The 104930-nt window shown below is 70.8% G+C and carries 98 protein-coding genes and 1 pseudogene (1 of these 99 only partly in view); 43 read left to right on the top strand and 56 right to left on the bottom strand.

The features are described 5' to 3' along the window. Window positions 1–77: 77 nt before the first annotated feature. Genes J5V16_RS04190 through J5V16_RS04180 form a run of 3 tightly spaced genes read right to left on the bottom strand, consistent with a single transcriptional unit; the run spans window position 78 to window position 2500 of the window. Window positions 78–1154, bottom strand: a complete 1077-nt coding sequence (locus J5V16_RS04190; protein WP_208494753.1) for an AAA family ATPase — start codon at window positions 1152–1154, stop codon at window positions 78–80. Beyond that, window positions 1151–1795 carry a nicotinamide riboside transporter PnuC gene (gene pnuC, locus J5V16_RS04185; protein ID WP_208494752.1) on the bottom strand — a complete coding sequence of 215 codons (645 nt, stop codon included), beginning with the start codon at window positions 1793–1795 and terminating at the stop codon, window positions 1151–1153. The genes J5V16_RS04190 and pnuC overlap by 4 nt, the downstream gene beginning before the upstream one ends. A 24-nt stretch (window positions 1796–1819) precedes the next feature. Then, entirely contained in the window at window positions 1820–2500 is a 681-nt protein-coding gene (locus J5V16_RS04180; protein ID WP_208494751.1) for a cyclase family protein, read from the bottom strand. A gap of 181 nt (window positions 2501–2681) precedes the next feature. Between J5V16_RS04180 and J5V16_RS04175 the strand changes: the two genes are divergently transcribed. Beyond that, the gene (locus J5V16_RS04175; RefSeq protein ID WP_208494750.1) at window positions 2682–4211 is read left to right on the top strand and encodes an alpha-N-arabinofuranosidase; all 1530 of its coding nucleotides are present in this window, start codon (window positions 2682–2684) and stop codon (window positions 4209–4211) included. 64 nt (window positions 4212–4275) lie between these two features. Next, window positions 4276–5271, top strand: coding sequence for a LacI family DNA-binding transcriptional regulator (locus J5V16_RS04170; protein ID WP_208494749.1), 996 nt, complete (start codon window positions 4276–4278; stop codon window positions 5269–5271). Between the two features lie 78 nt (window positions 5272–5349). Here J5V16_RS04170 and J5V16_RS04165 read toward each other — a convergent pair whose 3' ends face one another. Both J5V16_RS04165 and J5V16_RS04160 read right to left on the bottom strand, forming a co-directional pair. Next, window positions 5350–5793 carry a hypothetical protein gene (locus J5V16_RS04165; protein WP_208494748.1) on the bottom strand — a complete coding sequence of 148 codons (444 nt, stop codon included), beginning with the start codon at window positions 5791–5793 and terminating at the stop codon, window positions 5350–5352. 172 nt (window positions 5794–5965) lie between these two features. Further along, a complete protein-coding gene (locus J5V16_RS04160) occupies window positions 5966–8041 on the bottom strand; it encodes a cellulase family glycosylhydrolase (RefSeq protein WP_208494747.1) in 2076 nt (691 codons plus the stop codon). Window positions 8042–8334: 293 nt separating this feature from the next. On the opposite strand from J5V16_RS04160, the gene J5V16_RS04155 reads away from it, so the two are divergent. Continuing rightward, a complete protein-coding gene (locus J5V16_RS04155) occupies window positions 8335–9933 on the top strand; it encodes a carbohydrate-binding protein (RefSeq protein WP_208494746.1) in 1599 nt (532 codons plus the stop codon). 62 nt (window positions 9934–9995) lie between these two features. On the opposite strand, the gene J5V16_RS04150 is transcribed toward J5V16_RS04155, so the two are convergent. The 4 genes from J5V16_RS04150 to J5V16_RS04135 all read right to left on the bottom strand — a co-directional run bounded on the left by J5V16_RS04150 (window position 9996) and on the right by J5V16_RS04135 (window position 13879). After that, complete coding sequence (locus J5V16_RS04150; protein ID WP_208494745.1) at window positions 9996–10463, bottom strand: VOC family protein; 468 nt, start codon at window positions 10461–10463, stop codon at window positions 9996–9998. Window positions 10464–10624: 161 nt separating this feature from the next. After that, window positions 10625–12124: a pectinesterase family protein gene (locus J5V16_RS04145; RefSeq protein ID WP_208494744.1), complete on the bottom strand. Its 1500-nt coding sequence runs from the start codon at window positions 12122–12124 to the stop codon at window positions 10625–10627. A 174-nt stretch (window positions 12125–12298) separates the two neighbouring features. Next, on the bottom strand, window positions 12299–13219 hold the full coding sequence (locus tag J5V16_RS04140; protein WP_208494743.1) for a LamG domain-containing protein: 921 nt from the start codon (window positions 13217–13219) through the stop codon (window positions 12299–12301). 72 nt (window positions 13220–13291) lie between these two features. Further along, window positions 13292–13879, bottom strand: coding sequence for a hypothetical protein (locus J5V16_RS04135; protein ID WP_208494742.1), 588 nt, complete (start codon window positions 13877–13879; stop codon window positions 13292–13294). A 131-nt stretch (window positions 13880–14010) separates the two neighbouring features. Here J5V16_RS04135 and J5V16_RS04130 point away from each other — a divergent pair, with 131 nt between their 5' ends. Continuing rightward, window positions 14011–14967, top strand: a complete 957-nt coding sequence (locus tag J5V16_RS04130) for a GlxA family transcriptional regulator (protein WP_208494741.1) — start codon at window positions 14011–14013, stop codon at window positions 14965–14967. 160 nt (window positions 14968–15127) lie between these two features. Continuing rightward, window positions 15128–15472 carry a lactococcin 972 family bacteriocin gene (locus tag J5V16_RS04125; RefSeq protein WP_208494740.1) on the top strand — a complete coding sequence of 115 codons (345 nt, stop codon included), beginning with the start codon at window positions 15128–15130 and terminating at the stop codon, window positions 15470–15472. Window positions 15473–15514: 42 nt separating this feature from the next. Here the strand turns inward: J5V16_RS04125 and J5V16_RS04120 are convergent, their stop codons facing one another. Further along, a complete protein-coding gene (locus tag J5V16_RS04120) occupies window positions 15515–16093 on the bottom strand; it encodes a TetR/AcrR family transcriptional regulator (protein WP_208494739.1) in 579 nt (192 codons plus the stop codon). Window positions 16094–16175: 82 nt separating this feature from the next. On the opposite strand from J5V16_RS04120, the gene J5V16_RS04115 reads away from it, so the two are divergent. Continuing rightward, complete coding sequence (locus tag J5V16_RS04115; protein ID WP_208494738.1) at window positions 16176–16622, top strand: nuclear transport factor 2 family protein; 447 nt, start codon at window positions 16176–16178, stop codon at window positions 16620–16622. Here the strand turns inward: J5V16_RS04115 and J5V16_RS04110 are convergent. From J5V16_RS04110 to J5V16_RS04090, 5 genes are all read right to left on the bottom strand, one after another. After that, window positions 16603–17445 (bottom strand): ATP-grasp domain-containing protein, encoded by an 843-nt coding sequence (locus J5V16_RS04110; protein WP_243900793.1) that lies wholly within the window; start codon window positions 17443–17445, stop codon window positions 16603–16605. The genes J5V16_RS04115 and J5V16_RS04110 overlap by 20 nt on opposite strands. Beyond that, entirely contained in the window at window positions 17354–18016 is a 663-nt protein-coding gene (locus J5V16_RS04105; RefSeq protein ID WP_208494737.1) for a hypothetical protein, read from the bottom strand. The genes J5V16_RS04110 and J5V16_RS04105 overlap by 92 nt, the downstream gene beginning before the upstream one ends. A gap of 40 nt (window positions 18017–18056) precedes the next feature. Then, window positions 18057–19331 carry an MFS transporter gene (locus tag J5V16_RS04100; RefSeq protein WP_208495140.1) on the bottom strand — a complete coding sequence of 425 codons (1275 nt, stop codon included), beginning with the start codon at window positions 19329–19331 and terminating at the stop codon, window positions 18057–18059. Continuing rightward, window positions 19328–20698, bottom strand: coding sequence for a GH1 family beta-glucosidase (locus tag J5V16_RS04095; RefSeq protein WP_208494736.1), 1371 nt, complete (start codon window positions 20696–20698; stop codon window positions 19328–19330). The genes J5V16_RS04100 and J5V16_RS04095 overlap by 4 nt, the downstream gene beginning before the upstream one ends. Before the next feature lie 76 nt (window positions 20699–20774). Beyond that, window positions 20775–21542, bottom strand: a complete 768-nt coding sequence (locus tag J5V16_RS04090; protein WP_208494735.1) for an AraC family transcriptional regulator — start codon at window positions 21540–21542, stop codon at window positions 20775–20777. Between the two features lie 70 nt (window positions 21543–21612). Here J5V16_RS04090 and J5V16_RS04085 point away from each other — a divergent pair, with 70 nt between their 5' ends. From J5V16_RS04085 to J5V16_RS04075, 3 genes are all read left to right on the top strand, one after another. Next, window positions 21613–22422: a phytanoyl-CoA dioxygenase family protein gene (locus J5V16_RS04085; protein WP_208494734.1), complete on the top strand. Its 810-nt coding sequence runs from the start codon at window positions 21613–21615 to the stop codon at window positions 22420–22422. Then, a complete protein-coding gene (locus J5V16_RS04080) occupies window positions 22422–22682 on the top strand; it encodes a hypothetical protein (RefSeq protein ID WP_208494733.1) in 261 nt (86 codons plus the stop codon). The genes J5V16_RS04085 and J5V16_RS04080 overlap by 1 nt, the downstream gene beginning before the upstream one ends. Window positions 22683–22769: 87 nt before the next feature. Beyond that, window positions 22770–23528: an SDR family oxidoreductase gene (locus J5V16_RS04075; RefSeq protein ID WP_208494732.1), complete on the top strand. Its 759-nt coding sequence runs from the start codon at window positions 22770–22772 to the stop codon at window positions 23526–23528. A gap of 77 nt (window positions 23529–23605) precedes the next feature. On the opposite strand, the gene helR is transcribed toward J5V16_RS04075, so the two are convergent. After that, window positions 23606–25810 (bottom strand): RNA polymerase recycling motor ATPase HelR, encoded by a 2205-nt coding sequence (gene helR, locus J5V16_RS04070; protein ID WP_208494731.1) that lies wholly within the window; start codon window positions 25808–25810, stop codon window positions 23606–23608. Window positions 25811–26274: 464 nt separating this feature from the next. Here helR and J5V16_RS04065 point away from each other — a divergent pair, with 464 nt between their 5' ends. From J5V16_RS04065 to J5V16_RS04050, 4 genes are all read left to right on the top strand, one after another. Further along, on the top strand, window positions 26275–27606 hold the full coding sequence (locus J5V16_RS04065) for a hypothetical protein (protein ID WP_208494730.1): 1332 nt from the start codon (window positions 26275–26277) through the stop codon (window positions 27604–27606). Then, on the top strand, window positions 27603–28988 hold the full coding sequence (locus tag J5V16_RS04060) for a DNA polymerase Y subunit UmuC family protein (protein ID WP_208494729.1): 1386 nt from the start codon (window positions 27603–27605) through the stop codon (window positions 28986–28988). Before J5V16_RS04065 ends, J5V16_RS04060 begins: the two co-directional genes overlap by 4 nt. Beyond that, window positions 28981–32157 carry an error-prone DNA polymerase gene (locus J5V16_RS04055; RefSeq protein WP_208494728.1) on the top strand — a complete coding sequence of 1059 codons (3177 nt, stop codon included), beginning with the start codon at window positions 28981–28983 and terminating at the stop codon, window positions 32155–32157. Before J5V16_RS04060 ends, J5V16_RS04055 begins: the two co-directional genes overlap by 8 nt. 128 nt (window positions 32158–32285) lie before the next feature. Further along, a complete protein-coding gene (locus tag J5V16_RS04050; protein WP_208494727.1) occupies window positions 32286–32687 on the top strand; it encodes a hypothetical protein in 402 nt (133 codons plus the stop codon). Window positions 32688–32749: 62 nt separating this feature from the next. Here the strand turns inward: J5V16_RS04050 and J5V16_RS04045 are convergent, their stop codons facing one another. Next, entirely contained in the window at window positions 32750–33211 is a 462-nt protein-coding gene (locus J5V16_RS04045; protein ID WP_208494726.1) for an SRPBCC family protein, read from the bottom strand. Window positions 33212–33292: 81 nt separating this feature from the next. Further along, window positions 33293–34783 (bottom strand): MDR family MFS transporter, encoded by a 1491-nt coding sequence (locus J5V16_RS04040; protein ID WP_243900725.1) that lies wholly within the window; start codon window positions 34781–34783, stop codon window positions 33293–33295. Window positions 34784–34968: 185 nt separating this feature from the next. On the opposite strand from J5V16_RS04040, the gene J5V16_RS04035 reads away from it, so the two are divergent. Beyond that, a complete protein-coding gene (locus J5V16_RS04035; protein ID WP_208494725.1) occupies window positions 34969–35532 on the top strand; it encodes a TetR/AcrR family transcriptional regulator in 564 nt (187 codons plus the stop codon). Here the strand turns inward: J5V16_RS04035 and J5V16_RS04030 are convergent. Continuing rightward, window positions 35529–36179: a DUF4396 domain-containing protein gene (locus J5V16_RS04030; protein ID WP_307792855.1), complete on the bottom strand. Its 651-nt coding sequence runs from the start codon at window positions 36177–36179 to the stop codon at window positions 35529–35531. The genes J5V16_RS04035 and J5V16_RS04030 overlap by 4 nt on opposite strands. Window positions 36180–36345: 166 nt before the next feature. Here J5V16_RS04030 and J5V16_RS04025 point away from each other — a divergent pair, with 166 nt between their 5' ends. Both J5V16_RS04025 and J5V16_RS25365 read left to right on the top strand, forming a co-directional pair. Then, window positions 36346–37668 carry a chloride channel protein gene (locus tag J5V16_RS04025; RefSeq protein ID WP_208494724.1) on the top strand — a complete coding sequence of 441 codons (1323 nt, stop codon included), beginning with the start codon at window positions 36346–36348 and terminating at the stop codon, window positions 37666–37668. A 10-nt stretch (window positions 37669–37678) separates the two neighbouring features. Further along, on the top strand, window positions 37679–38206 hold the full coding sequence (locus tag J5V16_RS25365; protein WP_208494723.1) for a potassium channel family protein: 528 nt from the start codon (window positions 37679–37681) through the stop codon (window positions 38204–38206). 24 nt (window positions 38207–38230) lie between these two features. On the opposite strand, the gene J5V16_RS04015 is transcribed toward J5V16_RS25365, so the two are convergent. The 4 genes from J5V16_RS04015 to J5V16_RS04000 form a co-directional block, all read right to left on the bottom strand. Next, a complete protein-coding gene (locus J5V16_RS04015) occupies window positions 38231–38665 on the bottom strand; it encodes a hypothetical protein (RefSeq protein ID WP_208494722.1) in 435 nt (144 codons plus the stop codon). 152 nt (window positions 38666–38817) lie between these two features. Continuing rightward, window positions 38818–39936 (bottom strand): bifunctional 2-methylcitrate synthase/citrate synthase, encoded by a 1119-nt coding sequence (locus J5V16_RS04010; RefSeq protein ID WP_208494721.1) that lies wholly within the window; start codon window positions 39934–39936, stop codon window positions 38818–38820. Next, on the bottom strand, window positions 39933–40838 hold the full coding sequence (prpB, locus tag J5V16_RS04005; RefSeq protein ID WP_243900724.1) for a methylisocitrate lyase: 906 nt from the start codon (window positions 40836–40838) through the stop codon (window positions 39933–39935). Before prpB ends, J5V16_RS04010 begins: the two co-directional genes overlap by 4 nt. Next, window positions 40838–42334 carry an MmgE/PrpD family protein gene (locus J5V16_RS04000; RefSeq protein ID WP_208494720.1) on the bottom strand — a complete coding sequence of 499 codons (1497 nt, stop codon included), beginning with the start codon at window positions 42332–42334 and terminating at the stop codon, window positions 40838–40840. The genes prpB and J5V16_RS04000 overlap by 1 nt, the downstream gene beginning before the upstream one ends. Before the next feature lie 131 nt (window positions 42335–42465). Here J5V16_RS04000 and J5V16_RS03995 point away from each other — a divergent pair, with 131 nt between their 5' ends. Together J5V16_RS03995 and J5V16_RS03990 are read left to right on the top strand one after the other, a co-directional pair. After that, entirely contained in the window at window positions 42466–43866 is a 1401-nt protein-coding gene (locus J5V16_RS03995; RefSeq protein WP_408612377.1) for a short-chain fatty acyl-CoA regulator family protein, read from the top strand. A gap of 97 nt (window positions 43867–43963) precedes the next feature. Further along, window positions 43964–45199 (top strand): MFS transporter, encoded by a 1236-nt coding sequence (locus tag J5V16_RS03990; RefSeq protein ID WP_208494718.1) that lies wholly within the window; start codon window positions 43964–43966, stop codon window positions 45197–45199. Here J5V16_RS03990 and J5V16_RS03985 read toward each other — a convergent pair. Then, a complete protein-coding gene (locus J5V16_RS03985) occupies window positions 45196–47922 on the bottom strand; it encodes a beta-L-arabinofuranosidase domain-containing protein (protein WP_208494717.1) in 2727 nt (908 codons plus the stop codon). The two genes, J5V16_RS03990 and J5V16_RS03985, sit on opposite strands and share 4 nt — an antisense overlap. Window positions 47923–47996: 74 nt before the next feature. After that, window positions 47997–49427: a glycoside hydrolase family 43 protein gene (locus J5V16_RS03980; RefSeq protein WP_208494716.1), complete on the bottom strand. Its 1431-nt coding sequence runs from the start codon at window positions 49425–49427 to the stop codon at window positions 47997–47999. A gap of 256 nt (window positions 49428–49683) precedes the next feature. Here J5V16_RS03980 and J5V16_RS03975 point away from each other — a divergent pair, with 256 nt between their 5' ends. Further along, window positions 49684–50388 carry a GH12 family glycosyl hydrolase domain-containing protein gene (locus J5V16_RS03975; protein WP_208494715.1) on the top strand — a complete coding sequence of 235 codons (705 nt, stop codon included), beginning with the start codon at window positions 49684–49686 and terminating at the stop codon, window positions 50386–50388. A 74-nt stretch (window positions 50389–50462) separates the two neighbouring features. Here J5V16_RS03975 and J5V16_RS03970 read toward each other — a convergent pair whose 3' ends face one another. From J5V16_RS03970 to J5V16_RS03955, 4 genes are all read right to left on the bottom strand, one after another. Next, complete coding sequence (locus J5V16_RS03970; protein WP_208494714.1) at window positions 50463–51167, bottom strand: FadR/GntR family transcriptional regulator; 705 nt, start codon at window positions 51165–51167, stop codon at window positions 50463–50465. A 76-nt stretch (window positions 51168–51243) separates the two neighbouring features. Further along, a complete protein-coding gene (locus J5V16_RS25360; protein WP_208494713.1) occupies window positions 51244–51891 on the bottom strand; it encodes a response regulator in 648 nt (215 codons plus the stop codon). Beyond that, on the bottom strand, window positions 51888–53051 hold the full coding sequence (locus J5V16_RS03960; RefSeq protein ID WP_208494712.1) for a sensor histidine kinase: 1164 nt from the start codon (window positions 53049–53051) through the stop codon (window positions 51888–51890). Before J5V16_RS03960 ends, J5V16_RS25360 begins: the two co-directional genes overlap by 4 nt. 11 nt (window positions 53052–53062) lie before the next feature. Further along, window positions 53063–53791, bottom strand: coding sequence for a hypothetical protein (locus J5V16_RS03955; protein ID WP_208494711.1), 729 nt, complete (start codon window positions 53789–53791; stop codon window positions 53063–53065). A 128-nt stretch (window positions 53792–53919) separates the two neighbouring features. Here J5V16_RS03955 and J5V16_RS03950 point away from each other — a divergent pair, with 128 nt between their 5' ends. After that, window positions 53920–55008, top strand: a complete 1089-nt coding sequence (locus J5V16_RS03950; protein ID WP_208494710.1) for a hypothetical protein — start codon at window positions 53920–53922, stop codon at window positions 55006–55008. A gap of 109 nt (window positions 55009–55117) precedes the next feature. Then, the gene (locus J5V16_RS03945; RefSeq protein WP_208494709.1) at window positions 55118–55732 is read left to right on the top strand and encodes a hypothetical protein; all 615 of its coding nucleotides are present in this window, start codon (window positions 55118–55120) and stop codon (window positions 55730–55732) included. Between the two features lie 4 nt (window positions 55733–55736). On the opposite strand, the gene J5V16_RS03940 is transcribed toward J5V16_RS03945, so the two are convergent. Both J5V16_RS03940 and J5V16_RS03935 read right to left on the bottom strand, forming a co-directional pair. Next, on the bottom strand, window positions 55737–56747 hold the full coding sequence (locus J5V16_RS03940; protein WP_208494708.1) for an MsnO8 family LLM class oxidoreductase: 1011 nt from the start codon (window positions 56745–56747) through the stop codon (window positions 55737–55739). Between the two features lie 61 nt (window positions 56748–56808). Further along, window positions 56809–58275, bottom strand: a complete 1467-nt coding sequence (locus J5V16_RS03935) for a class II fumarate hydratase (protein WP_243900723.1) — start codon at window positions 58273–58275, stop codon at window positions 56809–56811. A 145-nt stretch (window positions 58276–58420) separates the two neighbouring features. On the opposite strand from J5V16_RS03935, the gene J5V16_RS03930 reads away from it, so the two are divergent. Beyond that, complete coding sequence (locus J5V16_RS03930; protein WP_208494707.1) at window positions 58421–58885, top strand: MarR family winged helix-turn-helix transcriptional regulator; 465 nt, start codon at window positions 58421–58423, stop codon at window positions 58883–58885. Window positions 58886–58893: 8 nt separating this feature from the next. On the opposite strand, the gene J5V16_RS03925 is transcribed toward J5V16_RS03930, so the two are convergent. Then, on the bottom strand, window positions 58894–59835 hold the full coding sequence (locus J5V16_RS03925; RefSeq protein WP_208494706.1) for an oxidoreductase: 942 nt from the start codon (window positions 59833–59835) through the stop codon (window positions 58894–58896). Window positions 59836–59996: 161 nt separating this feature from the next. On the opposite strand from J5V16_RS03925, the gene J5V16_RS03920 reads away from it, so the two are divergent. Both J5V16_RS03920 and J5V16_RS03915 read left to right on the top strand, forming a co-directional pair. Further along, on the top strand, window positions 59997–60581 hold the full coding sequence (locus J5V16_RS03920; RefSeq protein ID WP_208494705.1) for a TetR/AcrR family transcriptional regulator: 585 nt from the start codon (window positions 59997–59999) through the stop codon (window positions 60579–60581). A gap of 78 nt (window positions 60582–60659) precedes the next feature. Next, complete coding sequence (locus J5V16_RS03915; RefSeq protein ID WP_208494704.1) at window positions 60660–61517, top strand: Vgb family protein; 858 nt, start codon at window positions 60660–60662, stop codon at window positions 61515–61517. A 7-nt stretch (window positions 61518–61524) separates the two neighbouring features. On the opposite strand, the gene J5V16_RS03910 is transcribed toward J5V16_RS03915, so the two are convergent. The 5 genes from J5V16_RS03910 to J5V16_RS03890 form a co-directional block, all read right to left on the bottom strand. Next, entirely contained in the window at window positions 61525–62139 is a 615-nt protein-coding gene (locus tag J5V16_RS03910; protein WP_208494703.1) for a LysE/ArgO family amino acid transporter, read from the bottom strand. A gap of 365 nt (window positions 62140–62504) precedes the next feature. Next, window positions 62505–62942, bottom strand: a complete 438-nt coding sequence (locus tag J5V16_RS03905; RefSeq protein WP_208494702.1) for an ACT domain-containing protein — start codon at window positions 62940–62942, stop codon at window positions 62505–62507. A 175-nt stretch (window positions 62943–63117) separates the two neighbouring features. Beyond that, the gene (locus J5V16_RS03900; protein WP_208494701.1) at window positions 63118–63459 is read right to left on the bottom strand and encodes a DUF6204 family protein; all 342 of its coding nucleotides are present in this window, start codon (window positions 63457–63459) and stop codon (window positions 63118–63120) included. Continuing rightward, window positions 63456–64091: a TetR/AcrR family transcriptional regulator gene (locus J5V16_RS03895; protein ID WP_243900786.1), complete on the bottom strand. Its 636-nt coding sequence runs from the start codon at window positions 64089–64091 to the stop codon at window positions 63456–63458. The genes J5V16_RS03900 and J5V16_RS03895 overlap by 4 nt, the downstream gene beginning before the upstream one ends. 116 nt (window positions 64092–64207) lie before the next feature. Beyond that, window positions 64208–64906 (bottom strand): hypothetical protein, encoded by a 699-nt coding sequence (locus J5V16_RS03890; protein WP_208494699.1) that lies wholly within the window; start codon window positions 64904–64906, stop codon window positions 64208–64210. Window positions 64907–65126: 220 nt separating this feature from the next. Here J5V16_RS03890 and J5V16_RS03885 point away from each other — a divergent pair, with 220 nt between their 5' ends. After that, the gene (locus J5V16_RS03885) at window positions 65127–65687 is read left to right on the top strand and encodes a dTDP-4-dehydrorhamnose 3,5-epimerase family protein (protein ID WP_208494698.1); all 561 of its coding nucleotides are present in this window, start codon (window positions 65127–65129) and stop codon (window positions 65685–65687) included. Between the two features lie 139 nt (window positions 65688–65826). On the opposite strand, the gene J5V16_RS03880 is transcribed toward J5V16_RS03885, so the two are convergent. Together J5V16_RS03880 and J5V16_RS03875 are read right to left on the bottom strand one after the other, a co-directional pair. Beyond that, window positions 65827–67809 carry a hypothetical protein gene (locus tag J5V16_RS03880; protein ID WP_208494697.1) on the bottom strand — a complete coding sequence of 661 codons (1983 nt, stop codon included), beginning with the start codon at window positions 67807–67809 and terminating at the stop codon, window positions 65827–65829. Window positions 67810–67991: 182 nt separating this feature from the next. After that, window positions 67992–68624 carry a hypothetical protein gene (locus tag J5V16_RS03875; protein ID WP_208494696.1) on the bottom strand — a complete coding sequence of 211 codons (633 nt, stop codon included), beginning with the start codon at window positions 68622–68624 and terminating at the stop codon, window positions 67992–67994. Window positions 68625–68958: 334 nt separating this feature from the next. Between J5V16_RS03875 and J5V16_RS03870 the strand changes: the two genes are divergently transcribed. Further along, window positions 68959–69138 carry a helix-turn-helix domain-containing protein gene (locus J5V16_RS03870; RefSeq protein WP_208494695.1) on the top strand — a complete coding sequence of 60 codons (180 nt, stop codon included), beginning with the start codon at window positions 68959–68961 and terminating at the stop codon, window positions 69136–69138. Between the two features lie 46 nt (window positions 69139–69184). Here the strand turns inward: J5V16_RS03870 and J5V16_RS03865 are convergent, their stop codons facing one another. Beyond that, complete coding sequence (locus J5V16_RS03865; protein WP_208494694.1) at window positions 69185–69871, bottom strand: SDR family NAD(P)-dependent oxidoreductase; 687 nt, start codon at window positions 69869–69871, stop codon at window positions 69185–69187. 358 nt (window positions 69872–70229) lie between these two features. Between J5V16_RS03865 and J5V16_RS03860 the strand changes: the two genes are divergently transcribed. After that, entirely contained in the window at window positions 70230–70610 is a 381-nt protein-coding gene (locus J5V16_RS03860; RefSeq protein WP_208494693.1) for a helix-turn-helix domain-containing protein, read from the top strand. On the opposite strand, the gene J5V16_RS25680 is transcribed toward J5V16_RS03860, so the two are convergent. Then, the gene (locus tag J5V16_RS25680; protein WP_408612376.1) at window positions 70527–70769 is read right to left on the bottom strand and encodes a MerR family DNA-binding transcriptional regulator; all 243 of its coding nucleotides are present in this window, start codon (window positions 70767–70769) and stop codon (window positions 70527–70529) included. The genes J5V16_RS03860 and J5V16_RS25680 overlap by 84 nt on opposite strands. 247 nt (window positions 70770–71016) lie before the next feature. Between J5V16_RS25680 and J5V16_RS03850 the strand changes: the two genes are divergently transcribed. Continuing rightward, entirely contained in the window at window positions 71017–71568 is a 552-nt protein-coding gene (locus J5V16_RS03850; protein WP_208494692.1) for a histidine phosphatase family protein, read from the top strand. Window positions 71569–71684: 116 nt separating this feature from the next. On the opposite strand, the gene J5V16_RS03845 is transcribed toward J5V16_RS03850, so the two are convergent. From J5V16_RS03845 to J5V16_RS03830, 4 genes are all read right to left on the bottom strand, one after another. Continuing rightward, complete coding sequence (locus J5V16_RS03845) at window positions 71685–72242, bottom strand: maleylpyruvate isomerase family mycothiol-dependent enzyme (RefSeq protein WP_208494691.1); 558 nt, start codon at window positions 72240–72242, stop codon at window positions 71685–71687. 44 nt (window positions 72243–72286) lie between these two features. Continuing rightward, window positions 72287–72787 carry an SRPBCC family protein gene (locus J5V16_RS03840; RefSeq protein WP_208494690.1) on the bottom strand — a complete coding sequence of 167 codons (501 nt, stop codon included), beginning with the start codon at window positions 72785–72787 and terminating at the stop codon, window positions 72287–72289. Next, window positions 72784–73152 (bottom strand): ArsR/SmtB family transcription factor, encoded by a 369-nt coding sequence (locus tag J5V16_RS03835; RefSeq protein WP_208494689.1) that lies wholly within the window; start codon window positions 73150–73152, stop codon window positions 72784–72786. Before J5V16_RS03835 ends, J5V16_RS03840 begins: the two co-directional genes overlap by 4 nt. A gap of 83 nt (window positions 73153–73235) precedes the next feature. Then, window positions 73236–73736: a TetR/AcrR family transcriptional regulator gene (locus J5V16_RS03830; protein ID WP_208494688.1), complete on the bottom strand. Its 501-nt coding sequence runs from the start codon at window positions 73734–73736 to the stop codon at window positions 73236–73238. 146 nt (window positions 73737–73882) lie between these two features. Between J5V16_RS03830 and J5V16_RS03825 the strand changes: the two genes are divergently transcribed. Beyond that, window positions 73883–74491, top strand: a complete 609-nt coding sequence (locus J5V16_RS03825; RefSeq protein WP_208494687.1) for a hypothetical protein — start codon at window positions 73883–73885, stop codon at window positions 74489–74491. Window positions 74492–74535: 44 nt separating this feature from the next. Here the strand turns inward: J5V16_RS03825 and J5V16_RS03820 are convergent, their stop codons facing one another. Beyond that, window positions 74536–75414: an alpha/beta fold hydrolase gene (locus J5V16_RS03820; RefSeq protein WP_208494686.1), complete on the bottom strand. Its 879-nt coding sequence runs from the start codon at window positions 75412–75414 to the stop codon at window positions 74536–74538. Between the two features lie 96 nt (window positions 75415–75510). Here J5V16_RS03820 and J5V16_RS03815 point away from each other — a divergent pair, with 96 nt between their 5' ends. Together J5V16_RS03815 and J5V16_RS03810 are read left to right on the top strand one after the other, a co-directional pair. Next, on the top strand, window positions 75511–77475 hold the full coding sequence (locus J5V16_RS03815) for a BTAD domain-containing putative transcriptional regulator (RefSeq protein WP_208494685.1): 1965 nt from the start codon (window positions 75511–75513) through the stop codon (window positions 77473–77475). 112 nt (window positions 77476–77587) lie between these two features. Continuing rightward, the gene (locus J5V16_RS03810) at window positions 77588–78577 is read left to right on the top strand and encodes a phosphotransferase enzyme family protein (protein WP_408612375.1); all 990 of its coding nucleotides are present in this window, start codon (window positions 77588–77590) and stop codon (window positions 78575–78577) included. Between the two features lie 186 nt (window positions 78578–78763). On the opposite strand, the gene J5V16_RS03805 is transcribed toward J5V16_RS03810, so the two are convergent. Beyond that, window positions 78764–78907, bottom strand: coding sequence for a hypothetical protein (locus J5V16_RS03805; RefSeq protein WP_208494683.1), 144 nt, complete (start codon window positions 78905–78907; stop codon window positions 78764–78766). 67 nt (window positions 78908–78974) lie between these two features. Between J5V16_RS03805 and J5V16_RS03800 the strand changes: the two genes are divergently transcribed. The 4 genes from J5V16_RS03800 to J5V16_RS03785 all read left to right on the top strand — a co-directional run bounded on the left by J5V16_RS03800 (window position 78975) and on the right by J5V16_RS03785 (window position 83064). Beyond that, window positions 78975–79811, top strand: a complete 837-nt coding sequence (locus tag J5V16_RS03800) for a helix-turn-helix domain-containing protein (protein WP_208494682.1) — start codon at window positions 78975–78977, stop codon at window positions 79809–79811. A gap of 54 nt (window positions 79812–79865) precedes the next feature. Next, a complete protein-coding gene (locus J5V16_RS03795; RefSeq protein WP_208494681.1) occupies window positions 79866–81182 on the top strand; it encodes an FAD-binding oxidoreductase in 1317 nt (438 codons plus the stop codon). Window positions 81183–81541: 359 nt separating this feature from the next. Then, window positions 81542–82444: an alpha/beta fold hydrolase gene (locus J5V16_RS03790; protein WP_208494680.1), complete on the top strand. Its 903-nt coding sequence runs from the start codon at window positions 81542–81544 to the stop codon at window positions 82442–82444. 41 nt (window positions 82445–82485) lie between these two features. Then, on the top strand, window positions 82486–83064 hold the full coding sequence (locus J5V16_RS03785; RefSeq protein WP_208494679.1) for a DinB family protein: 579 nt from the start codon (window positions 82486–82488) through the stop codon (window positions 83062–83064). Window positions 83065–83127: 63 nt separating this feature from the next. Here the strand turns inward: J5V16_RS03785 and J5V16_RS03780 are convergent, their stop codons facing one another. The 6 genes and pseudogenes from J5V16_RS03780 to J5V16_RS03755 all read right to left on the bottom strand — a co-directional run bounded on the left by J5V16_RS03780 (window position 83128) and on the right by J5V16_RS03755 (window position 89097). Next, window positions 83128–84144: a LacI family DNA-binding transcriptional regulator gene (locus J5V16_RS03780; protein ID WP_208494678.1), complete on the bottom strand. Its 1017-nt coding sequence runs from the start codon at window positions 84142–84144 to the stop codon at window positions 83128–83130. Then, window positions 84144–84278: pseudogene (locus J5V16_RS25355) on the bottom strand (carbohydrate ABC transporter permease); the annotation flags it as partial. The gene J5V16_RS03780 and the pseudogene J5V16_RS25355, both read right to left, overlap by 1 nt. An 82-nt stretch (window positions 84279–84360) precedes the next feature. Further along, a complete protein-coding gene (locus J5V16_RS24165; RefSeq protein ID WP_208494676.1) occupies window positions 84361–86454 on the bottom strand; it encodes a glycoside hydrolase family 36 protein in 2094 nt (697 codons plus the stop codon). 306 nt (window positions 86455–86760) lie between these two features. Continuing rightward, complete coding sequence (locus tag J5V16_RS03765; protein ID WP_208494675.1) at window positions 86761–87171, bottom strand: hypothetical protein; 411 nt, start codon at window positions 87169–87171, stop codon at window positions 86761–86763. Between the two features lie 242 nt (window positions 87172–87413). After that, window positions 87414–88319, bottom strand: a complete 906-nt coding sequence (locus J5V16_RS03760; RefSeq protein ID WP_208494674.1) for a ribokinase — start codon at window positions 88317–88319, stop codon at window positions 87414–87416. Window positions 88320–88557: 238 nt separating this feature from the next. Then, window positions 88558–89097 (bottom strand): YbhB/YbcL family Raf kinase inhibitor-like protein, encoded by a 540-nt coding sequence (locus tag J5V16_RS03755; RefSeq protein ID WP_208494673.1) that lies wholly within the window; start codon window positions 89095–89097, stop codon window positions 88558–88560. 110 nt (window positions 89098–89207) lie between these two features. On the opposite strand from J5V16_RS03755, the gene J5V16_RS03750 reads away from it, so the two are divergent. The 4 genes from J5V16_RS03750 (at window position 89208) to J5V16_RS03735 (ending at window position 97068) form a co-directional block, all read left to right on the top strand. Then, window positions 89208–89915, top strand: a complete 708-nt coding sequence (locus J5V16_RS03750) for a GntR family transcriptional regulator (protein ID WP_208494672.1) — start codon at window positions 89208–89210, stop codon at window positions 89913–89915. 298 nt (window positions 89916–90213) lie between these two features. Further along, a complete protein-coding gene (locus J5V16_RS03745) occupies window positions 90214–91410 on the top strand; it encodes an MFS transporter (protein WP_208494671.1) in 1197 nt (398 codons plus the stop codon). Window positions 91411–91774: 364 nt separating this feature from the next. After that, window positions 91775–95539 carry a hypothetical protein gene (locus tag J5V16_RS03740; RefSeq protein WP_208494670.1) on the top strand — a complete coding sequence of 1255 codons (3765 nt, stop codon included), beginning with the start codon at window positions 91775–91777 and terminating at the stop codon, window positions 95537–95539. Between the two features lie 68 nt (window positions 95540–95607). Next, complete coding sequence (locus J5V16_RS03735; RefSeq protein WP_208494669.1) at window positions 95608–97068, top strand: hypothetical protein; 1461 nt, start codon at window positions 95608–95610, stop codon at window positions 97066–97068. Window positions 97069–97074: 6 nt separating this feature from the next. Here the strand turns inward: J5V16_RS03735 and J5V16_RS03730 are convergent, their stop codons facing one another. The 3 genes from J5V16_RS03730 to J5V16_RS03720 all read right to left on the bottom strand — a co-directional run bounded on the left by J5V16_RS03730 (window position 97075) and on the right by J5V16_RS03720 (window position 100591). Then, window positions 97075–98595 carry a serine/threonine protein kinase gene (locus tag J5V16_RS03730; RefSeq protein ID WP_208494668.1) on the bottom strand — a complete coding sequence of 507 codons (1521 nt, stop codon included), beginning with the start codon at window positions 98593–98595 and terminating at the stop codon, window positions 97075–97077. Between the two features lie 219 nt (window positions 98596–98814). Continuing rightward, a complete protein-coding gene (locus J5V16_RS03725) occupies window positions 98815–99303 on the bottom strand; it encodes a VOC family protein (RefSeq protein WP_208494667.1) in 489 nt (162 codons plus the stop codon). 61 nt (window positions 99304–99364) lie between these two features. Next, on the bottom strand, window positions 99365–100591 hold the full coding sequence (locus J5V16_RS03720; protein WP_208494666.1) for an ROK family protein: 1227 nt from the start codon (window positions 100589–100591) through the stop codon (window positions 99365–99367). A gap of 101 nt (window positions 100592–100692) precedes the next feature. On the opposite strand from J5V16_RS03720, the gene J5V16_RS03715 reads away from it, so the two are divergent. From J5V16_RS03715 to J5V16_RS25350, 4 genes are all read left to right on the top strand, one after another. After that, window positions 100693–102363 (top strand): glycoside hydrolase family 13 protein, encoded by a 1671-nt coding sequence (locus J5V16_RS03715; RefSeq protein ID WP_208494665.1) that lies wholly within the window; start codon window positions 100693–100695, stop codon window positions 102361–102363. A gap of 112 nt (window positions 102364–102475) precedes the next feature. Next, window positions 102476–103708: an alpha-hydroxy acid oxidase gene (locus J5V16_RS03710; protein WP_208494664.1), complete on the top strand. Its 1233-nt coding sequence runs from the start codon at window positions 102476–102478 to the stop codon at window positions 103706–103708. A gap of 75 nt (window positions 103709–103783) precedes the next feature. Next, complete coding sequence (locus J5V16_RS03705; RefSeq protein ID WP_408612374.1) at window positions 103784–104578, top strand: SDR family NAD(P)-dependent oxidoreductase; 795 nt, start codon at window positions 103784–103786, stop codon at window positions 104576–104578. A gap of 77 nt (window positions 104579–104655) precedes the next feature. Further along, a protein-coding gene (locus tag J5V16_RS25350; protein ID WP_208494662.1) for a phosphotransferase family protein crosses the window boundary here: on the top strand, window positions 104656–104930 show its start. The gene runs 403 nt beyond the window's last position; only the first 275 of its 678 coding nucleotides appear in the window; the start codon lies at window positions 104656–104658; the stop codon falls past the right edge of the window.

Here is a 104930-nt window from a genome sequence, read left to right as displayed (position 1 = left end):
CCCCCCCCACCCCGCGCCCGGCCCGCCCCCCCGCCTCCGCCCGTGGCCGGCCCCCCCGCCCCGCTTCCGTATGCCGCTCAGCGGTATTCGGGCAGCGGGCTCGCGAAGTGCCAGCCCGCGGCGATGAGCGTGTCGACCGCTGCGACGGCCTGCTCAAGCCGTTGCTCATGCGGGCCTTGGAGTTTCACGTAGCGGCGGCCGGTGCGCTCCAGTTCGGCTTCGAAGCGGGCGGTCATCCAGGGGCGCAGGTGCTCGTCGGCGCGGAGGCCGTCGTCTTCGAACGGGACGCCCTCATGGTCGGTGAGCAGGTAGAGGTCGTGTTCGAGCGCGGACCCGATCGCCTCGACCTCGGGGCTGCGATCACCGAGGTACCGCTCGTGCCAGATCGCGGTCGCGAAGGCATCGGTGTCGCAGACCAGGACCGGGCCGGTACGGCGGGCCTCGGCCTCTTCGAGTTCGTTCTGCCGCTTGGCGATGAGCGGGAACTCCTCGGTCGTGAACCGCACGTCGCCCCAGGTCGCGTCCGGGTCCTCTCTTTGGAGGGCGCGGAGCCGCTCCTCGCTATAGGTCCGGCCGTACTCCGCGACGCAGCGCGTGGCGGCCCAGACGCCGCCGCGCTCGCGGTAGTGCGCGGCCAGCGCTTCGGCGAGGGTGGTGGTGCCGGTGGACTCGGCGCCGAGGGCCACGATGCGGCGGGTGAGGCCGGCGCGCACGGGGCCTTCGAGGAAGTCCCAGTTGGCGGCCGGGTCGGCGCGCACGGCGGTGCCGGAGACCGGGAACGCGCCGCGGTCCTGGTCGACCTCGACGTGGACGGCGCCGAGGCGGCGGGCGAGTTCGGGGCCGTAGGACTCGGAGGTGAAGAGCGCGTCGATCCGTTCGGGCACGGCGGCTTTGAAGATGTCGACGTGGGCCTGCCAGATCTTCTCGTCGTGGAGGTCCATGTGGACGTCGTCGATCGTGCCGATGACGCGGGCGTCCGGGTGGGCCTCCTGGATCCAGTCCACGCGGGTGGCCATCGGGATGGATTCGACGGTGGCGTGGGAGACGAGGACGGTGAGGCGTTCGCATCCGGCCGCGGCGGTGCGGATGAGGTGGTGGTGGCCGGCGTGCGGCGGGTAGAACTTGCCGAGGACCAGGCCGTGCTCGGATTTCACGCGGCCGCCTCCGCGGGCTGCGCTTGTGCGGCGAGGTCCTTGCGCCAGTTGAGGAGTCCCATGACGCACAGGGCCATGAACCCGATGTAGAGGATCGAGGTGAGGTAGAGGCCCTTGTAGGCGTAGAGCGGGACGTAGACGATGTCGGCCGCGATCCACAGGTACCAGGATTCGACGCGCTTGCGGCACTGGCCGTAGGTGGCCATGAGGGAGAGCACGGTGGTGAGGGCGTCCCAGGAGGGCACGGTGGAGTCGGTGGCGGTGGTCAGCAGGACCGCGATCCCGGCGAGTCCGATGAGGCCCGCGCCGGTGAGGGCGAACCATTCGAGGCGGCCGGTGCGGCTCACCGGGAGGGTGTCGGCGGCGGGGCCGCCGCCTTTGACCCAGTTCCACCAGCCGTAGACGCCGAGCGCGATGAAGACGATCTGGAGCGCGGCGTCGGCGTAGAGGCCGCTGTCGGTGAAGATCAGGATGAACAGAAGGCAGTTGGCGATGCCGATGCCCCAGTTGGCGATGTGCTGGCGGGCGACGAGCCAGACGCAGAGCGCGCCGGTGACGAAGGCGAGCCCTTCGGCGAGGGTGGTGGGGACGTCGGCGATCGTGAACAGGGGGAAGTACAGGATTTCCATGAGGGCGTTCATGAGGGGCGGGGTCCTCTCAGGGGGCTAGGCCTCGATGACGGCGTAGGCGCGGGTGGGGAAGGTGCCGAAGCCCTCGATGCGGGGCGGGACGGCGTGGAGGCGGGCGCCGGCGGCGGGCAGCTGGTCGAGGCCGGTGAGGTGTTCGAGGATGGGCACGCCCGCGGCGAGGAGCGTCGAGTGGGCGGGGCGGGGGCCGCCGCTGGCGGCGTTGTCGATGTTGACGCTGTCGATGCCGACGAGGACGGCGCCCGCTTCGACGAGGTGCTGCGCGCCGTCGGCGGTGACGTAGGGGGCGGCGGCGGTGTCGCCGTAGGTCTCGGTGCCCCAGTGGCGGGACCAGTCGGTGCGCAGGAGGACGGCGGTGCCGCCGATGGCGGTGCCGGCGAGCGCGTCGGGGCCGATGGCGCGGTCGGCGCCGGTGAGGTCGATGAGGGTGACGGGCACGTCGGCGACCTTGGCGAGGTCGAGTCCGGCGAGGTCGTAGCCGTCGCGGTAGCGGTGGCTGGGCGTGTCGAGGTAGGTGCCGGTGTTGGCGATCATGTCGATGCGGCCGATGGAGAACTCGGTGCCGTCCTCGTAGTGGAAGTGGGAGTCCTCCCAGGTCAGGTACGGGGTGATGGCGGGGCCGGGCATGCCCGGGTAGGTGGTCATGCCCGCGGTGATGGGGTGGTTGAGTTCGATGAGTCTGCGGTTGCTTTCGGCCATGCCGCATGGAATCACGAACGGCCGCGGCGTGTCCACGGGTATCGGCCGGTGCTCATTGCGCGGGACGTCTGGGTCCGCCGGTGCGGCGGGCTTGACACGGCGGGTATGCGACCGGGTAGAGTGAACCGCGCTTTACCGATAAAGATCACTTGTCATCCGCTCGACCGCCAGGAAGGCCCCTATGAGCAACGACGCCGTCTCCGCCGTCATCAACGTCGACATCGAAGGCCCCCAGATCAGCAAGCACGTGTACGGCCACTTCGCCGAGCACCTCGGCCGCTGCATCTACGGCGGGTTCTACGTCGGCGAGGACTCCGACATCCCCAACGTGCGCGGCATCCGCCTCGACGTCGTCGAAGCCCTGCGCGCCCTCGACATCCCCAACCTGCGCTGGCCCGGCGGCTGCTTCGCCGACGAGTACCACTGGATGGACGGCATCGGTCCCAAGGAGGACCGCGCCGTCATGATCAACACCCACTGGGGCGGGGTCGAGGAGGACAACAGCTTCGGCACCCACGAGTTCATGGACCTGTGCGAGCTGCTGGAGACCGAGCCGTACATCGCCGGCAACGTCGGCTCCGGCACCGTCCGCGAGATGAGCGAGTGGATCGAGTACCTCACCCGCGAGGGCGACTCCCCGATGGTGCGCCTGCGCAAGGCCAACGGCCGCGAAGCGCCGTGGAAGGTCAAGTTCTGGGGCCTGGGCAACGAGCCCTGGGGCTGCGGCGGCAACATGAACGCCGAACAGTACGCCCTGGAGGCCCGCAAGTTCGCCACCTACTGCCGCGACTACGGGGACAACAAGCTCTACCGCATCGCCGCCGGCGCCGCCGACGCCGACTACCAGTGGACCCAGAAGCTCATGGAGCAGCTGGGCCACCTCGGCTGCCAGCGCGTCGAGCGCAAGCTCTACCAGGCGGTCTCGCTGCATTACTACACGATCGGCGGCACCTGGGACAAGAAGGGCGACGCGAAGGAGTTCTCGACCGACGAGTACTACACGACGATGCTCAAGGCCCTCCACACCGACGAGCTGCTGACGGGCCACTCGAACGTGATGGACCTGTACGACCCGACCAAGGAGATCGGGATCGTGATGGACGAGTGGGGCACCTGGTGGGATGTGGAGCCGGGCACGAACCCCGGGTTCCTGTACCAGCAGAACACGATGCGCGACGCGCTGGTGGCGAGCCTGCACTTCGACATCTTCCACAAGCACGCCGACCGGCTCGTCATGGCGAACATCGCGCAGACGGTGAACGTGCTGCAGGCGATGATCCTCACCGACCCGGACTCGGGTGCGCTGGTGCTGACGCCGACCTACCACGTGTTCCAGATGAACAAGGGCCACCAGGACGCGGCGTCGCTGCGCGTGGACGCCCCGGCGGGCCTCCCGACGCGCGAGGTGGACGGCAAGGAGCTGCCGACGGTCTCGGTCTCGGCCTCCCGCAAGGACGGCCGCCTGCTGGTCTCGCTGTCGAACCTGGACGCCGAGGCGGGCCAGGACGTGGAGGTCGATCTGCGCGGCGGGGGCCTCGGCGAGTTCGAGGCGCTGATCCTGACCGCCGACTCGCTGCAGGCGCACAACACCCCGGAGGCCCTCGAGGCCGTGGCGCCGCGCGCGCATGAGGGTGTCAAGCTCGAGGGCTCGAAGCTGCGCGTGCACCTGCCCGCGCACTCGTTCGTCACGGTCTCCGGCGCGCTCGCGTAGCGGGAGATGTTCCTCCCATCGGATGATGGGAGGATGGAGCGGCAGATGAGAGGCGGTAACTGACATGGTGACGATGAGCGACGTGGCGCGGCTGGCCGGGGTGTCGAAGATGACGGTATCCAATGTGGTCAACAACCGGCCCGGGGTGAGCGACCCCGTGCGCCGGCGCGTGCTCGACGCCGTCCAGCAATCCGGTTACCGCCTCAATGTCAACGCCCGCACGTTGAAGGCCGGGCGCACCGGGGTCATCGGCCTCGCGGTGCCCGGCGTCGACCAGCCGTATTTCGGGGTGCTGGGCGAGCATGTGATCGCCGCGGCGGCCGCCAAGGGGTTCCATGTGGCGATCGAGCAGACCGGGGCGGCGGCCGAGGGCGAGGCCGAGGCGATCTCGCAGTCGCACCGGCTGCAGTTCGACGGCCTCATCATCAGCGCCGTGATCCTCGATCCCAAGGAGCAGGCGCACACTTGGGGCGACTTCCCGATCGTGATGCTGGGCGAGCGGGACTACGGGCAGGCCATCGACCATGTGGGCATGGACAACGAGGCCGGTTCGCGGGCGGCCACCGAGCACTTGATCGAGCGTGGATGCACCAGGATCGCGAACGTGACCGGGTGGAGTCTCGAAGGCGTGCATGTGGGTTCGCGCCGGTACCGGGGGTACACGGAGGCGCTGAAGGCGGCGGGGATCCCGGTGGACCCGGCGCTGGTGTGCCTGTCGGGCATGGGCCAGGAGACGGGCCGCCGCGCGGTGCACGACCTGCACGAGGCGGGCGTCGACTTCGACGGGGTCGTGGCCATCACGGACACGGTGGCGATCGGGGTGATGCGGGGTCTGGCGGATCTGGGCCTGCGCTGCCCGGAGGACGTGCGGGTGGTGGGCTTCGACGACATCTCGGTCGCGGAGTTCCTCACGCCGTCGCTGTCCACTGTGGCCCCGGGGCACCGCTGGATGGCCGAGAAGGCCGTCGAGCTCATCGTCTCGCGCTTGGAGGACCCGCAGCGCGAGCCGCAGGACCACACGGCCCCGTTCGAGCTCAGGGTCCGCGAGTCCACCCGCTGAGGCTTCGCCTGCGCGCAGCCCTGGCCCCCAACGCCAGGGCTGCCCCGAACCGCTCCGTGGTTCAGTGCAGTCGGCCGCTTAGGCCGTGATCTCGCCGCTGTAGTTGTGCCACTTGTAGGTCCCGCTCTGGGAGGCCCAGATGTGGATGCGGTAGGTGGCGCCCTCGGCGACGTTGCTGTCGCAGACGGTCATGCCGCCGGCGGAGTTGCTCGTGCTGGTGTCGTCGAAGCAGACCGGGCCCGTGTTCTTCCAGTACCAGTACCCGGCCGGGTCGAGGGTCTTGACCTGCAGCTGGGCGCGGGTGCCCCAGCCGTCGGCGCGGAAGTCCAGGAGCGCCAGGTTCTCCCCCGAGCTCGAGCTCTCGGCGCGGCCGCCGTTGTAGATCTGGGCGGGGTCCTTCCAGAACGCCGTGCCGCTGGAGGCGGCCTGGGCGGCGCCGGGGGCGAGCGTGAAGCCCGCGACGAGGGCGGCGGCGAGCGCCGTGGCGGCGCGGAGGGCGAGCTTGGATGAGCGGATGGACATGCAGTCTCCAATTTCGAGGGTGGCGGCCCGAGGCCGCTGTGGACGTTGGGGATCGTCGAATATGAATACGTCGACGCGAGAACGACGGGTTGCACCGCTCCCACGAATTTCTTGAGCAGCTGAAGGAACGGTCCCCGGCGCATGCGCCGGGGACCGTTCCTCACTCGTCAGGTCAGGTGAGCGAGCCGGTGACGTTGCCGCCGGATTCGGTCACGTAGTAGGTGACGGTCTTGCCGCTCCAGAAGTGGAACGTCAAAGTGACCTTCTGGCCGTCGTTCACGTCGGTCCAGAACGCCTGCGGGAGGCTGATCGTCCCGGCCGTGTAGTCGGGGCTGAACGCGCGCGCGAACTCCTTGTAGGAGGTCCAGTTGTGCGGCCCGGCGGCCGTGCCGTCGGCGTACTTCGCCTCCATGGTCGCCAGCTGGTCGCCGTTGAACTGGGTCGGGATCGCGAACGAGCCCGTGGCGCCCGTGGCCGCCGACATGGTCGGCTGGTCGTAGGAGATGACGCTGATCCGCCACGGCGCCCCTTGCGAGAACACCGCGTGCAGGTTCGCCTTCACGCCGTACACCCGGTCGCCCAGGAGGGCCGTCAGCCGGCTCGCCTTGATCGTCAGGGTGTTGCCCGAGATCGTGTAGTCGGTGCCCTGCACGAGGTTCGTCGAGCCCAGGCGCAGCGCCTGGAACGTGGTGCCGTTCGGGTTGAGCGTCAGCGAGACGTCCGAGACCGTGCCGGACTTGGCCACGAACACCTGGTCCGAGGAGGCCGTGCCCGAGCGGGAGGTCCACCCGGCCTTCATCATCGAGTACAGCTCCGGGTCCCGCCACTGGAAGGTGGTCCGGTTGAAGTGCTGGCCGTTGTCCCACAGCTGCAGGGTGAGGTCCTTCTGCGCCGCGTAGTACTGCAGGTACTCGAAGAACTTCAGCTTCTCGCCCTGCTCGACGGTGCCCGTGTGGGCGTCGAAGCCCAGCAGGCCCCACTCGCCCACGATCACCGGGATGCCGTTGGCGACGAACTCGGCGTGGGCCCGGTCGAAGTACCCCTCGAGGTCGGCCTGGACCTCGGCGTTGAACTTCGTGTAGCCCGCGACGTTCACGCTGAACGGCCAGAAGCCGTAGTAGTGGATGGTCGCGGCGATGTTCTCGTCGTCCAGCGAGGCGATCGTGGCGCTGAGTGCGTCGAGGTGGGCCTGCCCGGCGTTGGTGTGCAGGGTCGGCAGCACGAGCACGCGGGTGGCGTTGCCGCCGCCGGTGCCGCGCACGATCTCGTGGAAGGAGACGTTGAGGTCGTTCAGGAGCCCTTCGGCGGTCGGATCGTCCACATTGTTGAACTGCGGCTCGTTCACGCTCTCGAACAGGACCTCCGGCGGAGCGTCGCGGAAGCGGGTCGCCACCTCGGTCCAGATGGCCTCGTAGCGGGCCTCGACGACCGTGCGGTTGGTGTTCATGTCCGCCATCCAGATCCACGAGTCGTGGTGAATGTTGATGAGCACGTGCAGGTCGGCGTTGAGCGCATAGCCCACGACCTCCTCGACGCGGTCGAGGTAGGCGTCCTCGACCGCGTACGGGGCGGTCTTGGACTGGTGGTTGTCCCAGGTGACGGGGATGCGGATGCTGTTGTATCCCTGGGCGGCGATGTTGTCGATCAGCGCCTGGGTGACGCGCGGGTTGCCCCAGGCGGTCTCGTCGGCGCCCACCGCGTCGAGGGTGTTGCCGAGGTTCCACCCCGGCTCCATGGCCGCGACGGTCTCCATCGCGGTGGCCCCGCCGGGCGGCGGCGTCGTGGTGGGCTCCGTGGTGGGCGAGGTGGTGGGCTGGCCGACGGAGCCGTCGCAGACGACGCCGTTGAGCTTGAACTGCGCCGGGATGCCGTTGGTGGTGGTCCAGGAGCCGTTGAAGCCGAAGGAGACCGAGCCGTTGGTGGCGATCTTGGCGTTGTAGTCCACGTTCTTCGCGGTGTAGGTGTCACCGGAGTTCGTGGCGGTGGCGCTCCAGATCTGGGTGATGCGCTGGCCGTTGGGGAAGGTCCAGACCAGGTCCCACTTGTTGATCGGCGTACCGAGGTTGGTGATGTCGACGTTGCCGGTGAAGCCGCCGGGCCACTGGCTGGCGACCTTGTATTCGACCTTGCAGCCTTCGGCCGCGTAGGCCACCGAGGGGGCGAGCACGCCGAGTCCGGCCGCCATGGTGGCGACCGCCATCACCACCAGGGTGATCCATCGGCGGGTTCGTCGTTTGACGCCTTGCATGGCGCTCCTTAAGTCCGCGTTGACTACGAGAGGGGGTCGGGCGGGGAGGTCCATCGACCATCCTCAATGCAAGATTAAGTTGGGAGACGCAACTTTGTCAATCGGCGTCCGCGACCCGAGTCGAGGCGGGCCACTCCGAACACGAGAAGGAATGTCTGGTTTGCACCCTTGACAGAGGAAAGCCTTTTCCTTACGCTCGTGGCAACCGGTTGATTCATACATTTCGATGTTTGATTCGCGGGGGCTGGGGTCCTCACCCCCAGCGCGACAACGTAGTTGCGAAGGGAAGCAACATGTCACGTCGAAGAAGCGTGCGCACCGCGCTCGTGGCCGGCTTCGCCGGCATCATCGCCACCGCGGCCACCCTGGTCGCGATGAACGCCGCCTCGGCGGCGCCGATCCGCTACGAGGCCGAGACCTCGCCCGCGACCTGCTCCGGCACCATCGACTCCAACAACGCCGGGTTCTCCGGCAGCGGGTTCTGCAACACCCCCAACGCGACGGGTGCGTCGGCCCAGTTCACGGTGAACGCCGCCAGCGCGGGCACCGCCACCCTTGGCATCCGGTACGCCAACGGCACCACCGCCGCCCGTTCCGCCGACATCACCGTCAACGGCTCGGTCGCCCAGTCCGCCAGCGCCTTCGCGGGCACCGGTTCCTGGACCACCTGGTCGACCAAGACGCTGACCGTGCCGGTGAACGCCGGCAGCAACACGATCCGCCTCACGGCCACCAGCGCCGACGGCCTCGCCAACATCGACTACCTCGACTTCGAGGTCGGGGGCTCCGTGCCCACGACCCCGCCGACGAGCGGCGCGATCTACGTGGCCCCGGGCGGTTCGGACTCGGCCGCGGGCACCGAGGCGGCTCCGACCACGCTGGCCTCGGCGCTGAGCCGGGTGAACGCGGGCGGCACCATCTACATGCGCGGCGGCATGTACAACTACTCGTCCACGATCGTGATCGACCAGGACAGCGGCTCGTCGAGCGCCCGCACCACGCTGGCGGCGTACCCAGGCGAGCGGCCGGTCCTGAACTTCTCGGCGCAGTCCGAGGCCTCCGCGAACCGGGGTCTGGCGCTGTACGCGAACTACTGGCACATCAAGGGCCTCACGGTGGAGCGGGCCGGCGACAACGGCATCTTCGTGAGCGGCAGCAACAACATCCTGGAGCGCACGCTCACCCGCTACAACCGCGACTCCGGCGTCCAGCTCTCGCGCCAGTCGTCCACGAGCACGACGGCGTCGTGGCCGGCGAACAACCTCATCATCAGCGCCGAGTCGCACGACAACGCCGACTCCGACGGCGAGGACGCGGACGGCTTCGCCGCGAAGCTCACGGTGGGCTCGGGCAACGTGTTCCGGTACGCGGTGGCGCACAACAACGCCGACGACGGCTGGGACCTGTACACCTACTCCGACTACGACCCGATCGGGACGGTGCGCATCGAGGACTCGCTGTCGTACCGCAACGGCACGCTCTCCAACGGCACAGTCTTCAGCAACGGCGACCGCAACGGCTACAAGCTCGGCGGCGAGAACGTCCCGATCAACCACACGGTGGTGCGGAGCATCGCGTTCGACAACGGCCAGCACGGGTTCACGTTCAACTCGAACCCCGGGTCGATGACGATCTCGAACAACCTGAGCATCGACAGCGAGGAGCGGAACTTCCAGTTCAGCGCCGGTTCACACGTGTTCCGCAACAACACCTCGTGCTTCTTCAGCGGCGGCACGAACGACAGCATCTCCGGCAACGCGGACAGCTCGAACCAGTTCTGGTCGGGCTCGAACGGTTCGCGCTGCGCGAACTACTCCGGGGCCCTGGGCTGGTCGTTCGACTCGACCGGGAAGCTCGTGGTGACCTTGGGCGGCAGGGTGGTGACCCTGTAGCCGGGGCCTGAGCCCTCACTCCGAGCGGCCCGTCCGATCCCGGACGGGCCGCTTTCCGCCGTTCAGGACGGCTGCTGCTGGGTGGCCATCCGCTGCTCCAGCTCCTCGGGGGAGATGTCCTCGAAGCGGCTGGAGACGTGCCACTTGTGGCCCCACGGGTCCTGGAAGGTCCCGGTGCGGTCGCCGTAGAACTGGTCGGCGACCTCGTTGAGAGAGGTCGCCCCGGCGGCGAGCGCGGCGGCGAAGGTGGCGTCGGCGTCCTGGACGTAGACGTGGATGGACACGGGTGAGCCGCCGAAGTGGCCGGGGGCGTAGGCGTCCATGTCGGGGAACTCGTCGGCGACCATGATCAGCGACGAGCCGATCTCGATCTCGGCGTGCATGACGGTGCCGTTGGGGCTGTTCATGCGGCCGCGCTCGCTCGCGTCGAACACGTCCTTGTAGAAGTCGATGGCGTCGGATGCGCCTTTGACGTGAAGATACGGTGTGACACGCGGGTAGTCGTCGGGTATCGGCTGCACGGCGTTCATGTGGTTCCTCCCTGGTCGGCGGGGCGGCGGCCGCTCGCGCGGCCGCCGGCGGTGCCTCCAGACAACCACCGGTCGCGCCGGTGCGGTGCCGAACCTGCCGGTAACCGGGGGCAGGCAGGTGCCCGCCGCCGGGCGGGGCGCCCGGCGGCGGCGGGTGCGGTCTAGCGGATCGGGTTCCAGCCGTCGCTGCCGCGCAGGTAGTCGGCGGGTTCGTGGTTGGCGGCGTCGCCGGAGGACATCTGCGGGCGGTTGGCGTTCACGGTCGCGCCCGGTCCGGTGTTCTGGTACTCGCGCAGGCGGGCGTCCTCCCAGGCGAGGCCGGACATGTCGGACCACGGTTCGGCCGTGCGGATGTGCGCGCCCATCACGGTCTGGCGGTAGAGGACCTGGCCGCGCGCGGTGGTCGAGCCGCCGGCGGGCCAGGGCCGGCCGAGGTACACGGAGTTGACGGGCGCGTTGCTGGTCAGGGTGCACTGGTAGAACAGCATCCCGTACGGGTTGGTGATCTCGGTGCTCGGCGCGACGATGTAGCCGTTGTTGGTGGTGGAGCCGCGCGTGAGCGAGTGGACGGTGCACCCGTCGAACACGGCGGTGCCGCGCCCGAAGATGAAGTCGACGTCGCCTTCGACGTAGCAGTCGCGGTAGTACTGGCGCGACACTGTGGACGCGGAGGGCGAGTCGGTGAGCAGGGTGTCCTGGTTGCCGAGGAAGCGCACGTTGTCGAAGACCATCCGGTCGCCCTGGACCTTGACGGCGACGGCCTGGCTCTGCCCGTTGGCCGCCTCGTCGTAGGTGTTGGCGAAGGTCAGGTCCTCGGCGGTGAAGTTCGCGCCCTGCAGCAGGACGCTGGCGCTGCCGCTGGTCCCCCACGTGCCGCCGGACCCGTTGTCGCAACTGGCGCAGCGGTTGTCGTGGATGACGACGTCGGCCGCGTTCCCGGTGGCGCCGATGAAGGTGATGCCGGTCTTCGAGGACGGCACGGTCACGTTGCCCTTGTAGGTGCCCTTCTTGATGAGGATGGTCGAGCCGGAGGGCGCGGCGTTCACCGCCGCCTGCACCGTGGTGTGGGTGCCGGAGCCGTCGAGGGCCACCACGTAATCGGCGTCGACGTCGCCTTCGGCGGGGTTGAGTTTCCATTGCTGGTTGGTGGCGCCGGTGGCGGTGTACTGGGAGATGCGGCCGCCGGCGGTGGTGGACCATGCCCAGACGTCGAGGGCTTTGCCCGAGGCGCGGTTGACGATGGTGGCGTAGCCGCCCGATTCGGTGACGCGCCACTGCTGGTTGGCGCTGCCGGCGTCGCCCCACTGCTGGACCTTGGCGCCGTCGGCGGTCGAGGCGCCTTCGACGTCGAGGACCTGGTTCGAGTGGCGCACTTGGATCTTGTAGTAGCCGCCGCCGGCGTCGACGAAGCGGAATTGCTGGTCGGTCGAGCCGTTGCTCGACCACTGGACGAGCTCGGCCCCGCTGGCGGTCGAGGCCGCGCGGATGCCCAGCACCAGCCCCGAATGCCGCGACTCGATGTTGTACCAGACGCCGGTGGTCACCGCTTGCGCCGTGCCGGTGATGAAGAAGGTCCCGGCGGCGGCGATCACCGCGCCCAGCACGGCGGCGAGGACGGCCGCCATCCGCCGCCCGCGGTGCGGGCGGACTTGGAGGTTCATTGACATGTCGTCTCCAGGGAGAGCCGGCCGCTGAGACATGCCGGGTAGTTCCTCAGCAGTCGGGAATTGATATGTATCAATGCAAAGTGTAGGGCAATCGCTTCCCAAAACCAACCCCCGCAAACGGACGAGAACGGACCCGGCTGCGGCAGCCGGGTCCGTTCTCGTTGCGGGTCAGCCGTTGTTGGTGCGGCCCACGTAGACGTTGCGGGCCTTGTAGTAGGTGTCCCGGGTGGGCCCGCTGGCACCCGAGGAGCCCTCCATCTGGAGGTTGATGATGATGTTCATCGGCTTGCCGACGAAGTTGGAGCCGGTGTGGGCGGCCTTCCAGACGTCGTCGAGGTAGTAGTGGATCTGGACGTCGGTGCCGGAGGTCTTGGTCATCCAGATCCGGTACTCGTGCCAGCTGCCGGGCGAGGCGACGGTGACGAGCGTGTTGTCCCAGCCGCCGTCGTAGGTGTTGAACCAGTTCCGGTTGTCGCCCTTGTATTCGAGGATGTCGCTCTCGGGCGGCCAGGAGTTGGCGCCGGTGATCCAGAACGCCGGCCAGGTGCCGGGCGCCGAGGGGGCCTGGAACTCGCCGCGGATCTCCCAGTTCGGATACCGGTCGTTGACGAGGACCTGGTTCTTGGCGTGGATCGCCGCCGAGTGGTAGCGGATGGGCAGGTAGGGGTCCTTGCTGCTGTTGCCCTCGTTCCAGGTGATGCGGGTGGCCTTGAGGTTGAGGACGCCCGCAGGCGAGAGGAAGCAGTGGTTGGCGTCCGTCGAAGACGCGTACATCCGGGCGGTGCCGTTGTGGTCGGAACCCCAGGGGTACAGGTAGTTCCACTCGGACTCGAGGGCGGCCCGGCTCGCGAAGGAGTTGCCGTCGATGAGGGTCTCCCATGCGGCGGCGCCGATCTGCTGGGCCGCGGCGTCGGCGGCCCGGGCGGGGTCCGCTGCGCCGATGAGGGGTGCGGTGACGGCGGCCGCGGCGGTGGCCGCGATCCGCTTGAGGGCCGTGCGTCGGGAGCTGCCGGGTTGCGGTGGATTCGTCATGGTGACCGCCTTCGCGTCGTCGCGCGCCGATGCGACCGCCCGGAGGAATGCGGTCACATCGAACATATTCAATATATGGTGCGCAATGGACGCACGGATGTCAACAGCGATCCACGGTTTCCAACGCGGTCAGCTCGCGATCGCCGCGACGATCATCGCCGCGGCCACCAAGGTGTCGAGAACGACGCAGAACTCGGCCAGCGAACGGGAGACGACCCGCTCGGTGCGGTGGTGCCACACGTCCCAGGCCGCGTGGCCGAGCAGTCCGGCCGCCACCAGGTAGAGCCCGAGGTCGCCGCCGACGAGGAGCACCGCCACGGCGACCGCCCCGAAGCCGAGCATCGCGAGGCCCTGCAGCGGCATGCCTTCCGCGGGGCGGGCCGCGCCGCGCACGAGGCCGTAGGCCGCGAGCAGGACGGCGATGCCGATGAGGCCCCAGACGGCGAGGTCCGCTTCGTAGGCGGTGAACCCGGCGGCTGCGATCACGGCGAAGGACAGGAAGAACACCGGCCAGGCCGCACCGCGCCGCTGGAAGGCCGCGGCCCCGATGTAGACGAACCCGGACGCGGTGAGCACCGGCGCGATGTCGGCCCCGGAGGTCACGCCCCAGGCCACGAAGACGGCCATCACGATGCCGGCGGCGGTCGGCCAGCGCCGCAGGGCGGCCCGGAGCGGGTTGCCCGAGCGGGGCAGGGTTTCGGTGGTGGTGGTCGTCATGACTGGTCTCCATACCTAGAGGGGGTATCCGTCGGGTCAACCATCCCCCGATCCCCCGGAGCGTTCAACGTCCCGGACCAGGCAGGTCCGAAATCTTGGCATCCAGGTCTTTCAGACCTAGGCTGGAGGGCATGGAACCGCATCGCGTGGTCGTCGTCGGGTACGACGACGCCGAACTCCTCGACATCGCCTGCGTCACGACCACACTGGACTCGGTCCGTGTGATCGATGCGGCGCTCGGCTACGACCTCGAGCTCGCCACCCCAGGCGGGCGGCCGATCACCTGCTCGTCAGGGCTGGTCCTCAACGGGCAGGCGGCACTGGAACGCCTTCGTGGTCCTATAGGGACGCTCGTTGTCTCGGGCGGGCTCGGGCATGAGGGCGCGGCTCACGATGAGCGGCTGGTGGGGCATGTGCGGCGCCTCGCCCGCGAGAGCGAGCGCGTCGCGTCCCTGTGCACCGGCGCGAGCGTCCTCGCGGCGGCGGGGCTGCTCGACGGGAAGCGGGCGACCACCCACTGGCACTTCGCGAAGCGCCTCGCCGAGCAGTATGCGGGTGTCGAAGTGGACCCGCGCCCGATCTGGATCCGCGACGGGAACGTCTACACCGCGGCGGGGGTGACGAGCGCGCTCGACCTCGCGCTGTCGTTCATCGAGGCGGACTACGGACCGGACATGGCACGCTGGGTCTCGCGGGCGATGGTCACGTACCTGCACCGGCCCGGGAATCAGGCGCAGATGAGCATGTTCACCGCCGCGCCCGCGGTCGACCACGACCTGGTCCGCAAGGTCACCGACCATGTGGGCGAGGCGCTCGACGGCGATCTGTCCACTGAGGCGCTGGCGGGGGTGGCGCGGGTGAGCCCGCGGCACCTGACCCGCTTGTTCCGCCTGCATCTGCGTCAGACGCCGGGCAGGTACGTCAGGCAGGCGCGCGTCACCGCGGCCGCGCAGCTGCTGTCGACGACGGACCTGCCGGTGGCGCGGGTGGCGAGCCGGTGCGGGTTCGCCTCCGCCGAGGCGCTGCGGCAGGCGTTCGCCCGCGAGTACGGCACCACGCCGTCGCAGTACCGCAGGACGGCCGCCTGACTGTCAGACACCGGACAGCTTCACCGAAAGCAAGCATTGCATCACCGCAAGTGATATTTTCTGGGTCGTGTGCCGCTGCGGCCCACCGGCACCGATCCCGGGACACCGACCGGCGCAATCGAATCGGTGCCATCCACTTGAGACGCAAGGAGGGTGCGCTATGCGGCGCACGAAACGCAACATCCTGCTCGCCTTCGGGACCGCGGCCGTGCTCGCCGTCGCTCCGGCGACCTCGGTGCAGGCCTCGCCCGGTATGGACGCCGAGTCCGTGACCTGCCAGGACATCGGCGGCGGCACCTGGTGCCAGGGCACCGCCTCGGGCGATCACTGGTGGTCGTCGAAGTGCATCTCGAACTACTACCACCCGACCAACTACCACAGCTCCACCGCGATCATCGGCGACGACACCCAACGCGGCGTCGCCGACGCCGGCCAGTGGTCCAAGGCCACGGCCCAGGCCGGTTCCGGGCACACCTGCTACACGAAGTACAACCCGGACGCCTGAGTCCGGTCGGCCAGGGGCGTCGCCTGCGGGGGCGGCGCCCCTTCACGCTCTCCGCAGGCCGTCGAAGAGCAGGTCGAGGGCGCGGCGGCGCAGTGCCTCGTCCCATTCGGCGGCGACGGCCTCCTGGCAGAGGGCGGCGAGCAGCGGGATGAGCTCGTCGGACCGCAGGTCCTCCCGGACGGCACCACCGTCGCGAGCCCGCTCGAGCAGGACGTCGACCGAGGGCCGCAGCCGCTCCAGGGCATCGGCGACGCGCACTTGCACCCCGGTCTCGGCGAGGCGCGCGAAGATGGCCCGCTGCGAGGCGGCGGCCTCCATGAGGAGGGCGCCGAACGCGAAGAGCGCGTTCGGGTCCTGGTCGCGGACCATCGCCTCGGCCTTGCCGATGAGCCGGTCGAGCAGGTTCATGACCACGGCCTTGAGCAGGTCGGGCTTGGTCGGGAAGTGCCGGAAGACCGTGCCGATCGCGACCCCGGCGCGGGCGGCGACGGCATCGGTGGCGGCGGACGCGCCCTGCTCGGCGAAGACCGCTTCGGCCGCTTCCAGGATGCGCGCGCGGTTGCGCTGGGCGTCGGCGCGCACGGGCCGCCCGTCCTTGGGTCCCACGCTGTCCCGGTTCATTCGAGATCCTCCTTGCCAAAGTGAGTCGTACTCATTATATTCAAAGTCGAGTCCCGCTCAGCTTACTACCGGAGGCGCCACCATGCCCAGCACGACCGCGGCCACCCCGCTCGAGATCTACCGCCAGATGCAGCGGGCCGTCCTCCGCGAAGACGGTCCGACCCTGCTCCCCGCCGAACTCCTGGCCGACGACGTCGTCGTCGAAACCCCGTTCTCCCCACCGGGTGCCCGCCGCTTCGAAGGCCGCGCCGCCTGGCTCGAGTTCTACGCGAGCCGTCCGCTCCCGTTCCGCTTTGAAGCCTTCCGCGAACTGTCCACGCTCGCGACCGCCGAACCCGAAGTCCTCGTCGTCGAATACGAACTCACCGGCACGGTCACCACCACCGGCCTCCCCGGCACCGCGGCCTTCATCGCCGTCCTGCGCGTCCGCGACGGAAAGATCGCCCTCTGGCGCGAATACCAGGACCTGCCGGCCATCAGCCGAGCCCTGAGCCTGCGACCCGAAGACCTCAGCCGCTCGCCGCGATAAGCGCACGCAGCAGCGGCTCAGGATCGACGCCCCGCGGGAAATCGCTCACCTGCCCGTCGCCCACCTCGACCACCCGCCACACGCCGTCGGCGCGCTGCGCGAGATCGGTGGTGACGAACGGGCAGCCCAGTGCCGCAACGGCTTCCGCAACCCCGCTCAGGTCGGGTTCGACCACGGTTTCCGGCTGGTCCGGGTGCGGGCCGACGACCACCGGCTCGCCTCGGACCCACCACACCCGCGCCTCGGCGGCACGCCCGCCCGAGCCGACGAAGTCCTCGAACGCCCGCACCACGAGTCCGCCGGCCAGATCCGGGCCTTGGCGCTCGATGAAACAGGCAGCGGTCGCACGCAGCGCCACGACATCCGCGAGGTCCGCCACGTAGAACGCCTCCGGCTCGCCCTTGCGCGACTTCACGAAGTCCTTCACCATTCCCGGTCCACCCGCCAACTCCCCCGCCACCACCGCTTCCATACTCGGGATCTCGTTGGGTTGCAAGGACACCCAGCGTGTGGCCGGGGTCAGCCCCGCGAACGCGCCGTACCAGCCGGGCAGTTCATGCGCCGCCCGGTACTGCTCCGGCCCCGTCACGAGCTCGACGCCGCGCTCGGCGAGCGCGCCGTACAGGTCGGCGTACTGGCCGCCGGTCACCATCCAGCCGCGGTACAAGGCCATGCCAAGTCCAGAAGGAACCCGGGCGACCGCCTGGGCGATCTCGCCGCGTGTCAGCGCGTCATGGTCGACGAGCGCGATCACCGCACCGAGGTCGGCGGCCAGCGCCGACTCGGCGGCATAGTGCTCGTCGGGACGGCGCGGCCGGAGCATGTCGGCACAGTAGAGCATCGCGGCGGGCATACCCGAATACTAAGAGCCTGCTGCGACGACTTCCCACTTCGCGGTGCCAGTAGACGGCATCGGCGCTGGTGCTCTTGATGATCTCGTCGGGTCGGACCGGGGCCGGCCACAGTTCCAGCAGGTAGCGGTCCACTGCGCCGTCGGCGAACTCGCCCTCACGACCGCTATCGCGTCCGAAGGCGCTGACGCGCACCCGGTAAGTCCCGGAAGGCAGGTCGAGGTCGCCGCCGTCTCCGCCCTCCCAGGCACGCCACACCACTTCAGCGCCAGGTGGAATCGCGATGGAGACCTCGACGATGTCCTCCCACGATCCGGCATCGGCCGGAGCGGGCTCGGGCTCCAGGACGATGCGCACCGGCGAGCCCCCGGACCGCCTGGCGAGATTGACGTACAGGCCCAGACCGGAAGCGGCTCCGACCAAGCCGTTCGCCTGACCGGCGAAGTTCCGTTCGAAATCGCCGTCGAAACCGTAGTCGCCCCAGCACAGTTCGAACAGCCCGTAGTCGGTCTCGATCATCTCGTCAAGCAGCACTCGCCCCATGCACCGATTCTGGCACCGGGGGCCGACGGCCCGGTCGATGTCAGCGCACGGATTTGATGGGCCAGACCAGGATGCCGCCGAGGAGGGTGACTGCGGCGCTCACGGCGTAGAGCGCGGAGTAGCCGCCGAGGCCGGCGACGATGGGGGCGGCGAGGGCCGGGCCGAGGACCTGCGGTGCGGTGGAGGCGATGTTGATGATGCCGAGGTCTTTGGCGCGGTCGGTGGCGGCCGGGAGAACCTGGGTGATGAGCGCTTGGTCGACCGAGAGGTAGACGCCGAAGCCCGCGCCCATGATCGCGGCGGCGGCGATGGCGGCGGGCCAGGTGTGCCAGAACGTCAGGATCAGCGCGGCGGCGGTGATGATCGCCGAGGAGGCGACCACGAGCGGCTTGCGGCGGCCGATCCGGTCCGAGAGCACCCCGCCCGCGACGGCGGTGGCGATGACTCCGCCGGTGTAGAGCAGCGTGAGGATCAGGACGCCCTCGTCGGCGCTGTGCCCGGGGAACCGTTCCTCGTAGTGCACGGCGTCCTCGAGGAAGTACAGCAGGTAGAGCGTGCCGGTGGCGTTGCCGAGCATGACGAGGAAGCGGGTGAACCACGCCCAGGCGAAGTCGGGGTGGGCGCGCGGGGAGACCCAGAACGTGGCGAGGAGGGCGCGCCAGTCGAAGGGCGGGCGCGCGGCGCGCGGCAGCGGCGGGTCCGGAGTGGACAGCACGAACGGAAGCGCCATCACCAAGGCGGCCAAGCCGATCACGAGGTATCCGGTCGGGATGTCGGTCACGAGCATGGTCACGATGACCGCGCCGACGACGAGGCCGAGTGCCTGCGGGAAGCCGATCCAGCCGGAGACGACGGCGCGCTGGCGGACGGGCACGTGGTCGGGGATGCCCGCGTTGAGGCTGGCATACCCGGCGTTGAGGGCGGCCTGAGCGAGGCACCAGCACAGGAGCACGCCGACGACGGTGGTCTGGAGGCCGAGCAGGTAAAGCCCGGCCGCACCGACGGCGATGCCGCCGACGGTCCACGGGTGGCGGCGGCCGAAGCGGCCGGCGGTGCGGTCGGAGAGCGCCCCGGCGAGCGGGTTGGCGACGACGGCGACGAGCGCGCCGACGCCGGTGACGAGGCCGAACGCGGCGACCTTGCCGTCCTCGTCGATCTCGGCGAGCTGCAGCGGCAGGAGGACCTGGATCGGGGTGAAGAAGGCCATGTACAGACCGAGCATGGCGGTGGTGATGCCGCCGATCCAGGCTTTGCCGACGTTCCGTTCGGGTTCGGCGAGGGCCACGGGCGGAGGGGCTTCGGGGGCGGTGGTCACGGTCGGCGGCTCTCGCTCTGCCTCTGCACCGCTCCGCTTCGCTGCGCGATGTGTTTCCGGTACCAGTCGAAGGACGCCTTCGGAGTGCGGTCCTGCGTCTCGGAGTCCACATGCACCAGTCCGAAGCGCTGGTGGTAGCCCTCGGCCCATTCGAAGTTGTCGAGGAGGCTCCACACGAGGTAGCCGCGCACGTCCGCGCCTTGCGCGATCGCGGCGTCGAGGGCTTCCACGTGCGCCGCAAGGTAGTCGATGCGGTCCTGGTCGGGGATGGTGCCGTCCGCGGCGGGCGGGACGGTGTAGGAGCAGCCGTTCTCGGTGACCCACAGGGGCGGCAGCGCGTCGCCGTAGTCCTCGGTGAGCTCCACAAGGGTCTGCGTGAGGCCGGAGGGGATGACGGGCCAGTCGAAGTCGGTGGTCTTCACGTGGTCGAACTCGACGATGTCGAAAGGCAGCGGCGACTCCGGCGGGGCCGCGGTGAGGCGGGTCGGGTTGTAGTAGTTGACGCCGAGGCCGTCGAGGGGCTGCGCGATGGCCTCGAGGTCGCCGTCCTCGACGAACGGGAGCGCGCCGAGGCCGAGGGCCGAGAGGTCCGGGTAGCGGCCGAGCAGCACCGGGTCGGTGAACAGGCGGCGGTGGATGAGGTCGTAGGCCGCGGCGGCGGCGAGGTCGTTCTCGTTGCCGCTGAACGGGACCGCTGGCGTGTAGCTGTTGGTGAGCATGACGAACGGCGCGCCCGCCGCGCGCAGGGCGCTCGTGGCGAGGCCGTGGCCGAGGAGCTGGTGGTGCGCGGCGGGAAGGGCGTCGAGCAGGAGGATGTGGCCGGGCGCGTGCTGGCCGAGCGCATAGCCGAGGGCCATGTGCTCGAAGGGCTCGTTGAGGGTGATCCAGTGCCGCACGCGGTCGCCGAGGCGCTCGGCGCAGATCGCGGCGTACTCGGCGAAGCGGTGGGCGGTGTCGCGCTCGAGCCAGCCCCCCGCGTCTTCGAGCGGCTGCGGCAGGTCCCAGTGGTAGAGGGTCGCCAGCGGGGTGATCCCGGCGTCCAGAAGCCCGTCGACGAGGCGCTCGTAGAAGTCGAGCCCGGCGTCGTTGACCGCGCCCGCGCCATCGGGCCGCACGCGCGGCCAGCCGATGGAGAACCGGTAGACGTCGATGCCGAGGTCGCGCATGAGGGCGATGTCCTCGGGGTAGCGGTGGTAGTGGTCGCAGGCGGTGTCGGCGGTGTGGCCGTCCCGGATCTTCCCCGGCGTGCCCGCGTAGGTGTCCCAGACGGACGGTCCGCGCCCGTCCTCGGCCGTGGCGCCTTCGATCTGGAAGGCCGATGTGGCCACCCCCCAAGCGAAGTCGGGCAGACGCGGCGTTGCGGTCACGGGCACCTCCGGGCGTGACGTGAGTAACTTTTGGAAACATACCAGTGGTGTGACCCGCCGGTAACCCCTCGCGGGTTCAGAGTTTCCGGGCCGCCTCGCGCAGGGCGCGCGGCGAGGCGCCGAGCTCGCGGCGGCAGGCCTTGTTGAACGCCTGGAGGTCGGCGATGCCCACCGCCGCCGCGACCGCCGGGATCGACAGCGTCGACTCCAGGAGCAGGTGCCGGGCGCGTTCGAGGCGGCGGCGGCGCACGTGCGCGACCACGGTGGTGCCGGTGGCGGTGTGGAAGAGCCGCGTCAAGTGGTTGTGGGACAAGCCGACCGCGGCCGCGATCTCGGGCACGGTGATCGGCGCGGGCAGGTGCTCCTCGACGTAGGCCAGCGCGGCCTCGACCGACCGGTGGTGCCCGGCGCCGGGGCCGGGGTCGAGCCGGGTGAACCGCCACAGGAGCGCCCAGGCCTCGGCGTTCGCCCGGGCCGGAACCTCGGCGGTGATGACCTGCCGGAACATCTCCGCGAGCACGGGGGCGGCGGGGCCGGCGTCCTGCATGACCGGGACGGTGTGGGGCGCGCCGCGGTCGCGGATGCGGGCGTGGATGTGGAGGTTCGCGGAGCGGCCGCGGTAGCGGAAGACGCTCTCGACGCCGGCGGGGATGAGGCTCACGTATCCCGGTTTGACGGGGTGGGCGGTGCCGCCGAGTTCGATCTCGGCTTCGTAGTCGTGCAGGTGGATCTGCCACAGGTCGGGCAGGAGGAACTTCTCCTCGGGGACGGTGAGGCCGTGGACGCCCACGCCGGAGTTGACGACCTCGGGCGGGCCGTCGAGGTGGAGTGCCACGGTGCGCATGGTGAAATCCAACCACAGGTCGGTGATTACAGCCCATTGCAGGAGGCTCTGGAGTCCTTAGATTAGCCGTATGACAACCACTAAGCATCTATTGACCTCGGTCGAGATGGCGCGGTTCGTCGCCAACGGGTTCCACCGTATGGACGCGATCGTGCCCGCCGACCTCAACGAGGAGGCGATCGGGATCTTCGAGGCGGGACTCCCCGGAGTCCCCTACGGGACCCCGGTCGAGCAGGCCTACGAGCCCGGTTCGTTCACGCGGCGGCTCCTGGAGATCCCGGCCATCGCCGGCGCGGTCCGGAGCCTCGTCGGGGCCGACCCGACCGTGGACCACCACGCGATCCACATCCGCGAGCCGCACGAGGGGTCGGCCCAGCCGCTGCACGGCGACGCGATCATCGACACGCGCATCGACGCGTTCGACGTGCAGCTCATGTACTACCCGCAGGAGGTCACCGGCACCATGGGCGGCACCCTCTCCGTCCCTGGCAGCCACCTGCGCCGCACCAACGAGTCGGACACGGGCCGGTACCAGAACCTGCGCGGCCAGACCCGCCTGACCTGCCCGCCGGGCACGGTCGTGCTGCTGCACCACGGGATCTGGCACGGCGGGCGGCGCAACGACTCGGACATCCGCCGGTACATGTACAAGATCCGGTTCAACCCGACGGTGCCGCAGGTGCGCACCTGGGACGTGTCCGATCTGGATGACCCGCAGGTGGCGGCCGAGCTCAACCGGTACTTCCCGTGGTGCGAGCACGCCACGGGCCGCCTGGAGATCTACAACCGCGTCATGATGTGGCGGGCGCTGACCAACAATCCGCAGTTCGACGTCGAGTACTGGGCCACCCGCGTCGCCAACCGCCCCGGGAGGGTCTGATGAAGCAGCAAGTCCTCGTCCTGTACTTGAACACGTCCGCGCTGGACTCGGAGGTGCTGGCCTGGGCGTTCTACGACGGCACGGGCAAGACGAACCCGACGACCGGCGACAGCGACCTGCCGCCGTACGACTCGGGCACCGAGGCGCTGCGCGACGGCTGGCGGCTGTTCCAGGCCGCGCAGCTGATCCCGCCGTACCCGGGGCACGAGTACCAGACCTCGTTCCTCAAGCACGAGTTCTGGTTCGAGAAGCTGGAGTAGCCGGGCCGGGCCGGCCGCGCGGGACCGCCGCGCGGCTGGTCTAGGGTGGTACCGCTCCCGACCATCCGACTCCCTGGAGGAACCCTCATGACCGGTCCCGGTCCGCACGCCCCCGTCGCCTTCGTCTCCGGCGCTTCGCGCGGCCTCGGGGCGGTCATCGCCCGCCGCCTGGCCGCCGACGGGTTCGCCGTCGCGGTCAACTACGGCTCGAGCCGTGAGGGCGCGGAACGGGTCGTCGCGGACATCGAGGCGGAGGGAGGGACCGCGGCGGCCTTCGGCGGGGACGTCACCGACGAGGCCGCGGTCGCGGCGCTCGCCGAGCGGGTGCGCGCCGAACTGGGGCCGGTGACGGTGCTGGTGGCCAACGCGACCGGGCCGCAGCCGGAAGTCGCGATCGACGACCTCGAATGGAGCGACCACCTCGCGCAGCTCGAGTTCTTCGTGAAGAGCCCGACCCTGCTGCTCAAGGCGTTCCTGCCCGACATGCGCGCCGCCGGCGGCGGCCGGGTGGTGCAGATCGGCTCGGACATGTTCGAGCGGGCGCTGGCGGGCTGGTCGGCGTACGTGGCGGCGAAGGGCGCGCAGTGGGGTCTGACCCGTTCGTGGGCGCGGGAACTCGGCCTGGACGGGATCACCGTGAACCTGGTGGCGCCGGGCTGGATCCCGGTCGAGCGGCACGGGGAGCTCGGCGAGGCCGACCTGGCCGGGTACCTGGCGGACCTGCCGCTGGGCCGCATCGGCGTGCCCGGCGACATCGCCGCGGCGGTGTCCTATCTGGTCTCCGACGCCGCGGCGTTCGTGACCGGCCAGCGCCTCACGGTCAACGGCGGCCACACCATCGATTAGCTTGCGATGCAAGTGGACCGGCCGCGCGGGATCGCCGCGCGGCCGGTCCTTCGTCATCGAGGCGAGAGCTTCGCGCCCTAAGCGCTCGTGAGGATCACCAGCTGCTGGGTCGCGCGGGTCATCGCCACGTACCGGTCCACCGCGCCTTCGATGCCCTCGCCGAACGCCTCCGGGTCCACGAGGACGACCAGGTCGAACTCGAGCCCCTTCGAGAGTTCCGGAGTGAGCGAGCGGACCCGGGCGGTGGGCTCGAAACCGGGAGCGCCGATGACGCAGGCGGTGCCGTCGTCGTGCGCGGCGAGCCAGGCGCCGAGGATCGCCTCGAGGTCCTCAGTGGAGTCGTGCTGGACGGGGACGCCGCTGCTGCGCACCGAGGTCGGCACGTTGGCGTCCGGGAGCGCGGCCCGGATGACCTGCTCGGCCTCGGCCATGACCTCTTCGGGCGTGCGGTAGTTGATGCTCAGCGACGCGAGGCGGGCGCGGTCGAGGCCGATGCGGTGCAGGCGCTCGCTCCACGACTCGGTGAAGCCGTGCCGGGCCTGGGCGCGGTCGCCGACGATCGTGAAGCTGCGGGAGGGGCAGCGGCGCAGCAGCATCTGCCATTCGGCGTCGGTCAGCTCCTGGGCCTCGTCGACGATGACGTGAGCGAACGGCCCGGCGAGCAGGTCCGGGTCGGCGGTCTCGAAGTCCTCGTAGTGGACCAGGGCGTCCTGGAGGTCGGCGCCCTTGAGCAGGATCATCTCCTCCACATTGCCGTCCCCGGCTTCGAGGATGTCCTCCACGACCCTGTCGATGACCACACGCTCGGCGGCGATCTCGGCCTCGCGGCGGCGGGCGTTGCGGGAGGCCTCGGGGTCGCCGAGCCGGAACCGCGCGGCGTCGAGGAACGGCAGGTCGGACGCGGTCCAGGGCTCGCCGTCGGCGCGGTGGAGCAGGGCGGCCTGCTCCTCGTCGAGCCAGGGCGCGCACATGCGCAGGAAGTCGGGGACCGCCCACAATGCCGTGACGAGGTCGGCGGGTTCGATGACCGGCCAGGCCTTGTCGAAGGCGCGCACCAGCTCCCGGTTGCGGGCGAGGGACTGCCGCAGCAGGCCCTCGTCGATCTCCTCATCGAACTTCTCGGCGACGATCGCGACCAGCTCGTCCCAGATCGCTTCGCGCGCTTCGTTGTGGGGCGTGCCGAGGCCCGCCGCGTCGAACGCGTCGGCCCAGTCGTCGGCACTGACCCGCACCTCGCCCCAGTGGGTCTCGACGGCCGTCCCGGAGACGGGCGGGCGCTCGTAGCGGCGCACCGCCGGCTCGATCGCCGCCAGCAGCCCCATGCCGGACTTCAGCGCGGCCACGTCGGGGTCCGCCTCCTCCGGGGCGGTCGCGCCCTCGGGCTGGAGGTCGCGGACGGTGCAGGTCTGCACGCCCTCCTCGCCGAGGCTGGGCAGGACGTCGGCGACATAGGCCAGGTACGGCTGGTGCGGGCCGACGACGAGGACCCCGCCCTTGTGGTGGCCCACGCGAGGGTCGGAGTAGAGCAGGTAGGCGGCGCGGTGGAGGGCGACGACGGTCTTGCCGGTGCCGGGGCCGCCGTCGACCACGAGCGTGCCGCTCGATCCGGCGCGGATGATCGCGTCCTGGTCGGCCTGGATGGTGCCCAGGACGTCCCGCATCCGCTCGGAGCGGCTGGTGCTGAGGCTGGCGATGAACGCGGATTGGTCGTCAAGGGCCGCATGGCCTTCGAGGCCGGCGAGGGTGAACACCTCCTCCCAGTAGTCGCTGATGCGGCCGCGGGTCCAGCGGTAGCGGCGGCGGCTGGCGAGGCCCATCGGGTCGGCGTGGGTCGCGCCGAAGAACGGCTCGGCGGCGGGCGAGCGCCAGTCGAGCAGCAGGCGGCGGCCGTCGGCGTCGGTGAGCCCGAGGCGGCCGATGTAGACGGTCTCGCCGTCGGCGGCGACGGTCCGGCCCAGGCACAGGTCCATGCCGAAGCGGCGGAGGGCGCCCAGGCGGCCGGTGAGCCGGTGGATCTCCCGGTCCCGGTCGGCGGCGGCCTGGCCCTCGAACCGCCCCGTGCCGCCGGGTGCTCTGCGGGCGGCGGCGAGGCGGTCGCCGATCTCGGCGATCGACTGCTCGAGGCTGGCTTCGATGGCGGCGAAGTGCCGCTCGTCGTCGGCGATGAGCCGCGGGTCGGCCTTCGCGGCGAGGCGGTCGGGCAGTTGGAAGGCGCTGGTGCGGGCGGCGGATGTGGAGGTGCGGGTCTGGTTCACTGCTGCGGCCCCTTCGATCGGCGGCATGTGCATTCCGGTCCCCCTCGGCGTTGCGGGTTCTGGCGGTGAAATACGATTGTGAACCACGCTGACCTGCGGAAACGCACCCCGGTGTACCTGGTTTCGGATCTCCGGGGTTATATTCTGGAGTGGGAAGAGGCGCAGGCCCCTTCCCTTTCGCGTTTCCGGGGTCGGATCGGGCGGAACGGTCGCGCCCGGCGCCGGGAGTGCCGGGGCGCGCCTGCCGCTCAGCGGTGGAGGCGATCCGCCGAGGCGGTCGCCGAGCCCCGTTAGGGGCGCTTCCCTGCCCGGCGAGCGCAGTGGCCGGGTTGGGCGCGTTCATCGCGGAACGCCGTTTCATGGCCATTCCACGCCATGTGACCTGGGATCTACGCCAGGAGATTTATCAAACACCTGTTTGAGGTTGCGCACTGCCCGCAGTTCGGTATGTTGATCTTGATACACATGTTCGACATGACACGGGGGAACTGGTGGCGACATCCGTCGCGGCCGCACTGGCCGCTGAGCTCGGCCTGCGCACCGCCGCAGAGCTGCGCCCCGCAGCCGAAGCGAAGGCCGGGCGCGAGGCCCGCCTCGCGGGCGGGCCGCTGAGCGCAGCGCTGCGCAGCGCTCCGGAAGCAGAGCCGCGCAGCGCTCCGGAATCGGAAGCCGCGCCGCTCCCGGGCGCCGCTTCCGGATCGATCCAGCCGGCGAAGGCCATCCTGCCCGTCACCCCCGACATTTCCGCGCTCCTCCCCCACGGCGGACTCGCGACTGTGACCGCAATCATGGCCTCGCGGCGCGGGGCGACCTCGCTGCTGTGGCGGCTGCTGGCCGGTCCGACCAGGGCCGGGGCCTGGTGCGCGCTGGTCGGGATGCCCCGGGTGTACCCGCTGGCGGCGACGGCCGCCGGGGTGGATCTGGGACGGGTGGCGCTGGTCGACCCGGGGCCGCTCGTGGTCGAGGCGGCGGGCACGCTCGCCGAGGGCGTGGCGGCGGTCGTGGTCCCGAGCGAAGGCCTCACCCCGACGCAGGTGCGGCGGCTGGCCGCGCGGGCGCGCAAGAGCGGCACCGCGATCATCTGGTGGGAGACCCGGCCCGTGGTCGGCGCCGACGCCCGCCTCGAAGTCGCCCGCGCCCGATGGAAGGGCTTGCGTCCCAACGCCGGACGCCGCTGGGGAGCCGGACGCCTCGACGCCTGCGAACTCGAGGTCGCCGCCCACTGGCGGTCCGGAGGCGTCCACGAAGCACGAATCTGGCCCTACGGCGGTGAGACCGAGCAGGCGGAGACCTCCCCCGAGAACGTCATCGACCTGCGGCGGCGGTCCGACCGACAGGCAGCCGAAGCGAACCGGGCCTCAAAGCGAGCGGACCGCGCCCCACGCTTCGAAACCACCGCGCGAGCGAACCGCCGCGCCGCCGAGCCCGGCGATGCCACGCACCACCAAGCGGCCCCAGCGAACCGCGCCTCACGCAAGGCAGGCAACAGCCCACGTGGCCCCATCGCGGCCGATGCGGAACGGAGCACCGCGCGAGCGACCTTCCGCCCGGGCGGTCCCACCGACCGCACCGCCGAGCCGAACATCACGCCGCGCTCAGCGGGCGGCCCTCGGCGCGAGCGCGTCGAAGACCCGGGCGATGCCACGCACCACGCTCCGCGCGGTGAGGTAGCGGCTCGCGATGCCCTCGCCGCTCCCGAAGCGAACAGCGCGGCGATCCGCGACGTCGTGAACCGCCGGACCGCCGTTGAGACCGGCGGGGCGTCGCAACGGCGTCGCGGCTCGGTCGTTCCCATTCGCTCGGGCGGGGGCGATCGGTCGTGAGCGTGCGGGTGCGGCGGGCCGGCGGGCGGGTGCTCGTGATGCGGCTCGTGGACTGGGACGCCGAGGATGCGGCCGCGTTCGAGCCCGTGCTGGATGCGCTCGACCTGCTCACCCCCTATGTCGAAGTGCTCGAGCCCGGGGTCGTCGCCGTGCCGTTGCGGCGCGGGGCCGGGGATGAGGCCGCGTTCTGCGAGACGCTCATCGACACCGTCTCCGGCCTGGTCGACCAGGACTGCCTGACCGGGGTCGCCGACGGCCTCTTCGCCGCCGTACTCGCCGCGCGCGAGGGCCGGATCGTCCCCGCCGGGCGCGACGCCGCGTTCCTCGCCCGCCGCGACATCCGCGACCTCCAGGCCACCGGCCTCATCGACGCCGATACCTGCGAGACCCTGCGGCACTTGGGCATCAGCACGCTCGGCGCCTTCCGCGACCTCCCCGGCCAGGCCGTCGCCGAGCGGTTCGGCGCCGCCGCGCGCCGCGCCCAGCTGCTCGCCTCCGGGCAGCTCGCCCGCCCGCTCGTCCCCCGCCCCGCCGCGCCCGAGCTGACCGCGACCGACACCCCCGAGACCCCCTACGCCACCGTCGAACAGGCCGTCTTCGCCGCCCGGCCCCTCGCCGAACGCCTGCTGACCGCCTTGGACGAACGCAACCTCGCCTGCACCCGCGTCACCATCACCGCCCGCACCGGCAGCGGCATGGAGCGCCGCCGCACCTGGCAGCTCGACCCCGCCATCAGCGCCGCCGAACTCGCCCGCCGCGTCCGCTGGCAGCTCGAAGGCTGGCTCGCCACCGGCACCGCGAGCGAGACGGCCGACGAGACCGCGCACGCCGTCACCGTCCTCGAACTCGCCCCCGGCGGGCTCATCGGCCTCGTCGCGGCCGGGCGCGGCCTGTGGGGCGACAAGGGCGCCCGCGACGTGAAGGCCGAAGCCGCCCTGCGGCACGCCCAGAGCCGCTTCGGCCCCGACGCCGTGCAGATCGCCGCCGCCACCGACGGCCGCGACCTCGACGAGCGGTTCGGCGCCGCCGCTTGGGAAGTCGAGCACGCCCCGCCGCCGCCCTCCGGGCCGTGGCCCGGGTCGCTGCCCGATCCGCTGCCCACCCTCATCGGCACCGACGACGCCGTCGCCGTCCTCGACGCGACCGGCGCCCCCGTCCAGGCCCTCGCCCGCGGCGACCTCTCCGCCGCCCCGGCCCGCATCGCCTTGGGCGGCAAGCAGATCCCGATCACCGCCTGGGCCGGGCCGTGGCCGGTGTCCGAACGCTGGTGGAGCCCGGCCGCCCGCCGCTACGCGCGCCTCCAGGTCGAGCTCGCCGACGGCCGCGCCGCCCTCCTCGTCTGCGAAGGCGGGCAATGGAAGGCGGTGGGCTGGTATGACTGACTACGCCGAGCTGCACTGCCACTCCCACTACTCCTTCGCCGACGGCGCGGACGCCCCCGCCGCGCTCGCCGCCGAAGCCGACCGGCTCGGCCTCAAAGGGCTCGCGATCACCGACCACGACGGGCTGTACGCGGCCCCGCAGTTCGACAAGGCCGCCAGCGGGTTCGGCCTCCCCACCGTCTTCGGGGCCGAACTCAACCTCGATCTGGCGCGGTCGCGCCGCGGCCAGGTCGACCCGGGCGGGCGCCACCTTGTCGTCCTCGCCCGCGACCCCGACGGCTACCGCGCCCTCTCGCGCGCCATCACCGCCGCCAAACTCGCCGGCGGCGAGAAGGACCTCCCCCGCTACCGGCTCGACGAGCTCGGCGCCCACGCCGACGGCGGCTGGCAGGTCCTCACCGGCTGCCGCAAGGGCTTCCTCAACACGGCCCTGGACTCCCGCAGGGGCTCGGGCGGCCTCGACGCCGCCGAGGCGGCGCTGCGCGAACTCGCCGACGCCTTCGGGCCCGAACACCTCGCCGTCGAACTCACCTGCCACGACCTGCCCGGCGACACCGAACGGGTCGAGACCCTCGCGCACCTGGCCCGCCGCTTCGGCCTGCCCGTCGTGGCCACCAACAACGTCCACTACGCGGCCCCGGCCCGCGCCCGCACCGCCGCCGCGCTCGCCGCCGTCCGCGCCCGCAGCACCCTCGAGGCGACCGACCCGTACCTGCCCGCGAACGCAGGCGCGCACCTGCGCAGCGGCGCCGAGATGACCCAGCGCTTCGCCGACTTCCCTGAGGCCGTAGCCGAATCGGTGCGCATCGCCGCCGAGTGCGCCTTCCCCCTCAAGCTGCTCGCCCCGCGCCTGCCGCACTTCCCCGTCCCCGCCGGGCTCGACGACGACTCCTACCTCGAGGCCCTCACCGAGAAGGGCGGGACCGAGCGGTACGGGCCGCCCGAGCGCTCGCCCAAGGCCTGGGAGCAGATCCGGCACGAGCTGCGGGTCATCGGGCAGCTGGAGTTCAGCGGCTACTTCCTCATCGTCGCCGACATCGTCGACTTCTGCCGCGACCGGAACATCTACTGCCAGGGCAGGGGGTCGGCCGCGAACAGCGCCGTCTGCTACGCCCTCGGCATCACCAATGTGGACCCGGTGTCGTTCGGGCTGCTGTTCGAGCGGTTCCTCTCCGCCGAGCGCGACGGCCCGCCCGACATCGACCTCGACATCGAGTCCGGCCGCCGCGAGGAGGTCATCCAGTACGTCTACGAGAAGTACGGCCGGGACCGGGCCGCCCTGGTGGCCAACGTGGTCACCTACCGGCCCCGCTCGGCGGTCCGCGACGCCGCCAAGGCCCTCGGGTACGGCCACGACCAGGCCCTCGCGTGGTCCAAGCGCCTCCACCGCTGGGGCGGCATCGACCCCGCCGAGGCCGAGGGCATCCCCGACGACGTGCGCTCCCTCGCCGCCGACTTCGCCGACATGCCGCAGCACCTGGGCATCCACCCCGGCGGCATGGTCCTCACCGAGCAGCCGGTCAGCGAGATCGTCCCGGTCGAGCCCGCCCGCATGAAGGACCGCACCGTCCTGCAATGGGACAAAGAGGACTGCGCCGACGCCGGGCTCGTCAAGTTCGACCTCTTGGGCCTGGGCATGCTCGAGGCCCTGCACCGCATGGCCGACCTCGTCCTCGCCTTCCACGGCGACCGCGTCGACCTCTGGCGGCTGCCGCCCGACGACACGGCCGTCTACGACATGCTCTGCCGGGCCGACACCGTCGGCGTCTTCCAGGTCGAGTCCCGCGCCCAGATGGCGACCCTGCCCCGCCTGCGCCCCAGGCACTTCCACGACCTCGTCGCCGAGGTCGCGCTCATCCGCCCCGGCCCCATCCAGGGCGGCGCCGTCCACCCCTACCTGCGCCGCCGCCACGGCGAACCCTGGCGCCACCTCGTTCCCGAGATCCTGCACAAGTCCCTGGAGCGCACCTACGGGGTGCCGCTGTTCCAGGAGCAGCTGATGCGCATCGCCATCGACGCCGCCGGCTTCGACGCCGGCGAGGCCGACAAGCTCCGCCGGGCCATGGGCGCCAAGCGGTCCGAGGAGCGCATGGAGGAGCTGCGCGAACGCCTCTACTCCGGCATGGCCGAGCGCGGCATCACCGGCGCCGACGCCGACCGCCTCTACGAGCAGCTGCGCTCCTTCGCCGACTTCGGCTTCCCCGAATCGCACGCCGCGAGCTTCGCGTTCCTCGTCTACTCCTCGGCCTGGATCAAATGCCACTACCCCGCCGCGTTCTACGCCGGGCTCCTCGCGAGCCAGCCCATGGGCTTCTACTCCCCCGCCTCCCTCGTCGCCGACGCCCAGCGCCACGGCCTCACCGTGCTCGCCCCCGACGTCAACGCCAGCGAGCCCGTCACCTCCCTCGTCCCCACCGGGCGGCCGGTGAAGCCGCCGCTCAAAGGCGAGGCGGACCTGCGCCTCGGCCTCGACAACGTCAAAGGCCTCGGCGAGCCGGCCGCGCTGCGCATCACGGCCGCGCGCGCCGAGGGCGGCCCGTTCCAGAGCCTCGCCGACCTCGCCCGCCGGGCCGGGATCGGCAAGGAGCGCATGGAGAAGCTCGCCGTCGCCGGCGCCCTCGAGAGCCTCGAACCGGACCGCCGGAAGGCACTGTGGACGGCCGGGACGGTGGACGAGCGGCCGGACACGATCCCCGGCACGGGACCGGCCGCGCCGCCGCCCACCCTGCCCGGCATGAGCGGGGCCGAGCTCGCCCGCGCCGACTACACCGGCCTGGGGCTCTCGGTCCAGACCCACCCGATGGAGCTGGTTCGCGCCGGGCTCGACGCCGCCGGGGTCCTGACCGCCGCCCGGCTCCCGTACGCCGAGGACGGCTCGCGGATCGAGGTCGCCGGGATCATCACGCACCGCCAGCGCCCGTCGACGGCGAAAGGCGTCACGTTCCTGAGCTTGGAGGACGAGACGGGGATCGCGAACATCGTGTGCTCGCAGGGGCTCTGGAAGCGCTGGCAGGGCGTGGCGTCGGTGGCGCGGGCGCTGGTGGTGCGGGGCGCGGTGGAGAAGCCGCACGATGCGGTGGGCAATCACGTGATGCCGATGATCGTGGCGGACAAGCTGACGCTCCTGGACCTCAACAGTCCGAGCGCGCCGTCGCGGGACTTCCGCTGAGCACCGCCGACCCCACTGAGACGCGCATCACTCGCTTCGGGGGTACGGAAACCGCTCCGGATTCACGTCTTGATGGGTACGAAGGCGTACCGATAATGGTGCGCCCCAATCGAATTGGAGCATCCACAATGAACAAGACCTGGATCGCGCGCGCCGGTCTGGCCCTCGGCGCCGGCCTCGCGCTGGCCGCGAGTATCGCCGCCCCCGCGCAGGCCGCGGACCTCGAGGTGCAGCTCACGGACGCGGGCGGGAACCTGATCGCCGAGATGATCCACCACGACCAGGGCGACGTCTTCTCGGTGCACGACTGGCACCCGGACGGGCACGGCGTGCGCGGCAGCCTCTACCTCGTCGAGGACGGCGAGTGGATCCTGCTCGAGAGCCTCTACAACGGACTCGGGGCCGGGGAGTTCACCACGTTCGAGTGGAACGTGCTCACCGGCGAGGAGTACGTGATGGAGGTCTGCTCCGTCGACGGCGCGAACGACCCTGAGCCGAACGACTGCTCCTTCCAGGAGGTCACCGAGTAGCGGGGTCCCCTCGCGAGCAGGTGTGTCACGGAGGCCGGGTCCCGGGATCGGGGGCCCGGCCTTCAGCGTTCGAGGTAGGCCTCGAGGTTGAGCAGGGACGAGCTCATGCCTTCGGCGTGGTCGGCGGGGGCGATGGCGTCGGGGACGTTGGTGGCGGTGAAGGTGACGCGGGTGCCTTCGGGGACGGGCTCGAGGGACCAGGTGGTGGTCATGGGGCCGGTGAAGGCGGGGTCGTCGGACTTGAAGTCGATCTCGGCGGTGACGCGGGTGTCGGGGACGAGTTCGACGAAGCGGGCTTCGACGGTGTCGGTGTCGGCGGTGGTCTTGCCGGGCGCGCCTTCGGGGTCCGCGTAGGTGAGGGTCATGCGGTAGGTGCCGCCGGGGCGCGGGTCGTAGTGGTCGAAGCGGCCTGTCATCCCGGCGGGCGGGAGCCAGGCGGCGAGCGCCTCGGGGTCGGTCAGGGCGGCGTAGACGCGTTCGGGCGAGGCCGGGATGTCCCGGCTGGCTTGGTCGGTTCGCGGCATCTTGGGACCGTAGCATCCGGTCCCGGCGGCGGGACGCGAAAAGGCCCGGCCCCTGAGCGGGACCGGGCCTCTGGCGTCGTACTAGTGGGCGGGGGCGGCGTCGCCCGCGGGGGCGTCGGCCTTCTTGACGAGGAAGGCCGCTGCGGCGGCCACGAGGGCCATGCCGGTGCCGCACAGGAACGCGAGGTGGATGCCGTCGGCCTGGGCGGTGACGTCAGTCGCGCCCGATTCGATGCTGGCGGTGGCGCCGGTGGTCATCAAGGTGATGAACACGGCGGTGCCCGCGGCGCCCGCGACCTGCTGCAGGGTGCTCATGATGGCGCTGCCGTGGGAGTAGAGCTCCATGGGCAGGGCGCCGAGCGAGGAGGTCATGAGCGGGGTCATGAGGCTGCTGAGCCCGAGGCTGAGCATGACGTGGATGACCACGACGAACCAGACGGCGCTGTCCTGGTCGAGCATCGTCATGAGGCCGAGGGCGCCCGCGAGGACGAGCGAGCCGGGGATGACGAGCGGGCGGGGGCCGACGCGGTCGAAGATGCGGCCGACGAACGGGCCGGAGAGGCCCATGGCGAGGCCGCCGGGGAGGACCACCAGGCCGGTCTCCAGCGTGTCGAGGTCGAGCACGTTCTGGAGGTAGATCGGCAGCAGGATGAGCGAGCCGAAGAGGGTCGCCATCGAGACGAGCAGCATGATGATGCCGACGGTGAACGAGCGGGACTTGAAGGGCCGCAGGTCCATCAGGGCCGCGTCGTCGCGCTGGAGCCGGAGCTGGCGGAAGACGAACAGGGCCAGGGAGGCGGCGCCCACACCGACGGCGACGTACGGCGGGACCGGGGTGTGGTTGCCCGCGGCGGACTCGCCGAAGCTGCTGAGGCCGTAGATGAGGCCGCCGAAGGCGACGGCGGAGAGCAGCGCGGAGAGCAGGTCGAGCTTGACCGGGCGGGTCTCGCCGAGGTTCTTGATGAGGACGCCGCCGAGGACGAGCGCCAGGACGGCGATCGGCAGGACGGCGAGGAACATCCAGCGCCAGGTCAGGTTGTTGAGGATGAACCCGGAGAAGGTCGGGCCGATCGCGGGGGCGACGGCGATGACGATCGTGATGAAGCCCATCGTGCGTCCGCGGCGTTCGGCCGGGACGAAGGTCATGACGGTGGTCATGAGGAGCGGCAGCATGACGGCGGTGCCGCTGGCCTGGATGACGCGGGCGGCCACGAGCATCGGGAAGACGGTGGCGACGCCGGCGAGCAGCGTGCCCGCGGTGAACAGGCCGATGGCGGCGAGGAACACGGTGCGGGTGGTGAAGCGCTGCAGGATGAGGCCGGTCATGGGGATGACCACGGCCATGGTGAGCATGAAGCCCGTCGTCAGCCACTGCACGGTGGCGGCGGTGATCGAGAACTGCTCCATGAGGCTCGGCAGGGCCACGCCCATCACGGTCTCGTTGAGGATCATGACGAACGTGGCGACGAGGAGTACGCCGAGCACGATCTTGATCTGGCTCGACATGCCCGCTTCGGGCGCTGGTGCTGCGTCGGCTTCGGGTGACTCGGCCGGTCGCTGGTCAACGGTCATGGGGGAAGTTTCCTTTTGTGGTGTTCCTTGCCCGGTGCCGACGGGCCCGCACCTGCATCCTCCGGGGTGTCGGAGGGTGACGGAGCGCGCGCACCGGAAAGTGTCAGTGACTGTCAATCATTGCAGTTGCTACCATCCCGGCCATGGGCGCCGGTGGGAGTCTGCGAGAAGTGTCACGTCGGGCCGTGCAGTCAAGGATCGCACGGATCGCCGAGGAACTCTTCGTCGCAAAGGGATTCGAGGAGACGACGGTCGATGAGATCGCCGCCGCCGTCGGCATGTCCCAGCGCAGTTTCTTCCGATACTTCGCTTCCAAGGACGAAGTGGTCCTCGACAGCCTCGAGCGGTTGGGCCTGGAGCTGGCGGTGCGGCTGGAGGCCCGGCCGCTGGACGAGGCGGAGTGGGACTCGCTGCGGCATGCGTTCGAGCCGATAGTGGAGCGGCTGGCCGATCCGGCGATGCGCGAGCACGACGCGGCGGTGCAGAAGATCGTGAACGCGAGCCCGCGGCTGTTCGCGGCGTACCTCGGACGGCTTGACGGGCTGCAGCGCTCGCTGAGCGAGACGCTGCTGGAGCGGGCGGCCCGGCGGCCCGGGTGCGCCGCGGACCCGGTGGTGCTGCGGGCGGTGGTCGGCGGGGCGTTCGCGTGCCTGCACGCGGCGATGGTCGACGCGGTGGCCCGCCCGGACGGGTTCGGGCGGAGCCTCGACCGGACCATGGCGGCACTGCGCCCCGCCGCCGTCTGCTAGTGCCGGTGGTGCTGGTGGACGACCGCGTGGCCCTTGCCGCGTGAGATGAGCCAGCGGTTGATCGGGACGGTCACCACGAATGCGATCGCCAGCGCGGCGGCGAGCGTCAGCCAGAACCGGTAGTCGGCCAGGCCCATCTCCATCGCGCCGGGCATGGCGAGGATGAAGCCGTTGTCGACGATCTCCATGACCGCGATCGAGATGGTGTCGGCTGCGAGCGCGACTTTGAGGGCGTCCTTGAAGGACAGCCCGGCGCGCATGACGCCGCGCATGGTCAGGGCGTAGCCGAAGAGGAATGCAAGCGTGACCGCGAGGGCGATCGTGGCGAAGCCGTGCCAGCCCATGGCGGTGCCGATGACGACGCCGAGCACTTCGCCGATGGCGCAGCCGGTGAGGCAGTGGAGGGTGGCTGAGGCGGCCATGCCCCAGCCCGCGGGGGCCGGACCCCCGTGGGCGGCGTGGTCGGCGTGGTGCGCATGGTCTTCGGCCGCAGGGGCGGGGGCCGAGTGGTCGTGGGCGGCGTGCTCGTGTCCGGTGTGGTCGTGGGCGGTGTGGCCTTCGTGCTCGGCCTCGGCGGTGGGGGCGGCGTGGTGGTCGTGTCCGGCATGGTCGTCATGACCGTGGTGGTCGTGGCGGGAGTGGTCCACAGCGATGCTCCTCCAGGATTCGGCGGCCCGGGGTGGCCGCAGCCGGTTGATCGTATACCCCCACCCGGTATGTTGCAAGCGGGGTTCGCGATGCGGGATGGACAATGTCCTGCGCCGCGCGCGACCGCCGTAGGAAGATCCACAGTGCAGGGAACGGAGGGGCGGCATGGCGGCGACATCGGACGGTCCGGCCTCCAGGAGGCGCGCGGACGGCGTCCGGTACCTCCGGCCGCTGGGCCTCGCGGGCCTCATCGGCATCCCGATCTCCGTGGCCGCCTTCGCGTTCCTCGCCCTCCTCCACCGGCTCACCGCGTTCGTCTGGGAGGACCTGCCCGAGACATGGGGCCTCGACCCGGTGCCGTGGTGGTGGCCGGTGCCCTGGCTGCTCATCGGCGGCGCGCTCGTCGCGGTCGCGCTCACCCGCCTGCCCGGGCACGGCGGGCATGTCCCCATCGACGGCCTCTCGGCCGAACCCGTGCCGCCCTCGCACCTGCCCGGGGTGCTGCTCGCGGCGCTCGGCGGCCTCCCGCTCGGCGTGGTGCTCGGCCCCGAAGCGCCGCTCATCGCCGTCGGCGGGGCGCTCGCCACCATCCTCACCTCGCGCTGGATCGCCCGCAAGAGCCCCGAGAACGCGCTCCTGGGCGCGTCCGGGTCGGCGGCGGCCGTCGCGGTCGTCTTCGGCAGTCCGCTCGTGGCGGCGGTGTTCATCCTCGAATCCGCGGGCAGGGCCGGGCTCAGGTCGACCAAGGTCGTGCTGCCGTGCCTGCTCTCGGCCGGCATCGGCGCGCTCGTCTTCACCGGCCTCGGCGTGTGGACGGGGCTGCCGGTGGCCTCGCTCCAGCTGCCCGGCCTCGACGTACCGGCCCGGCCCGACCTCGCCGATCTGCTGTGGACGGTCCCGCTTGCCGTGCTCATCGCCTTGGGCGTCACCATGGTCCACCGCCTCGGGAGGCGGCTCGTTCCTCGCGCGAAGCGGCGGCCCGCGCTCATGGCGATGGTCGCGGTGACCGTCACCGCGGTGGCCGCCGCGCTCTACGAGCTGCTCACCGGCCGCTCCCCGGTCGAGGTGGTGCTGTCCGGACAGGACTCGCTCGGCACGCTCACCGGCGCCGGCGAAGCTCCGGGCATGTGGGCGCTCGTAGCGCTGCTCGCGTTCAAGGGCCTGGCGTACGCGGTGTCGCTCGCGACCCTGCGCGGCGGCCCGATCTTCCCGGCCGTGTTCCTCGGCGCGGCCGCGGGCGCCCTGCTCAGCGGCCTGCCCGGGTTCGGGCTCGTCCCGGCGATGGCGGCGGGCATGGCCGCGGCGACGGCCGCGATCCTGCCGCTCCCGGTCTCGGCGGCCGTGCTCATCACGCTCCTGCTCGGTTCGGGCTCGGCCGGGATGACCCCGATCGTGCTCATCGCCGTGGTGGTGGCGTTCATGACCGATCAGCTCACCGAGCGGACCGGCGCGGCCGAAGGGAGCACGACCGCTCCCGTCCAGGACTGAGGAGGACAGCGTGCAGCAGGAGACGGGACCGAAACGCTGGCAGGCGCTGCGCTGGCTGCTGGTGTGCGTCGCGCTCGTGGTCCTCTACGCGGTCGTCCCGGTCTCGAACGAGCCCGACCGCGGTTCGCTGGTGCTGCGGTGGGGCGCCACCGTGCTGCTGCTGGCGGCGCTCGCGTTCGCGATCCGCTGGCAGGCGCTGCGGCAGCTGCGCGAACCCGACGCGCCGCTGGGCGCGCTGATCGTGGCCATCCTCGCCGGTCTGCTGCTGTTCGCGCTGCTCGACTACGGGCTGGCCGTGCACCGGCCCGGGGAGTTCACGAGTCTGGAGACCCGCGTCGACGCCCTCTATTTCGCGGTGAGCACCCTTGCCACCGTCGGCTTCGGCGATGTCTCGGCGCAGGGCCAGGTCGCCCGGGCCGTCCTGTGCGTGCAGATGGCGTTCAACTTGACGGCCATCGCGAGCGCCGCCTCCATCGTGGCCCGCAAGTTCGGCGAGCGGGCGGCGCAGCGCGCCGCTCGCGGCCGCGGCGACCGCTGAGCGCTCGGGACCGGGCGGCCCCGGTCACTGACCGGTGAGGTCCTCCGGCTGCGGTTCCGCGCAGCTGTTGCTCCATTCGCCGTCGGGGACCGCCTGGGCGCCGACGTACAGCGGTCCGCCGAACGCCCACTCCCCGTCGTCGAACTCGGGGAAGTCGCCGAAGACCCCGAACTTGCGGTAGTGGTCGCCCTCGATCTCGCAGAGCACGAGCGTGACCAGGTAGGCGTCCCCGGCGCAGTCGGACGCGCAGAAGTTCCCGAAGATGCGTCCGGTCGCCAGCGCCGAGGCGCCGCCCCAGGCCTCCCACTGCAGGTCGGAGGCGCTCGAGAACTCCGAGAGCGTCAGCTTCTCGGGCTCCCTGCAAGCTGAGTTCCTGACCGTCGTCGCCTTCGAAGGTGTCCAGGTCGAGCACGTAGACCTCGCCGGTCGGTGTCTCCGCGCTCGGTTCCGGAGATGCACTCGGCGTTTCGGTCGCGCTCGGCCGTTCGATCGCGTCGGTCGGATCGGCTTGGGCGCAGGCCCCGAGCATGGCCAGGCCGAGCAGCGCCGTCAGCGCCAATGTGGTGTTCGCTCGCATGGGGACAGCACATGATGCGTCGTCCCCATGCGGCTCAAGCCGCAAGCGGGATCGCGCGCTGGGCGGGTCCGGTGTAGGCGCTCAGCGGCCGGATGAGCGCGTTCGACTCCAACTGCTCGATGACATGCGCGGTCCAGCCGGTGATGCGGGACATGACGAACAGCGGCGTGAACATCGGGATGTCGAAGCCCATCAGGAAGTAGGCGGGCCCGGCCGGGAAGTCGAGGTTGGGGTGGATGCCCTTGGCCTCCATCATGGCCGCCTCCAACTCCTCGTACATCGCGACCCAGCGCTGCCCGCCGGTCAGCTCGGCCATGTCGATGAACGCGGCCTTCATGGTCGGCACCCGCGAGTCGGCGTCCTTGTAGACGCGGTGCCCGAAGCCCATCACCTTCTCCTTGGCGGCCAAGCGCTCCAGGAGCCAGCTGCGGGCCAGCGCGGGGTCCTCGATCTCGAGCATCATGCGCATGACGGCCTCGTTGGCGCCGCCGTGGAGCGGGCCTTTGAGGGCGCCGATGGCGGCGGTGACGGCCGAGTAGATGTCCGAAAGCGTGGAGGCGACGGTGCGGGCGGTGAAAGTGGAGGCGTTGAAGCTGTGCTCGGCGTAGAGGATCATCGAGATCTCGAAGCAGCGCAGCACTTCGGGTGCGGGGACGGTGCCGAAGCACATGTGGAAGAAGTTCTCGGCGAAGCCGAGAGCCGGGTCGGGGGCGATGCGGGCGAGGCCCTTGCGGCGGCGGAAGTCGTGGGCGACGACCGTGGGGAGTTTGGCGAACATCGCTTCGGCCTTGGCGCGGTTGGCGGCCGGGCTGTTGTCGTCCTCGGCGGGGTCTTCGGCGCCGAGGCAGGAGACGGCGGTGCGCAGCAGGTCCATCGGATGGCAGTTGTCGGGGACGCGGTCGACGACGGCGATGGTGGAGCGGGTGACTTCGCGTTGGGCGCCTGCGCGTTCGGTGAAGCGGGCGAGTGCGGCGGCGTCGGGCAGGTCGCCGTACCAGATGAGGTGGGCGACGGCTTCGAAGGAGCAGGAGCGGGCGAGTTCCTGAACGGGGTAGCCGCGGTAGGTGAGGGAGTTCGTCTCGGGGACGACTTCGCTGATGGCGGTGGTGTCGGCGACGACGCCTGCAAGGCCCTTGCGGATGTCGGTGCTCATGCGTCACTCCCGGGGATCTTGAAGTCGAAGAGCTGCTGGTCGAAGGCCGTGTAGGAGGCGTAGTCGACGAGTTCGTAGAGGCGGGCGCGGGTCTGCATCGCGTCCACATGGGAGGCCTGGGTGCCTTCGGCCTCGAGGGTGTCGAAAAGGTCCTCGACGGCGCCCATGGCGGCGCGGAGGCTGGAGACGGGCCAGATGACGAGGTTGTAGCCGAGGTCTTCGAGCTGCCGGGCGGTGAGCGCGGGCGAGGTGCCGAACTCGGTCATGTTGGCGAGCAGCGGGACGTCGACCGCCTTGCGGAAGGCGGCGAACTCGGCTTCGGTGCGCAGGGCCTCGGGGAAGACCATGTCGGCCCCGGCGTCCACATAGGCTTTGGCGCGGTCGATGGCCGCGTCGAGGCCTTCGACGGCGCGGGCGTCGGTGCGGGCGCAGATGACGAAGTCGGGGTCGGTGCGGGTCTGGACGGCGGCGCGCACCCGCTGCAGCATGACGGCGGCGGGCACGACCTCCTTGCCGTCGAGGTGGCCGCAGCGCTTGGGGTTGACCTGGTCTTCGAGGTGGCAGCCGGCGAGTCCGGCGTCTTCGAGCGCCGTGATCGTGCGGGCGACGTTGGCGGCCTCGCCGAAGCCGGTGTCGGCATCGATGAGGGTGGGCAGGTCGGTGGCGCGGGCGATCTGGCCGCCGCGCCCGGCGACCTCGGTGAGGGTGGTGAGCCCGATGTCGGGCAGGGCGAGGTCGGCGGCGAGCGCGGCGCCGGAGACGTAGACGCCTTCGAAGCCGCGGTCGGCGACGGCGCGGGCGACGAGCGGCGAGAACGCGCCCGGGAGGCGCTGGAGGCGGCCGGAGGCGAGGCCGGCGCGCAGCGCCCGGCGCTTCTGGGACGGTGAGATGCGTTGCGTCATCAGAAGAGTCCTCCCTGCAGGGGTGCGGTGAGCGCGCCGGGAGGGGCGGCGAGGTTGAGGGCCCGGACTTCGGCGGCGTCGAGCGTGCCGAGGCGGCAGGCGAGGTCGAGGAACCGGTCCTGTTCGGACGGTTCGATCACGCCGTCGGCGAGCGTGCGGAACTTGGCGATGTACTGGTCGCGGGCGAAGGGCCGGGCGCCGCGGGGGTGGGCCTCGGCGACGGCGAGCTCGTCGTCGATCGTGGTGCCGTCGTCGAAGACCACCGTGACGTGGCCGCCGAAGGCGCGCTTGTCCGGGTCCGGGTCGTGGTAGCGGCGGGTCCACTCCTTGTCCTCGAGGGTGCGGATCTTGCGCCACAGGGCCACGGTCGATTCGCGGTGCGCCCGTTCGGGGGTGTAGGACCGCTCGTGGTGCCAGTCGCGGTCCTCGAGGGCGACCGCGAAGATGTACATGATGGAGTGGTCGAGGGTCTCGCGGCTCGCGTCGGGATCGGTCTTCTGCGGGTCGTTCGCACCGGTGCCGATCACGTTGTGGGTGTGGTGGCTGGTGCGGATGACGACCTCGGCGATGCGCGAGAGGTCGCCGATCCGCGGCGCCAGCCGCCGGGCGAGGTCGATGAGCGCCTGGCTCTGGTACTCGGCCGAGTACTCCTTGGTGTAGGAGTCGAGGATGGCGCGCTTGGGCTCGCCGGGGGCGGGCAGCGGCACGATGTAGCGGGCGTCCGGTCCGCTGAGGAGGCGCGCGATGACGCCGTCCTCCCCCTCCCAGATCGGGGAGGGCGCGCCTTCGCCGCGCATGGCCCGGTCGACCGCTTCGACCGCGGCCTTGCCCGCGAACGCGGGCGCGTACGCCTTCCAGGAGGAGATCGCGCCCTTGCGGGACTGCCTCGTGGCCGTGGTGGTGTGCAGCGCCTGGCCGACGGCCTGGTAGACCGTCTCGGCGTCGAGGCCCATGAGCGTGCCGATGCCGGCCGCGGCCGAGGGGCCGAGGTGGGCGATGTGGTCGATCCGGTGCTCGTGCAGGCAGATCCCGCGCGCCAGGTCGATCTGCACCTCGTAGCCGGTCGCGATGCCGCGCACCAGCGCCGCCCCGTCCAGGCCCCGGTGCTGGCCCACGGCCAGGACGGGCGGGATGTTGTCGCCGGGGTGGGAGTAGTCGGCGGCGAGGAACGTGTCGTGGAAGTCCAGCTCGCGCACCGCGACCCCGTTCGCCCACGCCGCCCACTCGGGCGAGCAGCGCACCTCGGCGCCGAACACGGCCGCGCCGGGCGCGTACGGGTGCGCGAGGGCCTGGGCGCGGGCGTTGGCCACCGGGCGGCGGGCGAGCGACGCGGCCGCGACGGCGGCGTTGTCGATGACCCGGTTGCCGATCATCTCGGCGACCTCGGGCTCGACCGGGACGGGGTCGATCGCGACCTGCGCGATCTTCCAGGCCAACTGCTCCTCGCGGGCCAGGTCCTCGCGCGAGGCGTGGGCGCGGACGGGATGCTCGATCATGCGGCGGCTCCTTCTGGGTTATCTTCACAGTATGTACAGCCGCCGATCCCGTTGAAAGCACTGAACATGTGGTTTCTTGTGGAAATATCGGCGCTGTTTTGTGAATGTTGTGAAAGGACCACTCGATGGCGTTGAAGACCGCCAAGGTCGGGCTGCGGCTGCGCCGGTTCCGCGAGGAGCAGGGCCTCACCCAGGCCTCGCTCGCGACCGCGCTGGGCATCTCCACGAGCTACGTGAACCAGATGGAGTCGAACCAGCGGCCCCTCACCGGCCCGGTGCTGCTGCGCCTCGCCGAGGTCTTCGACGTGGACGTGCAGCGCTTCTCCGCGGCCGAGAGCGACCGGCTCGACGCCCAGCTGCGCGACGCCCTCGCCGACACCGCCCACGCCGAGCAGGTCTCCCCCGGCCAGACCCGCGAATTCGCCGAGGGCATGCCCGAACTCGCGCGCTACGTCGTCGACCTGCACCGCCGCTACCGCCACGCCGTCGAGCGCAACACCGCCATGAGCGCCGAACTGGACGCCGGGGCCGCGCCCACGGCGTACGAGGAGGTGCGGGACCTGTTCTACGCCAAGCGCAACTACGTCGCCGAACTCGACCAGGCCGCTGAAGGCATTGCGGCGCAATTGGACCCCTCCGACCTCGCGGCCGAGCTCACGCGGCTCCTCGCCGACCGGCACGGCACCACCGTCGCCGCGCTCGCCCCCGAGGAGCAGGCCAAGCGCCGCTTCGACCCCGACGGCCGCGTCCTGCGCGTCTCGCCGCTGCTCTCCCCCGGCCAGCGCGCGTTCCAGCTCGCGACGCACCTCGCGCTGGCCGGACACGCGGACCTCATCGACGCCTTGGTGGCCGCGGCGGACCTGTCGGGGCCGGAGGCGCGGTCGCTGGCGCGGATCGGGCTGGCGAACTACTTCGCGGGGGCGCTGATCCTGCCGTACGGGGTGTTCCGGGGCGCGGCCGAGGAGCTGCGGTACGACATCGACCTGCTGCAGCGGCGGTTCCGGGTGGGCTGGGAGACGGTGGCGCACCGGTTGAGCACGCTGCAGCGGCCGGGGGCGCGGGGCGTGCCGTTCTTCTTCGTGCGGGTGGACCGGGCGGGGAACATCTCGAAGCGGCAGTCGGCCACGGACTTCCACTTCTCGCGCGTGGGCGGCAGCTGTCCCCTGTGGAATGTGTACGAGGCGTTCGCGCATCCCGGGGAGATCCGCACCCAGTCGGCGCAGATGCCGGACGGGCGGGCGTACCTGTGGGTGGCGCGGACGGTGACGCGCCGGTACGGCGGGTACGGGACGCCGGCGAAGACGTTCGCGATCGGCCTGGGCTGCGACCTGCACCATGCGCATCGGCTCGTCTACGGGGACGGCCTGGACCTGGCGAGCCCGGCCGCTTTGACGCCGATCGGGCCGGGCTGCAAGGTGTGCGACCGCTCGGGCTGCCCGCAGCGGGCGTTCCCGGCGATCGGCCGCCCGCTGGACGTGACCGACCACCGAAGCGGATTCACGCCGTACCCGTCCTCCAGAGGTCGTATCTGACAACCCGTCGAATTCGTTTGTCGAACGCCGCACCCCGGTGCAAGCTGGGGACCGGGCCTGTCCTGCGCCCGCTCCGCCGCCGCCCGATTGGACCGCCGTGACCCGCGCCGCCCTGCCCGCCCGCACCGATCCCGCGCTCGTGGCCTGGCGCAACGCCGTGTTCGCGGTGTTCGCGCTCTCGGGGTTCGTGTTCGCGAACTGGGCCGCGCGAGTCCCGAACATGCGCGACCTCCTGGGCGCGACCACGCAGGAGATGGGCGTACTCATCCTGGGGCTCTCGGCCGGGGCGATGCTCGGCCTGATCGCCTCGGGGCACGTGGTGGCGCATCTGGGGGCGACGGCCGCGATCCGGTGGTTCCTCGGACTGACGGCGGCCGGGCTGATCGCGATCGGCCTGATCGCCGGGTTCGCGCCGTCCTACTGGGCGCTGTTCGCGGCGCTGATGGTGCTCGGGGCGGGCAACTCGGTGCTGGACGTGGCGATGAACCTCTCCGGCGCGGCGAACGAGCGGCGGATCGGCAGGACGCTGATGCCGATGTTCCACGCGGGCTTCAGCGTCGGCACGATGCTCGGCGCGGGCCTGGGAGCGCTGACCGAGCAGCTGGGCGTCACCGCGGGCTGGCACCTCACGGTCGTGGGCCTCGCGGTGCTGTCCGTCTCGGTGTACGTGGTCAAGTTCCTGCAGCCGGCCGAGGAGCCGCGCGAGGCCGAGCCGGGCGAGAAGGCCGGGTGGCGCACCCGCCTGGCGGCCTGGACGGACGTGCGGGTCCTGCTCATCGGCCTCATCATCCTCGGCATGGCGTTCACCGAGGGCACCGCGAACGACTGGCTGGGCCTGGCGATGGTCGACGGGTACGGGCTCACCAACCCCGGCGGAGCGGCGGTGTTCGCCGTGTTCGTGACCGCGATGACGCTGGGACGCATGGGCGGCGGCTGGTTCCTCGACCGGTTCGGGCGCGTGCCCGTGCTGGCCGGCTCGGCGCTGCTGGCGCTCGTCGGCCTGCTGCTGGTGATCATCGGCCCGACCGCGCCGGTCGCCATCGTCGGCACGGTCCTGTGGGGCGTCGGCGCGTCGCTGGGCTTCCCGGTGGGCATGTCGGCCGCGGCGGACGACCCGGAGAAGGCGACCGCGAACGTGGCGGTGGTGGCGACCGTGGGCTACTGCGCGTTCCTCATCGGCCCGCCGCTGATCGGCCTGCTGGGCGAGAGCGCGGGGCTGCGGAACGCGTTCTACGTGGTGCTCGTGCTCGTGGCGATCGCGCTGGTCTGCTCGCCCGCGGCGCGCAAGCCGGGTTCGGCCCGCGCGCCGCAGACGAGTCGGGACGCCGGTTAGACGAACTTCCAGAGGTGGTCGGCGGCGCCCGTGTCGTCCCACGTGATGATCTGGGCGCCTTGGGTCTTCGAGGCGTTCTGGACGCCGAGGACCTTGCCGCCGTTGGCGCATTGGATGCGGAAGGCCCCGTTCGAGCCGTACCGCAGCCGCCAGCGGTGGTCGTTGGTGCCGTTGTCGTCCCACTGCATGACGCGCGCGCCCGCGGCGGTGGAGGCGTTCTCCACGCCGAGGACCTTGCCGCTGTTGCCGTTGCGCAGCTTGAAGTAGCCGCCGGTGTCAAGCACCGCGGTCCAGAAGTGGTCGGCGGTGCCGGTGCTCCCCCACTGGACCGCGAGGCCGCCGTTGGCGGTCGACATGTTCTGGACGCCGATGACCATGCCGCTGTTGACGTTCTGGATGCGGCGGGCCCCGTCGGGCACGAAGCGCCAGAGGTTGTCGGCGGTCCCGTTGTCGGAGTCCTGCACGGCTTGGCCCCCGGCGGCGGTCGAGGCGTTGAGGATCGCCAGGAGCTTCCCGGTGTGGGCGTTGCGGACCTTGTGCCGGCCGTCGCCGTTGTCGACGATCGCCCACAGGTGGTCGGCGGTGCCGTTGTCGCCCCATTGCAGGACGCGGGCGTTGTCGGTGGTCGACATGCCCTCGACGCCGAGGACGAGCCCGGAGTTGCGGTTGCGGAGCTTCACGTTCGACCCGTCGACGACGAGCTCCCACTTGTGGTCGGCGGTGTTCGTGTCGTTCCACTGCAGTGCGAGTCCGCCTGCGGCCGTTGACATGTCCTGCACGCCGAGCACGAGGTTCGAGTTCGCGTTGTAGAGCTTGAACGCGGGGGTCGTGGTCGAGCCGTCCCCTGAGGCGTTCCAGTAGACGGTGTAGTTGTGGCCGTGGGCGTCGTAGAACGGGCCGAGGTTCACCTGGGCGCCGTCGGCGGTGGCGGTGAACGCGAGGGAGGTGGTGCTGGTCCGCTCGATCGAGTCCACGTCGAGCGAGGGCAGGGTGCCGAGCGCGGTGTTCCCGTAGTTGCCGGACAGGACCGTGGGCCCGAAGACCGCCGCCGCCACGTTCTCGTCGTCGTTGGCCGCCTGCATCTTCAGGCTCATCGGGAGCTTCACGGTGACCGTGTCGCCGGAGGCCCACGTGCGGGTCAGGGCGGCGTAGGTGCCGGGGGTCGCGGTGATGTTCTGGGTCTGGCCGTTGACGCTGATCACCGCACCCGAGGTCCACGCAGGGATGCGCAGGCGCATCGTCCAGGAGCCCGAGACGGTGCCGGTCACGGTGAGGGTCGTCGTGTCGCTCACCGGGTACGACGTGGACTGCACCACGGTGATGCCGCGCTCGGTCCAGTTCAGGCGCGAGGGCGTGTAAAGGTTGACGTAGAGGGTCGTGTCGGCTTTGAAGTACACCGAGTCCATGAGCTTGGTGAACGTCTCGAGGGCCGTGCCCTGGCAGCACCAGAACGAGTTGTAGTCGGTGCTCCAGGTGCCGCCGCCCCAGGCCGGGCCGACGCCGCGGCGCCCGCCCGGGTTCAAGGACGTGAAGTAGGTGATGTGCCCGTGCGCGTCGGCGGGGTTCTGCCAGCCGATGAGGTGGTTGAGCAGGGCCCGCTCGTAGTAGTCGAAGTAGGCGGCGTTGTTCGGGTCGAGGAGCCACAGCTCGCGGGTGAGGCGGAGCATGTTGTAGGTGTTGCAGCCCTCGCACGTGTCGGTGTCGAGGTACCGGGCGATGGCGTTGGGGGCGCGGAAGTGCTCGGCCTCGCTGTTGCCGCCGATCACGTACGTGTGGGCGCCGACCACGATGTTCCAGAAGTTCCGGGCGATGTCGCGGTAGCGGGTCGTGCCGGTGGCCTTGTACTCGCGGGCGGCCCCGATCATCTTGGGCACCTGCGTGTTCGCGTGCAGGCCGTTGAGCTGGTCCTGGTTGTTCGCGAGCGGGTCGAAGACCGCGGCGTGGTCGAACCGCTTCGCGACGGTCAACCAGCGCTCGGTGCCCGTCTGCTGGTAGAGGTCGGCGAAGACGGTGTTCATGCCGCCGAACTCGACGCGCAGCACGTTCTGCATCTGGGTGGTCGAGAGCCGGGCGGTGCGGGCGTCGACCCATGCGGCGAAGCTGAGGAGCACGTCGCGGGCCTGGGTGGAGCCCATGAGCCGCCACACGTCGAGGAGGCCGGCGAGGGTCTTGTGGAGGCAGTAGTAGAGGACGTCGCCCTTGGTGCCGTTCTCGAGGGCGTCGAAGTTGGATTCGGGGAACCCGCTGAGGTACCCGGCGGCGAATCCGGCGGCGGCGTTGTTGGCCTGGCACTTGGCGAGTTCGGCGACCATGGTGTTCGCCTTGTCGCGGCAGGTCGTGTCGCCGAGGACGGCCCACGCTTGGGCCCAAGCGGTGAGGAAGTGGCCCTGCATGTGGGTGCGGAAGGGGAAGTCGGGGGCGTCCCAGCCGCCGTTCGGGGCCGCGCCCGCCGTGGACAGCTTGTGGGTGGCGCGGAAGTTGTAGAGCAGGCGGTTGACGTCGACGAAGCGCAGGTAGGCGAGGGTGCGGTTCTGGTTCTCGAGCCAGCGTCCGGCGTTCAGGGTGACCTGGCCGAGCGGGAATTCGTGTGCGGCGGCCCCGAAGTCGGGCCTGGCGGGGGCGATCGCGGCCTGCGCCTGGGTTCCGCCGGTGACGGGTGCGGCGGTGGCTACGGCGGCAACGCCGGCGGCTTGGATGAGGCGGCGGCGGCTGACATTGGACATGCGTGTCTCCAGAGGGATTTCGAGGGAGGCCCGGCGCGGGCGGTGGGTCCCGCGCCGGGCGGTCTGGTCGGGAATCAGGTGGTGACGCGGAAGGTCGCGTCGGCCCGTTCCTGGGTGGTGCTCACGGGGTCGAGCCGCAGCGCGTACCCGTAGTGGCGGATGTAGCGGGTCGGGAAGTTGTACGAGGTGAACGAGCTCCAGGAGGAGTCGGCGAGCCCCGCGACCCGGTTGAAGGTGGCGTCGGCGTTGAACGTGCCGCCCGATTCCCTGGGGGCGAGTACGAAGTCGTAGTTGACGTGCCGCAGGAAGTGCCCGGGGAAGTTCACGGACTCGAAGGAGACCGCGCTCGAGGAGGCCAGGCCGGGCACGAGCCGGAACTGGGCGTCCTGGGCGGGGTTCACGCCGGGGTCGATGCGCACGTCCATGTTGTAGTGGCGCACGTAGCGGTCCTGGTAGTTGTAGGACTGGAGCCGGTTGAACACCGGCGCCTGGTAGCGGTTGAGGACCCGCGTCTCCTCGGCCTGGGTGAGGTTGAGGATGAAGCCGTGCCGTTTGAGGTTGGCGCCCATGCTGTAGCCCGAGGCGATGCGGTAGCCGGAGACTGCGGCGGGGTTGGTGGTGACGACGGGCAGGTAGCCGCGGCCGGTGGCGTACTGGTCGAGCCACAGCGCCCATTCGTTGCGGTCGTTGAACTTCGCCCACATCGGGCCTTCGACGCCGCCGCCGGTGAGGCCGGAGAGGTCGCCGAGGCGGGTCCAGGTGCCGGTGAGGGAGTTGCCGCCCTCGATGACGATCTGGGTGGTCTTGGAGGCGCGGTAGTAGCGGTAGTCGCCGGTGTTGGCCTCGATGATCTGGGTGTCGATGAGCTGCTCGGACCCGGCGAGGTTGATGTAGACCTGCGGGCTGGTGATGGTGCGGAAGTCGGTGGTGCGCGCGCTCCAGATGCGGTGCTTCTTGATGCCGTTCAGGGTCGAGTTGGTGGCCCAGTAGAGCAGGAAGTTCCCGGCGGAGGCGTCCCAGATGGCCTCGGGCGCCCAGGCGTCGCCGGCGTCGCCGATGTTGGCGGCGACCGGGAGCAGCCAGGGGATCGACCAGTTGACGAGGTCGGTCGACTCCCAGACGACGAGGTTGCGGCTGCCGACGTGCTGCGCGTCGGTCCAGGACGTGCCCGATCCGATGTGGAGGTCGGTGGCGACGATCCAGTACCGGTTGCCGGCGGGGTTGCGCACGATGATGGGGTCGCGGACGCCCTTGGTGCCGATGGGGGTGCGCAGGACGATCTGGCCGCGGTTGAGGTCGGTCCAGTTGAGGCCGTTGTCGGAGTGGGCGAGGTAGATCTGCTCGCCGCCGGAGCCTTCGCCGATGAAGTGGGCCATGAGATAGCCGGTGTAAGCGGTCTGGGCCGCCGCGGGTGATGCCGGGAGCAGCGCGGCGGCGGGGAGGGCGGCCGCGGCGGCGATGAGCCCACGGCGGCTGAGACCTTGCGGTCTTGAGGGTGTCGACATTGACTCTCCAGGGTTCGTGCAGTCGAAAATGATGATGTGAAGGGTAACAATCGACATCGACGTAGTCAATATCCTCGATATTCAACGAGAGCGCTCCCGCGCGGCACCGCCCCTGAGGGCCGATCGGTTTGTCAATATTTGGAATCAAGTATTCACGTATGGACATGAACTTTGTTACATGATCTAATCAACCCATCGATGTTCGTACATCTACGAATGTTTCAGGACGAACTCCCGCGAGAAAGGCGAATCCTTCATGCAGCGCAGATCGCTCCTCACCGCAGCACTGGCCGCACCGCTGGCCACCGTCGGCGCCGTCGGCGCCCTCCAGTCCCCCGCGCAGGCCGCCGCCTGGTCCACCTCCGACGACTGGGGGAAGTGGACCACCGGCGCGTACACCGTCAACAACCACGTCTGGGGCAGCGGCGCCGGCGACCAGTCCATCTGGGCGAACTCCCACTCCAACTGGGGCGTGTGGGCGAACCATCCGAACACCGGCGGCGTCAAGTCCTACCCGCACGTCGCCTACCAGCTCGGGCGCGACGTGTGGAACATGGGCAACGTCTCCAGCAACCACAACGTCTCCGTCCCCACCGGCTCCAACCTCGCCTACTGCACCACCTACGACGTGTGGGGCAACGACCACGACTACGAGATCATGATCTGGACGCAGTGGCACGGCGCCGTCGGACCGATCGGCTCCTACGTCACCGACGTCAGCCTCGGCGGCCGCTCCTGGGCGTACTACCAGGGCAGCAACGGCTCCAACGCCGTGCACAGCTTCCTGGCGCGCCAGCACACCACCAACTCCTGGGTGGACATCACCGCGCACGCCCAGTGGCTGGTCGCCAACGGCCGCATGCCGCGGGTGACCATCGGCGAGATCGCGTTCGGCTTCGAGATCACCTCGTCGACCGGCGGCTACAACTTCAACTGCAACAGCTACGACGTGTGGGCGTAGCGCACTCAAGGACCGCCGGGCCGATGTGCCCGGCGGTCCTGTTGCGCGGAAAGGAAAGCGGCCCTGAGGCGACCCTAGCGGCGCGAATGCACGTATTCGAGCAGGTCGCCGCGGGTCTGGTCCATGTGGCTGGCCATCGCGTCGCGGGCGGCGAGCCGGTCGCCGGAGGCGAGCGCGGCGACGATCGCGGTGTGCTCGGCGATGGCGTGCTCGCGGATCTCGGCGACGGCGCTGGTCTCGCTGCGGGTCTCGGCGAGCATCACGGTGAGCGGCAGCAGGGCCGCCACGAGGATGCGGTTGTCGGCGGCGTGGAGGATGACGTCGTGGAAGGCGAGGTCGGCGGCGACGAACGCGGCCACGTCGGTCTTCGCGTGCGCGGCCTTCATGCGCTCGATCTGCTCGCGCAGCGCGTCGAGGTCGGTGTCGGAGCGGCGCTCGGCCGCGAGCTGGGCCGCGCCGGTCTCGATCATCATGCGCACTTCGAGCAGTTCGAGCGAGGACCGCTCCCGCTCCCCCGCGCTGCGGGCGTGCCGCACGACCGCCTCGAGCCCGGTCCACTGCGCGACGGGCGCGACCCGGTGGCGCCGGCCCGGCACCTGCACGATCACGCCCTGTGCCTGCAGCAGCCGCACCGCCTCGCGCAGCGTCAGCCGCGAGACGTGCAGGTCCTCGGCGAGCACGCCCTCAGGCGGCAGCGGTTCTCCCGGTCGCAGCTTGCCGTCGATGATGGCGTCGAGGACCTGTTCGACCACCTCGTGCGTCCGTGACGCTCGCGCCATCGGCCCTCCTCCTCTGAATGCCGCCAGCGTAAGCCCATCGGCGAGCCGCCGGGGAACGAGGTCGCAACTGGATCGGTCAGGCCGTCACCTGCCCGGTGGACCACGCCCACGCGGCGATCTCGACCCGGTTGCGCACCCCGAGGCGGCGCTGCACGTTCGCCAGATGGTTCTTGACGGTGCCCGCGCTGATGAACAGCTCCCCCGCGATCTCGGTGTTGGTGCGCCCGCGCGCGACGAGCCGCACGACCTCGAGCTCGCGTTCACTCAGGGCCTCACCGGTGCTCGTGGGGGCCTGGGGCGGGATCATCTTGCGCAGCAGCTTGACCGTGATCTGCGGGCTGATGAGGGTCTCGCCCGAGACGGCCGCGCGGATCGCCTCGATGACGAGGTTCGGGCCGGAGCGCTTGAGCAGGTAGCCGCACGCGCCGTCCCGCAAGGCGGTGTAGACGTACTCGTCGAGGTCGAACGTGGTCACCACGACCACCTTCAGCGGCTCGGCCGCCTCCGGTCCGGCGAGGCGGCGGGTGAGTTCGAGCCCGTCCATCACCGGCATCCGGATGTCCGCCAGGACCACATCGGGGCGCAGCAGCTCGGCCTGGGCGAGCGCGCTCTTCCCGTCGGCGGCCTCGGCGACCACCCGCATGTCGGGCTGCGCGTCGATCACCATGCGGAAGGCCTCGCGGATGCCCTCCTGGTCGTCGGCGATGAGGACCCGGATGGTCACGGTGCCACTCCTTCACTGATCGAACGGTCCTGCAAGGGAAGTACGAGAACGATTCGCCAACCCGAGGGCTCGCGCGGCCCGGCGCGGCAGCTCCCGCCGAGGCTCTCGGCGCGCTCGGCCATCCCGGCGAGGCCGAGCCCGGAGGAGTCCCGGGCGGCCTGCTTCGGCGCGCCCCGGCCGTCGTCCTCGATGCGCAGCTCCAGCGACCCGTCCACTTCGGAGACGACGATCGATACCGTTGCGGCCGTGGGGGCGTGGCGGCGCACGTTCGTCAGCGCCTCGGTGACGGCCCGGTGGACCACCGCGCCCGATTCGCGCGGCACCGGCCGGGCGATCCGGAGGTCAAGCGCCGCTTGAGGACCGCCGCCCGCATTGAAACGCGCGATCAGCTCGGCGAGGTCGTCCACTCCGCCGACCGGCGCGCGGGCCGCCTCGCCCGGGTCGCGCAGCAAGGCGAGGGTCCGGTCCATCGACCCGAGCGCCCGGACACCGGCGATCTCGATGCGCTCCAACAGCTTCGCCAGCTCCGGCCGGTCCGCACCGAACACGAACCGGCCCGCCTGGGCCTGCGCCACGATCTCGCTGATGTCATGGGCCACGAAGTCGTGCAGGTCGTTCGCCAGATCGAGCCGCTGCTCCCGCCGGGCGTCGGCCACCGCCCGGCGGCGCCCGAACGCCAGCCACCGCAGATACGCCCCCGCCACGGCCGCCCCGACAGCGGGAACCAGCCACACCGCACTCACGGCGGCCGCCTCGATCACCGTGCCCGCCAGGGCGAACCGCTGCCAGGCCAGCGCGGTCGCCAACGCCGGCGCGACGGCCGCGAACCCACCGGCCACACCGCCCGACCACCGCACCACCAGATACACGGTGAGCGTCAACGCCCCCGACTCGACCAGCAGCCACACCCCGGTCGCGCCCGGCGTCTCCGGCTGCCCACCCGGGTAGGCGACGCGAACGAGCACCGTCGCCACCACCGAAGCGGCCGCCGCCAGCAGGGCGACGGCGGGCACGAACCGCCGCAGCCGCGGCCACCAGACACCGCACGCCGCCAGCAGCAGGCCGACCGTGCACACCCCGATGAGATGCACCGCAGGCGAAGGCCGCACCCACAGCATCCCGTAACCGAGCACGAGCACCCCGACGACCGCGATCGGCAACCGCGCGAACCTCATCGGGCCCGATTCGCGAACACGGCCTCGACCTCGACCAGCGGCTCCCGCGAGGCCCGGGTGCGGGCGCCCGCCCGCGCCTCGGCCAGCGCCGCCCGCAGTTCGCCGCCGGACAACCAGGCGATGACCTGCGCGTCCCGGCCGCCCCAGAACGCGTTCGTCAACCGGGGCACGCCGCCCTTCCAGCTCACCGAGTACTGCAGCAGGTCCCGAAGCTCGACGGCCGCGGCCCGACACCCGAGTGCGGCGGTCCACTCGTCGAGGTAGGGCTTGAGCTCGTCTTCGGCGTTCGCGATGGCGCACAACACGACATCGGCGCCCCAGTTATCGGGATCCCCGGTCAGGACCTCCCGCCAGCACGCCCGCAGTACCCCGCGGATCGCCGCCTGCTCGGGCTCGGCCCAGGTCGACCACCCCGCGACCCGCAGCCGCCCGGCCAGCGGCTCGAGATCAGGCCAGTTGAATCCTTCGGTACAGGCGATCTCGAAGATCCGCGGCAGGAAGTACCGGTAGTCCGCCACATCACCGACCGTGAGCAGCACATCGGTCGCATACGCCCGCAACTGGTCGGCGCTCAACTCCCGCAAGGGCACCGGACCCAGCAGCACTCCGGCCTCCGGTGCCGACAAGCAGTGCTCGCACCGCTCGATCGCCTTCGGGCGCGGCACCGACCCGAACGCGGCGTACAGCCGCTCGATGGCGGCGGCGAGGGACTCGGGAGGAAGCACCCGCCGACTATAGACAGACGCGAGGGCTCGCCGCGATAGGCCGTTCGGCACATCGGCCCACCTCAGCACGGCCGGAACGGCCCTTTCGGCACATAGGCGCGGGGCCGCCCCGCGACGAGGCTTGAGGCATGACGCAGACACTCACCAAAACGCAACGGCCCCCGACCGGATGGCCCGAATGGATCGGCTACGCGGCCGCCGCCTGGTCGCTCCTCTACGGCGCGTTCGGCCTCTACTGGGCCCTCGGCGGCGCCGGGTTCCCCTTCGGCACCGGCGACGCCGAACTCATGGCCGAACCCGAGTTCGCCTTCAAGGTCTCGCTCCTCGGCCTCGCCACCCCCGGTGTCGCCGGGCCGATCATCGCCGCACTGGGCGCACTCGGCGCCCTCGCCGGCGTGCTCATGGCCCGCGGCCACCGCAGCGGCGCGGCCCGCCTCCTGCTGCCCGCCTACGCGTGGATCATCGCGGTCGGCCTCACCGTGGTCGTCCAGGACTACCGCACCCTCGTCGTCGTCGCCTACACCCCGGTCATGCTCATCGCCAAGCCCTTCTTCGGCTGGCCCCCAGGCGTCGGCTGGGACGCCCTCTACCGCCCCGAACGGCTCAACCTCCTCATGCTGCTCCTCATGGGCATCGTGTGGGCGCTCGCAGCGGTCGCCTACCGCCGCAAGGTGAACGGCGACTGCGGCAACTGCGGCCGCGGCGGAGCGGCCCGGCCCTCGGCCCTCCAGCGCTGGGCGCGCCCGGCCGTCTGGACCGCCTTCACCATCCCCTTCGTCTACGCCGTCACCCGCTGGGCCTGGGCGCTCGGCCTCAGCCTCGGCATCGACCCCGCGTTCTACCAGGAGGGCAAAGAGGACGGGCTCTGGCTGGCCGGGGCCGCGCTGGCCACGCTCGGGGCGATCGGGGCGGTGCTCACGCTCGGGCTGATCCAGCGCTGGGGCGAGATCTTCCCGCGCTGGATGATCGGCCTGCGCGGCAAGCGGGTCCCGCCGATGCTCGCGGTCGTGCCCGCGACGCTGGTCTCGGTCCTGGTCGCCTCGGCGGGCGGGATGTACATCCGGATCGTGGTCGCCCGCGGCGGCGTCACGGCGAGCACGTGGCCGCTGGAGCTGCCCGAGACGCTGTGGGTGGTGTGGGGCGCGGCCCTGTTCGTCGCGGCGATGGCCTACCACCAGCGGCGGCGCGGCCGCTGTGGGACGTGCGGCCGCGGCTGATCCCGCGAAGGGCCGCAACCGTTTCGGTTGCGGCGCTTCGACGTGCTCGATGCCGTTGTGCGGCAGCGGTTTACTATCGGGGCCTTTGCTCCTGCGAACGGAGGGCGCCATGGCCGATCCCCCGGTGTACCACGACCCGCAGTTCCCGCCGCCGTTCGAGCCGCGGCCGAAGATCGTCGCCGCCGTCGTGTGGACGCAGTGCCTCACCGCCGTCTTGCTGGCCCTGACCGCCGTCAGCTTCCTGGTCGTGAAGGAGACGGTGCGGGGCGAGGCGGAGCGGCTCATGCACCACGACATCACGGGGGAATTCGATTTCGCGTCCAGTGAGATCGACTTCGTGGTCCAGGGCGCGTTCACCACCATGGCGGGCTTCTATGTGCTGCTCGCCGCCTGCTACGCGCTGCTGGCCGGGTTCAACAGCCGCGGCGCGCCGACCGCGCGGTTCCTCACGCTCATCATGTCCTGGACCGCGGTCGGGTGCTGCATGCCCGCCAGTCTCTTCACCCGGCTCAACCGCGACTTCTTCGCCCACCGCTCGCTCGTGCCGCAGGACAGCGGCGGGTTCGACCTCAGCAACGAGGCGAACGAGTGGGTCGTGGCGGCCACGCCGCAGTGGGTGAACGTGCTGGACTGGGTCACGGTACTGCTGATGGTCGGCGGCGCGTTCGCGCTCGTCTCGATCCTCAGCCTCCCGGCCGCCAAGCACTACTTCCGCGACCGCTGAGCGGTCACCGGGTGGCGAGGCCGGCGAGTTCGGCGAGGCGGCGGTGGGAGTCGAAGAGGGCCTTGCGGTCGTAGGAGGAGGTGCCGATGAGGAGTTCGTCCGCGCCGGTGGCCTCGACGAGTTCGGCCAGGCGCGGGGCCACCTCGTCGGCGGTGCCGTAGATCGCGCCCGTCAGCGCCTGTTCGAGGTGTTTGGACTCGCGGCTGGACTTCTCGGCCGCCCTGATCTCGTCCGCGGGCCGCAGCGGTCGGAACTCGCCCTTGGTGCGGGACAGCGCGGTCGACCAGAACTCGGGCAGGAGCAGGTCCTCGGCGGCCTCGCGGGTTTCGGCGACCGCGACGCTCTGCGCCACGACGACGTACGGTTCGGACCGCCACACCGAGGGCCGGAAGTCGCGCCGGTAGTCGTCGATCTTCGCGCGGGTCGCCTTGAGCCCCTTGGAAGGGGCGATGACCAGGCTCACGCCGTGCCGGGCGGCGTACTCGCCGCCCGAGCCCACCGCCAGGACGAACGGCTCGGGGCGCAGCCCTTCGCCGGGCCGCGCGTGCACGCCCGGGTAGGACGCCTGCTCGCCGGTGAAGTAGCCGAGGAGCTCGGTGAGGAGGGCGTCGAAGTCGTCGGCCTCGTCCAGGTCGTGCCCGAGCGCGGCCCGCACGGCTGGGACGAAGCCGAGGGTGCGGCCCAGGCCCATGTCGATGCGGCCTTCGAAGAGCGATTCCAGGACGCCGAACTGCTCGGCGACCACCAGCGGCCGGTGGTTGGGCAGCATGACGCCGCCGGTGCCGACCCTGATGCGCGAGGTCACCGAGGCGACGGCCGCGGCGAGGACGGTGGGCGCCGAACCGGCGATGCCGGGCACGCTGTGGTGCTCGGCCACCCAGTAGCGGTGGAATCCCAGGTCCTCGGCCTGCTTGGCGTTGGCGACGACGTCGCGCAGGGTCTCGGCGGGCGTCTCGCCCCCGGCGATCACGGCGCGGTCGAGCAGCGAGAGCCGGAGGGGGTGCGGAGTCCTCATATGCCGCACAACGCCCGTGCGGCCGCGAATGTTTCGCGATCCGCGCCGATCGTGCCCGGTCTCACCGCCCCGGTTCGAGTCCGAGGTCCCGCCGCGGGTCGCCGACCATGGTCGCGGGGTCGACGATGCGGTCGAAGTCGGCGGCGCTCACCCCGAGGGCGAGCGCGGCCTCGCGCAGCGTCGAGCCCTCCGCGTCGGCCTTGTGCGCGATCTCGGTGGCCTTGTCGTAGCCGATGTGCGGACTCAGGGCGGTCACGAGCATGAGCGAGCGGTCGACGTGCTCGGCGATCTTCGCGCGGTCGAGCTGCGTGCCCTCGACGCTGAAGTCCTTGAGCTTCTCGGCGGCGTCGCCGAGGATGCGGGCCGAGTGCAGCACGTTGGCGATCACGACCGGGCGCATGGTGTTCAGCTCGAAGTGACCCTGCGCGCCGGCGGCGGCCACGATCGAGTCCTCGCCGATGACCTGCAGGCACACCATCAGGGTGGCCTCCTGCTGGGTCGGGTTCACCTTGCCGGGCATGATCGACGAGCCCGGTTCGTTGGCGGGCAGGCGCAGCTCGGCGAGGCCCGCGCGCGGACCCGAGGCGAGCCAGCGCATGTCGTTGGCCACCTTCATGAGTGCGACCGCGACGCCGCGCAGGCCGGCGCTCACCGCGACCATGCCGTCCAATGAGGCCTGTGCCGCGAACTTGTTCGGGGCGGTCACGAGCGGCAGCCCGGTGAGGTCGGCGAGCTTCGCGGCGATGGCCTCGCCGAAGTCCTCGGGGGCGTTGATGCCGGTGCCGACGGCGGTGCCGCCGGCGGCGAGGCCGCAGATGCCCGCGAGCGAGTCCTCAAGGCGCACACGGGCGTCGCGCAGCTGCGCGGCCCACCCGGACCACTCCTGGCCCACGGTGAGCGGCGTGGCGTCCTGGAGGTGGGTGCGGCCGATCTTGACGACGTCGACCCATTGCTCGGCCTTGAACCGGATCGCCTCGGTGAGCGCGTCCAGCTGCGGCAGGGTGCGGTCGCGCAGGGCCAGGAGGGTGGCGAGGTGCATCGCCGTGGGGAAGCTGTCGTTGGAGGACTGGCTGAGGTTGACGTGGTCGTTGGGGTGCACGGGGGTCTTGGTCCCGATGCCGCCGCCGAGGAGCTGGTTGGCGCGGTTGGCGATGACCTCGTTGACGTTCATGTTGGTCTGCGTCCCCGAACCGGTCTGCCACACCGAGAGCGGGAACTCCGCGTCGAGGTCGCCCGAGACGACCTCTCCGGCGGCGACGACGATCGCCTCGGCGATCACCGGTTCGAGCAGGCCGTGCGAGGCGTTCACCAGCGCGGCGGCTTCTTTGACGCGGCCGAAGGCGCGGTAGACGGCGGTGGGCATCCGGTCCTCGCCGATCGCGAAGTGGTGCAGGGAGCGCTGGGTCTGCGCACCCCAGTAGTGCTCGGCCGGGACCTCGATCGGCCCCATCGAGTCGGACTCGGTCCGCGTCCCGGTCGCACCGGTGCCCACCGGCATGCTCCGCAGTCGGTACTGCTCGTTCGCCATCAGAAAGGGCCTCTCGCGCTCGATGCCGTTTCGCCCCAGGATTCCACGATTCCGGGCGGTCCGCTAAGACTCGCCCCCGGTGTGCGGTCCGCCGAAACTCCGGACGGTACATGATGTGTCAATGACCAGGTAGGATGGCGCCATCATGAACGACGACACACCGTGGCTGAGCCCGCGCGAGCAGCGCTCCTGGCGGGCCTTCGTGCGCTTGAACCAGAAGCTCACCGCCCGCCTCGGCAGCGAGCTCCAGTCGCAGTCGAAGCTCTCCGGCCCCGATTTCGCGATCCTCGTGGCCCTCACCGACGAGCCCTCCGGCCGCCTGCGGTTCCAGGAGCTCGCGAAGAACATCGACTTCGAGCAGAGCCGCCTCTCCCACCAGATCGCGCGCATGATCAAGCGTGGCCTGGTCGCGCGCGAGGAGTGCGCCGAGGACGGCCGGGGCGCGTTCGTGACCATCACCGAGCAGGGCGTCGAGGCGATCGAGGTGGCCGCGCCCCTGCACGTGGCCGCCGTGCGGCGCCTCCTGCTCGACGCGATCTCCCCCGAGGACCTGGACGCCCTCGGGGACATCGCCGCGCGCGTCCTCCGGCACCTCGAGACGACGCCTTAGGGCCTGCGTCAGGCCGCGCTGAGCGCGAAGGTGACGCCCGTCAGCTCCTCCGAGACCGACCACAGCCGCGCGGCCGTCTCGCGGTCCTGTGCTTCGGGGATCGTCTCGACCACGACCGGCGCGCCCGTGCGCTCGCCTTTGCCGTTGGGGCCGTAGTACTCCCCGCTCTGCGCCGCCGGGTCGGTGGCCGCGCGCAGCTGCGGCAGCGCGCCCTGCGCCTGCGACTGGGTGGCGAACGGCAGGACGAGGTTCGCGAGCAGCCGCGTAGGCGCGTTCATGCCGTTCGCCACGAGTCTCGTCGCCGAGAACCCCGGGTGCGCGATCAGGCTGCGGATCGGGCTGCCGGCCGCACGCAGCCGCCGGTCGAGTTCGAGTCCGAAGACGGCGTTGGCGAACTTCGACTGGCCGTAGTACCCGACGGCGCTGTACCGCCGCTCGCCGGTGAGGTCGTCGAAGTGGATCTGGCCGTGCCGGTGCGCAAGGGAGGAGACGGTTACGACGCGCGGGTCGCGGCCCGCTTCGAGCAGGCCCAGGAGCCGCCCGGTGAGCGCGAAGTGGCCGAGGTGGTTGGTGGCGAACTGGCGCTCGTGGCCCTGCGGGCTGAGCGAGCGCGGCGGGGCCATGACGCCGGCGTTGTTCACGAGCAGGTCGAGCCGGTTGCGGTCGGCGTTCAGACGGTCGGCGAACTCGGCCACCGAGTCGAGGTCTTCGAGGTCGAGCGTGCGGACCTCGAGGTTCGCGCGCGGGTGGTCGGCGCGGATGTCCTCGACGGCCTCGCGTCCTTTGGCTTCGGAGCGGGACGTCAGGATCACGTGCGCGCCGCGCCCGGCCAGCGCACGGGCGGTCTCGATGCCGAGGCCGCTGTTCGCGCCGGTCACGACCGCGGTGCGGCCGGTCTGGTCGGGGATGTCGGCGGCGGTCCAGGCCTTGGTGCGCTGCTTGGTGCTCATCGGAGCCTCCGGTTTCTTCGCGGTGGGCCGTTCCGGTCCGCGAGGTAAGCTGAACTTGAGTTCATCTTTATAATGAACCATGATTCAGGTTATTGCAAACCCGGCGACGAGGGTCACATAGGTCGCGATGCCCTACTATGCGGTCGAACGAGAGGAGAGGGATGAGCGCGGAACGCCCGCTGCGCGCCGATGCCGCGCGCAACCGCTCCAAGATCCTCGAGGCCGCCGACCGGCAGATCGTCGTCCACGGCCCCGAAGTGCGCATGGACGCCATCGCCGAGGAGGCCGGCGTCGCCGTCGGCACCCTCTACCGCCACTTCCCCACCAAGGACGCCCTGGTCGGCGCGGTCATCGAATCCCACCTCGAGCGCATCATGAACGAGGTCGAGGCCACCGCCGACCGCATGGAGGCCGGCGCGGACGCGCTCGAAGAGCTCCGGCGGTTCCTCCTCGGCGCCGTCGAACTCGCGGCCAGCGACAAGGCCGCCAAGGCCGCGGCGCAGTCACTCGGCGCGCAGTACGACATCGAGCGGCCGATCTCCCGCGCCCTGGCGGCGATGGAGCGGATCCTCAAGGCGGGCAAGGACACCGGCCGCTTCCGTGCCGACCTGACGGTGGACGACTTCTTCCTCCTGTTCGCCACCGCCCCCTCCGACCAGCCGGTCAAGGCCCGCGAGCGCTGGATGGACCTGGTCCTCAACGGCGTCGCCGCCGCACCCGTTGTGACGGCGAGCGAGAACGGCTGACCGAGGCGGCATGCCTCGTTGCCGATATATATTCCTTCACAACCCCGACCGGGCGAACCCCGAGGAGAGGACCATCTGATGAGGACTGTCGACGTCGCCAAGGGCGCGTACGGAATCGCCTTCGCACCTGACGGCACGACTTGGTTCACCGTGGCCGAAGGCGACCGGGTCGGCCGCATCGCCCCGGACGGCGAGCCGGAGTACACCGAGCTGGCGGCCGGGTCGCAGCCCACGGTCATCGCCGTCGCACCCGACGGCGCGGCCTGGTTCACCGAGTTCAAGGGCCACCGGATAGGCCGCATCGGCACGGACGGCGCGCTCACCGAAGTGCCGCTCACCGAAGGCGCAGGCCCCTACGGCATCGCCGTGGACCGCACCGGCGCGGTCTGGTTCACCGAATCAGGAACCGACCACATCGGACGGATCGATGCCGACGGGGCGCTGGCCCGGTTCGCAATCCCAGCCACCGACGCCTTCGCCTCGGCCCTCGCCCTCGCGCCGGGCGGCGACGTGTGGTTCACGTTGAACGCCAGGGCATCGGTCGGGCGCGTCGGCGCCGACGGCGCGGTCGAGGTCATCCCGCTCGAACTGCCGGGCTCCGCCCCGGTCGGCATCGCGGCGGAAACGGGCCGGGTGTGGTTCGCCGACATCATGGGCGACCGCGTCGGCCACATCGACGCCGACGGCACCGTGACCGCCTACGCGCTCAGGGAAGGCGCGCGGCCGCATGCGGTCGTCGCGGACGCCGAGGGCGGCTGCTGGTTCACCGAGTGGGGCGGCAACCGGATCGGGCACGTCAGCGCCGGCGGCACTGTCACCGGGCACGACATCCCGTTCGATAACAGCGAACCGCACGGCATCGCGATCGCCCCTGACGGCGCGGTCTGGGCGGCCCTGGAGACCGGCCAGCTCCTGCGGATCGAGCCGGGAGCCTGACCGAGCCCTAGACCAGGGTCTGGACGAACTCGACCGCGAGCCACCCGGCGAACACCAGCAGGATCAGCCCGGAGACGCGGTCGAACCAGACCCGCCGTTCCTTCGTCATGAAGCGCCGCAGGCCGTGTGCCGCCGCCGCGAGGACGAGGAACCAGGCCCAGGAGGCGGTCACCGCACCGAGCGCGAACGGCAGCCGCGTGCCGACCGCTTGGGCGGTGATCGCCGCCCCGAGCACGCCGACGGTGTCGAGGATGGCGTGCGGGTTGAGCAGCGAGACGGCCATGGTCCGGCGCAGCACCTGCCCCCGCGACCAGACGCCGGTCTCGTCGTCGAGCTCGGTCGGCTTGGCGCGCAGGGACTTCACGCCGAGGTAGGTGAGGAACAGCGCGCCCGCGAGGAGCATCGCGGGCCGCAGGCCCGGCACCGAGTTCAGCAGTGCCGAGGTCCCTGCCGCGCCGAGCAGGATCAGGATCGTGTCGCACACGGCCGCGCCGACGACGGCCCACAGCGCCCTCGGCATCCCGAGGGTCACCCCCTGCCCGAACACGAAGACGTTCTGCGCCCCGATCGGCACGATCAGTGCCAGCCCCAAGGCCAGCCCGGTGAAGAACGCCGCCGTCACCGCGCTTGCCGCCCTTCGCCACCCATGCCCCAGACCTCCCGATCAGGATGAGGCGGCCGCCCGACCGCCGGGTGCATGCTATCCCCCGCCCGCCGCAACCGCCCCGCAGCGCTGTGCATGCTATCCCCCGCCGCCACAACCACCTTCGCAGCGCTACAGCTCGCCTTCAGCTTCCCCGAGGCAGGGTTGTTGCCGGGGGCGCTCCGTACTACACGCGAGGGTAACTCCGCCCCCGGCGGCCCACATTGCCATGCCCGAACACGGCCCGCGTGCTGCATCGAGGCCGCGCTCCACAAGCGCCCGATCGCACTTCAGCTCCCCTTCAGGTTTCCCGAGGCAGGGTTGCTGACCGGGGGCACTGCTTACTACACGCGAGGGTAACTTCGGCTCCGACGACGGGGTAAGGCGCTTCGCCGTGCCAGATCCTCAAGGATCGCAATGGCGCGGTCCGCGTGCTCGTAGGGAACGAACAAGTGGTCGTGGTGGTATCCGGCGACCACATTGCAACTGAGGTCCGCCTCCGCGAGTTCGGTTGCGACCGCGGCGGTGAGGCCGACCGCGTCGAGCGCGGAGTGGATGCGCAGGGTGATCCAGGCGGCCTCGTAGTCGTAGGCCAGGCCCGCCCGGTCCGCCTCCTCGCGGGTCAGCACCAGGGTCAGGCCTTCCGCCTCGGCGATCGTGACCACCGGACTGAGCCCGGGCGGCGCGACAGCGGCGGTGACGGACGTGAAAACGTAAGGGCCGGGATGCAGTTCAGGGCTCATGCCGCTCAGCAGCTTCCGGAGATCCCGCTCTCCGCTCATGGTTCCTCCTCTGGCTCGCTGGCGACGCGCCGATGCTAGGCGACCGCGGCCCCGGCCGGGCGGGAACAGCACGGCCCCAGCCACCCCGAAGCGGCACGGCCCCCGGCCGGGAAGGCCGAGGGCCGGCGTCACGGGATCTACTTCCGATCTGTCATCGGATTCGGGTGTCCGGTGCTCAGGGCCGCCTGCCGCCGCGAATCTTCATGTCCTCGAGGCAGGTGAAGGCGGTGTCGGTGATGCGGCCTTGGAGGCCGCGCGCGCGGATGCCCGCTTCGGCCAGTGCCTCGGCCTCGAGCTGGGCGGCGAGGTCGGCGTCTTCCGGGCTCGCCTCGTCGACGCTCAGGAGGTAGCGGAACTGGTATCCGACCAGTTCCGGGCCGTAGAGGAAGACGCCCTCCGGTGTGTACTTCGCGGCGAACATGTCGTGCTCGGCCTGCTCGACGCGCAGCTGCTCCCGTTGCGCGGCAGTGAGGTCCGCGAAGCGCCCGCGGACGGTGATGCGGTAGGTGCGGCTCATGCCGGGTTCCTCTCCTCGCGGGTGGCGTTGGCGAACAGCGCCGTGATCTCCGTCGTCAGCTCGGCGGCGTCGGCTCGGCCGCCGGACAGTTGCAGCGCGGCGTTGTCGAGCACGGTGCGCACCGCGAACGCCATGATCCGGGCGTCGAACGCACGCATCTCACCGCGCCGCTGCCCGTCCTCGAACAGGCCCACCAGATCTTCGAGCGCAGCGGCGGCGCGCTCGCCGTAGTGCTGCGGGTCGAGGCGGCCGAAGTACTCGACCACCGCGATCAGCGCGCCGACGGCGTGGGGATGGTCCGTGCAGTACCGCAGGAAGGTGCGGATGTACGCCGCGAGTCGGTCCCCACTGGGTTCGGGGACCGCGAGCACCCGCTGGAGCTCCGGGCCGAGCGCGCCCACCACCGATTCGGCGACGGCCGCAGCGAGGGCGTCCTTGCCGTCGAAGTTGCCGTGCACGGCCCCGCGACTGTAGCCCGCGCGCTCGGCAACGGCGTTCAGCGAGGTCGCGGCCACGCCGTCTTGAGCGAAACTCTCGATTGCGGAGGCGATCAGGCGGTGTCGCGTCGCCTCCTGGCTCTCCTTGCGAGTCAGCCTCGTTCTGGTCTCCCGATTCACCCTTTCAAGATACATCACAGTATCCGGATGACGTATGGTATCCGAATCACGAGGAGTCGCCACAATCGCGCCGATCCTTGCCCAACCGTTCGACAATGGACACACGGCCGCAGCAATCGCGGCCGCGCGCGCTACGCGTAGTCCAGGAAGCGGACGAGCGCCTGGCTCGCGACCTCTGCGGCAACGCCGGCGGCCGCCTCCCGGCGCGAAGACCCCTCGTACTCGACGGACACGCGGATCATGATTCGCTCGTATCCGCCCTCGAAGGCGTAAGTCTCCGTCGCGTCGCCGCCCGGGTAGACGGCGCTGAACCCGGTCAAGCTGCCCGAGGTGAGGTCTTCGACCTGCCAGCCGGGGTTCTCCTCGTATCCTTTGCGGCGGTCGAAGACGGCGTCGGCGCCGTAGCCGCCGTCCTCCTTGCTCGCCGCGATCGAGACGCTGAGTTGCTGCCCGTCCGGTGTCACGAAGCCGCAGGACAGGGCCGGGGTGTAGATCTCGTCGGGGTACGCGGTGGCGGTCTCGAACTCCGAAGCGCCGCCTGCGAACTCGTCGAACACCGCGAGGTCGAACTCGTGGCAGACGGTCTCATTGAAGTCGGCCGCGAAATCGGGCGGCGGCCCGGTCGTGGCCTCGGACTCGCCGGCCGACAAGAAGCGGTCGATCTGCTTGCCGATCCAGAGGGTCTCGATGAGGACGAAGAGCAGCAGGAGCACGGTCACCACGATGGCGATCGCGATAAGGGCCTTGGCCCACAAGGGCATCCGCTGCGGGGCCGGAGGCGGGGTGTGGCGGAAGTCGGGTTGCGGCGCGGGCGGAGGCGGATACGACATGCGGTCGCTCTCAGGGTTTCAGGGCGGTGGGCACTCGTGGGTGGCACCGGCGGACGAACCGACCGTATCCGAGGGATGCAAGGCCGAGGAGACGCTGGTCGCTCAGCCCGTCACCGCACTGCCTCGCCCCGGTCGCCTCACTTGTTCCGAGTTCGACCGATCCCGGCGGGGGCGGCGTTCTCGTTCCATGAGGGGCCGCCACCGCATGTTAAGGTGCGCCATGCCATCGATCACCCCTTTCGTCGTACAGGAAACTGATATTCCAGGACTTGTCGTCCTGCAAATGAGGCAGATTACGGACGATCGGGGAACGGTTCGCGAGTTCTATCGAGAGTCGGCGTTCGTGGAAGCCGGACTCCCCTCGCTCGGGCCGTGGCTCCAGATCAATGTCACCGAGACGAAGCAGGGCGCGATCCGCGGCCTGCACGGCGAGGACATGTACAAGCTGGTCGCGGTGGTCAGCGGCGAAGCGTTCGGCGCGTACGTCGACGCCAGGCCCGACTCCCCCGCGCGGGGCAAGAGCGTCACCGTGAATCTCACGAAGGGCGTCCAGGTGCTCGTGCCGCCGGGAGTGTGCAACGGCTTCCAGTCGCTGAGCCCGGAAGGCACGCAGTACGTCTACTGCTTTGACCAGGAATGGAAGCCGGGCATGGCCGGCACTGCGGTCAACCCGCTGGACGAGGCCCTTGGCATCGCCTGGCCGCTCCCGGTGGATCCCACCGACGCGGCTCAGCTCTCGGCGAAGGACGCCGGCCTGCCTGGTATCAACGATCTCAGCTAGCCCGTCCGCAACCGAGGACAGGACCCGGACCTGCGGCACACCATGACTCGACCGTGGTGACCGGACACCAGGAGCCTCCAGTGAGTTTTGTTGCGATACAACAAACTCACTGGAGGCTCCCGCAGTTCGGAAACGCCGCTTATCGGAGCCCGTACGAGCGGATCGTGGTGTGGGTGACCTCAGTGCCCGCGTCGTCGACGGCGGTCATGCGCACGGAGACGTAATCGGCGTCCTCCGGGTGCTCGATCGTGCCGGTGGCGGAGTTGCCGTCCCGGTCGATCTCGACCTCGTCCCAGGTCCGGCCGTCGTCGAAGGAGACCTCGAGGGTCATCGCCTCTGCGGTGACTTGCGGGGCGTACTCGTTGACCACCAGGTCGAGCGTCACGTCCAGATCGTCTTCGTCCTCGACGAACCCGCCTTCGACCTCTTCCGCGCGCATCAGCACGACCGGGAGGGCGAGTGTCCTCCCTTCGTCGTTCGCGGCGCCCGGGTCGAGGTCGAAGTTCCAGGTCTGCGTCGCGGCCGTGCCGACCAGCGCGGTGTCGGTGCTCTTGGTGGAGTCGACCTCCAGCGTGTACCGACCCTCGTCGAACCCGGTGAGGTCGAACTCGTAGCCGCCCCACGGGTCGATCCCTTCGAGCACGCCGACCTTCTGGTCGTCGGTGCTCAGGACGGCGCGGGCGCTGTGGCCCACGAGTGTCAGGTCCTCGTCGCTGCCGCTGTACGCGGGCTTGGTGGCCGCGTAAAGGAACGGGACGTCCTCATAGGAGTAGAGGATCGAATTGGCGGGTCCCGCCGAGAACGGCCCCTGGACGACCGAGCGTTCGGTCTCGCCCGCCTTGAGCGATCCCAGGTCCTTCGAGTCGTAGAAGCCGTCCACGAGTTGCAGCTCATCGACGTATACGCCGCCCTCATGGAAGCCGGACCATTCGATTTCGGGGTCGGCGGTGTAGTAAACCGTCCGCTCCGAGGGGAACGACGTCGGCATCATGGCGCACAGGCCCGGGCCGAGCTGCGGATTCGTGTCACCGTAGTCGCAGGTGAAGCCTTCGATGTCGACCCCGAGGCTGTTGAAGGTCGTCTCCTCGGCCGCCAGGTGGTCCTCGGACGGCTTGAACTCGCCCTCGTCGGGGAACGACCCGCGCTCGTGGAAGGCGAGGTTGTACTGGTAGGCCTCGTCGTCCTCCTCGCCGGTGAGCACGGCCTGGTACAGGAACCCGAGGTCGAAGCCGGGCAGGTCCGGTTCCGGCATCACGTACACGTCGTCCCGCGCGCCGATGAAGTCGCCGGTGCCGACAGAGTTCGTTTCACCGGAGGCGCTGAGGGAGAGGATGCCCCGCTCGTATGCGGCGTCCTCCTCCTCGACCTCGATGGTCAGCGGCACCGCCTCGGCAGCGTCGATGAGGAGCGCTTCGGGTTCCTTCCCGATGGTCACCGCGCTCAGGCCCGCGACGATCTCGCCGCGCGCGGTGTCGTTGGCCTCGTTCCACATCGAGTGCTGGAGGGCGTACTCCCCCGGCTCGAGTTCGACGGTGCCGACGCCGTTCTCATCGAACTCGAGGCGGCCCCAGTGATCGGGGTCGTCCAGGTCGGCCCAGAGCACCCAGTCGTCTTGCGGCGCTTTGCCGGAGCGGTCCTTGAGGGTGACGGTGAGGGTCTGAGTCTGCTGCCGTTCGCCTTCGGCCTGGGCTGCGCTCGGCGGAAGGCCCGCGAATGCGTCGAGTTCGGACTCTTCCACGGCGGCGGCGTCCGCGTGGCCTGCGGCGGCGAGCGCGGTGACGTTGTACCGGCGCGGGTCTTCTTGTCCCGCTTGGATCTCGGCGGCCATATCCCGCGGGATGACCAGCCGCTCGTTGCCGGCGCCGGGCTCGTACATCGTGACGAAGCCGATGTCCTCGCGGCCGGCGGCGGGTTTGACGCCCAGGGTGCCGTCTTCGAAGATCGTCACGGCGTCCCCGGTGGGGAGGATGACCGTGGGGGCGGTGATGCCGGCCTGGTTGGCCGCGGTGGATGGCGACGGCGTCGTATTCGTCTCGGCGTTGGCGATCAGTCCGCCGGTGACGACCGCGCCGGCGACCGCAGTCGCCGTCACCGCCGCCCCGATGGCGTGTCGTTTCCGCATCTTGACTCCTCGTGGCTCGCATGCCGTGGATCGGGTGACCCACTCGGAAGGGGAGACGCGGCCAGGAAACATCACAGTTGCATATCGGTGGCGTAATGATGGCGTCTCGGAACGTGGCCGAGAGGGCGGATCCGGTTCGGACCCGCCCTCTCGCCGATGATGTTCGGTGGTACCGCTCGGTCTCAATTCGGTGCGGCGATCAAGGCGAAGGCGCGGCGAAGGATCCAGATGCACCATTCATCGTTGTTCCACGCGCCGTTCCAGACCAGGACGTCTTCCGGGTCGCCGGAGAAGCGGCAGCACTCGCGAGCGCCCACGCCGTCTTCGACGTCAATGAGGTAGACCGTCGGGCCGTTCGGGTACTGGCCCCGGTCCGGCGGGATCTCGTAGAGGCTGAAGACGGCCGGGCCTCGACGGAAGCTGCCGAGGTGGCCGTGAATGCCGGGCTCGCCATCGGAGCGGAGGTTGTAGGGGCCTTCATCGGCTGCTGCGGTCATGGTCTTAGCCACGGCAGAACCGGATCGAGGCAGGGGTCGAGTCGAGTTGCGGACGGCCGCACTCGAAGACGCGGAACGCGGATTCCTCGATCCAGATCTTCCAGGTCGGTTTGAAGGACCGCCAGAACGGCCCCAGGTTGCTTTCAGGTCACCGGAGTTCAGGCCCGAGACGATCAGCACGATGTCGTCGGCTTCGCCGGTCAGGACTTGGAACGAGTCGGGCGCGTCAGTGCTCGATGCCCGGACGCGGTAAGTCCGGTAGTCATCGCTGAATGCGCCTCGGACAAGGTCAACCTCTTCGGATTCGCGCTGTCCCATCGCTGCACTCCTTTTCAGATTATCGGATTTCCGACAGTGAAAGCCCGGAGCCGCGAACCGCGGGAGGAACGAAACGGCCCCGGGCATCCCCACCAATCGAGAGCCCTGTGACACAACTCCCGACAACCATGAATCTAGGCAGTATTTCCGCAGGTCACAAGAAGAGAATCGAGAGCGGCAAGTCGAACTCCGAGGATACAACGCGGAGGATTCCGGGGTGCTTTTCTCGGCCTTCCCTTCTCGCCCATAGACACTCCGGGACTTCCGAGATTCGCCTGTCCATGCGATAGTGGAGAGTCCAAACCGTGCCATCGACCAAATCTGGGGGCAGGCAATGGCAATCGTGGAGGATTCCGCTTGGTGGTTCCTCAAGACCATGGGCAGGAAGCATCGGAGGGAGTCGGGCAGAACTCAGAAGCAGGTCGGCGACGATATCGAACGTTCCGAAGACACCATTCGCGCCTGGGAACTCGGGCGCGCTGACATCCCCGTCGCACTCGCCGCCTTGTATTGAAAGGTCACTCAATGGTGTCCAGTTCGATGGGCTCTGAGCGACGCGTTCACCAGGGAAAGTGTGTGCCGTCAGGCAGCACGCAGGCTCCGTGGTCGGCGGAGCCGAGCTGTTCGATGCGGTCGGCGACGCCCGGGATCGCCTCATCCAGCGGGGTGGCTTTCTCCGCGTGGTCGTTGAGGTCGGTGCGCAGATATCCGGGCCACAGCGCCGCCACCACCTGGCCGGTGCCGGTCAGCTCCACCGCGATCATCCGGGTGAGCGCATTGAGCGCATATCGGCTGGCGAGGAACGCGTGATTCTCGGCGCGGGTCAGATCGCCGAGCGATCGGGTCGGCATGGTGATGTTGACGAGCCGTGCAGCCGGGCGCAGCAGCGGCAGAAACCGCTGGGCTACCAGCAGCGGGCCGACCGTGTTGACGCTCAGCAGGTCGAGCATCTGTTTCCCGTCCACATCGGCGAGTCTGGCGCTGTGGAGAAGGACCCCGGCATTGTTGATCAGCAGGTCCAGACCGCCGCAATGTGCGGCGACCAGCTCGCCTGCGGCGTCGATGTCGTGCTGTGACCGTACGTCGAGTGGTATCACCTCCAGCCTGTCGGTGTCCAGCGCGGCGAGTGCCGGTGCGCGGTCGGGGTCACGGACAGCCGCGAACACCCGGGCGCCGCGGGCCAGGAATTCCCGGGTCAACGCAAACCCGATGCCGCGGCTTGCCCCAGTGATCAACACGTCGGTCATGAGTGCTATTCAACCGCGCTGTGCGACAGCCAAAACAGGCTGGGTGACAGCCAGATTCCTGATGGTGGTGCACCTTCGATGTCCTCTCGCTCGTTGTTGTAGCTGTGATTGATGATCTTCGGGTCGACATGCGGCGGCTCTCGCCGAAAGCGCAGGAAGCGGTGCGGATGCGGGTGATGGCCGCGATCGATGCCGGGCTCGACGAGGCGGGCGCGGCGGGGTCTTCGGGATCTCGGCCAAGTCGATCGGGCGGTGGAAGGCCCGCCGGGAAGCTGGTGGTGCCGAAGGGCTCCGGTCGCAGAAGGCCGGCCGCGAGACGGGGTCGGGGCGGTTCCTGAGCGAGTCCGAGGAGGCCGCGGTGCGGCAGACGATCCTGGACTTCACTCCCGAGGATCTGGGCCTGGGCGGATTGTTGTGGACGATCCCGAAGGCCCATGCCTTTATCAAGGCGCACTTCGGGGTCCGGTTCTCCCACGGCGGGATGTGCAGGCTGCTCGACCGGCTCGGCCTTTCCTTCCAACGCCCCGACCGCCGCGCCCGCGAGGCCGATCCCGAAGCGATGGCCGCCTGGACGAACACCGAGTTCCCGGCCATCCGGGCCAAGGCCGCGGTCAAGGACGCGGTAGTCATGTTCGCAGACCAGGTCGGGGCGCGTTCAGACCATCTCTCTCGGGTCGCACCTGGGGCGAGCGGGGCAAGACACCAGTCCTGGCGCGGACGGGGAAGCGGTTCGGGCTGAACGCGATGAGTGCGATCTCGACACGTCCACTGACCGCAGGTGGCGGATCAGCGTCGCCTGCGGGGCCTGGTCGAGCCGGTAGCGGCGGTAGCCGGTGCCGGGATCGACCGGGGCCGGCAGTAGCAGCCCGACCTCGTCGTAGTGGCGCAGCGCCGGAATCGACAGGCCGTCTTGAGGGAGAACTCACCGATGCTGAGCAGTTCGCGATGACTCATGCCGACCACGCTATGGGCTCCGGTTACCTGAGGGTCAAGCCTTGACCGGAACAACTCTTGGAATGCCGCCCCGAACAGGCCGCGGTCGCTCGCGGTGACGGACCGGTGCCCTGGTACCCCGCACACTCAGGGGCCGGTTCCAGCGCCTTCGTCAGTAGTCTTGAGCCTCGGACCGGTTCAGGGGGAGCGCATTGACCGTCGAAATCGTCTACGAAACCCACGCCATCACCGAAGACAATGAGAACGGCATCGCAACCGGCTGGCTGCCAGGGCGTTTGTCAGCGCGGGGCCGGGTCGTCGCCGCGGAGCTTGGAAACCGGCGCCGCGACGACGGTCTCTCGGCGGTATTCACCTCCGACCTCGAGCGGGCCGTCGAGACGGCGCGAATCGCATTCGCCGGCGTCGGCATCCCGACGTTCCAGGATCGACGGCTCCGCGAATGCGACTACGGGAACCTCAATGGCACAGCGCTCGACGAGTTCCCCATGCCGCGGTCGCAATTCGTCGGTCTGCCGTATCCCGGCGGGCAAAGCTACGGGCAGGTATTTGAGGCAACCCGGGAGTTCCTGTCAGACCTCGGCGACACCTGGGACGGCAAGCGGGTCCTGATAATCGGGCACTCGGCGCAGCGATACGCACTGCGAGCGCTGCTGGCCGGTGCTCGCCTCGAGGATGAGATAGACGCGCCGTTCACGTGGCGGCCCGGCTGGGATTTCAGGCTGCCGGCTGGGACAGTCCAGTGAGCCGAGTGGCAAGGCCTTGGCAGCGGGCGGGCAAGCTTCGGCGCTCCAGGCTGTCGTGAGTCTGGAGCGCTTGGAAGCAGCCGACTATTCCGAGGGCTACCGGGCGATCGAGGCCGTTAGGGCCGCCAGGCCGGGTCACGGCCGACGAAGGCGGCCAGCTTGTCCTGGTGCGAGGCGTCATCGGCGACCGGCATCGCCGGGCCGAACTGGCCGCTGTCGCGCAAGAGCTGCTCGATCGGCCGCATGCCCTCCAGCGCGGTGCGGCAGCGCTCCTCCCCCAGATCAGGCTCGCGGCCAAGGGCTTTGGCAAGGTCCCAGGAGTGCATCCAGACGTCGGCGGTGTAGAACTGGTCGATCGCCTCGTCTACCGGGTTGTCGCCGGTGTTCGGATTGCTGAGGACCCGTCCGGCCGGGTGGTCGACGATGTCCTGGATGTCGGCGGTATGGCGCAGCCAGGCTGCGGCGGGATCGGCTTCGACGTCCAAGGGCGCCAACTCGATCCCGGCGCCTTTGAGGAAGTCGCGGGGCCATTCGATGAGGTGCTTGACCACGTCGAGGGCGGTCCAGGCCGCGACCGGGCTCGGGCGCGACCAGTCGTCGGGTTTCGCCGATTCGACCAGTGCGGTGATGCGGGCGGCGTCGTGGGCGTGGCGCTCCGACGGGTTCTCCGGCATGGCGGCACTCTGGGTCGCGCTCGTGGCGTCGCTCATGGTGGCCGCTACCCCCCGTTCTCGGCGCCGGTCTGGGCGGCGAGGAGTTCGTCGAGCTTCTCGTAGCCCTCGTTGACGCCGACGTCCATGCCGCTGGCGAGCATGCCGTCGCGGGACTCGAAGTCCTTGAGGACGCTCAGGATGCGCAGGCGGGTGCGGCCGCCTTCGAGCGGTTCGAAGGTCATGGTCTCGAGGGCGACGCCGTCGGGTTCGCCTTCGTAGGTGAAGGTCCAGACGATGCGTTCGTTCTGGCGGACTTCGTGGAAGCTGCCGAAGAAGGCGGCGACTTCCTTGCCGTCCTCGTCGTTGGCCATGGCCCATTCACCGCCGGTGCGGGCGTCCCATCGCAGGATCCGCGTGGTGAGCGAGCGCGGCCCGATCCACTGGGCGTAGAGGTCGGGGTCGACGTGGGCTTGGAAGACGCGCTCGGAAGAGGCGTCGAATTCGCGGGTGATCGCGATCGTCGGGACCTTGGGGTCGGCGGCGATCTCGGTTTCGTGCTTGGTCATGATTCCTTCTCCTTAATGGTGGGCCGGTTCCCGTCGCCCTCGGCCGTGCGGGCCAGGAGGGCGTCGAGGCGGCTGAAGCGTGCTTCGGCTTCGCGCCGGTAGCGTTCGATCCACTGGGTCATCTGGTCTAGGGCCTCCGCGTTCAGGTGGACCGGTCGGCGCTGGGCGTCTCGGCTGCGGGTGACGAGCCCGGCGTCTTCGAGCACTTTGACGTGCTTGGAGACGGCCTGGAAGCTCATCTCGTACGGTTCGGCCAGTTCGCCGACCGTGGCGTCCGCGATCGCGAGTCTGGCGACGAGGTCGCGGCGGGTCGGGTCGGCGAGGGCCGCGAAGGCCCGGTCGAGCTGGTCGGTGGTGTCGCCCACGAATCGTCCTCAACTAGTTGGTTGAATACAACGATAGACCTCGGCCCGATCATTGTCAACCCACTGGTTGAATAAGGCGGGGATCAGCGCTTGAGCGCGGCCTCGGTGTCGAAGCGGCCGGGTTCGCCCGCGAGGCGCTGCGCGGTATCAAGCCAGGTCGCGGCGTGGATGCGGAGCCACCAGGCGAGCGCCTCGTCCCTGCCGCCGCCGAGGTGGGCCTCGGCTCGGTCGAGGACCGAGTCGATGAGGTCGAGGCGGAGGGACTGGTCGAGGCCGAAGGTCTCGAGGTCGGCGGCGAAGAGGTACTGGAAGTGCCGGGGTTCCTTGCGGGCGTATGCGGCGTAGTCGCGTTCGAGATCGGTGGCGTTGCGGGCCTTGGCGAGTGCGGCGAGGAGGTCCTCACCGCAGGAGCGGAAGACTTCGGCGAGGAGGCGCTTGCGGTTGCCGAAGTGGCTGTAGACGCACATGGTCGAGCGGCCGGCGGCTTCGACGAGGCGGCGCACCGAGAGGTCGGCGGTCCCTTCGCGACTGATGAGCGCGCGTCCACCGAGGACCAGCTGCTCGGCGACGGTCGGTGCAGACATGGGCGGACTCCGCTCCGGGTAATGGGATGGACGCGATTCGGCCGCGTTCGACGACGTGGCCGCCAGGGTACTTGACAGCCCGCCGCAGCCAGCATAACAATCGTTATTGCTATAACAAGCGTTATTCCCTCAGCTTGGAGGCTGCCATGACCCGACCCCTCGCCACCCCTGCCGCCCCGCGCGGCGAACTGCGGCCGTACCTGCGGATCGCCGCGTTCGCCGGATGGCTCTGCGCCGCGATCATCCTCGTCAACACCGCCAAGCGGGCCGAGATCCTGCCGACCACGGCGGTCACGCAGCTGCTCGCGCCGCTCGCGCAGATCTTCGCGATCGGCTTCGTCCTCGGGCTCTACCTCGCGTCCCGCTCAAGGAGAGGCGGGCTGCTCACGGTCGGGCTGATCGCGAGCCTCGCGTCAGTCGCCGCGCTCGTCGGAGTCGAGGTCGTGATCAATCTCGTGTTCGCGTACCTCGATCCGTCGCAAGTGGAGGCACTGCGCGGCGGGCCGCTCGGGACCGCGCTCACGGTGGCGTCGATCCTGTTCATCCTCGCGGCGGTCGTGTACGCGGCCGGGCTCTGGCGCGGCGGCGCGCCGCGCGTCCCGCTCGCGCTGTACGCGGCGGCGACGTTCCCGATCGGCCTGCGGGCGCTCGTTCCCGAAGCGGCCCTGCAGGTCTCGCTGGTGGTGCTCGCCGCCGCGGTGGTGTGGCTCTCGGCGGCCCTGTGGCAGCGGGCGGCGGCAACGGCCGTGGCGTGACCGGCCGGGCGTTGCCTCCCCTCCCGGGGAGGCACGCCTGTTCGCTAGCGTGCCAAGAGGTCCCGCAGCAGCTTCACCACCAGGGCCGGGTCCTCCTCCGCCATGAAATGTCCGGCGCCGGTGAGCCGGTGGTCGAGATCCGGGGCCCAGGCCCGCCACACCGCCGCGGCGTCATAGCCGAGCGCCGCGCCCCAGTCCTGCTGCAGCACACCGACAGGCATGCGCAGTTGCGCGCCGCTCTCCCGGTCGGCGCGGTCGTGCTCCACGTCGATCCCCGCCGAGGCGCGGTAGTCCGCCACGATCGAAGGCACCGCCTCGCGGGAGGCCCGCAGGTACGCCTCGCGGACCGGCCCCGGGATGGCCTCGGGGGCCTTCGTCCAGGCGTCCAGGAAGAACCCGAAGAACTCGTCGGCGCTCGCGGCGATCATCCGCTCGGGCAGGCCGGGCGGCTGGGCCATGAGGTAAAGGTGGAACGCCACCTTGGCGTCGGCCCCGTGCAGGACCTCCCACATGTCCAGCGTCGGCACCACATCGAGGATCGCCAGGTGCGAGACCACCTCGGGGTGGTCGAGGCCCGCGCGGACCGCGACCAGCGCGCCCCGGTCGTGCCCGGCCAGCGCGAAGCGGTGGTGGCCGAGGCGCTCGGCGAGGGTCACGATGTCGTTCGCCATGGTGCGCTTGGAGTACGTGTCCGGCCCGGTCTCGGCGGGCTTGTCGCTCGCGCCGTAGCCGCGCAGGTCGGGGACGATCACGGTGTGGTCGGCGGCGAGGTCGGCGGCGACGTGCCGCCACATCAGGTGGGTCTGGGGGAAGCCGTGGAGCAGCACGACCGGAGGGCCTTCGCCGCCTACGGCCGTGTGCAGCGAGACCTGGTCGTCGACGGCGATCCGGCGGTGGTCGAAGCCCGGGATCGAAAGGTTCATGGTGGCTCCTTCTGGTTCGGTGGACCTCTCCGAGTCTGCGAGTCGCCGATGAGCGTTCAATGAGCGCGATAGTTTGACGAGCGGACGGAGGTGGGCGTGCGCGTGCGAATCGGGGTGCTCGGCCCGGTCCTGGCCTGGGATGACGCCGGGTCCGAGCTGGATCTCAAGGGGCCGCGGCACCGGGCGGTGCTGGCGCGGCTGGTGGTCGCGCGCGGGCGGGTGGTGCCGGTGGACCGGCTGGTGGACGACCTGTGGGGCGCGGCTCCGGGCGCTGGTCCGGGTTCGGCTCCGGCGGGCGGGGTGGGCGCGGTGCGGACGTTCGTTGCGGCGCTGCGGCGTTCCCTGGAACCGGACCGGCCGCCTCGGACGCCTGCTCGGCTGCTGGTGACCGAGGGGCCGGGGTACGCGCTGCGTGTTGATGCGGAGGCGGTGGACGCGTGGCGGTTCGAGGCGGCCGTCGCCGAGGCGGGCGGGGCGGCGCCGCATCAGGCGCTGGCGCTGCTCGACCGGGCGCTCGGGGAATGGCGCGGGCCGGCGTACGCGGACTTCGACGAGGCCTGGGCCGGGAACGAGCGGTCGCGGCTCGAGCAGCTGCGGCTCGACGCGGTCGAGCGGCGGGGCGGGGCGCTGCTGGCGCTCGGGCGGCCCGGGGAGGCGGTGCCGGAGCTCGACGCGCTGGTCGCGGAGCATCCTTGGCGTGAGGAGGCTTGGCGGTCGCTGGCGCTGGCGCTGTACCGGTCCGGGCGTCAGGCGGACGCGCTCGCGGTTTTGCGGCGGGCGAAGTCGCTGCTGGACGAGCGGCACGGGGTCGAGCCGAACGTCCGGCTCCGGCGGTTGGAGGCCGACCTGCTGCGTCAGGTTGATCCCGATGCCGAAGGGGCCGAACAGGTCTGGGCCGCGACCGCGGCGGCGTACGACCAGACGGTGGGCCCGGAGTCGCCGGCGCGCCTCGAGTCCACGGTCGGCCTGCTGCGCAGTCTGGCGTTCACCGGCGGGACCGGTCTCGTTGCTGCGCAGGAGCAGTGGGCCGCGACGGTCGCGGCCGCCGAGCGGTTGGACGACCCGGAGCTCGCGGCGCGGGTGATCGGCGGTTACGACGTGCCCGCGATCTGGACCCGTTCGGACGACCCGGCGCGGTCGGCCCGGATCGCGGCCGCCGCGGAGCATGCCTTGGCGCAGTTGGGGTCTGACGCGCATGATGTGGACAAGGCCCGGCTGCTGGCGGTGATCGCGGTCGAGTCGCGGGGCGTCCCGGGGCCGCGCCCCGCCGAGGCGGCCGCGGAGGCCGAGCGGCTGGCCCGGGGGCTTGGCGATCCGGCGCTGCTGGCGTTCGCGCTCAACGGGGTGTTCATGCAGGCCTTCCACCGCACCGGCCTCGCGCCCGAGCGCGACCGGATCGGGGCCGAACTGGTGGCCCTCGCGGCCCGGCATCGCCTGCCCGCGTACGAGATCCTGGGCCACCTGATCCGGCTCCAGGCGCGCAGCGCCCTGGCGGACTTCGCGGGCGCGGACACGCATGCGGCCGCGGCGGACGCCCTCGCGGCGCGGCACGAGCGGCCGCTGACGGGGGTCTTCACCGACTGGTACCGGGCGATGCGCCTCGCGGTGCACGGCTCTCCCTCGGAGGAGGTCGAGGCCGCGTACCGGGCCGCGGCGGCCCGGCTCGACGGTGCGGGCATGCCCGGCGTCCAGCGCGGCCTGCTGCCGCTGGCGCTGCTGTGCCTGCGGCTCGGCGAAGGCCTTCCGCTCGGGTTCCCGGCCGGCACCGACTGGGGCCCATACGAACCCTGGACGCGCCCGCTGATCCTGCTCGACGCGGGCCGCCGAGGCGAAGCCGCAGCAGTCTTGCGCCGGACGCCGGCCCCGTCGGGCGACCTGCTGACCGAAGCGCTCTGGGCGCTCACCGCGCGCGCAGCGATCGCTTTGGGCGACAAGGAGACCATGGCCCGGGCTGAAGCGGCGCTGTCCCCGGCAGAAGGCGAACTGACCGCAGGCAGCGGGATGCTCTCCGCAGGCCCGGTGTCGGCCTTCCTTGCCGAACTGCGGATGGCAACGCAGTGAGCCGTCCCCTCAGGCTGTTCCCGAATCGTGTCAAGGTTTCTTGCGGGCCGGGCTCGGCGGTTGGGATTGGAGTTGCGTGGGTGGAGGGGTGCGCCGAGACTGACAGGCGATGATGCCGTTGAGTGAGATCGATCGTCTGAAGCGGACCGTGTCCGCCGCGTGGGAGAGCCCGGTCGCCGACCAGGCCGCCGCCGCCTGGGGATACCCGGCTGGAACCGCGAAGTGGTGGCGCTCCAGCGCCTCGCATGTGTTCGTCCTACCCGACCCGGAAGGGAAGCGGTACCTGCGGTTCGTGCCCGACGCCTACCGGGGTGCCGCCCCGGTCGCGGCGGTGGGCTCGCTGATGGAGGCGCTGGCGGCGGGCGGCGCGGCAGTGGTCCGCCCGGTCCCGGCACCGACCGGGCACCTGACCATGACAGTCGCGACGGCGCTGGGGCCGATGCACGCCATGGTGGTCGAGGCCGCCTCCGGCGAGCAGCTCGACGTCGAGGACCTGGACGAGGAGCGCGCGCGGGCCTGGGGCGCCGCCCTCGCGGCCGTCCACGACAGTGCCGCCCCGACCGGTGCCGACCTGCCCGAGGCGTTCACCGAACTGGCCGACATCCCCGCCCGGTTCGCCGACGACTCGGCACTGGTGAAAGCCGTTGCGCGCCTTGCCGAGCGGATCGCCGCTCTGCCCGGCGACGCCTCCCGGTTCGGGATCGTCCACGGCGATTTCGAACTCGACAACCTCGCTTGGGAGGACGGGCGGGCGACCGCCTTCGACTTCGACGAGGCCGCCTTCTCCTGGTATGCCGCCGACATCGCCTATGCCCTGCGGGATCTGACCGGACCGGATGGCCGCTTCGCAGAGGAGCATCGTGGGCTGGCCGGTGCGTTCATCGCCGGATACCGCAGTGCGCGCTCGTTCGACGAGTCCGATCTGGCGAACCTGCGGCTGTTCGCCGGAGCGCACGCCGCCTGCTCGCTCGTTCGCATCGACAGCGCGCTCGACACCCCTGGGGATGACGAGCCCGAGTGGAGGGCCGACCTGCGGGCGAAGCTGAACGTCATGGCACGGTCCCACCGGGAACTCGCGCTGAGCGTCGCCGAGACGCTCTAGGCAGTGTTTGAGAACTGAGGGAGCCTCCAGTTAGTTTTGTTGTGTCGCAACGAAACTCAATACTGGAGGCTCCTGGTGTCAAGCGTACCGGTCCCTGCCGTGCTCACCGCACCTGACCTGGACCGTGAGCGTCGACTCCACCATCGTGCGCGCCCACCACTCAGCGGCGGGAGCCGGACCCCGGGCCTAGGCCGCCCGGTCGGCGATCTTGGTGAAGGAGGCGCGCGCGTATCCCAGCTCGGCGACGGACTCGATGGCTGCCGCCACGATCTGCGTGCGGCGGGCCGCCTCTGCCACTGTCAGCTCAACTGAGCCTTGAGCAGCTTGCATAAGCTGACAGTAGTTCAATCAAGCTACCGGTGCTGGATGGCCTACCGTCTCGCGGTAGCGTCCGAACGTGGATGACTCCTACGTCGAACGGGCCCCCGTCGCGGCATTGGCCACGGTGGTGCGGACCGTATGGATTCAGCGCACGGGTGACGCGGCGCACGCGCAGCGGCACCTGCCGACCGGCGGCGTGGAACTCCACTTCCCGATCGGGGGACGGCCCCGTCTGCTGGGTCCGCTGACCGGCCCCAGCCTCGAGATCCTGCCGCCGCGCACCGTTCTCATCGGCGTGCGCCTCCATCCAGCCGCGGCCCCGCCGCTGCCGACCGTCCTCGACGACCTCGTGGACCAGCGGATCGACCTCGGCGTGCTCTGGGGCGGCATGGCCGAGCGGCTGGCCGAGGAGGTCGTCGGCGCCGCGACCGCCGAGGGGGCGCTCATGCGCGTGCAAAGGCATCTCCTCGAGGCGTACCGGGCCTCCGGAACGCTCGATCCGCTGCTGCGCGAGGCGGTCCTGCGCCTGATGCCGTGGAGCCCGGTCCCGATCGCAACCCTGGCCGACCGCCTGTCCATTTCCCCCAGTCAGCTGCGGCGCCGCTGCCTGCACGCGGTGGGCATGAGCCCCAAGACGCTCCAGCGGACCCTGCGGTTCCAAGGGTTCCTGGCCCTCGCACAGGCCGGAGCGACACCGAGCGGTCGACGCGATGCAGACGGCCTCGCCGGACTGGCGGCCGACACCGGCTATGCCGACCACGCCCACCTCACCCGTGAATGCGTCCGCCTCACCGGCGTCACCCCTCGTTCGCTCCTCCACGGCAGCGTCGACCGCTGCGGCTGCGGGCATGACCACGCAGCGTCCTACCGCCCGTTCATCGCCACCCGCGCCCTGCCGCCGCAGCGGCGGTGAGGACGCTCGAATCGTTCAAGCCCGCGGCTCCGGGCGGCCGGTAGCGTCGGTGCCGTGAACGACCTCGCACAGCTCCGCAGCCGCCTCGACGGCGACTGCCTCATTCCCGGCGACGCGGACTACGACACCGTCCGGCGCCCGGCCGATCTCGCCCATCAGGACGTGCGGCCGAAGCTGGTGATCCGGTGCCGCTCAGCCGCGGACGTGGTACTCGGGGTCGGTTACGCGCGTGACACCGGCACGCCGGTCGTCCCGCGCGGGGGAGGCCATTGCTTCGCTGGACGGTCCTCGACCGAGGGCGTCGTCCTCGACCTGTCCGGTCTGGACGCCGTCGCGGTCACAGGCGGCACCGCCGTGATCGGCGCGGGCGCCAGGCTCGCCCAGGTGTACACCGCCCTGCACGCGCAGGACCGGACGATTCCGGCCGGATGCGGTGCGACCGTAGGCATCGCGGGGCTCGCACTCGGCGGCGGCATCGGCCTGCTCGGACGCTCGCACGGCCTCACCTGTGACCGGCTCACGGGGGCCCAGGTGGTCTTCGCGGACGGAAGCGTCGCCGATTGCGACGCCGACCGTGAACCGGACCTGTTCTGGGCATTGCGCGGCGCGGGCGGCGGCCAGTTCGGGGTCGTCGTCTCGCTCGTCTTCGACACTGTGCCCGAGCCGGTCGCCACCCGGTTCGCCCTGCGCTGGCGCCGACCGCCCCTCGCGGACTTGATCGCCGCATGGCAGGACTGGGCACCCGACGCACCTGACGCGATCACCGCCGACCTCGCCCTCACCGCAGGTGACCCGCCCGAAGCCGTATGCTTCGGTGCCTCGCTGCTCGACGAACGGTCGACAAGGAACCTGCTCCAGGCGTTCTGCGTGGCGGTGGGGGCAGCGCCCGACATCGACGTGCACGGCGGCATGGCCTTCAACCGGCTGAAACGCTCGTTCGAAGACCTCGAAGAGTCGAACGAAGCCGGAACGGTATTGCGCCAGCGATCGGCGTTCTTCGCCGACCCGCTGCGGTCGTCCACGATCGAGGAACTGGCCGGGGGACTCTCCGATCCCGCCGCGCCTCGACGGCGCCTCAACTTCACGGCCATGGGCGGCGCCTACAACCGTGTCCCGGTCGCGGCGACCGCGTTCGCCCACCGCAGTGCGCGATTCATGCTCCAGCACGTTGCCCCGACCGCCGATCCGTGGATCGACCGGTCCTGGGAGCGCGCCTATGGCGTGAGTTCGAAGGGCGTCTACCCGAACTTCCCTGACCCGCTCCTGCCGGACTGGGCGACGGCGTATCACGGCGCCAACCTCGCCCGTCTCCGAGCGGTGAAGCGGGCCTACGACCCCGACCGGTGCTTCACCTTCCCCCAGTCGCTCTGACCGGCAACGGCACTGCCGCCCGTCCCTCCAGCGACGGGCCCCTCCGCGCTCGAAGTCGACGGCGCCGACCGCGGCCCCGCGCTTTCCCCGCGTGCTGGTCGTGCTCGGCGGCTTGACACCAGGAGCCTCCAGTATTGAGTTTCGTTGCGACACAACAAACTGATTGGAGGCTCCCTCAGTTCTCAAACACTGCCTCGTCCGTATCTCGGCCAGCTGCCAACCCAGGCCGCGTTTAAAGACGCTTCAGCGCGGAAAGCCATCGGGTTCGGCCGGTGCGAGGGCACGCGGGACCTTCCCCGGCGTGGCGCCGCTTCGCGGCCCTCGCACCGGCCGCTCGGACTACCGCGAAGGAGAGGGACATGGCGACCGGACCGACCGCCCCGGACCGGGCCGTCCGGCACCACCGCCTCGAACTCGACGGCACGGAGGTCTTTTACCGGGAGGCCGGGCCGCAGGGCGCGCCCGTGCTCCTCCTCCCGCACGGCTACCCGTGCTCCTCGTACCAGTACCGCAACCTCATGCCCGCTCTCGCCGACCGGTGGCGGACGGTCACGCCCGACTTCCCCGGCTTCGGCTACAGCGGCACGCCCGCGCCCGACCGGTGCACCTTCGACGGCTACGCCGCATTCCTGCGCCGCTTCACCGAGCGCCTCGGCATCGACCGGTACGCCCTCTACCTCCACGACTACGGCTCCCAGATCGGACTGCGCCTCGCCATCGCCGCACCGCAGCGGGTGGCCGCCCTCATCATCCAGAACGGCGACATCTACGAAGACACGCTCGGTCCGAAATACCAAGGGCTGCAGGAGTACTGGGACCACCCCACCGCCAAGGGCCGGGCCGTGCTCGAAGACGCCGTGAGCGAAGCCGGGTTCCGGGAGGAGTTCCTGAACGACGTGCGCCCCGACCTCGCCGCGCGCATCCCGCCCGACCTCTGGACCCTCGCCTGGACGCAGCTGCGGACCCCCGAACGCCGGGCGATCATGGTCGGCCTCATGGAAGGCCTGCGCGAGAACCTCGACTGGTTCCCCCGCTACCAGGCCTGCCTCCGCGAACACCGGCCGCCGACCCTCATCGCCTGGGGACCCCAGGACGGCTACATGCCCGAACCCTCAGCCCGCGCCTACCTCCGCGACCTCCCCGACGCCGAACTCCACCTCCTCGACGGCGGCCACTGGGCACTGGAGACCAACCTCGCCGAAATCACCGCCCTCATCCGCGACTTCCTAGCCCGGCAAGGGCATGCCCTCCCCATCGAATGATGACTTGAGCCCGCGCGAATCATGTGGCAGTCTCAGGCCGCATGATCGATGAACTCGCGAAGGCCAACATGCACGGGCGGCTCCGGCAGGACCGCCAGGCGCTGCTCTGGAAGCTCGACGGCCTCTCCGAATACGACGCCCGGCGGCCTCTGACGGCCACTGGCACCAACCTCCTCGGCCTCGTCAAACACGTGGCCACCGTCGAGGCCTGGTACTTCGGCGCGGTCTTCGGCCGGCCCTCCCCCGAACCGCTGCGCCGCTGGCAGGACTCCGACGGCAGCGACCACTGGGCCGCCGAGCACGAGACCCGCGACCAGATCATCGGGTTCTACCGGCGCACCTGGGAGCACTCAGACGCGACGATCGACGCGCTCCGCCTCGACGCGCCCGGCCACGTGCCGTGGTGGTCGCCGCCGTACGCCGACACGAACCTGTTCCTCGTCTTGCTCCACGTCCTCGGCGAATCCATCCGACACACCGGGCACGCCGACATCCTCCGCGAAAACCTCGACGGCCGCACCGGGCTGCGGCCCGAACACGAGAAGCCCATCGACGAGGAAGCCCGCGCCGCCCACCGCGCCAAGCTCGAACAGGCCGCGAAGTCGGCGGCCCGACGCTGATCCCCTGCCGCGCGCTCGACGCCGGTCGCACGGCGTCGAGCGACGACCGGGCCGTCTCGCCGGTCAGCGCGGTGGGGCGGCGCTGGCTCGGAAGGCTATGCGGGGGCGTTCGGAGGAGTAGCGGCGGGCGTTCTCGTCGTTCATGGATTCGAGGAGGAGCGCGAAGCCGCGCTGGCCGAGACCGGCGAAGTCCTGCTCCACTGTGGTCAGCGGCGGGGACCAGAGTTCGGCGAGGGGGTGGTCGTCGAAGCCGACGACCGAGATGTCCTCGGGGACGCGGCGGCCCGCTTCGGCGATGCCGCGCATGACGCCCATGGCGATCTCGTCGTTGCCGCAGAAGACGGCCGTGACCTCGGGGTCGGCGGCGAGGGCGCGGCCGATGGGGACCCCACTGAGGGGTTCCCAGGTGGCGTCGAGAACGGGCGGGACCGGAGCGTCGGCCTTGCGCAGCGCGCGCTTCCAGCCGGTGGTGCGGCCGTCGACGCGGCGCGAGGGCGGGACGCGGACGTGGTGGACGGTACGGTGGCCGAGGCCGAGAAGGTAGGCGGTGAGCTCTTCGGCGGCGGCGGCCTCGTCGAGGACCGCTTGGGGCACACCGGCTTCGCGGGTGCCCGAGAGGGCGACAAGGGGGCGGTCGGTGCCGAGCCGGTTGAGCGCCGCGACGCCGGGCGGATCGAACTTGAGGACCACGACCCCGGCGAGGGTCTGCATCTCGACCGCTTCGACCGCGCGGTTCACCTCGTCCTCGTCGGCGCTCTCGACGACCGTGATCATCACCGTGTACCCCTCGGCGCGGGCCGCGATCTCGATGCCGCGGATCGTCTCGGCGTACCCGTACCGGGAGGTGTTGCCCGCGATGACCGCGATCGTGCGGGACTTGCGGGAGACGAGCACGCGGGCGGCCGCGCTGGGCCGGAAGTTGAGCTCGGCGATCGCGGCCTCGACCTGCTCGCGCTTGGCGGCGCTGACCTTGGCGGCGCCGGTGAGCACGCGGGAGACCGTCGGGACCGAGACGCCCGCCAGTTCGGCGACGTCCGAGATCGTCGGGTTCTTGCCCTCCCTGCCCACGGTTCTCCCCACTACTCGACCGCACCACTCGTGATGCCTGAGGCGATCCTGCGCGGGGCGACCACGAACATGATCAGGAGCGGCAGGCTCATCAGGATGATATAGGCGAAGCGGAGATGCCAGTTCTGTAGATGCAAACCCGCGCTCGGCGAGCTCCAGCGGCCGCCCGCGCAGCAAACCTCCTGGCGCGGCGCGGAGCGGCCTTTCACTGGATCACCGCCACACGACCTAAGGCAAAGTGGTCAGTCGCAGGGTGCGGGCGGCGGTCGGCGCGTCGCCCGCGTGCACGGACAGGGTGCCGGTCGCCTTGTCCCAGGCGGTCTTCCATTCGGGGAGGTCGCGGGGGAAGACGGTGGTGACGGTGAGGTCGCGTCCGGCGAGGTGCGGGAAGCGCAGCTCGGTGGTCGCGGGACCGCCTCGGCGCCAGACGGAGACGAGGTCGTCGTCGCCGCGCAGGCCGAGGGCGACCCAGGGCTCGGTCCATTCGGGGAGCCCGGCGGGCCAGTACGGGTGGCCGGAGGCGATCTCGCCGCGGAGTCGCTTCGCGGTGGCGACGGCCGTCGCGACGGCGGCGCGCTGGTCCTCGGTCATGCGGTTGAGGAACCCGGAGACGTAGAAGCGGCCCAGGAGGCCGGTGACGAGGCAGAACGCCACTTCTTCGGCGTTCATCTCGGGCTGGGGGTAGGCCCAGCTCGCGGCCTGCTCGGGCAGGAGCGAAATCGGCGCGGCAGCGGCGATCGGGGGGTACTTCGTGAACTCCTGCTGGTCCGAAGTGGACTGCATGGCGAGTCGGGAGAGCACCGCGAAGTCCATGCGCATCGCGCCCGAGGAGCAGTTCTCGATCACGAGGCCGGGGTGGCGGTCGAGCACGCCGTCGAGCCAGGCGAGGTGGGCCCGGTTGTGGCCGAGGAGGCCGTCGCCCACGCTGTCGGCGTCGAAGTCGGTGCCGGGGCCGGGGTTGACGTTGTAGTCGAACTTGAAGAAGCCCACGCCGAAGTCGTTCACGAGCCGGTCCACGACGCCGTCGAGGTGGGCGACGGCGGCCGGATGGCGCAGGTCGAGGTGGTAGCGGTGGTGCTCGGTGATGCGCTGGCCGTGCCGCTGCAGGAAGGCCTCGTCGGGGAGCCGCTCGGCCATGGGACTGCGGACGCCGATGACCTCGGGTTCGAGCCAGAGGCCGGGCACCATGCCGGCGTCGCGGATGGCGTCGATGACCTCGCCGAGGCCGCCGGGGAAGCGGGTGGTGGAGGGCTGCCACTCCCCCACGCTGGGCCACCAGTCGCCACCGTCGTCGTACCAGCCGGCGTCGATGCAGAAGATCTCCGCGCCGACCTCGCTCGCGGCCTTGATGAGCGGGAGCAGTTTCTCGGTGGTGGGGTCGCCGAGGAGGGTGTTCATGTAGTCGTTGAAGACCACGGGCATCGCGGCGTTGTCGGGGTGCGGGCGGCGCGCGGCGCGGCGGAAGTCGGTGAGCGCGGCGACGGCGCCGGTGAAGTCGCCGCCGAAGGCGACGGTGGCCGGGACGCTGGTGAAGGACTCGCCGGGGCGCACGACCCTGGTCCAGGCCGAGTCCACATCGGTGGGACCGGAGAGGGTGAAGTACGCGCCCTTGAGGTCCTCGCCGAGCTCCCAGCGCCAGGGGCCGTTGTGCTCGATCTGCCAGGCGACGGCGAGGTCCGCGCCCTCGAGGCCCGCGACGGGCAGGTGGTGGCCGGTGGACCAGGTGCCGTCGGAGGTGGCGGTCCAGTAGCCGCGCGGGTCGTGGGTGCTGTGGGCGAGCTGAGTCGACAGGCGCGGGAAGTCGATGCCGCGCAGGGCAGCGCGGGTCCAGCGGCCTTCGCCGAACCAGTCGCTCACGCCGTTGATCCGGTGCCATCCCGCGAGGTTGTCGTCGTCGACCGTGCCGGGGCGGGTGAACCCCGAAGACCAGGAGGCGACGGAGCGGAGCACGAGCGGGCGTTCCCCGGCGGGGACGACCGAGACGCGCGAGCGCACGGCCTGGTCGGCGCGGTCGAGGATCTCGATCGCGATGCTCGCCTCGACGCCCTCGGCGGCCTGCCAGATGGTGAGGAGGCGGCCGTTCGCGGTGCGGGCCTCGGAGTGGGAGACGTACCGCAGGGTCTCGCCGAGCGCGGTGTGCGCGATGCGGTCGGCCGCCGGGGTGTTCCCGTGGGCGGCGGTCGTGATCTCGACGAGGGGCGCGGCGTGCACCGGATGGGCGGCACCGTCGCGCGTGACGCTCGCCAGGTGCACGGGCGCATCGTCGCCCCACTCGAATCCGAGCTCGAGACGGTCACTGCCCCAAGAGAACTGATCGGCCACGGTTCCTCTTCGCCGGTTGGTCGACGGCGCTGCCGGGAGCGGCCGCGGTGTCGTTTGTCAGGTGGAACCATAGCCTGAATCTGAAATCGATTTCAAGTCATATCTTGAAATCGTTATCAAGCATCGGTACGGTCTAGGCCGCGATCCCAGGGTGGAACGCCGACGGCTTCGCAGGAGATCCCAGCCGACACGATCCCGCACAGCTGCACCGGTCAGCCGAAAGGGGAAGGCCCTGTGCGCGATCCGCACAGGGCCTGCTTCGGCCGGTTCCGGTCGGGGACCGGGACCGGCCACCGGTCTCGAGGCCTACACCCAGGTCTCGTACCAGCCGCTGTGCGACCAGCCGTTCGGGCCGTTCCAACCGAGCTGCCACTGGATCTTGCTGCCGTCTTCGAAGTTCTTGTTGCACGCGGTCCAGGCCTTGGCCTCGCCCAGGGTGTTCAGGCAGGTGCCGGAGCGGGTGCTGCCGGTGTCGCGCCAGGAGAGCGAGACGGCGTACCCGTCGGCGCTGTCGTCCTTGAGCCACAGCACGTCGCCGTAGCCCTGCACGCAGCCGGAGACCTTCGCGAAGTCCAGGCACTCCTTGTAGTACCGGTCCGACCAGTCCACGTCGACCGCGCGGTCGGATTCCGAAGCGGCGGCGGGCGAGCCGATCATCAAGGCGATGCCCACCGACGCGATGAGCGCCGAGAGGATCATGGCAATGCGGTTGCGCATGCGGAGTTCCCTTCAAGGTCAGTGCCCGCGCAGACGGCGGGCAGCATCGATCAGCGGCTCACCCGTTGCGCCCCAAGGCTTTTCGGGTGTCCGTCGTTCGTTGATTAAGACCGCTGCGGAGGGCGGGGAGGTTGCCCGGACTCAAAAGGAATTTTCATCTCCTTCCCAGCCTTCCCGGAGGAACCAGACGCAGCGCGAACGGCCCCGCACGGTGCGTGCGGGGCCGTTCGTCGAACGCGGGGTCAGAGGTCGAGGAGGCTCCGGACCTCGTCCAGGTGCGGAATGGAGGGACCGGCGCCCTTGCGCTGCACCGCGATCGCCGAGGCGGCCGTCGCGAACTCGGTGGCGTCGACCAGCGAGCGCTGGTCGGCCGTGTGGTCGAGCGAGGCCGCGAACGCACCCACGAACACGTCGCCCGCGCCCGTGGTGTCCTTGACGTCGACCAGGAACGCCGGGACCTTCACCGGCTCGGTGCCGTGGCCTCCGACGAAGGCCCCGTCCGAGCCGAGGGTGATGACCACGTCGCAGCCGTGCGAAGTGAGGACCGACATGAGCGAGCGCTCGCCGGTCCCCGCAGGCTCGCCCGCCAGCTCGGCCGCCTCGTGCTCGTTGACGATGAGGATGTCGACCTCCGCCAGCAGCTCAACGGGGAAGGCCCCGCTCGGCGCGGCGTTGAGGACCACGGTCGTCTCGGCGGCCCGAGCCGCGCGGATCGCGGCGGTGACCGTCTCCAGCGGCGTCTCCAGCTGCACGACCATGACGTCGGCGGCCGCGATCTCGGCGAGCTCCGCCTCGGTGAGGTCCACGAGCGCGGCGTTCGCGCCCGAGTTCACCACGATCGAGTTCTCGCCCTTGCGGTCCACGAAGATCAGGGCGGTGCCGGTCGGAGCGTCCACCCGGCGGTCGAGCAGCGTGATGCCCGCTTCCCGGACCTGCGCGGCCAGCGCGTCCGCCGCCTCGTCGCGGCCGAGCGCGGCGATGAAGCGGGTCTCGGCCCCGGCGCGGGCGGCGGCGATCGCCTGGTTGTTGCCCTTGCCGCCGGGGAAGGAGGCGAGGCCGCGCGAGAGCACCGTCTCACCCGGCGCGGGGATGCGCTCGACCTCGTAGACGAGGTCGAGGTTCGCGCTTCCGATGACGACGACGCTCATGTTGCCTGCCTCCACAGTCCGGATCACTGGAGCGGTCGTACCCGCCCATGCGAAGCCTGACACAACGGCCGCGGGCCGGTCGCGGAGTCCGCCGATCCAGTGATCCGGGACGTGCCGTCTCAGCTGGTGGGCGCGGTGAGCGAGTGGGTCGCCGAAGCGCATTCCTCGTCGGGGCAGGCGAAACGAGCGGGCCTCAGTCGAGACCCGCTCGTCCGTCCGCGAGCAAGGAGTGCCGGCGCTAAGCGGGCGTCTCCCCGGTGGCGACGATCGTCGCGCGGCCGAGCGTGTGGCCGGACATGTTGAACCCCAGGAAGGCCGGGGTCGCGTCGGCGGGGACGCCGATCGTCTCCGTGGCGAGCGCCCACACCGTGATGAAGTAGCGGTGCTCGCCGTGCCCGGCGGGCGGGGCCGCGCCGATGTAGCGGGCGGCGCGGGCGTCGTTCGGGAGCTGGAACGCACCTTGGGGCAGGCCGGAACCCGCCTCGTCGCCGGCGCCTTCGGGCAGCTCGGTCACGGTCGCCGGGATGTCGGCGACCGCCCAGTGCCAGAAGCCCGAGTGGGTCGGGGCGTCCGGGTCGTAGACGGTGACGGCGAAGCTCTTCGTGCCTTCGGGAGCGCCGTCCCAGGCCAGGTGCGGTGAGAGGTCCTCGCCGCCGGGGACTCCGAAGGCCCCGGAGTACTGCGGTTTCGGCAGCGCGCCGCCGTCGGCGACGGTCTTGCTGGTGAGTGTGAAGGCGCTCGCCTCGGGGAGGCGGGCGAACGGGTCGTTGCCGCTCATCGATAGTCCTTTCGATGCGGTTCGCGTGTGCCGTCTCGATCGATGAAGTCGATCGAGATCGAGCGTAGCAAAGATAATCGATTATTCAAGCCATGATCTATCCTAGGGCCATGGCCCTCAAGAACCACGTGCCCGGCAACGCCGCCGCGGCGACCGCGAAGCAGATGCTCTCCGAGCGCGTGTACACCGAGCTCAAAGCCGCCATCCTCGCCGGCGGCCACCGCCCCGGCGAAGCGCTCAAGCCCCAGGAGCTCGCCGACCGGCACCGCGTGAGCCTCGCCGTCGCAAGAGAAGCGCTGCTGCGGGCGGTCGGCGAAGGCCTCGCCGACCGCCTCCCCAACCGCGGCTTCGCCGTTCCCGCGTACTCCGACGCACGCTGGCAGCAGATCGCCGAAGCCCGCCGCACCGTCGAACCCGTGCTCCTGCGCATGGCCGTCGAACGGGGCGACCTCGACTGGGAGGCCCGCGTCAAGGCCGCCCACCACCGCCTCGCGGGCACCCCGGTCTACGAGGACGGCGGCGAGCACTTCTCCGACGCGTGGTCCGAGGCGCACCGGCGGTTCCACCGGACCCTCCTGGACGCCTGCGGGAACCCGTTCCTGCTCGACACCTTCGACCGCATGTGGACCGCGAGCGAACTGGCCCGGCGCTGGTCCGTCCGCCGGACCCCCCATCGCGACCACGCCGGCGAGCACCGGCGGCTCGAAGCGCTCGCGCTGGCCCGCGACGCCGACGGTGCGGCGGCGCTCCTCGCGCAGCACCTCACCACCACCGCCGCCGGACTCGGCGCCGACCCCGACGAGCAGCGATCCAACTGAGGCACAACGGCATCCGAAGCACCGCAGCGCCCGCCCGGCCCCCCGGGCGGGCGCTGCCGTTCCCGGCCCGCCCCGCGAAGGTAGGACTGCCAGTCCCAGGGTCAAGGGGACCAGGCGGACACGCACCGTGACGCCTCCAGGAAACCAACTGGTCACGGCCCCGTCTCGAACGCGGTGTCGAATGGAGCACCAGGTCAACGCATTACTTGCGCATCGCGATTGCCACTTCCCGCCAATAGCCCGCGCGTGCAAGTATTGCGGAGACCGCTTCGTCACGCATTCCAACCTGGAGGGTTCCATGCCCATAGGACTCATCGCCCTCGCTTTGGGGGGCTTCGGCATCGGACTCACGGAGTTCGGCATCGTGGGCCTCCTGCCCGAGATCGCCGCCGACTTCCGCGTCTCCGAGCCCGTCGCCGGCTACCTGGTGTCGGGGTACGCGCTCACCGTCGCGATCGGCGCGCTCGCGCTCACCGCGGCCATCGTGCGCTTCGACCGCAAGAAGCTCCTGCTCTCGCTCATGATCCTGTTCATCGCCGGCAACCTGATCTCCGCCGTCGCGACCTCCTACGAGATCCTCATGCTGGGCCGCATCGTCGCCGCCCTGTGCCACGGCGCCTTCTTCAGCGTCGGCGCCGTCGTCGCCACCAGCATGGTCGCCGAGAACAAGCAGGGCAGCGCCATCGCCGTCATGTTCGGCGGCCTCACCGTCGCCACCGTCATCGGCGTCCCGCTCGGGACCTTCCTCGGCCAGCAGCTCGGCTGGCGCTCCACGTTCTGGGCCATCAGCATCATCGGCGTCGTCGCCCTCATCGGCATCCAACTCCTCGTGCACACCAGTGCCGCCGGCGCCAAGACCGACCTGCGCAGCGAGATGCGGGCGTTCCGCGAACCGCAGGTGTGGGTCTCGATCGCGGTGGGCGTGCTGGCCTTCGGCGGCGTCGTCGGCGCCTTCACGTACATCGCGTTCACGCTCACCGAGGTCAGCGGCTTCGCCTCGTCGATGGTGCCGTGGCTGCTGGTGCTCTTCGGGGTCGGCACGTTCATCGGCAACTGGGCCGGCGGCAAGGCCGCCGACCGGTCCCTCAACGGCTCGCTCATCGCGATCATGGCCGTGCTGGCCGCCGTGCTCGCGCTCTTCGCGCTGACCGCCGAGAACCAGATCCTGACCCTGGTCTCGCTGGTGCTCATGGGCACCATCGGCCTGGCGACGGCGCCCGGCCTCCAGGTGCGCATCATGCAGTACGCCTCGAGCGCCCCGACGATGGCGGCCGGGGCGAACATCGCGGCCTTCAACATCGGCAACGCGATGGGCGCCTGGCTGGGCGGCCTCGCCATCGGCGCCGGGTTCGGGTTCACGTCCCCGCTTTGGGTCGGCTCGGTCGTCATCGCGGTCGGCTTCCTGGTCCTGGTGGCCGGGACGCTGGCGCAGCGGGGGAGCACGGCCGTGCCGCGCGCGGCGGAGCCCGATGCCGTGGCCACCTCCACCGTGTAGTCGACAGCGCGCGAGCCGCCTGCGCCGGCGTTCCGGCACGGGCGGCTCCGGCATGCCTTCAATCATCCACAATGGTGGATCAAGATCATTTTACACAAGCATTCGAAAATTGTATGTGATCTGAATCACTTTGATCTTTTCATCTTGCCTCAGTGCATCCGAATGCTTACTCTGGATTGCATCCCCCGCCACCATGACGCGTGGCACGCCTGCCCCCCGTCCCCGCTTCCGGGGCAGTGCCGGGAACACCATGACGGCATCATGGACAAAGGCGATCATCGCCGTCGCATTGGAATACGACGCCGTATCCTACCCCCACCCTGCAATCCCACCGAAACTCCACCCTCGTGGGAAGGACGTCACTGTGTCTACACGCGACGCTGCAACCACTCCGGCCGCGACCTCACAATGGGATTTCGCGTCTTATATCGACGCCGCCGCCAATTCCGAGAACGCGCAATCGACACCATTCGACAAAGGCGCACCCGCCGTATCGCGCCCGCCGTTCATCGACCACTTGACCCAGGCCCAGCAGGCCCGACTGGTCGGCTTCTTCCCCGGTCTCGGCAGCCGGTCCGCATTCCAGGACCTCGGCAGCGCGCTGCTCGAATCCGGCGCTCCCGAGGTCACCCGCATCTACCGGGAGGCCGCCTTCGCGCTCGACGTGCCGGGACGCCCCCACCGCGTCCTGACCGAGGCCGCCAACCTCCCCGCCGGGCGCCTCGCCCGGCAGGGGTTCATCGGCGCCGCGCTCCTCGTCCACAGCCTCGCGCTGGAGGCCCATCTCAGGGAGGCCGCGGCCCGGCGCGGGACGCCCCTCATCTTCAGGGCGTACACCGGCGAGAGCTTCGGCATGCTCACGGCGGCCGTGGCCGGCGGGGCGCTGTCGGTCGGCGACGGCGTCGCCATCGCCCACGCCTTCACGCCGATGTCCCTGACCGCAGCCGAAGGCGTCGACCGGGACGAGCCGCTGTCGCGGCTCATGGCCGCCCACCTCCCCGTGCGCCAGCCGCTCGTGCCCGAGCCCTTCCACGTGGTCGGCCTCTCCGGACGGCCCGACCGCCTCGCCGTCGCGCTCGAACGGCTCGGCCGGAACTTCCGGCGCGAGGACGTCGAGGTCCACAAGCGGTACTCCCCCGTGCAGGTCAACCTCTACGTGCGCGGCGAGCGCAAGCCCGACTTCGACTGGGTCGTCGGGCAGCTCCCGGGCGTCGAGGCCGCCGAGCTCAAGGCGCCCACGACATTCCTGGCCCACGCCTCGCGGATGCGGGCGCTGCGCACCGGCCTCGAGTCCTTCATGGACACACACGGGATCGCCTTCACGAAGCCGCACACCGCGATCATCGCCAACCACGGCAGCGACCAGCACCTGCTCACCACCGCCGCGGAAGTGCGCGAGGCCGTCCTCTCGATCGCCGACCGGGTCATGGACTCCCAGCGCACCGTCGCCTCGATCGAACGGCTCCACCCCGACCTGGTGCTCGAACTCGGGCCGGGCGGGAAGTCGGTGCAGCTGCTGGAGGACAACCACGTCACCACGCCCGTCGCCGCGTACACCGGCACCGAGACCGCGGAGCTGCTCGACGCCTTCGACACCGCCGGCGCGCTCGTGCGCGAGCTGCGGCGGCTCCACCCGGCCGGGGACGACCTCGGCGTGCGCCACTACGACCTGCTGCGCACCACATTCCGGTCCTTCGCCGAGAACGGCCTCTGCGAGCGCTACACCCGCCGGCTCATCGGCCGGCTCTCCGCCCGCGAACTGCTGCGGGACCGGCCGGGCGGCTCCACCGCCTACCACCGGTTCCTCGAGGCATTCCAGCACACGGTCGTGCACCGGGCGCACGTGGAGCCGGCCAGGGGCGAGCTGGTCCTCCAGGCCCGCACCAAGAAGCGGCTCATCGGCGCCGACGACGAACTCGGCCGCGCCTACACCGAGCTGCGGATCGTCGACGGGTCGGGCGCGTTCAGCGCCCGCGCCGTGGCCGCCGCCCGGCCCGAAGTCCTCGTCGCCCACTTCGACCGGATGCCCGACGCCGACCCCGAGTCGCTGCGCCGCCAGACCGACCAGCTGACCGAGACCCAGCCGCTCGCCGCGCTGGTGCACGAACGGCTCATGGAGCGGCTCACCGACCCCGCCGAGGGCGAGGCCGAGGCCGCCGACCGCATCGCCTGCCAGTACGCGGTGTTCCAACTGCTGCGGCTCTACCGGCCCGCCGTCCTCCAGCAGAGCGACACGTACCTGATCGGCGGCGACCCGCTCGGCTGGCTCGTGGCGCTCGCCGCCTCCAACGCGGTCACCCCGCCCGACGTCGTCGAACTGTACGCGGCCGTCCTGCGCGGCAGCGGCACCCGCTTCGCGCTGGAGCGCCTCATGGGTGCGATGCGCGACGCCGAACTGCCCGTGATCGGCCCCGACGGCGTCCCGCTCCAGTCCAAGAAGGACCTCGCGGCCGCCGCCCGGGCGATCTTCCTCGAAGGCGCGCTCGACGAACCGATCCGCACCGTCCACCTCAGCGGCGACGCCGAAGTGATCGCACTCGGCTCCCGGCTCGACCCCGACGACGTCCGCGGCGGCCGGTACCGGGTCGAGATCGTCAACCTCAGCGACCCGCAGGAGGTGTGGCAGCGCGGCCTCAATCCCGCGCTCGACGCCGCCGAGGACCGGGCCGCCGGGGCGCTCACCGCGGAGCAGGGGCTCGTGCTGCGCCAGGCCCAGCACCGCCGCATCCTCTCCAGCACCATCAACGCCTACGTCCACGCCGGCGAGCGGATCACCGGATTCGGCCGCGGCGGCAGCGAGTCGATGACGATCTTCCTGACCAAGCCGGGCGAGACGGACGTGACCGTCCGGAAGGTCCTCAGCGAAGCGCTCGTGACCGCCTCCTGGGACCCGGCGGGCGAAGGCGTCATGCTGCCGCCGTTCGCCAAGGCCCGCAAGCAGGCCGAGTTCCTGCAGGCCCTGCCGGGGCCGGTCCTCCGGCGCTTCCCGGAGGTGTACGCGGTCACCGAGCGGTCCATCCCCGCGCTCAGCGGCGGCTCCTGCGCCGAGGTGATCTACGAGATGAGCTACGTCCCCGGCGAGGAGGTCAGCCGGTACATCGAGCGCCGCGTCCCCGACCCGGCGGTCGTGGCCCGGATCTACGAGCACCTCGTCCGGACCCTGCACCGCGACGTCCACTCCTTCGGACGGGTCCCCTCTCCGGGAGGAACCCTCGAGGCCTCCTACTTCAAGAAGATCGAGGACCGGCTCGCCCTGAGCGCCAGGACCGCGCCGCGCACGTTCGGGCCCGACCTGCTCGGCCCCGAACGGATCTGGATCGACGGCCGGCCCTACCGCAACGCCGGGGCGCTCCTCGCCTGGTTCCGGGCGCACCCCGAGCACCAGGCCCGCCTCGAGCCGCGCTACCACGCGCTCGTCATGGGGGACACCAACACCGAGAACGTCAAACTGACCGACACCGCCGCCCTCGAAGCCGCGCAGCGGCTCATCGAGACCGGCGCGCCCGCGCACCGCATCGACGCGGCGCTCGCGGCCGCCACCGACGCGTCGCTCGGCATCAGGTTCCTCGACCCGCGCGCCATCGGCTTCGAGAGCAGCGGCGCCGACACCCGCGACGACCCGATGTACGACAACAAGCCCTGGCACAACTCCATCGGCCACTACGACGAGATCCACTTCGAGCACTTCAAGCTCGCCGTGGACACCGGGCCGGGGCGCGAGCCGCGCGTCGACGTGTCGTTCACCCCCGGCAACCCGTTCCAGCGGGCCTACCGGGTGCGGGACGTCGCCGTCACCGGGGCGCCGGTCACCCCCGAACGGCCGCAGGGCATGGAGGACCACTTCGCGCCCGTCATGACCGCCGCGCTCGGGCTCGACGACCCGGACTCCCCGTTCCTCACCGACGACCCGGACTGGCTGGTGCGGTTCGTGTTCATGATGGGCACCCACTTCACCGCCATGCCGCCCTTCCACTTCCAGGCCGAGCTCGACGGCACCCTCACCGACACGCCGCTCGTCCAGCGCCGCCCCGTCGCCATCTACTGCGAAGGCGTCAAGTGGCTCAACTGGGCCGCCGAGATGCTCGAAGGCACCCGCACCGAGTTCCTGGGACTCCCCGTCCCCCGATGAGCACGCCCCCGCCGGGCGCGGCCCGCGCCGCGCCCGGCGCCTCGACTCTCCTGAAAGGACATGCTTCGATGGCCACTCCCTCCATCGCCGTACCCGCCTCCCTCGACGGCCTCCCCGCCGAGACCCGCGTCATCGCCACCCCGTGGAGCCGCATGGTCCGCGGCATCGGCCTCGGCCAGCACCCCGTCCGCTACGACCCGCTCGCCGCCTCCCGCATCAGAGGGGCCTTCGACCGGCTCGCGAAGACGGTGCCCGGCAACGCCTACACGCGCTTCTCCGGCCACCTCGCCGAACTCGTCCTCAACTTCGCCCGGCCCGGCCTCTCCGACCAGCGCGCCGTGCGCGCCCTCGGCCCGATCATGGAGGCCGCGCGCGCCGTGCCGAACCCGTACTGGCGCATCATGGCCGGGTGCATCCTCATGGACGCCTGGGCGAAACTCGGCCTCGACTCCGCGCTCCTCACCGACGGGGACGCCGACATCCCCGCCGAGACCCTCGCCCTGGTCGACGCCGTCGCCCCCGACCAGATCAAGGACGAGAACCAGGGCAGGCACGGCGACTACGAACGCCTCTCGGCCTACACCGCGGTCTTCCTCGCCCACGGCCAGCTCGGGCTGCAGGCGCGGCTCACCGCAGGCCGCGACCACGTGGGCGAGGCGCTGGGGCTCATCGACCGCGTCCCCTCCCCGTTCTTCCGCGGCCGGGGCGGGTCCATGCTCATCGCCGTCACCGCGCTCATCGGCCACGGCGATCGCCTCACCGCCGACGGCCGCGATGCGATCGGCGAGATCCTCGACTACCTCGACCGCGACGACGAGATCGGGATGCCGCCGGCCTTCCCGCAGCCGCTCAGCACCGCGTTCGGGAAGGTCTACCCGCTGCTCACCATGCTCAACGCGGTGGCCGTGGCCGGACGGCCCGACCACCTGCTGCGCGGGCGCGACCGCCTCGCGCAGGCCCGGGACCTCATGGCCGCGCTCGACCCGGCCGAGCGCACCCACATGGGCCTGTACTACCTGATGGCGCTGAGCAACCTCGGCCGCCTGCGCGCGCAGGTGCCGTCCCTCGACCGCTACCTCGAGTCCCTTGTGGGCACATGGCGGCACCTCGACCCGGGCGAGAACTTCTTCCTCACCGGCATCGCCTACCCGTACCTGATCCAGACCGCCATGCTCACCGGCCGGATGGACCTCGTCCCGCACGCGATGCTCGAACGCGTCGCCGACTCCTACCCCGACCTCGACCGCACCGACGAGGACCGGGTCAACCGGCCCTATCCCTTCGGGTACCTCGTGAACGTCCTCGGCGAGATCGGGGCCGCCGACCTCGTGTTCGAGCCCCGGCCGCGCTACGGCGGGCAGTCCGCCATGGACTGGGTGATCGACCGGCTCTCACCGGACGGCGAGGCCGAGGGCAGCCGCCTCTACATCCTCGACCACGCCCTCATCGCCTACGCCCTGCGCCAGCGCGGCGGCAGCGGCGACACCGCGCTGTTCGCGGGCCACCGCTTCCCCTTCGACCGGCCCTAGGACGCGCTAGCAGTTGCCGTCGGCGAACTCGAGGTACGTCAAGGTGATCGGGGTGTCGTAGTCGGTCGGGGAGCCGGGGTCGGGGTCCTGGGTGAGGACGCTGCACTCGGTCTGGCCGTTGTCCGGGTCGTTCGGGTCGGGCACGAGGGAGACGTGCTCCCAGCCCTCCGAGACGAGCCGGTCCCGCGCGTCGGTGAACCACTCGCCGCGCACGTCGGGGAGGTTCGGCGGGCTGCCGTCGACCATGCCGCCTTCCTCGGTGGTGGTGCCGCCGGTGGGCTCGTCGTCGTCGCCTCCGGCGCTTCCCGTGGTGGCCGCGTCGTCGCCGTCCGCGTCTCCGACCGCCTGTTCGTCTTCGGATTCGGTCGCGGCCGCGCTCGTGGTGTCCGATGCGGACGGTACAGGGGTCGTGGTGCCCGCGACGGCCGGTGCGCCTTCGGTTTCCGCGGAGGAGTCCTGCGCGGCGAGCGTGCCGCGGTCGCCGCCTTCGCCGTCGCCCGCTTCGCTGAGCCAGGGCGAGAGCATCAGCGCAGCGGCGGCCGCCACGATCGCGACGGCGGCCGTCGGCAGGATGACCATGAGCCGCTTGTGTTTCGGGCGGCGGGACGGGAGGACCGGGGCCGGGAACGGGTGAGCGGCGGTGACCGGCTCGGCCTGGCGCGGAGCCGGGGCGAAGAGGACCGGGTCGGCGTGGGGCTCTTCGGGCTTCGCGGCGGCGTGCTCGGCGGCCGCTGCGAACGCGGCCGCCGAGGGCCAGCGGTTCTCGGGGTCCTTGGCGAGGGCCTGGAAGACGACGGCGGCGGGCGCGGGCGGCACGGTCTCGGGGAACTGGGGCGGGGGCTGGTGCAGGTGCCCGTTGATGATGGTCCCGGCCGTCTCGCCGGTGAACGGCGGCGTCCCGGCGAGGCATTCGTAGGCGACCGCGCCGAGCGAGTACGCGTCGGTGGCCGGGGTGAGCTCGCGGCCTTCGAGCTGCTCGGGCGAGGCGTAGAAGAGGGTGCCGAGGAGGAGGCCCGATTCGGTGATTGAGGCGCGCCCGGCCGAGAGGGCGATGCCGAAGTCGACCAGGACGGCGCGGCCGCGCTCGTCGATGATGATGTTGGCGGGCTTGACGTCCCGGTGGATGATCCCGGCGTCGTGGGCCGCCTGCAGGGCCTCGGCGACCTGGGCGCACAGGCGCATCGCCTCGGCCGGGTCGAGCGGGCCGCCGAGGAGGACCTGCGTGAGCGACCGGCCTTCGATCAGCTCCATCACGAGGTAGGAGAGGACCGCGCCCTGCTCGTCCTCGGTCTCGCCGTAGTCGTGGAGGGCGGCGATGCCGTTGTGGCGCAAGGAGGCCACGGCGTGCGCCTCGTGCTCGAAGCGGGCGCGGGCGTTCTCGTCGCGTTCGAAGCCGGACTTGAGGATCTTGACGGCGACGGCCCGCTTGAGGCGGGTGTCGTGGCCGCGCCACACGGTGCCCATGCCCCCGGAGGCGATCGAGGCGTCGAGTCGGTAGCGGTCGGCGATCAGCGTTCCGGGTTCCACGGCTGCACCTCGGGGTCCAGGGGCGGTCAATGTCCGACAATCCTAGGCGATCGCGGCGCTGGCAGCAGGCCGCTTAGCCGTCCGTCCATGTCCGGGACAGTGCCCACCCCTCACCGGAGGCCGGCCCTTCGTTCCAAAGGAGACGCAAGTGGCGCTCGTTCCGCGTTCCGCGCGCCCCCGCGCGCCGTCATGGTCCTCCGGGCCCCGGGGCCTTCGCCGTCAGGCGAGGCCGGGGGCGTCCATGACCTGTGTCTGCTCCATGGCCTTGAGGTACCGCGGTTCGCCCATGCGGCGCATGGCCTCCTCGGGCGAGGGGGCCTCGACGCGCTCTTGCAGCCACCAGAGGTTGCCGAGCGGGTCGCGGAGGCGGGCGACGCGGTCGCCCCAGGCCTGGACGTCGGTCAGGGGGGTCACGACGGTCGCGCCGGCTTCCACGGCGCGGTCGAGGGTGGCCTGGGCGTCCTCGACGTAGAGCCGCAGCATCGCGGGCGTGTCCACTTTGAACGGGGTGTCGAAGAGCATCACGATCGAGGTGCCGATGCGGACCTCGGCGTGGCCGATCTTGCCGGGCGGCTGCTCGACGCGGCCGAGCTCCTCGCCGTCGAAGGCCGCTTCGATGAAGGCGATGACGCGGGCGGTGTCGCTCGTGATGATCCAGGGCGTGACGGTGCCGTAGCCCTCGGGAATCGGTTCGGGTCGGGTGCTCATGGCGCGCTCGCTTTCATCCTCGGAACGGGTGACGAAGTCGAGCATATCAGAACGGAATGCTTTATTCCAGAGAAGGTGCGACGGGGTCGAGCGCGATCGCGTTCGCCCGCACGAGTTGCAGCGCCCGCACGACCGCGCCGGTGCTGACCACGCCGCCGTGCAGCGTGGAGGCGGCCAGCCCGGGCGCGGGCGGGTGGGTCAGCTCGTCGAGGCGGGCGGCCGTGCGCGGCAGGAGCAGGCCGATCGAGTCGGCGACCGCACCGGAGAAGACGATGCGCTCGACGTCGAGCAGGCCGCCGAGCACCGCGCAGATCCGCGCCAGCCGCTCGGCCATGCGGTCGAGGAGCGCCAACGCGGCCGGGTCGCCCGCTTCGGCGGCGCGGAAGACGACGGGGGCGCCGAGGTCCGCCTTCGGGGTCGTCATGAGCGCACTAGCCGGGTCCACTGTGTCCGATGTGCGGGCTTCGAGCGCCCAGGCGCGCAGCAGGGCCGCGATGCCGTGGGTCGAGCCGACCCCTTCGACGAGGGACAGGAGCCGCAGTTCACCCGCGGCGCCGCGCGTGCCGCGCACGAGGTGGCCGTCCACCACGTAGCCCGCGCCGAACCGCTCGCCGGTCATGAGGGTGATGTACGAGGAGGCCCCGACCCCCGCGCCGAGCGCGCCTTCGGCGATCGCGGCCAGGTTGGCGTCGTTCTCGACCTCGATGAGCCAGCCGTGCGCCTCCCCCCGCTCCCGCAGGTGGGCGGCGAAACCGGGGTTCATGCGCGACCAGAACCCTTGCTCCCCTTCGGGAGAGACCCCGTCGAGGTCGGTGGGGGCGGGCACGCCGACGGCGACGCAGAGGACCGACTGCTCGAGCGCCCCCGCGTCGCTGAGGGCCTTCGCGATCACGGTGTCCGCGACGGCGAGGCGCTGCTCGGCGCTGTCCTCGTCCACCTCGGTGTGGGCGCGGGCGAGTTCCCGGCCGCGCAGGTCCGCGACGGCGGCGGTGACGCAGTGCTGGCCGGCGTCGACGCCGACGACCACGCCCGCGGTCGACCGCAGCTCGTACCGGCGGGCGGGGCGGCCCTTGCGGTACTCCCCCGCGGCGCGCGCGTTCGGCAGCTCGCAGAACCAGCCGCGCTCCACGAGGTCGTCGGCCAGCGCGATCACAGTGGAGCGTGTCAGGCCGGTCGCCTCGATGGCGTCGCTCGCGGTGAAGGCGCCCCGGTCCCAGGCGTAGTCGAGCACGGCGGCCGCGTTCGCGCGCTTCTGCGAGAACCCGGTCCTGTCATCAATGTCGGCCACGCCTCTTGACACCTCGCCTTCCCGTGTACCAGTATGGCGGACGGAGTTGATTTAACACCTAGATTTAATCACCCTATCAATCGCTGAAAGGCTCACGCTCAATGACCGAGCTGCTGACCGGCGCCACCGGAACCACCCCGGGCGCTCGCATCGACGCCGACTGGTGGCGCCAGGCCACCGTCTACCAGATCTACCCGCGCAGCTTCGCCGACGCGAACGGCGACGGCATCGGCGACCTCCCCGGCATCACCTCCCGCGTCGACTACCTTGCGCGGCTCGGGGTCGACGCCGTGTGGCTCAGCCCGTTCTACCCGTCCGAGCTCGCCGACGGCGGCTACGACGTAGCCGACCACCGCAACGTCGACCCGCGCCTGGGCACGCTCGCCGACTTCGACGCGATGGTCGCGGCCCTCCACGCGGCGGGCATCAAGCTCATCGTCGACATCGTCCCCAACCACTCCTCCGACCAGCACGAGTGGTTCAAGGAGGCGCTGGCCGCGCCGAAGGGCTCGCTCGAGCGCGACCGGTACGTCTTCCGCGACGGGCTCGGCCCGCACGGCGAGCTGCCGCCCGCCGACTGGAAGTGCATGTTCGGCGGCCCGGCCTGGGACCCGGTGGGCGACGGCCAGTGGTACCTCCATCTGTTCGCCCCCGAGCAGCCGGACTTCAACTGGCACAACGAGGAGGTGCGCGCCGACTTCCTCAAGACCCTGCGGTTCTGGTCGGACCGGGGCGTGGACGGCTTCCGCGTCGACGTCGCGCACGCCCTCGCCAAGGACCTGCCCGACGACCTGCCGAGCGAGGCCCAGCTCCAGGCGATGGACCGGGCCACCGGCACCCACCTGCTGTGGGATCGCGACGAAGTGCACGAGATCTACGCCGGATGGCGCGAGGTCTTCAACGAGTACGACCCGCCGCGCATCGCCGTCGCCGAGGCCTGGGTCGACCCGCCCGCGCGCCGCGCCCGCTACGCCAGCGCCGAAGGGCTGGGCCAGGCGTTCAACTTCGACCTGCTCGAAGCGGACTTCGACGCCGACGCCTACCGCAAGATCATCGTCGAGAACCTCGAGCAGGCCGCGGCCTCCGGCTCCTCGACCACCTGGGTGTTCTCCAACCACGACGTGGTGCGCCACGCGACCCGGTACGGGCTGCCGCCCAACGGGGACCGGCCGCGCCACTACAACCGCGCGTGGCTGCTCTCGGGCGGCGCCGACCCGGTGGTGGACGCCGAGGCCGGGCTGCGCCGGGCGCGCGCCGCGACGCTGCTCATGCTCGCGCTGCCGGGCAGCGCGTACCTCTACCAGGGCGAAGAGCTCGGCCTGGGCGAGGTCGCGGACATCCCGGACGCGGCGCGGCAGGACCCGACGTTCTTCCGCAGCCCGGGCGTGGACGTGGGCCGCGACGGCTGCCGCGTCCCGATCCCGTGGCGCGCGACCGGCGAGTCCTACGGCTTCGGCCCCGCGAAAGCCCATCTGCCGCAACCGGAGTGGTTCGGCGAGGTCTCGGTCGAGGCGCAGTCGGACGACCCGGGGTCGACGCTGAACCTGTACCGGGACGCGCTGGCGCTCCGCCGGGAGCTGCAGACCGACGAGTCGCTCACCTGGGTCGAGTCGGAGCCGCAGGTGCTGCACCTGCGCCGCGCCAACGGCTGGGAGGCGGTGGCGAACTTCGGCGCGGCCCCGGTGCCGCTGCCGGCCGGCGAGGTGCTGCTCGCCAGCGGCCCGGTCGACGGCGAGCTGCCGGGCGAGACCACCGTCTGGCTGCGGAACTGATCCTGCCCCCGTTTCCGGCGCGCCTCGCGTGCCGGAAACGGGGTCTGGCGCGAGGGCGGCGAGTGGGATAGGCTCGGCCCTCAATAATGAAACGATTCAATAGGCCCGGAACATGACTCAGCGACAATTCCCCCGCCCCAAGGACCTGCTGCCCTTGGTGAAGTTCAAGAAGCCCGATTTCAACGCGAAGCGGCGGCGCCTGCGGGCGGCGCTCACGATCGAGGACCTGCGCGCCATCGCGAAGCGCCGCACGCCGCGCGCGGCGTTCGACTACACCGAGGGCGCGGCCGAGGCCGAGCTGTCGCTGGCGCGGGCGCGACAGGCGTTCAAGGACATCGAGTTCCATCCGGCGATCCTGCGCGACGTCTCGAAGCTCGACACGGGCTGGGACGTACTGGGGCGCCGCACTGAGCTGCCGTTCGGCATCGCGCCCACCGGATTCACGCGCATGATGCACACCGAGGGCGAGCGCGCCGGCGCCGCCGCGGCCGCGGCGGCGGGCATCCCGTTCGCGCTGTCCACGATGGGCACGACCCCGATCGAGGACGTGGCGGAGGCGGGAGGGGCGTTGGGCCGCAACTGGTTCCAGCTGTACATGTGGAAGGACCGCGACCGCTCGATGGCCCTGGTCGACCGGGCCGCGGCGGCCGGGTTCGACACGCTGCTGGTCACGGTGGACGTGCCGGTGGCGGGCGCGCGGCTGCGCGACAAGCGCAACGGGTTCGCGATCCCGCCGGAGCTGACGGCGAGGACGTTCTTCGACATGGCGAAGCACCCGAACTGGTGGTTCGACATGCTCACGACCGAGCCGCTGTCGTTCGCGTCGTTGAGCCGCTGGTCGGGCACCGTGGCGGAGCTCCTGAACACGATGTTCGACCCCACGGTGGACTACGAGGACCTGGCCTGGATCAAGCAGCAGTGGCCGGGCAAGGTCGTGGTGAAGGGCGTCCAGACGGTCGCGGACGCGAAGCGGTTGGCTGACATGGGCGTCGACGGCATCACGCTGTCGAACCACGGCGGCCGCCAGCTCGACCGGGCGCCAATCCCGTTCCACCTGCTGCCGGAGGTGGTGCGGGAGGTCGGCAAGGACACCGAGGTGCATGTCGACACGGGCATCATGTCGGGCGCGGACATCGTCGCGTGCATCGCGTTGGGCGCGCGGTTCACGATGATCGGCCGGGCGTACCTGTACGGGCTCATGGCGGGCGGCCGCGAAGGCGTGGACCGCGCGATCGCGATCCTGAAGGAGGAGCTCGAGCGGACTATGAAGCTGCTCGGCGTCGCCTCCCTGGAGGAGCTGGAGCCTGGTCATGTGACCCAGTTGCAGCGCCTCATCCCCCGCTAGACAACGTGGAAGCGCCCCCGGTCAAGGGGCGCTTCGCCGCCTCCGCGCCCGGTTCGGCGTTAGGGTGGCCGCATGATCTCGATCGACCTCGAAGGCAGGACCGCGCTCGTCACCGGCTCCACCCAGGGCATCGGCGAGGCCATCGCCGTGAAACTCGCCGTCGCCGGGGCGCGGGTCGGCATCAACGGCCGCAAGCCCGAGACCGTCGAGGCCGCGGTCGCTCGCCTCAACGAGGCCACCTTCACCGACCGCTGCTTCGCCGCCCCGGGCGACCTCGCCACGGAGGACGGGGCCGCCGCCCTGACCGACGCGTTGCCTACTGTGGACATCCTGGTGAACAACCTGGGCGTCTTCGGCGCGGAGCCGGCGCTCGAGATCAGCGACGCCGAGTGGCGGCGGTACTTCGAGGTGAACGTGCTGTCGGCGGTGCGGCTCATCCGCGCGTACCTGCCCGGCATGACGGCGCAGGGGTGGGGGCGGGTCCTCAACATCGCCAGCGATTCGGCCGTTGTCATCCCGGAGGAGATGATCCACTACGGCACCAGCAAGACCGCGCTCCTCGCCGTCTCGCGCGGCTTCGCCAAGGCCGCGGCGGGGACCGGCGTGACCGTGAACTCGGTGATCGCGGGGCCGACGCACACGGGCGGGGTGGAGGACTTCGTCTACCAGCTGGTCGAGAAGGACCTGCCCTGGGACGAGGCGCAGCGCGAGTTCATGCGCCGCCACCGGCCGCAGTCGCTCCTGCACCGCCTCATCGAGCCCGAGGAGATCGCGAACCTCGTCGCCTATCTCAGCTCCCCGCTCGCCTCGGCCACCACGGGCGCGGCCGTGCGGGTCGACGGCGGCTACGTGGACTCGATCGTCCCCTGACCGATCGCTCCGCGAGGATCGCCTCAAAGGGAGGTGAGGCCTGATCGGGGCGGAGGCCGCGCCGATAAGCTGCGGAGGTGGAACACATCGGCGGAGGGCGCGCCTCCCAAGTCTTCGCATTGGACGACCGGATGGTCTTGCGGCGCAGCGCATTCGATGCGGCGGCGGAAGCGCGTCTGATGCGGTACCTCCACGGCGTCGGCTTCCCGGTGCCGGAGGTGTTCGCCGCCGAGGGCGCGGAGATGACGATGCAGCGCCTGCACGGCCGTACGCTCGGCGCGGAGGTCAGCGCGGGTGCGGTCGGGGTGCCTGAGGCCGCGAAGCTCCTGCTCGACCTGCACGATCGCCTCCA

Source organism: Glycomyces niveus (assembly GCF_017592475.1).
GTDB classification, from domain to species: Bacteria; Actinomycetota; Actinomycetes; order Mycobacteriales; family Micromonosporaceae; genus Glycomyces; species Glycomyces niveus.
This window is presented reverse-complemented; position numbering and strand designations above follow the sequence as displayed.

Excerpts from the sequence above, each read along its gene's own strand:
- pnuC (WP_208494752.1), bottom strand. The coding sequence starts at position 1,795 with ATGAACGCCCTCATGGAAATCCTGTACTTCCCCCTGTTCACGATCGCC.
- J5V16_RS04180 (WP_208494751.1), bottom strand. The coding sequence starts at position 2,500 with ATGGCCGAAAGCAACCGCAGACTCATCGAACTCAACCACCCCATCACC.
- J5V16_RS04175 (WP_208494750.1), top strand. The coding sequence starts at position 2,682 with ATGAGCAACGACGCCGTCTCCGCCGTCATCAACGTCGACATCGAAGGC.
- J5V16_RS04170 (WP_208494749.1), top strand. The coding sequence starts at position 4,276 with ATGGTGACGATGAGCGACGTGGCGCGGCTGGCCGGGGTGTCGAAGATG.
- J5V16_RS04165 (WP_208494748.1), bottom strand. The coding sequence starts at position 5,793 with ATGTCCATCCGCTCATCCAAGCTCGCCCTCCGCGCCGCCACGGCGCTC.
- J5V16_RS04160 (WP_208494747.1), bottom strand. The coding sequence starts at position 8,041 with ATGCAAGGCGTCAAACGACGAACCCGCCGATGGATCACCCTGGTGGTG.
- J5V16_RS04155 (WP_208494746.1), top strand. The coding sequence starts at position 8,335 with ATGTCACGTCGAAGAAGCGTGCGCACCGCGCTCGTGGCCGGCTTCGCC.
- J5V16_RS04150 (WP_208494745.1), bottom strand. The coding sequence starts at position 10,463 with ATGAACGCCGTGCAGCCGATACCCGACGACTACCCGCGTGTCACACCG.
- J5V16_RS04145 (WP_208494744.1), bottom strand. The coding sequence starts at position 12,124 with ATGAACCTCCAAGTCCGCCCGCACCGCGGGCGGCGGATGGCGGCCGTC.
- J5V16_RS04135 (WP_208494742.1), bottom strand. The coding sequence starts at position 13,879 with ATGACGACCACCACCACCGAAACCCTGCCCCGCTCGGGCAACCCGCTC.
- J5V16_RS04130 (WP_208494741.1), top strand. The coding sequence starts at position 14,011 with ATGGAACCGCATCGCGTGGTCGTCGTCGGGTACGACGACGCCGAACTC.
- J5V16_RS04125 (WP_208494740.1), top strand. The coding sequence starts at position 15,128 with ATGCGGCGCACGAAACGCAACATCCTGCTCGCCTTCGGGACCGCGGCC.
- J5V16_RS04120 (WP_208494739.1), bottom strand. The coding sequence starts at position 16,093 with ATGAACCGGGACAGCGTGGGACCCAAGGACGGGCGGCCCGTGCGCGCC.
- J5V16_RS04115 (WP_208494738.1), top strand. The coding sequence starts at position 16,176 with ATGCCCAGCACGACCGCGGCCACCCCGCTCGAGATCTACCGCCAGATG.
- J5V16_RS04110 (WP_243900793.1), bottom strand. The coding sequence starts at position 17,445 with ATGCTCCGGCCGCGCCGTCCCGACGAGCACTATGCCGCCGAGTCGGCG.
- J5V16_RS04105 (WP_208494737.1), bottom strand. The coding sequence starts at position 18,016 with ATGGGGCGAGTGCTGCTTGACGAGATGATCGAGACCGACTACGGGCTG.
- J5V16_RS04090 (WP_208494735.1), bottom strand. The coding sequence starts at position 21,542 with ATGCGCACCGTGGCACTCCACCTCGACGGCCCGCCCGAGGTCGTCAAC.
- J5V16_RS04085 (WP_208494734.1), top strand. The coding sequence starts at position 21,613 with ATGACAACCACTAAGCATCTATTGACCTCGGTCGAGATGGCGCGGTTC.
- J5V16_RS04080 (WP_208494733.1), top strand. The coding sequence starts at position 22,422 with ATGAAGCAGCAAGTCCTCGTCCTGTACTTGAACACGTCCGCGCTGGAC.
- J5V16_RS04075 (WP_208494732.1), top strand. The coding sequence starts at position 22,770 with ATGACCGGTCCCGGTCCGCACGCCCCCGTCGCCTTCGTCTCCGGCGCT.
- helR (WP_208494731.1), bottom strand. The coding sequence starts at position 25,810 with ATGCCGCCGATCGAAGGGGCCGCAGCAGTGAACCAGACCCGCACCTCC.
- J5V16_RS04055 (WP_208494728.1), top strand. The coding sequence starts at position 28,981 with ATGACTGACTACGCCGAGCTGCACTGCCACTCCCACTACTCCTTCGCC.
- J5V16_RS04050 (WP_208494727.1), top strand. The coding sequence starts at position 32,286 with ATGAACAAGACCTGGATCGCGCGCGCCGGTCTGGCCCTCGGCGCCGGC.
- J5V16_RS04045 (WP_208494726.1), bottom strand. The coding sequence starts at position 33,211 with ATGCCGCGAACCGACCAAGCCAGCCGGGACATCCCGGCCTCGCCCGAA.
- J5V16_RS04040 (WP_243900725.1), bottom strand. The coding sequence starts at position 34,783 with ATGACCGTTGACCAGCGACCGGCCGAGTCACCCGAAGCCGACGCAGCA.
- J5V16_RS04025 (WP_208494724.1), top strand. The coding sequence starts at position 36,346 with ATGGCGGCGACATCGGACGGTCCGGCCTCCAGGAGGCGCGCGGACGGC.
- J5V16_RS04010 (WP_208494721.1), bottom strand. The coding sequence starts at position 39,936 with ATGAGCACCGACATCCGCAAGGGCCTTGCAGGCGTCGTCGCCGACACC.
- prpB (WP_243900724.1), bottom strand. The coding sequence starts at position 40,838 with ATGACGCAACGCATCTCACCGTCCCAGAAGCGCCGGGCGCTGCGCGCC.
- J5V16_RS04000 (WP_208494720.1), bottom strand. The coding sequence starts at position 42,334 with ATGATCGAGCATCCCGTCCGCGCCCACGCCTCGCGCGAGGACCTGGCC.
- J5V16_RS03985 (WP_208494717.1), bottom strand. The coding sequence starts at position 47,922 with ATGTCCAATGTCAGCCGCCGCCGCCTCATCCAAGCCGCCGGCGTTGCC.
- J5V16_RS03980 (WP_208494716.1), bottom strand. The coding sequence starts at position 49,427 with ATGTCGACACCCTCAAGACCGCAAGGTCTCAGCCGCCGTGGGCTCATC.
- J5V16_RS03975 (WP_208494715.1), top strand. The coding sequence starts at position 49,684 with ATGCAGCGCAGATCGCTCCTCACCGCAGCACTGGCCGCACCGCTGGCC.
- J5V16_RS03970 (WP_208494714.1), bottom strand. The coding sequence starts at position 51,167 with ATGGCGCGAGCGTCACGGACGCACGAGGTGGTCGAACAGGTCCTCGAC.
- J5V16_RS03950 (WP_208494710.1), top strand. The coding sequence starts at position 53,920 with ATGACGCAGACACTCACCAAAACGCAACGGCCCCCGACCGGATGGCCC.
- J5V16_RS03945 (WP_208494709.1), top strand. The coding sequence starts at position 55,118 with ATGGCCGATCCCCCGGTGTACCACGACCCGCAGTTCCCGCCGCCGTTC.
- J5V16_RS03940 (WP_208494708.1), bottom strand. The coding sequence starts at position 56,747 with ATGAGGACTCCGCACCCCCTCCGGCTCTCGCTGCTCGACCGCGCCGTG.
- J5V16_RS03935 (WP_243900723.1), bottom strand. The coding sequence starts at position 58,275 with ATGGCGAACGAGCAGTACCGACTGCGGAGCATGCCGGTGGGCACCGGT.
- J5V16_RS03930 (WP_208494707.1), top strand. The coding sequence starts at position 58,421 with ATGAACGACGACACACCGTGGCTGAGCCCGCGCGAGCAGCGCTCCTGG.
- J5V16_RS03925 (WP_208494706.1), bottom strand. The coding sequence starts at position 59,835 with ATGAGCACCAAGCAGCGCACCAAGGCCTGGACCGCCGCCGACATCCCC.
- J5V16_RS03920 (WP_208494705.1), top strand. The coding sequence starts at position 59,997 with ATGAGCGCGGAACGCCCGCTGCGCGCCGATGCCGCGCGCAACCGCTCC.
- J5V16_RS03915 (WP_208494704.1), top strand. The coding sequence starts at position 60,660 with ATGAGGACTGTCGACGTCGCCAAGGGCGCGTACGGAATCGCCTTCGCA.
- J5V16_RS03905 (WP_208494702.1), bottom strand. The coding sequence starts at position 62,942 with ATGAGCGGAGAGCGGGATCTCCGGAAGCTGCTGAGCGGCATGAGCCCT.
- J5V16_RS03900 (WP_208494701.1), bottom strand. The coding sequence starts at position 63,459 with ATGAGCCGCACCTACCGCATCACCGTCCGCGGGCGCTTCGCGGACCTC.
- J5V16_RS03895 (WP_243900786.1), bottom strand. The coding sequence starts at position 64,091 with ATGTATCTTGAAAGGGTGAATCGGGAGACCAGAACGAGGCTGACTCGC.
- J5V16_RS03890 (WP_208494699.1), bottom strand. The coding sequence starts at position 64,906 with ATGTCGTATCCGCCTCCGCCCGCGCCGCAACCCGACTTCCGCCACACC.
- J5V16_RS03885 (WP_208494698.1), top strand. The coding sequence starts at position 65,127 with ATGCCATCGATCACCCCTTTCGTCGTACAGGAAACTGATATTCCAGGA.
- J5V16_RS03880 (WP_208494697.1), bottom strand. The coding sequence starts at position 67,809 with ATGCGGAAACGACACGCCATCGGGGCGGCGGTGACGGCGACTGCGGTC.
- J5V16_RS03875 (WP_208494696.1), bottom strand. The coding sequence starts at position 68,624 with ATGGGACAGCGCGAATCCGAAGAGGTTGACCTTGTCCGAGGCGCATTC.
- J5V16_RS03870 (WP_208494695.1), top strand. The coding sequence starts at position 68,959 with ATGGCAATCGTGGAGGATTCCGCTTGGTGGTTCCTCAAGACCATGGGC.
- J5V16_RS03865 (WP_208494694.1), bottom strand. The coding sequence starts at position 69,871 with ATGACCGACGTGTTGATCACTGGGGCAAGCCGCGGCATCGGGTTTGCG.
- J5V16_RS03845 (WP_208494691.1), bottom strand. The coding sequence starts at position 72,242 with ATGCCGGAGAACCCGTCGGAGCGCCACGCCCACGACGCCGCCCGCATC.
- J5V16_RS03840 (WP_208494690.1), bottom strand. The coding sequence starts at position 72,787 with ATGACCAAGCACGAAACCGAGATCGCCGCCGACCCCAAGGTCCCGACG.
- J5V16_RS03830 (WP_208494688.1), bottom strand. The coding sequence starts at position 73,736 with ATGTCTGCACCGACCGTCGCCGAGCAGCTGGTCCTCGGTGGACGCGCG.
- J5V16_RS03825 (WP_208494687.1), top strand. The coding sequence starts at position 73,883 with ATGACCCGACCCCTCGCCACCCCTGCCGCCCCGCGCGGCGAACTGCGG.
- J5V16_RS03820 (WP_208494686.1), bottom strand. The coding sequence starts at position 75,414 with ATGAACCTTTCGATCCCGGGCTTCGACCACCGCCGGATCGCCGTCGAC.
- J5V16_RS03810 (WP_408612375.1), top strand. The coding sequence starts at position 77,588 with ATGCCGTTGAGTGAGATCGATCGTCTGAAGCGGACCGTGTCCGCCGCG.
- J5V16_RS03805 (WP_208494683.1), bottom strand. The coding sequence starts at position 78,907 with ATGCAAGCTGCTCAAGGCTCAGTTGAGCTGACAGTGGCAGAGGCGGCC.
- J5V16_RS03790 (WP_208494680.1), top strand. The coding sequence starts at position 81,542 with ATGGCGACCGGACCGACCGCCCCGGACCGGGCCGTCCGGCACCACCGC.
- J5V16_RS03785 (WP_208494679.1), top strand. The coding sequence starts at position 82,486 with ATGATCGATGAACTCGCGAAGGCCAACATGCACGGGCGGCTCCGGCAG.
- J5V16_RS03765 (WP_208494675.1), bottom strand. The coding sequence starts at position 87,171 with ATGCGCAACCGCATTGCCATGATCCTCTCGGCGCTCATCGCGTCGGTG.
- J5V16_RS03760 (WP_208494674.1), bottom strand. The coding sequence starts at position 88,319 with ATGAGCGTCGTCGTCATCGGAAGCGCGAACCTCGACCTCGTCTACGAG.
- J5V16_RS03755 (WP_208494673.1), bottom strand. The coding sequence starts at position 89,097 with ATGAGCGGCAACGACCCGTTCGCCCGCCTCCCCGAGGCGAGCGCCTTC.
- J5V16_RS03750 (WP_208494672.1), top strand. The coding sequence starts at position 89,208 with ATGGCCCTCAAGAACCACGTGCCCGGCAACGCCGCCGCGGCGACCGCG.
- J5V16_RS03745 (WP_208494671.1), top strand. The coding sequence starts at position 90,214 with ATGCCCATAGGACTCATCGCCCTCGCTTTGGGGGGCTTCGGCATCGGA.
- J5V16_RS03735 (WP_208494669.1), top strand. The coding sequence starts at position 95,608 with ATGGCCACTCCCTCCATCGCCGTACCCGCCTCCCTCGACGGCCTCCCC.
- J5V16_RS03725 (WP_208494667.1), bottom strand. The coding sequence starts at position 99,303 with ATGAGCACCCGACCCGAACCGATTCCCGAGGGCTACGGCACCGTCACG.
- J5V16_RS03715 (WP_208494665.1), top strand. The coding sequence starts at position 100,693 with ATGACCGAGCTGCTGACCGGCGCCACCGGAACCACCCCGGGCGCTCGC.
- J5V16_RS03710 (WP_208494664.1), top strand. The coding sequence starts at position 102,476 with ATGACTCAGCGACAATTCCCCCGCCCCAAGGACCTGCTGCCCTTGGTG.